96 protein-coding genes, 2 tRNA genes and 7 pseudogenes (2 of these 105 running past the window's edge) are annotated in these 112,899 nt (G+C 66.1%); 44 read left to right on the top strand and 61 right to left on the bottom strand.

The window, feature by feature from the left end:
• The 10 genes and pseudogenes from CLV01_RS14165 to CLV01_RS14115 form a co-directional block, all read right to left on the bottom strand.
• A pseudogene (locus CLV01_RS14165) lies at positions 1–128 on the bottom strand (M16 family metallopeptidase); it reaches 1,158 nt to the left of the window's first position.
• A 400-nt stretch (positions 129–528) separates the two neighbouring features.
• The gene (locus tag CLV01_RS14155) at positions 529–1,236 is read right to left on the bottom strand and encodes an RraA family protein (protein ID WP_099734036.1); all 708 of its coding nucleotides are present in this window, start codon (positions 1,234–1,236) and stop codon (positions 529–531) included.
• A 1-nt stretch (position 1,237) separates the two neighbouring features.
• Positions 1,238–2,080 carry an acetoacetate decarboxylase family protein gene (locus CLV01_RS14150; protein WP_013803005.1) on the bottom strand — a complete coding sequence of 281 codons (843 nt, stop codon included), beginning with the start codon at positions 2,078–2,080 and terminating at the stop codon, positions 1,238–1,240.
• 163 nt (positions 2,081–2,243) lie between these two features.
• Positions 2,244–3,428, bottom strand: a complete 1,185-nt coding sequence (locus CLV01_RS14145) for an acetyl-CoA C-acyltransferase family protein (protein WP_013803006.1) — start codon at positions 3,426–3,428, stop codon at positions 2,244–2,246.
• Positions 3,429–3,680: 252 nt separating this feature from the next.
• A complete protein-coding gene (locus CLV01_RS14140) occupies positions 3,681–5,375 on the bottom strand; it encodes an AMP-binding protein (protein WP_099734037.1) in 1,695 nt (564 codons plus the stop codon).
• A 418-nt stretch (positions 5,376–5,793) separates the two neighbouring features.
• On the bottom strand, positions 5,794–6,570 hold the full coding sequence (locus CLV01_RS14135; RefSeq protein WP_013803009.1) for an enoyl-CoA hydratase/isomerase family protein: 777 nt from the start codon (positions 6,568–6,570) through the stop codon (positions 5,794–5,796).
• Between the two features lie 43 nt (positions 6,571–6,613).
• Complete coding sequence (locus CLV01_RS14130) at positions 6,614–7,447, bottom strand: amidohydrolase family protein (protein ID WP_099734038.1); 834 nt, start codon at positions 7,445–7,447, stop codon at positions 6,614–6,616.
• 15 nt (positions 7,448–7,462) lie between these two features.
• Entirely contained in the window at positions 7,463–8,185 is a 723-nt protein-coding gene (locus CLV01_RS14125; RefSeq protein WP_099734039.1) for an NAD(P)H-dependent oxidoreductase, read from the bottom strand.
• A complete protein-coding gene (locus tag CLV01_RS14120) occupies positions 8,182–8,880 on the bottom strand; it encodes an enoyl-CoA hydratase-related protein (RefSeq protein ID WP_257221578.1) in 699 nt (232 codons plus the stop codon). Before CLV01_RS14120 ends, CLV01_RS14125 begins: the two co-directional genes overlap by 4 nt.
• 32 nt (positions 8,881–8,912) lie before the next feature.
• Positions 8,913–12,455 (bottom strand): indolepyruvate ferredoxin oxidoreductase family protein, encoded by a 3,543-nt coding sequence (locus CLV01_RS14115; protein WP_099734041.1) that lies wholly within the window; start codon positions 12,453–12,455, stop codon positions 8,913–8,915.
• Positions 12,456–13,084: 629 nt separating this feature from the next.
• Here CLV01_RS14115 and CLV01_RS14105 point away from each other — a divergent pair.
• Both CLV01_RS14105 and CLV01_RS14100 read left to right on the top strand, forming a co-directional pair.
• Positions 13,085–14,077, top strand: coding sequence for a GlxA family transcriptional regulator (locus CLV01_RS14105; RefSeq protein WP_099734043.1), 993 nt, complete (start codon positions 13,085–13,087; stop codon positions 14,075–14,077).
• 22 nt (positions 14,078–14,099) lie between these two features.
• Positions 14,100–14,819: a Crp/Fnr family transcriptional regulator gene (locus CLV01_RS14100; RefSeq protein ID WP_099734044.1), complete on the top strand. Its 720-nt coding sequence runs from the start codon at positions 14,100–14,102 to the stop codon at positions 14,817–14,819.
• A 210-nt stretch (positions 14,820–15,029) separates the two neighbouring features.
• Here the strand turns inward: CLV01_RS14100 and CLV01_RS14095 are convergent, their stop codons facing one another.
• The 4 genes and pseudogenes from CLV01_RS14095 to CLV01_RS14080 all read right to left on the bottom strand — a co-directional run.
• Complete coding sequence (locus CLV01_RS14095; protein WP_099734045.1) at positions 15,030–15,629, bottom strand: 2-hydroxychromene-2-carboxylate isomerase; 600 nt, start codon at positions 15,627–15,629, stop codon at positions 15,030–15,032.
• A gap of 2 nt (positions 15,630–15,631) precedes the next feature.
• Complete coding sequence (locus CLV01_RS14090; protein ID WP_099734046.1) at positions 15,632–16,315, bottom strand: glutathione S-transferase family protein; 684 nt, start codon at positions 16,313–16,315, stop codon at positions 15,632–15,634.
• Between the two features lie 251 nt (positions 16,316–16,566).
• A pseudogene (locus CLV01_RS14085) lies at positions 16,567–17,065 on the bottom strand (DUF3363 domain-containing protein); the annotation flags it as partial.
• Positions 17,066–17,368: 303 nt separating this feature from the next.
• A pseudogene (locus CLV01_RS14080) lies at positions 17,369–18,064 on the bottom strand (LysR family transcriptional regulator); the annotation flags it as partial.
• 121 nt (positions 18,065–18,185) lie between these two features.
• Between CLV01_RS14080 and CLV01_RS14075 the strand changes: the two are divergent.
• From CLV01_RS14075 to CLV01_RS14060, 4 genes are all read left to right on the top strand, one after another.
• Positions 18,186–18,638 (top strand): MarR family winged helix-turn-helix transcriptional regulator, encoded by a 453-nt coding sequence (locus tag CLV01_RS14075; protein WP_099734047.1) that lies wholly within the window; start codon positions 18,186–18,188, stop codon positions 18,636–18,638.
• Between the two features lie 69 nt (positions 18,639–18,707).
• Entirely contained in the window at positions 18,708–19,040 is a 333-nt protein-coding gene (locus CLV01_RS14070) for an antibiotic biosynthesis monooxygenase family protein (protein ID WP_180288476.1), read from the top strand.
• 25 nt (positions 19,041–19,065) lie between these two features.
• Positions 19,066–19,512, top strand: a complete 447-nt coding sequence (locus CLV01_RS14065; RefSeq protein WP_099734048.1) for a DUF1772 domain-containing protein — start codon at positions 19,066–19,068, stop codon at positions 19,510–19,512.
• Between the two features lie 11 nt (positions 19,513–19,523).
• On the top strand, positions 19,524–20,696 hold the full coding sequence (locus tag CLV01_RS14060; RefSeq protein ID WP_099734049.1) for an FAD-dependent oxidoreductase: 1,173 nt from the start codon (positions 19,524–19,526) through the stop codon (positions 20,694–20,696).
• Positions 20,697–20,967: 271 nt separating this feature from the next.
• Here CLV01_RS14060 and CLV01_RS14055 read toward each other — a convergent pair.
• The 6 genes and pseudogenes from CLV01_RS14055 to CLV01_RS14030 all read right to left on the bottom strand — a co-directional run.
• Positions 20,968–21,336: pseudogene (locus CLV01_RS14055) on the bottom strand (DUF3363 domain-containing protein); the annotation flags it as partial.
• Positions 21,333–22,142 (bottom strand): annotated as a pseudogene (locus CLV01_RS14050) (tyrosine-type recombinase/integrase); the annotation flags it as partial. The pseudogenes CLV01_RS14050 and CLV01_RS14055, both read right to left, overlap by 4 nt.
• Before the next feature lie 301 nt (positions 22,143–22,443).
• Positions 22,444–24,060: a glutamine-hydrolyzing GMP synthase gene (guaA, locus tag CLV01_RS14045; protein ID WP_013803019.1), complete on the bottom strand. Its 1,617-nt coding sequence runs from the start codon at positions 24,058–24,060 to the stop codon at positions 22,444–22,446.
• A gap of 31 nt (positions 24,061–24,091) precedes the next feature.
• The gene (locus CLV01_RS14040; protein ID WP_012204856.1) at positions 24,092–24,526 is read right to left on the bottom strand and encodes a type II toxin-antitoxin system VapC family toxin; all 435 of its coding nucleotides are present in this window, start codon (positions 24,524–24,526) and stop codon (positions 24,092–24,094) included.
• Complete coding sequence (locus CLV01_RS14035; RefSeq protein ID WP_099734050.1) at positions 24,523–24,810, bottom strand: type II toxin-antitoxin system Phd/YefM family antitoxin; 288 nt, start codon at positions 24,808–24,810, stop codon at positions 24,523–24,525. Before CLV01_RS14035 ends, CLV01_RS14040 begins: the two co-directional genes overlap by 4 nt.
• Positions 24,811–24,950: 140 nt before the next feature.
• Positions 24,951–25,880: a LysR family transcriptional regulator gene (locus tag CLV01_RS14030; RefSeq protein ID WP_099734051.1), complete on the bottom strand. Its 930-nt coding sequence runs from the start codon at positions 25,878–25,880 to the stop codon at positions 24,951–24,953.
• A gap of 93 nt (positions 25,881–25,973) precedes the next feature.
• Between CLV01_RS14030 and ilvD the strand changes: the two are divergent.
• Positions 25,974–27,667, top strand: a pseudogene (gene ilvD, locus CLV01_RS14025) (dihydroxy-acid dehydratase).
• Positions 27,668–27,752: 85 nt separating this feature from the next.
• On the opposite strand, the pseudogene guaB reads toward ilvD, so the two are convergent.
• Positions 27,753–29,226: pseudogene (gene guaB, locus CLV01_RS14020) on the bottom strand (IMP dehydrogenase).
• A 136-nt stretch (positions 29,227–29,362) separates the two neighbouring features.
• On the opposite strand from guaB, the gene CLV01_RS14015 reads away from it, so the two are divergent.
• Entirely contained in the window at positions 29,363–29,929 is a 567-nt protein-coding gene (locus CLV01_RS14015; RefSeq protein ID WP_043820740.1) for a DUF4124 domain-containing protein, read from the top strand.
• 13 nt (positions 29,930–29,942) lie between these two features.
• On the opposite strand, the gene CLV01_RS14010 is transcribed toward CLV01_RS14015, so the two are convergent.
• Positions 29,943–30,287, bottom strand: coding sequence for an RnfH family protein (locus CLV01_RS14010; protein WP_065347244.1), 345 nt, complete (start codon positions 30,285–30,287; stop codon positions 29,943–29,945).
• Positions 30,280–30,732 carry a type II toxin-antitoxin system RatA family toxin gene (locus CLV01_RS14005; RefSeq protein WP_034398355.1) on the bottom strand — a complete coding sequence of 151 codons (453 nt, stop codon included), beginning with the start codon at positions 30,730–30,732 and terminating at the stop codon, positions 30,280–30,282. The genes CLV01_RS14010 and CLV01_RS14005 overlap by 8 nt, the downstream gene beginning before the upstream one ends.
• Positions 30,733–30,900: 168 nt before the next feature.
• On the opposite strand from CLV01_RS14005, the gene smpB reads away from it, so the two are divergent.
• The 4 genes from smpB to CLV01_RS13985 all read left to right on the top strand — a co-directional run bounded on the left by smpB (position 30,901) and on the right by CLV01_RS13985 (position 33,347).
• Complete coding sequence (gene smpB, locus CLV01_RS14000; RefSeq protein ID WP_013803027.1) at positions 30,901–31,374, top strand: SsrA-binding protein SmpB; 474 nt, start codon at positions 30,901–30,903, stop codon at positions 31,372–31,374.
• Between the two features lie 109 nt (positions 31,375–31,483).
• A complete protein-coding gene (locus tag CLV01_RS13995; RefSeq protein ID WP_012204847.1) occupies positions 31,484–31,900 on the top strand; it encodes a COG4315 family predicted lipoprotein in 417 nt (138 codons plus the stop codon).
• 30 nt (positions 31,901–31,930) lie between these two features.
• Complete coding sequence (locus tag CLV01_RS13990) at positions 31,931–32,497, top strand: RNA polymerase sigma factor (protein WP_088165184.1); 567 nt, start codon at positions 31,931–31,933, stop codon at positions 32,495–32,497.
• 10 nt (positions 32,498–32,507) lie between these two features.
• Positions 32,508–33,347 carry an anti-sigma factor family protein gene (locus tag CLV01_RS13985; RefSeq protein ID WP_099734053.1) on the top strand — a complete coding sequence of 280 codons (840 nt, stop codon included), beginning with the start codon at positions 32,508–32,510 and terminating at the stop codon, positions 33,345–33,347.
• Between the two features lie 15 nt (positions 33,348–33,362).
• Here the strand turns inward: CLV01_RS13985 and CLV01_RS13980 are convergent, their stop codons facing one another.
• Positions 33,363–34,058 (bottom strand): DAPG hydrolase family protein, encoded by a 696-nt coding sequence (locus tag CLV01_RS13980; protein WP_013803030.1) that lies wholly within the window; start codon positions 34,056–34,058, stop codon positions 33,363–33,365.
• A 156-nt stretch (positions 34,059–34,214) separates the two neighbouring features.
• On the opposite strand from CLV01_RS13980, the gene CLV01_RS13975 reads away from it, so the two are divergent.
• Positions 34,215–34,880: a TetR/AcrR family transcriptional regulator gene (locus tag CLV01_RS13975; RefSeq protein WP_099734054.1), complete on the top strand. Its 666-nt coding sequence runs from the start codon at positions 34,215–34,217 to the stop codon at positions 34,878–34,880.
• Positions 34,881–34,953: 73 nt separating this feature from the next.
• On the opposite strand, the gene CLV01_RS13970 is transcribed toward CLV01_RS13975, so the two are convergent.
• The 4 genes from CLV01_RS13970 to CLV01_RS13955 form a co-directional block, all read right to left on the bottom strand.
• Positions 34,954–36,045, bottom strand: a complete 1,092-nt coding sequence (locus tag CLV01_RS13970; protein WP_099735155.1) for an enoyl-CoA hydratase/isomerase family protein — start codon at positions 36,043–36,045, stop codon at positions 34,954–34,956.
• Positions 36,046–36,195: 150 nt separating this feature from the next.
• Positions 36,196–37,227, bottom strand: a complete 1,032-nt coding sequence (locus tag CLV01_RS13965; protein WP_099734055.1) for a Bug family tripartite tricarboxylate transporter substrate binding protein — start codon at positions 37,225–37,227, stop codon at positions 36,196–36,198.
• Positions 37,228–37,269: 42 nt separating this feature from the next.
• Positions 37,270–37,767: a MaoC family dehydratase gene (locus tag CLV01_RS13960; RefSeq protein ID WP_034392170.1), complete on the bottom strand. Its 498-nt coding sequence runs from the start codon at positions 37,765–37,767 to the stop codon at positions 37,270–37,272.
• 1 nt (position 37,768) lies between these two features.
• Entirely contained in the window at positions 37,769–38,965 is a 1,197-nt protein-coding gene (locus tag CLV01_RS13955) for a CaiB/BaiF CoA transferase family protein (RefSeq protein WP_099734056.1), read from the bottom strand.
• Between the two features lie 83 nt (positions 38,966–39,048).
• Here CLV01_RS13955 and CLV01_RS13950 point away from each other — a divergent pair, with 83 nt between their 5' ends.
• Positions 39,049–39,936: a LysR family transcriptional regulator gene (locus CLV01_RS13950; protein WP_099734057.1), complete on the top strand. Its 888-nt coding sequence runs from the start codon at positions 39,049–39,051 to the stop codon at positions 39,934–39,936.
• 157 nt (positions 39,937–40,093) lie between these two features.
• Here CLV01_RS13950 and typA read toward each other — a convergent pair whose 3' ends face one another.
• The 9 genes from typA to CLV01_RS13905 form a co-directional block, all read right to left on the bottom strand.
• A complete protein-coding gene (gene typA / locus CLV01_RS13945; protein ID WP_034398352.1) occupies positions 40,094–41,920 on the bottom strand; it encodes a translational GTPase TypA in 1,827 nt (608 codons plus the stop codon).
• 23 nt (positions 41,921–41,943) lie between these two features.
• On the bottom strand, positions 41,944–42,909 hold the full coding sequence (truB, locus tag CLV01_RS13940; protein ID WP_012204836.1) for a tRNA pseudouridine(55) synthase TruB: 966 nt from the start codon (positions 42,907–42,909) through the stop codon (positions 41,944–41,946).
• A 4-nt stretch (positions 42,910–42,913) separates the two neighbouring features.
• Positions 42,914–43,285 (bottom strand): 30S ribosome-binding factor RbfA, encoded by a 372-nt coding sequence (gene rbfA / locus CLV01_RS13935; protein ID WP_012204835.1) that lies wholly within the window; start codon positions 43,283–43,285, stop codon positions 42,914–42,916.
• 6 nt (positions 43,286–43,291) lie between these two features.
• A complete protein-coding gene (gene infB / locus CLV01_RS13930; protein WP_013803037.1) occupies positions 43,292–46,153 on the bottom strand; it encodes a translation initiation factor IF-2 in 2,862 nt (953 codons plus the stop codon).
• 23 nt (positions 46,154–46,176) lie between these two features.
• The gene (nusA, locus tag CLV01_RS13925; RefSeq protein WP_012204833.1) at positions 46,177–47,664 is read right to left on the bottom strand and encodes a transcription termination factor NusA; all 1,488 of its coding nucleotides are present in this window, start codon (positions 47,662–47,664) and stop codon (positions 46,177–46,179) included.
• An 87-nt stretch (positions 47,665–47,751) separates the two neighbouring features.
• Positions 47,752–48,330: a ribosome maturation factor RimP gene (gene rimP / locus CLV01_RS13920; RefSeq protein ID WP_034392158.1), complete on the bottom strand. Its 579-nt coding sequence runs from the start codon at positions 48,328–48,330 to the stop codon at positions 47,752–47,754.
• 265 nt (positions 48,331–48,595) lie between these two features.
• Positions 48,596–48,997 (bottom strand): thioredoxin family protein, encoded by a 402-nt coding sequence (locus tag CLV01_RS13915; RefSeq protein WP_099734058.1) that lies wholly within the window; start codon positions 48,995–48,997, stop codon positions 48,596–48,598.
• A 9-nt stretch (positions 48,998–49,006) separates the two neighbouring features.
• A complete protein-coding gene (locus CLV01_RS13910; protein WP_099734059.1) occupies positions 49,007–50,350 on the bottom strand; it encodes a c-type cytochrome in 1,344 nt (447 codons plus the stop codon).
• Entirely contained in the window at positions 50,347–51,192 is an 846-nt protein-coding gene (locus CLV01_RS13905) for a c-type cytochrome (RefSeq protein WP_099734060.1), read from the bottom strand. Before CLV01_RS13905 ends, CLV01_RS13910 begins: the two co-directional genes overlap by 4 nt.
• A 168-nt stretch (positions 51,193–51,360) precedes the next feature.
• Here CLV01_RS13905 and CLV01_RS13900 point away from each other — a divergent pair, with 168 nt between their 5' ends.
• Entirely contained in the window at positions 51,361–52,356 is a 996-nt protein-coding gene (locus tag CLV01_RS13900) for a DnaJ C-terminal domain-containing protein (protein WP_063326527.1), read from the top strand.
• The gene (locus CLV01_RS13895; protein WP_034392145.1) at positions 52,353–52,688 is read left to right on the top strand and encodes a chaperone modulator CbpM; all 336 of its coding nucleotides are present in this window, start codon (positions 52,353–52,355) and stop codon (positions 52,686–52,688) included. The genes CLV01_RS13900 and CLV01_RS13895 overlap by 4 nt, the downstream gene beginning before the upstream one ends.
• An 88-nt stretch (positions 52,689–52,776) precedes the next feature.
• On the opposite strand, the gene CLV01_RS29120 is transcribed toward CLV01_RS13895, so the two are convergent.
• Positions 52,777–52,938 (bottom strand): hypothetical protein, encoded by a 162-nt coding sequence (locus tag CLV01_RS29120; RefSeq protein WP_012204826.1) that lies wholly within the window; start codon positions 52,936–52,938, stop codon positions 52,777–52,779.
• Between the two features lie 244 nt (positions 52,939–53,182).
• On the opposite strand from CLV01_RS29120, the gene CLV01_RS13890 reads away from it, so the two are divergent.
• Positions 53,183–53,809 carry a lipocalin family protein gene (locus CLV01_RS13890; RefSeq protein WP_034398350.1) on the top strand — a complete coding sequence of 209 codons (627 nt, stop codon included), beginning with the start codon at positions 53,183–53,185 and terminating at the stop codon, positions 53,807–53,809.
• Between the two features lie 18 nt (positions 53,810–53,827).
• Here CLV01_RS13890 and CLV01_RS13885 read toward each other — a convergent pair whose 3' ends face one another.
• The 4 genes from CLV01_RS13885 to CLV01_RS13870 all read right to left on the bottom strand — a co-directional run bounded on the left by CLV01_RS13885 (position 53,828) and on the right by CLV01_RS13870 (position 59,726).
• Positions 53,828–55,516 carry an ABC transporter ATP-binding protein gene (locus tag CLV01_RS13885; RefSeq protein ID WP_043823549.1) on the bottom strand — a complete coding sequence of 563 codons (1,689 nt, stop codon included), beginning with the start codon at positions 55,514–55,516 and terminating at the stop codon, positions 53,828–53,830.
• Positions 55,513–56,640, bottom strand: a complete 1,128-nt coding sequence (locus CLV01_RS13880; protein ID WP_373681050.1) for an ABC transporter permease — start codon at positions 56,638–56,640, stop codon at positions 55,513–55,515. The genes CLV01_RS13885 and CLV01_RS13880 overlap by 4 nt, the downstream gene beginning before the upstream one ends.
• A 143-nt stretch (positions 56,641–56,783) precedes the next feature.
• Positions 56,784–57,812, bottom strand: a complete 1,029-nt coding sequence (locus tag CLV01_RS13875; protein ID WP_013803046.1) for a microcin C ABC transporter permease YejB — start codon at positions 57,810–57,812, stop codon at positions 56,784–56,786.
• Between the two features lie 96 nt (positions 57,813–57,908).
• Positions 57,909–59,726: an extracellular solute-binding protein gene (locus CLV01_RS13870; RefSeq protein WP_082848181.1), complete on the bottom strand. Its 1,818-nt coding sequence runs from the start codon at positions 59,724–59,726 to the stop codon at positions 57,909–57,911.
• A gap of 124 nt (positions 59,727–59,850) precedes the next feature.
• Here CLV01_RS13870 and fabI point away from each other — a divergent pair, with 124 nt between their 5' ends.
• Positions 59,851–60,651, top strand: a complete 801-nt coding sequence (gene fabI, locus CLV01_RS13865; RefSeq protein ID WP_012204820.1) for an enoyl-ACP reductase FabI — start codon at positions 59,851–59,853, stop codon at positions 60,649–60,651.
• On the opposite strand, the gene CLV01_RS29115 is transcribed toward fabI, so the two are convergent.
• Positions 60,648–60,806: a hypothetical protein gene (locus CLV01_RS29115; RefSeq protein ID WP_157158299.1), complete on the bottom strand. Its 159-nt coding sequence runs from the start codon at positions 60,804–60,806 to the stop codon at positions 60,648–60,650. The two genes, fabI and CLV01_RS29115, sit on opposite strands and share 4 nt — an antisense overlap.
• A 120-nt stretch (positions 60,807–60,926) precedes the next feature.
• Between CLV01_RS29115 and CLV01_RS13860 the strand changes: the two genes are divergently transcribed.
• The 3 genes from CLV01_RS13860 to CLV01_RS13850 all read left to right on the top strand — a co-directional run bounded on the left by CLV01_RS13860 (position 60,927) and on the right by CLV01_RS13850 (position 63,033).
• Complete coding sequence (locus tag CLV01_RS13860) at positions 60,927–61,379, top strand: hypothetical protein (RefSeq protein ID WP_225614194.1); 453 nt, start codon at positions 60,927–60,929, stop codon at positions 61,377–61,379.
• A gap of 62 nt (positions 61,380–61,441) precedes the next feature.
• A complete protein-coding gene (locus CLV01_RS13855; RefSeq protein WP_099734062.1) occupies positions 61,442–62,077 on the top strand; it encodes a superoxide dismutase in 636 nt (211 codons plus the stop codon).
• Positions 62,078–62,112: 35 nt separating this feature from the next.
• Entirely contained in the window at positions 62,113–63,033 is a 921-nt protein-coding gene (locus CLV01_RS13850) for a ZIP family metal transporter (RefSeq protein ID WP_012204817.1), read from the top strand.
• Between the two features lie 24 nt (positions 63,034–63,057).
• Here the strand turns inward: CLV01_RS13850 and CLV01_RS13845 are convergent, their stop codons facing one another.
• Positions 63,058–63,789: an IclR family transcriptional regulator gene (locus CLV01_RS13845; protein ID WP_034392130.1), complete on the bottom strand. Its 732-nt coding sequence runs from the start codon at positions 63,787–63,789 to the stop codon at positions 63,058–63,060.
• 157 nt (positions 63,790–63,946) lie between these two features.
• Here CLV01_RS13845 and CLV01_RS13840 point away from each other — a divergent pair, with 157 nt between their 5' ends.
• The 3 genes from CLV01_RS13840 (at position 63,947) to CLV01_RS13830 (ending at position 67,388) form a co-directional block, all read left to right on the top strand.
• Positions 63,947–64,900, top strand: coding sequence for a hydroxymethylglutaryl-CoA lyase (locus tag CLV01_RS13840; RefSeq protein ID WP_043781550.1), 954 nt, complete (start codon positions 63,947–63,949; stop codon positions 64,898–64,900).
• Positions 64,901–64,939: 39 nt separating this feature from the next.
• The gene (locus CLV01_RS13835) at positions 64,940–66,187 is read left to right on the top strand and encodes a CaiB/BaiF CoA transferase family protein (RefSeq protein ID WP_099734063.1); all 1,248 of its coding nucleotides are present in this window, start codon (positions 64,940–64,942) and stop codon (positions 66,185–66,187) included.
• 145 nt (positions 66,188–66,332) lie between these two features.
• Positions 66,333–67,388 (top strand): Bug family tripartite tricarboxylate transporter substrate binding protein, encoded by a 1,056-nt coding sequence (locus CLV01_RS13830; RefSeq protein ID WP_099734064.1) that lies wholly within the window; start codon positions 66,333–66,335, stop codon positions 67,386–67,388.
• Between the two features lie 96 nt (positions 67,389–67,484).
• Here CLV01_RS13830 and CLV01_RS13825 read toward each other — a convergent pair whose 3' ends face one another.
• The gene (locus CLV01_RS13825; RefSeq protein ID WP_071955063.1) at positions 67,485–70,097 is read right to left on the bottom strand and encodes an arginine/lysine/ornithine decarboxylase; all 2,613 of its coding nucleotides are present in this window, start codon (positions 70,095–70,097) and stop codon (positions 67,485–67,487) included.
• A 149-nt stretch (positions 70,098–70,246) separates the two neighbouring features.
• Between CLV01_RS13825 and CLV01_RS13820 the strand changes: the two genes are divergently transcribed.
• Together CLV01_RS13820 and CLV01_RS13815 are read left to right on the top strand one after the other, a co-directional pair.
• On the top strand, positions 70,247–70,672 hold the full coding sequence (locus tag CLV01_RS13820; RefSeq protein ID WP_012204811.1) for an NfeD family protein: 426 nt from the start codon (positions 70,247–70,249) through the stop codon (positions 70,670–70,672).
• 100 nt (positions 70,673–70,772) lie between these two features.
• A complete protein-coding gene (locus CLV01_RS13815; RefSeq protein ID WP_012204810.1) occupies positions 70,773–71,690 on the top strand; it encodes an SPFH domain-containing protein in 918 nt (305 codons plus the stop codon).
• Positions 71,691–71,735: 45 nt separating this feature from the next.
• On the opposite strand, the gene CLV01_RS13810 is transcribed toward CLV01_RS13815, so the two are convergent.
• Entirely contained in the window at positions 71,736–72,140 is a 405-nt protein-coding gene (locus tag CLV01_RS13810) for a tautomerase family protein (protein ID WP_099734065.1), read from the bottom strand.
• Between the two features lie 196 nt (positions 72,141–72,336).
• On the opposite strand from CLV01_RS13810, the gene CLV01_RS13805 reads away from it, so the two are divergent.
• Entirely contained in the window at positions 72,337–73,308 is a 972-nt protein-coding gene (locus CLV01_RS13805; RefSeq protein ID WP_099734066.1) for a LysR substrate-binding domain-containing protein, read from the top strand.
• A 13-nt stretch (positions 73,309–73,321) separates the two neighbouring features.
• A tRNA-Ser gene (locus tag CLV01_RS13800) sits at positions 73,322–73,411 on the top strand.
• A 127-nt stretch (positions 73,412–73,538) separates the two neighbouring features.
• Here the strand turns inward: CLV01_RS13800 and CLV01_RS13795 are convergent.
• Together CLV01_RS13795 and CLV01_RS13790 are read right to left on the bottom strand one after the other, a co-directional pair.
• Entirely contained in the window at positions 73,539–74,606 is a 1,068-nt protein-coding gene (locus tag CLV01_RS13795) for a 2,3-butanediol dehydrogenase (protein ID WP_013803056.1), read from the bottom strand.
• Positions 74,607–74,675: 69 nt separating this feature from the next.
• Complete coding sequence (locus tag CLV01_RS13790; RefSeq protein WP_099734067.1) at positions 74,676–76,478, bottom strand: NAD(P)/FAD-dependent oxidoreductase; 1,803 nt, start codon at positions 76,476–76,478, stop codon at positions 74,676–74,678.
• Between the two features lie 320 nt (positions 76,479–76,798).
• On the opposite strand from CLV01_RS13790, the gene CLV01_RS13785 reads away from it, so the two are divergent.
• Positions 76,799–78,748 (top strand): sigma-54-dependent Fis family transcriptional regulator, encoded by a 1,950-nt coding sequence (locus CLV01_RS13785; protein ID WP_099734068.1) that lies wholly within the window; start codon positions 76,799–76,801, stop codon positions 78,746–78,748.
• Here CLV01_RS13785 and CLV01_RS29110 read toward each other — a convergent pair.
• The 3 genes from CLV01_RS29110 to CLV01_RS13770 form a co-directional block, all read right to left on the bottom strand.
• Positions 78,672–79,226, bottom strand: coding sequence for a hypothetical protein (locus CLV01_RS29110; protein ID WP_180288391.1), 555 nt, complete (start codon positions 79,224–79,226; stop codon positions 78,672–78,674). The two genes, CLV01_RS13785 and CLV01_RS29110, sit on opposite strands and share 77 nt — an antisense overlap.
• Before the next feature lie 187 nt (positions 79,227–79,413).
• The gene (locus tag CLV01_RS13775; protein WP_099734069.1) at positions 79,414–81,345 is read right to left on the bottom strand and encodes a hybrid sensor histidine kinase/response regulator; all 1,932 of its coding nucleotides are present in this window, start codon (positions 81,343–81,345) and stop codon (positions 79,414–79,416) included.
• An 86-nt stretch (positions 81,346–81,431) separates the two neighbouring features.
• Positions 81,432–81,725, bottom strand: coding sequence for a DUF2789 domain-containing protein (locus CLV01_RS13770; RefSeq protein WP_012204803.1), 294 nt, complete (start codon positions 81,723–81,725; stop codon positions 81,432–81,434).
• A gap of 207 nt (positions 81,726–81,932) precedes the next feature.
• Here CLV01_RS13770 and CLV01_RS13765 point away from each other — a divergent pair, with 207 nt between their 5' ends.
• The gene (locus CLV01_RS13765; RefSeq protein ID WP_034398349.1) at positions 81,933–82,196 is read left to right on the top strand and encodes a hypothetical protein; all 264 of its coding nucleotides are present in this window, start codon (positions 81,933–81,935) and stop codon (positions 82,194–82,196) included.
• A 78-nt stretch (positions 82,197–82,274) separates the two neighbouring features.
• On the opposite strand, the gene CLV01_RS13760 is transcribed toward CLV01_RS13765, so the two are convergent.
• From CLV01_RS13760 to CLV01_RS13745, 4 genes are all read right to left on the bottom strand, one after another.
• Positions 82,275–84,653 (bottom strand): TonB-dependent siderophore receptor, encoded by a 2,379-nt coding sequence (locus CLV01_RS13760; protein ID WP_099734070.1) that lies wholly within the window; start codon positions 84,651–84,653, stop codon positions 82,275–82,277.
• A gap of 222 nt (positions 84,654–84,875) precedes the next feature.
• Positions 84,876–85,835, bottom strand: coding sequence for a FecR family protein (locus tag CLV01_RS13755; protein WP_099734071.1), 960 nt, complete (start codon positions 85,833–85,835; stop codon positions 84,876–84,878).
• On the bottom strand, positions 85,825–86,373 hold the full coding sequence (locus CLV01_RS13750; protein WP_013803066.1) for an RNA polymerase sigma factor: 549 nt from the start codon (positions 86,371–86,373) through the stop codon (positions 85,825–85,827). The genes CLV01_RS13755 and CLV01_RS13750 overlap by 11 nt, the downstream gene beginning before the upstream one ends.
• A gap of 120 nt (positions 86,374–86,493) precedes the next feature.
• Positions 86,494–87,450, bottom strand: coding sequence for a LysR family transcriptional regulator (locus CLV01_RS13745; protein WP_043823583.1), 957 nt, complete (start codon positions 87,448–87,450; stop codon positions 86,494–86,496).
• Positions 87,451–87,556: 106 nt separating this feature from the next.
• On the opposite strand from CLV01_RS13745, the gene CLV01_RS13740 reads away from it, so the two are divergent.
• Positions 87,557–88,774, top strand: coding sequence for an MFS transporter (locus CLV01_RS13740; protein ID WP_099734072.1), 1,218 nt, complete (start codon positions 87,557–87,559; stop codon positions 88,772–88,774).
• Positions 88,775–88,797: 23 nt separating this feature from the next.
• Here the strand turns inward: CLV01_RS13740 and CLV01_RS13735 are convergent, their stop codons facing one another.
• From CLV01_RS13735 to CLV01_RS13725, 3 genes are all read right to left on the bottom strand, one after another.
• A complete protein-coding gene (locus CLV01_RS13735; protein WP_099734073.1) occupies positions 88,798–90,624 on the bottom strand; it encodes an SAM-dependent methyltransferase in 1,827 nt (608 codons plus the stop codon).
• Positions 90,625–90,688: 64 nt separating this feature from the next.
• Positions 90,689–91,789, bottom strand: a complete 1,101-nt coding sequence (locus CLV01_RS13730) for a peptidoglycan-binding protein (RefSeq protein WP_099734074.1) — start codon at positions 91,787–91,789, stop codon at positions 90,689–90,691.
• Between the two features lie 45 nt (positions 91,790–91,834).
• Complete coding sequence (locus CLV01_RS13725) at positions 91,835–92,806, bottom strand: hypothetical protein (protein ID WP_257221577.1); 972 nt, start codon at positions 92,804–92,806, stop codon at positions 91,835–91,837.
• 73 nt (positions 92,807–92,879) lie between these two features.
• Between CLV01_RS13725 and CLV01_RS29105 the strand changes: the two genes are divergently transcribed.
• From CLV01_RS29105 to CLV01_RS13665, 13 genes are all read left to right on the top strand, one after another.
• Complete coding sequence (locus CLV01_RS29105) at positions 92,880–93,248, top strand: hypothetical protein (RefSeq protein WP_143290069.1); 369 nt, start codon at positions 92,880–92,882, stop codon at positions 93,246–93,248.
• A gap of 252 nt (positions 93,249–93,500) precedes the next feature.
• Positions 93,501–93,590: transfer RNA gene (locus CLV01_RS13720), tRNA-Ser, on the top strand.
• A 612-nt stretch (positions 93,591–94,202) separates the two neighbouring features.
• Positions 94,203–95,405, top strand: coding sequence for a non-hydrolyzing UDP-N-acetylglucosamine 2-epimerase (gene wecB / locus CLV01_RS13715; RefSeq protein ID WP_099734076.1), 1,203 nt, complete (start codon positions 94,203–94,205; stop codon positions 95,403–95,405).
• 79 nt (positions 95,406–95,484) lie between these two features.
• Positions 95,485–97,710: a hypothetical protein gene (locus tag CLV01_RS13710; protein ID WP_099734077.1), complete on the top strand. Its 2,226-nt coding sequence runs from the start codon at positions 95,485–95,487 to the stop codon at positions 97,708–97,710.
• Between the two features lie 42 nt (positions 97,711–97,752).
• Positions 97,753–99,474, top strand: coding sequence for a glycosyl transferase family protein (locus CLV01_RS13705; protein ID WP_099734078.1), 1,722 nt, complete (start codon positions 97,753–97,755; stop codon positions 99,472–99,474).
• Positions 99,471–102,338, top strand: a complete 2,868-nt coding sequence (locus CLV01_RS13700; RefSeq protein WP_099734079.1) for an NfrA family protein — start codon at positions 99,471–99,473, stop codon at positions 102,336–102,338. The genes CLV01_RS13705 and CLV01_RS13700 overlap by 4 nt, the downstream gene beginning before the upstream one ends.
• 57 nt (positions 102,339–102,395) lie before the next feature.
• The gene (locus tag CLV01_RS13695) at positions 102,396–103,436 is read left to right on the top strand and encodes an alginate O-acetyltransferase AlgX-related protein (protein WP_099734080.1); all 1,041 of its coding nucleotides are present in this window, start codon (positions 102,396–102,398) and stop codon (positions 103,434–103,436) included.
• A gap of 4 nt (positions 103,437–103,440) precedes the next feature.
• Positions 103,441–104,574 (top strand): alginate O-acetyltransferase AlgX-related protein, encoded by a 1,134-nt coding sequence (locus CLV01_RS13690; RefSeq protein ID WP_099734081.1) that lies wholly within the window; start codon positions 103,441–103,443, stop codon positions 104,572–104,574.
• A 13-nt stretch (positions 104,575–104,587) separates the two neighbouring features.
• The gene (locus CLV01_RS13685) at positions 104,588–106,168 is read left to right on the top strand and encodes an MBOAT family O-acyltransferase (protein ID WP_065346253.1); all 1,581 of its coding nucleotides are present in this window, start codon (positions 104,588–104,590) and stop codon (positions 106,166–106,168) included.
• A 21-nt stretch (positions 106,169–106,189) separates the two neighbouring features.
• Complete coding sequence (locus CLV01_RS13680) at positions 106,190–106,429, top strand: acyl carrier protein (protein ID WP_012204786.1); 240 nt, start codon at positions 106,190–106,192, stop codon at positions 106,427–106,429.
• A gap of 57 nt (positions 106,430–106,486) precedes the next feature.
• On the top strand, positions 106,487–107,950 hold the full coding sequence (locus tag CLV01_RS13675) for an AMP-binding protein (RefSeq protein ID WP_099734082.1): 1,464 nt from the start codon (positions 106,487–106,489) through the stop codon (positions 107,948–107,950).
• A gap of 17 nt (positions 107,951–107,967) precedes the next feature.
• Positions 107,968–108,669: an alginate O-acetyltransferase AlgF gene (locus CLV01_RS13670; RefSeq protein ID WP_063326553.1), complete on the top strand. Its 702-nt coding sequence runs from the start codon at positions 107,968–107,970 to the stop codon at positions 108,667–108,669.
• Positions 108,670–108,695: 26 nt separating this feature from the next.
• Positions 108,696–109,841 (top strand): acyl-CoA dehydrogenase family protein, encoded by a 1,146-nt coding sequence (locus CLV01_RS13665; protein WP_099734083.1) that lies wholly within the window; start codon positions 108,696–108,698, stop codon positions 109,839–109,841.
• 17 nt (positions 109,842–109,858) lie between these two features.
• On the opposite strand, the gene CLV01_RS13660 is transcribed toward CLV01_RS13665, so the two are convergent.
• The 3 genes from CLV01_RS13660 to iolE all read right to left on the bottom strand — a co-directional run.
• Positions 109,859–110,833, bottom strand: a complete 975-nt coding sequence (locus CLV01_RS13660) for a DUF4434 domain-containing protein (RefSeq protein ID WP_099734084.1) — start codon at positions 110,831–110,833, stop codon at positions 109,859–109,861.
• Between the two features lie 135 nt (positions 110,834–110,968).
• The gene (locus CLV01_RS13655; RefSeq protein WP_099734085.1) at positions 110,969–112,066 is read right to left on the bottom strand and encodes a porin; all 1,098 of its coding nucleotides are present in this window, start codon (positions 112,064–112,066) and stop codon (positions 110,969–110,971) included.
• Between the two features lie 44 nt (positions 112,067–112,110).
• On the bottom strand, positions 112,111–112,899 hold the 3' portion of the coding sequence (gene iolE, locus CLV01_RS13650) for a myo-inosose-2 dehydratase (protein WP_099734086.1). It continues 138 nt past the right edge of the window; 789 of the gene's 927 nt are visible here — the last part of the coding sequence; its start codon lies beyond the right edge, outside the window — the gene reads right to left on this strand; its stop codon occupies positions 112,111–112,113.

Below are 112,899 nucleotides of genomic sequence, written 5' to 3'. Positions count from 1 at the left end.
ATGCCGTTGCTGGTGGAGGTCTCGTCGCGGGAGCCCACGCGCAGGAACACACCCACGCTGACGCTCTGCAAATGCGGCATGGGCAGCGCCAGCAGCCGCACTCCGTTCGCAAGAGTGCGCAAGGCCATGGCAGGCCGCTCCAGTTCGGTTGCCGCCAGGGGCTTTTCTTGAATCATGGGCTATTGTCGTCGCGCTCCAGAGGATGCGCAGGGCAGGCCTGTTTCATGCCCCTGTACTTAAAGCTGCGGGAGGCTCGGGCCCGGCCGCCCTGCTCATTCGATGACGGGCCAAAGCTCCCTCTCCTTAGGGCACGTTGCGCTCTCAGTGTCGCGCTGTTGATTTCGGCCATGCAGGAGAGGGCATTAGTCCCGTCCCTGCGATGGATGCGTCGCGGAACCCATCGTGCACCCGCCTGCATCAAAAGCGAGGCTGACGCCATGGCTTGCTCTCGCGACTGCTGGTAGCTGCCGAACAGAAAATGGAAGCAGAGGACCGATGTCCAGGTGACCTGGCCGATCGGCTCGACACTCACTCCTCGATTGCGCCACCGATCGAGCGCAGATACTGGCGGAATGTCATGTTCTCGTCAGCTTTTCTTGCGGCGAGGAAATCATCGAAGCGAGCCTGTTTTCTGAAACTCGTGCCGAGTTGCATGCGCGCCGCCTGACTGCGCTCGGTGTCCCGAATCACAGTTGCCAGTTCCGCCACCTTTTGGGCCTGGCTCAGGGGTATGAAAATCACCCCATCATCGTCACCAAGCACGAAGTCGTCGGAGGTGAGCACATGTTCGCCACACTTGGCAGAAATGAGCGCGTCGGCCTCCTGTGAGTCCAAACGCTGCGGCCCCGCGGGCAAGGTGCCCAAGCTGAAAATGGGCAGTCTGATGGTGCGCAACTCCGATGAGTCGCGGTGCAAGCCCCAAATGACGATGCCCCGCAGGCCAGCCAGGGCCGTCTCCAGAGTGACGAGGTCACCAACGCAGGCCTCGTCCAGACGCCCACCATTGTCGACCACCAAGACATCACCAGGCGTGGCCCGGTCGATCGCTTCGAGAAAGACGTCGACGCTGCCATAGTGCCGCGCAGGACGTACCCGGCCCACGATGTGGGAGTCATTCCACAAGGGACGAACTCCGGCAGGTGCACAACGAACCGCGATACCCAAACGCATGCATGCGTCCGCTACGTGCGGCGTCGTGAGGTCGAGGTAGGTACGTTGAAGTTTCACGGAGTCCATGTCATTTCTCCTGGGACAAAGGGGTGTCGCGCAGATCGCGCAGCAAATGGTTGTTGCGGTTCGTCATCGCAATCGAGTAGCGCCAGCCTCGCCCGATGCGGGTGGGACGCAACCTGGCGAGGGGCTCGATGGGTGCGTCGTAGATCGTCAATGCCGCGTCGCCCTGCCAGACCGGGCTGGCCTGCACGTTCTCGGCCTGGAGCCGTACGAGTTCGTAGACAGCCGGTCGATCGTGCTGGCCCTCGAACATCGATGGGAAGTGCCGCAGCGCGACGATGGGCCGGCTGCCGAACGTCACAGCGGAACTGTCGGCAAGGGCTGACAACTTCACGTGACCTTCGGCGAGGCGCCGGTCCTTGACGGCCACTGTGCCGGCAAAGGTGGCGCCGGCCTCCAGTTTGGGCGATGCAATCGAGGGCATACCCATGGACCGTGTGATCCATACCGAGCCGATCTTCTTCGGATAGCCGAGCGCCCAGCCGCGCGCCAGCGACGTGTCCTGATCGACCACGATGTAGGGGCAATACTGCATGAGCTTGCCCTCGTACTGGACGCTCGCCAACACGATGCATTCGCGGTATTGCGCCCGGATCGGGTCGAGCAGCTCGCCGCCGGTGTCAGTGCAGGCCTGCCAATCGACGAAGGAGACCGTCACCAGGCCCGCCTCGTCTGGATGCAAGCTCAAGCCAGGCGGCAGTAGTGCCTCGATGGCGACCGGGTCGACCCAGGTCTCGATCGTGATGAAGTCGGCCGCATAGTGCCACGGTGGACTGGGGGCGATGCTTGCCTGCCCGTCATGGGAGAAAGGCCCCATGAAGCCTTGCGAAGCCGCGAATCGTGTCATATAGGTTTCCTGCTTTCGGCTTGGAAAAAGGCGGGATGGAACTCCCGCAGGATTTGTGGCTTACGACAGCCGCTCCAACCAGCCGTGAGGATCTGGAGCGCGTCCGAATTGAAGGTCTGTCAGGGCAGCTTTCAGACGCTGTGTGACGAGGCCCGGAACGCGGTCAGACACGTTCGAAGATGGCGGCGATGCCCTGCCCTCCGCCGATGCACAGCGTCACCAGCGCATAGCGTCCACCAATGCGGTGCAACTCAGCGATCGCCTTCGTCGTGATGATTGCGCCCGTCGCGCCGACGGGGTGGCCCAGAGAGATGCCGGAGCCATTCGGATTCACCTTGTCCGGATCGAGGCCAAGCTCCTGAATCACCGCGCAGGCCTGTGCCGCAAACGCCTCGTTCGACTCGATCACATCCAGGTCCTGGACTTTCAGGCCCGTGCGCGCCAGCACCTTGCGCGTAGCCGGGATGGGGCCGATACCCATATAGGCAGGCTCCACACCCGCATGGGCATAGCCCACCAAGCGGGCCAGCGGCTTGAGGCCCAGCGCATTCACACGTCCGCCCTCCGCCAGCACCACGGCTGCCGCGCCATCGTTGATACCCGACGCGTTGCCGGCAGTGACCAGACCGTCCTTCTTGAAGGCCGGCTTCATCGCGGAAAGGGATTCGAGCGTGGTGTCGCCCCGCACGTGCTCATCGGTATCGAACAGCACGATGCCCTTGCGTGTCTTCACTTCCACTGGAACGATCTGTTCCTTGAAGCGGCCCGTCGCGATGGCCGTTGCCGCGCGTTGCTGGCTGAGAACCGCCAGTCCATCCTGCTGCTTGCGCGAGATCTTGAATCGCTCCGCCACGTTTTCCGCAGTAATGCCCATGTGGATCTTGTCCCAGGGGTCATGCAGGATGCCGAGCATGTAGTCGACCAGCGTCGCATCACCCATGCGGGCACCATAGCGTGCCGAAGTGTCGATGTATGGCCCTCGGCTCATCGACTCCGAGCCCCCTCCGATGGCGATCTCGCAGTCGCCCTGCGCAATAGCCTGCGCCGCCGAGACAATGGCCTGGAGCCCAGAGCCGCACAGCCGATTGACGTTGAATGCCGGGGTCTCTATCGGAACACCCGCATCGATGGCGGCGACGCGACTGAGGTACGCATCCTTCGGATCGGTGGGGATCACATTCCCGATGACGACATGCCCAATGGCGTCAGGTGCAACGCCGCTGCGCTCCAATGCGGCCTTCACCGCAGTGGTTGCCAGTTGGGTGTTTGGCACGTCCTTCAGCGCACCGCCAAAGGTGCCGATGGCTGTACGAGCGGTGGCGACAACAAAGATTTCGCGAGCATTCATGAAAGGCCTGGAAGAAGCTGAGGAAGCGGTGGGCTTGCGCCGATGCATGGACACGGCATGGCAGTCGATGACAGGTACTTTAGGAACTTCATCCGCTAGTGGACAGTGGCTAAATTGACTATTTCCATGCGTATTCCGTCACCCTAAAACCACCAGCAGTGAGCGCCGACCTCCGACTTTGGAGTCCAGAAAGAACAAGAGCGCCTTGAACTCCTCCAAGGCGCTCGGATCGAGAAGCATCTCAATCGCGATTCATGCGGATGCCGCGTCTTTGAGACGAAGCTCTTCCTTCATCATCTCCCGCATCACGAACTTCTGAATCTTTCCGGTGACTGTCATCGGAAAGCTCTCGACGAAGCGTATGTATCGAGGAATCTTGTAGTGCGCGATCTGCCCTTTGCAGAACGCCCGCAACCCATCTTCAGAGAGCGTGGCACCGTCGCGAAGAATCGCCCATGCGCACAGTTCCTCGCCGTATTTCTGGTCCGGCACTCCAATCACCTGCACGTCCTGGATAGCTGGATGGCGATAGAGGAACTCTTCGACCTCCCGCGGATAGACGTTCTCGCCGCCTCGAATCACCAGATCCTTGATGCGGCCCGCTATGTTGACGTAGCCGTCCTCATCAATCGTGGCGAGATCCCCTGAGTGCATCCAGCCTTCTGCATCGATGGCCTCGGAGGTCTTCGCGGCGTCCTCCCAATATCCACGCATCACGGAATAGCCGCGCGTGCAAAGCTCGCCCACGGCCCCCACAGGAAGAATCTCCCCGGACTCCGGAGATATGACTTTCAATTCCAGGTGGGGCAGCACTCTCCCGATGGTGGAAACACGTTTCTCCAAGGGGGTGTCCGTGGTGCTTTGGCAGCTGGCCGGACTGGTTTCAGTCATGCCGTAGGCAATCGTCACCTCGCCCATATGCATCTCGTTTACGACGCGCTTCATCACTTCAATGGGACAGGGCGAGCCAGCCATCACCCCTGTGCGCAGCGTCGAGAGGTCAAACTCCTTGAAGCGCGGGTGGTCGAGCTCGGCAATGAACATGGTTGGCACACCATGAAGCGCCGTGCACCGCTCGTCTTGCACGGCCCGCAGCACCGACACGGCCTCGAACGCATCGTTCGGGTACACGATGGTCGTGCCATGCGTCAGAGCAGCGAGGTTGCCGACCACCATTCCGAAGCAGTGGTACAGCGGCACCGGAATGCACAAACGGTCATCCGGGGACAGCCGCATGGCTTCGCCAATGAAGAACCCGTTGTTCAGTACGTTTCGGTGGGTCAGGGTCGCGCCCTTGGGAGAACCCGTGGTGCCACTCGTGAACTGAATGTTGATGGCATCGGTGTTCCGCAGTCGCGCACCGAGGGAGTGGACAGCTTGATCGGCCGGATCGCCCGTCGCGAGCAGATCCAAGAAGCGCAGGAAACCAGGAACCGTGTCGTTTCCGATCTGGATGACGGTTTTCAGTGACGGCAGTTTGGCGGACTCAAGGCGTCCGGGCACCGCACCGCTCACCTCCGGTGCAATGCTTCTGATCATCTCCAGATAGTCGGTCGTCTTGAAGCTCGGCATCACGATCAACGCCTTGCATTCGACCTTGGCCAGCGCGTACTCCAGCTCCGCCACCCGATACGCCGGATTGATGTTGACGAGAATGACCCCGGCTTTGGCCGTCGCGAACTGGGTGACGAGCCATTCGACATTGTTGTGCGACCAGATCCCGATCCTGTCGCCGGGTTTGAGCCCCGCCCGAAGCAAAGCGCTCGCCATCCGATCGACTTCGCGCTGCAGCTCGAGGTACGTGTAGCGGATGCCTTGGTGACAAGAGACCACCGCCTCTTTGTCCGGGAACCTCTCGATCATCGCGTCGAAGAAAGCGCCGATCGTCTCCTCGATCAGTGGTGTGTCGGTCGCTCCGCGCGAATAGCTCATCTCTAACTTGGTCATCGATTCAGCCTCCAAAAATTCATTCCCCAAAGCTCCACGCGCTTGGGAGCCGTGCGTAGCGCCACCGTGACCCGCCGCAATGAATAGATGCCTTCGTGTGATTGCGCCTGACCGCCCTTTGCAATAGCGCGGCAATGCCTTGGTGAAGTCTTGACTCGCTCGCTCGATGTCCGAGCTCATCAACGGTTCATGAAGCACGTGCGGGGACTGCGACGCCCTCCACGTCTACAAGTTTTTGAATTTCGATGTGATACATACGGTCCACTCCACCGACAGGTGAAACGCTGACAAAGGTCTTGGCGCAGATATACGTTCTGAAATCCATGGCAAAGCGACCTCCTCCCTCAGTGAAGGGGCGGAGGTAAAACGATCTGCCAGATGAGATGCGCGTTGAAGATGCGACGCGCTGCGCGTCGCACTATTTGCGCTTGTGCATGATCTCGAGCCGACGGCGATCCTGGGCCTGTCGGTTGCCAGGGTCGCTCATACCGTTCGGCAGCAAGGCATCGAGAGCAACAGTACGCTCGTCGATCTGCTTGTTCGTCGCATCCTGCAGCGCCTTTTTGGACATCGCGTAGGCGACGTTGCAGTCGGGAGTGATGCAGCGTGCATAGCTTATGGCTGTGGACAGCAGTTGGTCCGGCTCCACCACTTCATGAAAGAACCCCAGGCGCTCGGCCTCTTCCAGACCGTACAACTCGCCACGCAAGGTGGTCAGCGCCCCCACCTTGTCGCCCAGGGCGTACTTGATGATCTCCACGTAGGCGGCAGGCATGGGAATGCCGATAGGCACTTCGTTGAGACCGAATTTCGCGGTCTTGCGGGCCGCAACGCGGAAATCACAATCGAGGGCAGTGATCAAGCCACCTGCGATGGCATGGCCGTTGATGGCCGCCACCGTGGGCCGCGGGTATCGGAAGATGCGCAGATTGGTTTCGCGGTAGGCCTTGTACCAATCGCGGATCTTGTCGTGGCTGCCGCTTCCGAAGATCTCGAAGCTGTACTGGAAGTCGATACCAGCCGAGAACGCATCGCCCTGCCCCGTCAGGACGACCGGCAGCTCACTGAACTCTCGCTCGAGGCGATCGAATGCTGCGTGCAGGTCGGCGAAGAACTGATCGTTCTGGACGTTGACCTTGTTGGTGTTCATGCGCACGACGGCGCATTCATCAATGACTTCGATATCCCATGCCATGTGAGTCTCCTTCAGTTGTTAAACGAAATAGCGGCCGGCGGAATCAAGCTTGCAGGTTGAACGCACGACGCGCATTCCCAGCAAGGAATCGGGGGAGTACATCGTCTCCGAGTTCAAGCGCCTGAATGTCCTTCAGGCATTGCGCCGGGGTCAGCATCGGATAGTTGGTGCCGAAAAGCACCTTGTGCTTTCCGGGACCGCGCATGTAAGCCACCAGTTCCTGAGGAAACCGGGAAGCCTTGTAGGCCGAGGTGTCGACGTACACGTTCGGGTGCTTCATCATGAGCGAGATCATCTCGCTCACCCAGGGGAATCCGATGTGCCCACCGACGATGCGCAGTTCAGGGAACTCGTGCGCAACGTTGTCCAAATAGGGGATCGGCCGCCCAGGCTCAGAAGGCCGCATCGGCCCGGCATGGCCCACCTGCAGACAGAAGGTGACACCGAGTTCGACGCATTCGGCATAGAGGGGGTAGTACCTGCGATCATCAGGAGGAATCCCCCACAGCCAGGGCAGGACACGCAGCCCTTTAAAACCGAACTGCTTGACGCATCGGCGCAGTTCCCTCACCGCGTCCATCGGCCTGTTGATGTCGACGGACGCAATTCCGGCCACATATCCGGGATTCGCCTTGACCGCTGCGGCCACTTCGTCGTTCGTGATCATTGGCCCGGCCGGCCCCCACCACGCGCTTGCAATAGTCCTCGTGACACCCTGCTCGCGGAATGTCTTGAGCGCCTCGTCGTGGGAGATGTCAGGGTTGTCCTGCGCCAGCGTCCGCCAAGCCGTGGGCCAACGGCGCAGCGAATCGAACATGGGGTCGAGCAAGTACGCCTTGTTCGGAAGCTGCATCCAGGCGTCAATGATTTCGGTCATCTCACTACTCCTGGGTCACGTGGATGAAGCCTGCGCCACCTTGGGCCGGAACTGGTCGTCGAAATCATTCAGGCTGGGCATCGACAATACCGGCCGGCTGTCAATGTTCTCCACGGCGTGGAAAAGCTTCATGAGCATGCCAGTACGCTCCGTGTTGTCCACATACGGTACGTGGTACGCGAAGAACGGCTCATGGACGGAGTAGCCCACATACCCCAACGTGCCTTGCAGCAGATGCTTGAGCATGTCCTTCAGGTCGCCATGGATCGAGCCGGGGCCGAACATGTAGTCCCGCCCGCCCAGCGACGCCACAACCATCGCGCGCTTGCCGCGCATGCCGCCTTGGTCGTAGACCCGCATTCCACCGTAAAAGACACCGGACAGGAACACCCGGTCGATCCAACCCTTGAGTTGGGCCGGTACTGAGTACCAGAAGATGGGGAACACCAGCACGAGCAGATCGGCATTGCGCACGGCCTCGACCTCGGCGGCAATCTGTGGATCGATGGTCTGGTTTTGCCAGGCATGACGCTGCTCCAGTGGATAGACCAGGTAGTCCTCGCGTGACCGGGTTCCGAAATCATCTGCACTGGCCACAGCGTTGAAGCCGATTGCCTGCAGATCGGTCATGCTCGTCTGCCAACCATCTTTTTCCAGGGCCTCCTTGGTCATGTCGCGCATGGCTGCGACGAACGAGTTCGGTTCAGGGTGCGCGTAAACGATGTGTGCGCGTTTCATTGCGTGCTCTCCATTGCCTTTCGACGGCGACCGACGGCCGCGTTGATTTCGATCACCTCTTCGTCAATGCGCTGGTGATACTCGCTGCTGGGATGCAGCCAGTCCTTGATGCGACGAACAATCGTTGGATCCTTCGCGGCGAGAAAATTTGCACGCTCCCAGGCCCGTGCACCAACCTCCGCCGCCGGCGGGGCTTCTGCAACAAGTCCCCACTCGCATGCCTCGGCGCCCGTGAACTTCTCGCCACCGAGGAGCAGGCGCCTGGCCCGCGGCAGGCCGACAGCCCGCTGCAGCAAAAGCGTGCTGGCCGCCTCCGGGACAATGCCCAGGTCGACGAAGGGAAGCCGTAAAACCGTGTCGGCACTCGTTACCACCCAATCGGCATGCAGCAGCCAGGTCACACCGATCCCCGTGGCGGAGCCTTGCACCGCGATCACGACAGGTTTTCTCACATCGGCGATGGCGTGCAGGAAGGTAGGTACGGCATCCTGCGGCTTCTGAGGCCACTCCTCGAAAGCCTTCAAGTCATGCCCGGCGCAGAACACGTCGCCCGCCCCAGTCACCCGGATGCTGCGCACCTCGTCTCTTTCGTCGGCGGCCTTCAGGGCCTCGGCGATCGTCGCGAACATGGGCATGGTGAGCGCGTTTCGCTTTTCAGGCCGGGCGATACAGAGATGCCATACCCCGTCTTGCACACTGCACTGGATGGATTCAGTGTTTTGCGTCCTCACGATGAGGCTCCTTGCAAGCGGTGCTCATGGGTCATCGGCGGTGCGCCCTTGCCGGTAATCTCGCCCAACAAGGCACGCTGGCGTTCACGCGCCTCCCCGATGGCTTTCAATTTCACGTGCCCAAACCCACGGATCTGCTCAGGAATACGTGCCAGCTCCAGACACTTCTTCGGATGGGCTGCCATGAAAGGCAGCGTGGCCTGGATACCTTTCTTGTATTCGTCGATAAGCGCGCGCTCTGTCCTGCGCTCGTGCGTGTAGCCGAACGGATCGAACAGCGTGCCCCGCAAGAACTTCAGCTTCGCAAGGACCGTGAAGGCCGACGCCATCCAGCCGCCGTACAGTTGCTTGCGCGGCAAACCGTCCGAGCCGCGACGGGCGAACAGTGGCGGCGCCAGGGAGAACCCAACTTTGTATTCGCCATCGAACTGGCTTTCGATCAGCTTGCGCAGCTCCGCAGACGAATGCAGACGCGCCACCTCATACTCGTCCTTGTAGGCCATCAGCTTGAAGAGGTTCTTGGCGACGGCCTGTTCGTAGCCGTCGGGCATTGCAGCACCGGACGAACCTACCTTGCGCAGAAAGCCTTCGTACTGCTGGGCATAGCTGCTGCCCTGGTAGGCCACAAGCCGGTCGCGGCGGTCTTGCACCAGCTGAGGCACATTTTCTTTGCCGCCTCTGGGGAGCCATTGCACGACCGCAGCGGGCTTCGCCACCAGCCGCTGTGGCGACACCACATACTGCCGCCCGATCTTGAACGCGCGCAGGTTGGCCTCCACCGCCTGTCCATTCAGCTCGATCGCGCGGCGCAGCGCATCGTGCGACAGCGGCACCTGCCCCGCCTGCCAGGCCGCGCCCAGCAAGATCATGTTGGCATAGACGCTATCTCCGCAGTAGCGCACCGCGATGTCATGGGCCGGGATCTTGGCCAGGTTCTTCTCTGCGCACGCCTGTTCGATGGTGGCCCACAGCGCCTCGTTTGGCATGCTGAAGTCACGGTTGCGCTGAAAGTCGGAAGTGGGCGATACATTGGTGTTCACCATGGCGCGGCAATTTGGCTTCAGCCGGCTGACGGAGTCCGGATGAGCGCTCACCACCAGATCGCCCCCAATAAGTGCATCGGCGGTGGCGTCCGGTATGCGGGGTGCATGGATGTCCTCGGCTGATGTCGCGATGCGTACATGACTCCACACCGCGCCGCCCTTCTGCGCAAGGCCGGCCATGTCCATCACCGAGCAATGCAGGCCCTGCAAATGCGCGGCCATGCCCAGGATGTTGCCGATCGTCAGCACACCCGTGCCACCAATGCCATTGACAAGCACGGCGTAGCTGCTGTGCAGCGCTGGCAGTTGGGGATGGGATGGCTCGGGCCAGGCGGCTGGATCGCCTTCGGCGCCGGCAGCGGAAGCGACCGGTTTCTTGCGCAATGCCCCGCCCTCCACAGCCACGAAGCTCGGGCAAAAGCCATCGGCGCAGGAATAGTCCTTGTTGCATGAGGACTGGTTGATCTGGCGTTTTCGGCCCAGCGGTGTCTCCAGCGGCTCGATGGAAACACAGTTGCTCTTGACGGTGCAATCCCCGCAGCCTTCGCACACTTCCGGATTGATGACGTAGCGGACCGGAGGATCCGGGTATTTGTTGCGCTTGCGTCGGCGGCGCTTTTCAGCGGCGCAGGTTTGGTCGTAGACCAGGGCGGTCACGAAGGGCAGTTCGCGCAACTCGCGCTGGACGGCGTCCAGATCGCGCCGATGATGGAAGGTCGTGCCAGGCGCAAACGCTGTTTCGTGCCCCTTGTATTTCTCGACATCGTCGCTGACGACCACGATGCGTGACACGCCTTCGGCATGCAGCAGTTGCGTCAGCATCGGTGCCGTGAGCGGTCCGTCGTGCGGCTGCCCGCCCGTGAGCGCCGTAGCGTCGTTGAACAGGACCTTGAACGTCATCGGCGTCTTGGCCGCCACGGCCTGACGGATGGAGAGCGAACCCGAATGGAAGAACGTGCCATCGCCCATGTTGGCGAACATGTGCGGCCGCTTGGAGAAACGGCTTTGTCCCACCCAGGGAGCCCCCTCGCCGCCCATGTGCGTATAGCTCTCGGTGCGGCGATCCATCCAGTTGGCCATGTAGTGGCAGCCGATTCCGGCCGTGGCGCGCGAACCCTCCGGAACCTTGGTGGAGCTGTTGTGCGGACAGCCGGAACAGAAGTACGGCGTGCGCATGAGGGGCGCCAGGAGCTTGCCCTTTTCTGGCGTCGAGGGGAGCGCTTGGCAGGCGTCCATGCCTGCGGCATGCAGCCGCGCCTGCAGCGCCGCCGCGATGTCCGCGGGCCCGAGTTCGGCATCTCCGCGCAAAAGGCGCTGTTCATATGGAATCTCGAATTCCGCGCATTGGGGGCCGCCACTGGACTTGCCCACGACCTGGGGCGCTTTCTCGCCGCTTGCGGCAAGCGGGTAGAGGATGTCCTTGACCTGCTGCTCGATCAGGGCCCTCTTCTCCTCCACCACGAAGATCTCGTCGAGGCCCTGCGCAAACTCGCGGATGATCTGCGGCTCCAGCGGCCAAACCATGCCCAGCTTCAACAGGGCTATACCCCTCGCGTCCATATCCTGCTCACCGATACCGAGCAGCCCCAGCGCTTCGCGCACGTCGTTGTAGGGCTTGCCGCCCGCAATGATGCCGATGCGGGAACCTGCGCCCTTGGCCACGATGCGGTTCAACGCGTTCGCACGACAGTAGGACAGCGCCAGAGGCAGCTTGGTGCGCACGATCCGCGGCTCCTGCGTCGCCCACACGTCGGGCCAGCGGATGTGGACGTCTTCCGTCGCCTTGAAATCCTCGGGTGGCCGGCATTCGACCCGGAACGGATCAACGTCTGCGATCGATGTGGTCTCGACGATATCGCCCACGCACTTGAGCCCCACCCACAGGCCCGACGCGCGGCTCATTGCCCAGCCATGAATCCCGTAGTCGAGGTATTCCTGCACGTTGCTCGGGTACAGGATGGGGATGAACGACGCGACCAGCAACTGTTCGCTCTGGTGCGCGAACGAGGACGACTTGGCCGTATGGTCGTCGGCCGCCAGCACGAGGGCTCCGCCATGCGCAGAAGTTCCAGCCGCGTTGGCATGCTTGAGGGCGTCCGCGCTTCTGTCGACACCAGGTCCCTTGCCGTACCACATGGCGAACACGCCATCGACCGTGGCCTCCTCCGGGTGCTGCATCAACTGCTGGGTTCCCCAGCAGGCGGTTGCGGCCAGGTCTTCGTTGAGGCCCGGGATGAACTCGATCTGCCGTTCCTTGAGGAGTTTCTGAATACCCCAGAGGGTCTGATCAAGACCCGACAATGGCGACCCGCGATAACCGCTGACAAATCCGCCGGTGTTCAATCCTGCCGCGCGGTCGCGTGCACTCTGGTTGAGCAGCAACCGGACCAGCGCCTGCGAACCGCTGATGTAGGCAGGGCCACGGTCCAGCTGGTAGCGGTCCTCGAGCTTCGCGGGACGCAGCAGTGCGCCCGGTGCCGGCGCGACCTCAGACATGCCGCACCTCCCCATGTTGGGCGCAGTTGAAGAGAACGGCACTGGGATGTGCCTCGCACGAGGGAGTTGCACGCGGTGACAGACTCATGGGGACTTCCTTGTATTTGTTGCTCGGTCGGATACCGACCCTCCAATTAACTGTCACGTCGCCCCATTCGTACATTGGCGAAAGTGACTTTATCCATGCCAAATTCGCCACACACCTCGGGCTGCGCACGGTGGAGTCACTCAAAATGACAGCCCAAACACGAAATAGGCGATGCCGGCCACGGCTGTCATCGCGATGAGTGGGACAGCCACCAACGCGTACCCGCGATAAAAGTCGTGCACTTGACCCGCGGGGACGACAACGAATCCCGGGCAGCTCCCCAGCACGGAAACTTGGTCGCCGTCTTCACAGGCGGGATGGGGCTGTCTGTCAGCGACCTGGCGAGAGTTCGCATTCATCTGGCTCTGCGAGGCTTGAGCGCAGGTAGGAACGTTGCCGCGCAATGACACAGGGGGTATGCCGCTCATCTCCGTGCTCCTTCTTGCTGTCGCTGGGCTAGAGGCCAGCAAGACTCATTAGGCAGACTGCACGTCTTGGTGTAAATTGTCGAAACTGACATGTTCTATGCCGTTTTCGACCAATGCCACGTGCTGCCATCCTCACCTTCGACGGTTGCTATGCCTCCAGCGTGGCCGGGTTTGCCGACATCCTTCAAATCGCGAACTCCCATCTGAAACTCGAAGGCGCGCCAGCGTCCGCGCTGTTCGACTGGAGATTCGTTTCGCCATCGGGCGAGACCGCGATTGCCAGCAATGGCCTGGCCTTACCAACCCACAAGGTGGGACCACGAGAACGCTATGACCTGGTCTTCGTTCCTAGCTTCCACTACGGCGGACATCGCCAGTTTGATCAGTTCCTCAGTCGGCATGCCGATGCATGCACCTGGATGACGGCGCAATGGCAGTCAGGAGCATGGGTGGCAGCGAACTGCACGGGCACATTCATCCTGGCCCAGACCGGTTTGTTGGATGAACGCACCGCAACAACCACATGGTGGCTAGAGCGGCAGTTCAGGGAGAAATATCCCCGCGTCGACCTGCAACTGCGACCGGTGCTCACCGAAATGGATCGACTGATCTGTGCAGGTGCATCGGCGTCGTATCTGCTTCAGACCATACGGGTCATCGAGCGCTTTGCGGGGCCTGTCATCGCGTCACAGTGTGCGAAGGCGATGCTGATCGACGTGAGCCAAACCAGCCAGATTCCCTACCTTCCGTTGTTGGCGCAAAAGAGTCACTCCGATGCGCTGGTGCATCGCGCCCAGCGGTGGCTTCAGAGCAAGATGACCAAGGATTTGAAGATCACGGAACTTGCCGATGCGCTCGCGGTCAGCGACAGAACCCTCATCAGGCGCTTTCGCAGTGTGCTGGACCAAACACCGTTGGCCTATCTTCAAGATCTCCGGCTGGAAGCTGCGCGTGCGCTGCTTGAGACCAGTTCGCACAGTGTCGAAGAAGTGGCAAGCCAGGTCGGGTACAGCGACACCAGTTCCTTTTCCAGACTCTTCCGTCAACGCATCGGGATGAGCCCGGGCGCCTACCGCGGCCGCTTCCAGGTGGATGTGTCAGTCTAATAAGAGAAGATGCGGAGACACGATGGAACAGAGAACCGTCCAGACATCCGCATACCAGCCGGCGCCGTCATCCGCTCTGACCGAATTCCTCAGCCAGTGGCCATGGTTTTGCATGCTGCCCGAGGAGCTGCGGGCCATGACATTGCAGACCTCCATCGAGAAAAAGGTCGAGGCCGATGAATTCATCGCGCGGTCCGGCCAGCCCAGCGCATACTGGTACGGCGTGATGCGCGGCCACCTGCAGATGTACATCGCCGGGCCCGAAGGAGACGAGACGACGCTGTACTACCTCCGGGAAGGAGAATGGTGCGGCGACGGGTCCTTGTTGAAAAAGGAGTTGATGCAGTACGACCTGCGCTCGTTGACCTCCGCACAACTCTGCCTTGTTCCTGCGAACACGTTCAACGTTCTGCGCAGTTCGTCTCATGAGTTCAGCAACTTTCTTTGCGATGTCATGAACGCCCGCATGGGCGAGTTCGTAGGGATGCTCGTGGCATCGCGCCTACTGGGGCCCGAGATGCGGGTTGCGAAGGCACTCCTGATGCTCGCCAAGAACGGACGCGAAGACGCGCTCAGGCTGTCGATCAATCAACACAAGCTGGCATTGATTTGCGGACTCTCGCGCCAGCGGGTGAATATGGCTCTTGCCTCGTTCAAGCAGGGTGGAATTGTCCGTACCGAAGGCACCAAAGGCTATTTGATCGTCCACACACAACGCCTGCGCAACTACATCGGGATTTGACAGCGCATCCACTCGTCGACAACGTACGGCTGCAGACCGAGACCGAGCCCTGCCCCACTCAGCCGAGAAAGGCTCCCACCTGTTTCCGATCGGGCATGGCACGTGCGAGATTTCGCAGGCACGTACGCAAGCCTTCTTCAATGGCTGGATGCCAGAAGGGATGTCCGAGCATCTCGTGCACTGTGTCACCACGCTTGATGGACCAGGCCATCACGCCCTCAGGATCGCAGACTCAAGCAGATCCATGCGGTCTCCGCCCCAGAACATCTCACCCCTGTAGATGAAAGTCGGAGCGCCAAACACGCCTAGCCTCTCGGCATGTTCGAGCGTCCCTGCCAGCGCTGCCTCAGCTTCTTTTTGCAGGAACCCGTTCCACTCCGAAGATGACAGCCCCGCGTTGACCAGAGCCGCCGCCACCTCCGCGGGCGACTCCAGGTCGAACTCGCGCCGCCAGAACGCTGCGAGCAGCGGGTCACAGAATTCCCAAAGCCGATTCCTGGCCTTGGCAAAAAGGATGGCCTGGCTCGCGAGCGTCGGATTCCAGAGCTTCGTCGTGGACCGCACCGTCAACCCCTGCAGCTTTGCGAGCCTCCGGCAATCCATGTACAGGTACTTCAGCTTCGCGACATCACGGCTCGATCGCTGCTCGACTTCCCCGCCGTACGCGGACTGGAAATCCGTCACGTAAGGCCACCAATCGAAGGTGACGCCACTGCGCTGAGAGAGTGCGCGGGCCGGGCCGAGCGCGAGGTAAGAATAGGGGCTTCGCAGATCGAAGAACGCTTCCACCCGATCAATGCCGATCGACATGGTCAGCGGTTCTTCTGGAAAAGATTGAGCTTTGCTTCGTCGGACTTCGTCACGTCCACCCATTCGTTTCTCAGGAGATCCAGGCCGCGGCCGACGCCAGGACGGCTGCGCACCCGGCCATACCAATCCTGCACACGAGGGAACTCGTCCAGCGGGACACCGGTCATCTTGTGAATCCGGATCCAGGCGAAGCTGGCCATGTCGGCAATCGAGTACTCACCGCAGATGAACTCGCGACCACCAAGACGGTCATCCAGAATTTTCAAGAGACGTCTTGTTTCCGTCTGGTAGCGTGTGATGGCATAAGGCACCTTTTCGGACGCATAGCGAAAGAAGTGTTGGGCCTGGCCCATCATCGGGCCGATCCCGCCGACCTGCCAGAACAGCCACTGAAGTACTTCGCTGCGCTGGCGCGGCTCGGTGGGGAGAAAGCGTTTCTCCTTCTCCGCCAGGTAGACCATGATGGCTCCGGTCTCGAAGACCGTGAACGGCCCGCCGCCGTCGGCCGGCGCATGGTCCACGATCGCCGGGATTTTCCCGTTCGGATTGATCGCGCGATAGGCGTCTGTGTGCTGGTCACCTGCAGTGATGTTGATCGGAATGACCCGATAGGGAATCTCCAGTTCCTCGACGAGGATCTGCACTTTGTGCCCGTTCGGTGCCGCCCAGCTGTATAGATCGATCATCCTGCCTCCTTGTGTGAAAAGCTCATCCACTCAAAGTTTGTGGATACCCAGCCCAGTTCCATCGCAGGTTAGCAGTGGTGACTGAAGCGTCATGTCTTTGCAACGACAGATCGGCTCCGGGGTGCCGGACGTATTCAGTCCACAAGGTTGATGCAGACCGGCAAGCTGAATTCGCCTTGCCAACTAGTCCTGCTGATGAAGTGACCTATTCATCTCTGCCTTTCAAGACGGACCTATGCCTTTTCCAAGTGATCTACCAGCCCTTGCTCTACCAGGAAGCCAGCGCGTTTGTGCAGGGCTTCCTTGACCTCGCTGCCAAAGCCGAGGTCGCCCAATCCCCTGCCCCCACCGATCAACTGCTGGTCCAGCCAGATCGCGCCGATCGCGGGGGCCTGCCGCTCGATGGGTAGATGCGATTTCAGTTCAACAGCCACGCCGCTCAGGCGCTGCGCGTCGTAGCGGCGCCCCTGCTCGGGCAGGTCGCCGGGTACCTTCCATAGCCCTTCGGCCACGCGGCCCATGATCGTGCGGCCATCATCACCGGGCTCGAACACCGCCGGCTCGCGCGACTCGCCGTGCATCGCCGCGCATCGCCCGCGGCATCGTGCGGATGGTGTCGCCGCGCTCGCCCAAGGCCCGCAAGGTCTTCTCGTCGTCGGAATGGATGGCCCAGGTGCCAGGCCCCATCTCGTAGGCCAAGCCCAGGCGCTGCAAGTGCTGCAGGCGGCCGAATTGCGCAGCGCGGTGTCGGTATGCATCGAGGTCTTTCCTCCTGTTCATGACGGCTTTTACCGTCAGGGGCCAGGAGACCTGCTGATGCCTGGAAAGCCGCATGAAACAGGCTTTCCAGAGGCGTGATCTACCGTCAAAGACCGATTTGGTCTCGATAGTCAACAAGGAGGTCTTAGTCCGGCCTCCGGTTTCTACCGTCAATCCGTTTCGCTGCCCGGCGGTAGCTGCCGATAGCTTCCGCGACACATTACCTTTTAAATCAATACGTTACGGCGGATTTTCGATAAGTAGCGATAGTCCCCGAAGGACCCGATTTCACTCCACCACCATCATCAACTCGAACGTTGCGACGCGCTCGGCGATCAAGGGTTCTCGGTCACAGCTTCGCAGCACCCGTTCAACCTGCCGTGCGTGGCCCTCGCACGCCTGCGGATCGCATAGCACCAGGGGGAATTGCAGCAGTTCGTTCAGTGAGATTCGCTTGAACCAGAGAAGGTGATGCCGCGCCGGTACGGCCACCATCAACGGATCACTCCACACCGCTTCGGCGGCGATGCCTTCGCCCACTTCATCTGACTGCGCAAAGCCAACATCGTAAAGATCGTCCTGCAAACCCTTGATCTGCTGCGCCAGTGGCACCTGGAACAGACGAATTTCAACCTCAGGCTCCTCTTGTCTGCACATCGCCAGCAAGGCAGGAAGGCGTGACGGCGTGATGCCATCGGACAGGGCGATGCGCAATTGACCATGAAACCCATTGGTCGCGGCCTTCACGCTGTCGCGAGCTTGCTCCAAAGCCGCGAAAACTCGCTCTACGTGAACTTGAAACAGCTTGCCCGCCCGGGTTAGCCGGGTGCTGCGGCTGGTACGGACGAATAGCTAAACATCCAACTTTTCTTCCAGTTCCTTGATCGCCCACGACAAAGGTGACTGCTCCATGTGCAGCTTTTCTGCGGCATGGCCGAAGTGAAGTTCTTTGGCAACCGCTCTGAAGCAGCGCAGGTGTCGAAGCTCCATGTCTCTGTCGTCTCCTGGTTGATCTACATCAGTACCTCTTCATGCGTCAAAGTACGAACCGAGTCGCAAATTGACAACCAGTTTCCCATAAAGTAAACTGGTTGTCAAATTTGGGGAATCCATGAATCCGACCAAGGCAGATAAGTTGACCAGCATCGCGTTATCCGTTTTCAAGTTGAACGGACAGCTCATCGAGTGGGGCAATCATTTTTCGCAGCCGCACGGGCTGACCAGTGCGCGCTGGCAGGTGTTGGGTGCCATCTCTCTTGCCCCGCAAGCTCCGAATATTCCGCAGATCGCCGCGACGATGGGCGTCACTCGTCAGGGTGTCTTAAAGCAAATCAATCTGCTCGTCGATGAAGGCTTGGTTGAGCCACTGCCTAACCCGATGCACAAGCGTTCGCCCTTGTACGCCCTGACTGAAAAAGGGCAGACGACCTACCAATCGCTGCTTGGACGATGGCAGAAGCACGTGCAGAAGATGGCGGCGGGGTTCAGCGCTACTGATCTCGATGCCGCAGTTCGCGTTCTGTCCGCCATGTCACAGGTACATGGCTCCGGAACGGAAGATTGATTCTTCATCGCCTATCAACGACAGGAGTTAGTCATGCCTCACAAATAGCCGTTAGACGAAAAGTTTCCCATCCAGCGTCAGCTGGAGATCGACGCCAGTCCAGTCGTTCTGGTGAACGTGTTCACCCTCGATGCGGCCGATGAGGCCGTGTTCTTGCAGGTGTGGAAAGACGATGCAGCGTTCATGAAGCGTCAGCCGGGCTTCATTTCCACCCAGCTTCATCGCGCCATCGGCGAAAGCCCGACATACCTGAACTATGCAGTCTGGGAATCCACCGAGGCGTTCCGAGCCGCGTTCACGCACCCCGAGTTCATCTCCAAGCTCTCGGCCTATCCATCGTCCGCTGCCGCGTCACCGCATCTGTTCCAGAAGGTCGGAATCGCAGGCATTTGCACTCCCTGACGCGAGTTCACTACAGGAGAAGACCATGCAACTCTTATTCAGAATCCTGGCGGTTACGGGATCGGCCATGTTCGCAGGCGTCATGCTTGCCATCGGCGTGATCCTCGGCGACTACTGGAAAAGTTTGCCACCCGCTGAGTTCCTCGAATGGTTTGCGCAGCATGCCGAACTGGTCATGCGTGCAATCCCGTTGGTCGTCATACCGACCTTGATTGGTCTGGCAGGCGCTCTTTGGTACGACTGGAAGCAACCTGCCCCGCGTGGGCTGTGGCTTGCATCTGCTGCCTGCATTGTCGCCGTGCTCGCCTTCACGATGGGCTATTTCGTCCCGAGCAACACGGCTTTCGCTGGCAAGGCCATTGCGCTCGACCAAGTGCCCGCCAAGCTCGATGCTTGGCTGCTGCTGCACAACATCCGCATTGCTCTCGCGCTGGCCGCATCGGTGCTGGGCGTTGTGGCCGTCAATCGCTGAGGAAAAGCACTATGCCCAGAATCATTCACCCGCTTGCCGGCCTGGTCGCCATCCTCACGATAGCGACGTTCTGGCTCTCGACAGCCATTTCCGAACTGTTTGCTTCCCAGGCCACGGTGATCGCAGTCAAGACGGCGATCCCCTGGGGCTTTCTCCTGCTGGTGCCGGCCTTGGCCGCGACTGGCGGCTCTGGCTTCTTCCTGTCGAAAGGGCAACGGCAGGGGTTGGTCGGCGTCAAGCTCAAGCGCATGCCCTTCATCGGTGCGAATGGTCTGCTGGTGCTGATACCGGCGGCATTCTTCCTCGCATCCAAGGCAAAGGCGGGAGAGTTCGATACGGCGTTCTATGTGGTTCAGGCACTCGAACTGGCCGCTGGCGCATTGAATATCACCCTGCTTGGTCTGAGCATGCGCGATGGGATGGCCCTTACGCAATGGCGGCGCAAGAGTTTCCTGCGACCTGCTGCCACTTACTCGGCCCGCCTCGCTGGTAAGGAAGAAATCACCAAAGGCACGCTGGCGATTCGCGTCAGCAAGCCCGAAGGCTTCGAGTTCGCAGCGGGGCAAGCCGTGTACGTAGCCATCCCCGATCTGAAACAGGCGGCCGCCAAGGGAAAGATCAGAACATTCTCCATCGCCAGCGCCCCGCAAGATTCGGAGCTGGAGATTGCGACCCGGCAGACCGATAGCAGCTTCAAGCGATACCTGGCCGATGCTCCCGCTGGCACCGGCGTCCAGCTTGAAGGCCCCTATGGTGACCTGGTGCTGCACGAGGATGCGTCGCGCCCTGCGGTCTTTCTTGCGGGCGGGATCGGCATCACACCCTTTCGCAGCATGGTCCTGGACGCCACGAACCGCGCATTGCCGCATCGCCTGTTCCTGTTCTACAGCAACCGAGGGCTCGAGGACGCGGCATTCCTAGCCGAATTGCGACAACTCGAAGGCAAGAACCCACGGTTCAAGCTCATCGCAGTATTCACCGAAGGCAGTGCCACTCCGCAGGAGGGCGCTATGGAGCGCGGCCACATCAACGCAGCAATGCTTTCCAGGCATGTGGGCGACATGACCGCTCCCGTCTATTACGTCGCAGGGCCGGCGGCAATGGTGTCTGCGATGGAAGGACTGCTCAAGGATGCTGGCGTGAAGCCAGCGGACGTGCGCGCCGAGAAGTTTCCTGGCTATTGAAACTGCGGGTGTGTAGCAAGATATATCCGCATTGAAAAGATCAAACGATGAAATTACGCAACCTGACCTTCCGCTCGTTTTTGACTGCTGGCCTGATGATTGGTTTGATGCCTGTCGTGAGTGCAGCCGACCCTGTGGATGAACGCATTGAGGGCTTCAAGGAAAGCAAACGTGGCGTTGCCAGAATCGAAGACGCCATCCGGAAGGGCGATGCGCTGACGGTTGCCGATCAGGCACGTGTGCTTGCGATGTTCGCAGAGAAGATCCCGAGCAACGCTTCCAGCCGCCGGACGTGGGCGGCGACAACCTCCTGCGGGTCGCGTCCGAGCGTGGCCCGGCCCTGCTCGATGGCAAGGTGATGATCGGTGCGGTACAGGCCATCGCTTGCCAGTGTGGCGATGCTCTTGTCGGCGGCGCGCACCTCGGCGGAACCGCGTACCTCCACCAGCGCGCCGGTGGGGTAGTTGGCTAGCTCGTCACGTGCGTTCAGGGCGACGTAGTGGGCCTTGCCGTCCACGCCGTCGATGACCAGATAGCCCCGGTCGTGCAGCTCGTCAGCCAGCCCCTTCGCGGCCACGCGGCCGATGACGGTACGGCCATACTCACCCGGCTCGAACACCGCCAGTTCGCGCGGCAGACCACATGCGGATTGCGCCCCTTCATCCGCTGCTTCGGAATGGTCCAGGTCGCGTTCGCGAAATCAACCTCGTCCCAGGTGGCCTCGATCAGCTCGCTCTTGCGCACCAGCGTCAGCAGGATCATGCGCAGCGCCAGACGGATGGTTGGATACGTGGCCACCAACTCCATCTGCCGCGACATCAAACGGATCTCCAACGGCGACAAGGCACGGTCCTTGGGTACTAAGGTCGCAATTGAGGCCGCGTCGGCCGCGGGGTTGTCCACCTTCTCCCCATGCAGGATGGCGAAGGCATAGACCTGCTTCACGATGTCGCGGACATGCACCGCGGTGGCCGGGGCGCCCCACCCCTTCACCTTGCCGCACAAGGCGCGCAAGTCATCGGCGGTGATTTCGTTGAGCAGGCGGTTCTGGAACGCCGGCAGGATGTCCCGATCAACGATGCTCTTGCGCATCGCTCGCGTGCTGTCGGCCATCCGGGCGCCGGCCAGCCATTGGGCTGTCATGTCGCCAAAGTTCTTGGCGGCGGTCAGGCGGCGCTTCTCGCGCTGTTTCTCGTACGCCGGAGACTTGCCCTGGGCGACGGCCTTCTTCGCGTCCAGCAGCTTTTCACGGGCCATCGCCAGCGAAATCCCCGCCGGTCCGTAGCGGCCAATGGTCAGGGTCTCGCGGCGCCCGTTGAGACGGTAATCGAAGCGGAAGGTGATGGTACCGGTGGGCGATACCGTCCCGTACATCCCATCCCGGTCAGAAGCCTTATAAGTCAATGACTTACGCTTCAAATTGCGCAGTGCGGTGTCGGTAAGCATCGAGGTTTTTCCTCCTGTTCATGACGGCTTTTACCGTCAGGGGTCAGGAGACCTGCTGATGCCTGGGAAGCCGCATGAAACAAGCTTTCCAGAGGCGTGATTTACCGTCAAAGACCGATTTGGTCTCGATAGTCAACAAGGAGGTCTTAATCCGGCCTCCGGTTTCTACCGTCACCTCTACCGTCAATCCGTTTCGCTGGCCAGCGATAGCTGCCGATAGCTTCCGCGACGCATTACCTTTCAAATCAATACGTTACGGCGGATTTTCGATAAGTAGCGATAGTCCCCGAAGGACCTGATTTCACTCCCACTCAATCGTCGCCGGCGGCTTCGTCGACACGTCGTAGGTCACGCGGTTGATGCCGCGCACTTCATTGATGATCCGGCCAGACACCTTCTTGAGCAGGCCGTAGGGCAGCTCGGCCCAGTCGGCGGTCATGAAGTCGCTGGTCTGCACGGCGCGCAGGGCCACGACGTAGTCGTAGGTGCGGCCGTCGCCCATGACGCCCACGCTCTTGACGGGCAGGAAGACGGTGAAGGCCTGGCTGGTGAGGTCGTACCAGTTCTTGCCGGTGGCTTCGTCCGTCCAGTTGCGCAGTTCCTCGATGAAGATGGCGTCGGCGCGGCGCAGCAGGTCGGCGTATTCCTTCTTGACTTCACCCAGGATGCGAACGCCCAGGCCCGGGCCCGGGAAGGGGTGGCGGTAGACCATTTCACGCGGCAGGCCCAGGGCCACGCCGAGTTCGCGCACTTCGTCCTTGAACAGGTCGCGCAGGGGCTCGAGCAGCTTCAGGCCGAGCTGCTCGGGCAGGCCGCCGACGTTGTGGTGGCTCTTGATGGTGACGGCCTTCTTGCTCTTGGCACCGCCCGACTCGATGACGTCGGGGTAGATGGTGCCCTGGGCCAGGAAGGTGGCGCCCTTGTGGCCACCGTCGCCCGCCTTGAGCTTGGCGGCCTCGGCCTTGAACACGTCCACGAACAGGCCGCCGATGATCTTGCGCTTGGCCTCGGGCTCGCTGACGCCGGCCAGCTTGCCCAGGAACAGGTCGCTGGCGTCCACGCGGATGACCTTGGCGTGCAGCTTGCCTTCGAACATTTCCATGACCATGTCGCCTTCGTTCAGGCGCAGCAGGCCGTGGTCCACGAAGACGCAGGTCAGCTGGTCGCCGATGGCGCGGTGGATCAGGGCTGCAGCCACGGAGGAGTCCACGCCGCCCGACAGGCCGAGGATGACTTCCTCGTCACCCACCTGCTCACGGATTTTGGCGACGGCTTCTTCGATGTAGTCGCCCATGATCCAGTCGGCATTCGCCGCACAGATCTCGCGCACGAAGCGGTTGAGCAGGGCCGCGCCCTGCACGGTGTGCGTGACTTCGGGGTGGAACTGGACAGCGTAGAAGCGGCGCGCCTCGTCGGCCATGCCGGCGATGGGGCAGGACGGCGTGGAGGCCATGACCTTGAAGCCCGGGGGCAGCTCGGTGACCTTGTCGCCGTGGCTCATCCACACCTTGAGCATGCCGTGGCCGTCGGCCGTGGCGAAGTCCTCGATGCCCTTGAGCAGTTCGGTGTGGCCATGGGCGCGCACTTCGGCGTAGCCGAATTCGCGGGTGTGCGAGCCTTCGACCTTGCCGCCCAGCTGGGTGGCCATGGTCTGCATGCCGTAGCAGATGCCCAGCACGGGAATGCCCAGCTCGAACACGGCGTCGGGGGCGCGGTCGTCCACTTCGTAGACGCTGGCGTGGCTGCCCGACAGGATCACGCCCTTGAGGCGACCGTCGGCGGCGAATTCGCGCACCCAGTCGCTGCTGACGTCGCAGGGGTGGACTTCGCAGTAGACATGGGCTTCGCGCACGCGGCGGGCGATCAGCTGGGTGACTTGGGAGCCGAAGTCAAGAATGAGAATCTTGTCGTGTTGCATGGTCATCTCAGGCAAAGGTGATGGGAGGGGGTCAGAAATCTTCAGGGGCCAGCAGCGCCAGCCCGCGCTTGCGCGCGGCGGCGGCCTGGGCCGCGTCAAAGGTGGCCAGCGGCAGGCGCAGCGACTGCGCCAGCCACAGATAGGCCGCGTCATAGACCGGCAGGCGGGTGTCCAGCGCCACGTCGAGCACGGCCTTGTGCTGGGCGGGCGCCAACTCGTGCAGTTCCACGCGGTGGCGGATGGCCTCGAGCACGCCCCACAGGCCTTCGACCGAGCTGTGCGGAATGCGGCCGCCGTGCACGCCCGAGGCGATCAGGTTGCCGCACTCCCACTGCCAGAGGTTGGGCGCCTGCGGGTCCACTTCATGGCGTCGGATTCGGGTGTACAGGCGCTGGGTGTGCACGCTGGCGGCATCGGGCAGCAGCCAGGCGGCGGTGACAGAGGCATCGAGCACGAAGGAGGTCATGCCTGGCTCCGGCCTGCGTGGCGCAGTCGGGTGGTGGAGTCCGGCGCCTGTGCCGACTGGGCCGACTGGGCCGGCTGGGCTGGCCGCACCGTGGCCTGCAGCGCCTGCATCTGCTCCAGCTCGCGGGCGATCTGCTCGTCGGTGATCACGGGGCGGCGGCGCACCGGCAGCATGCGCACCACTTCCTTGCCGTGGCGGGTGATGCGCACTTCCTCGCCCTGCTCGACAAGTTCGATCAAGGCGGAGAAACGGGTCTTGGCTTCGTAGATACCGACAGATTGCATGGCGGGGCTGAAAACAAAAACAGGCCTGGTGTCCGGCCTGGCCCGAATTCTATCATTCTGGCCAGAATTTCCAAAAATTCAGACCAGAACCATGCGGATATTCGAGAGCTTTGCCTCGGGGGGCTGTCGGTGAACGCCACTCAGCGCTGTTCGCGCACGAAGCCGACAAACCGCGCCAGCGCGGGCGACATGGCTCCGGCAGGCCAGGCCAGGCTGGTCTCGCAGACCGGCAGGGCAACGGGTTTGCTGCCTGGTCGGGCGCTGGCGAAAACCGCGTCGCGGTAGACCACGCCGGGCCTGCAAAACTGCATCACGCTGGCGGGCACCCAGGCCAGGCCGATACCGCCCCAGACCAGGTTCACGATGGTCTGCATCTGTATCGCCTGCTGCGCGATGCGCGGCACATGTCCGTGCCGTCGGTACAGATCCGTCACCGCGTCATGGAGCGAGGGCATGATGCGGCGCGGAAAGATCACCAGCGGCTGCTCCAGCACTTCGTCGAGCATCAGCCGGTCCGCGCCGGCAAGCGCATGCTGCTGAGGCAGGGCCAGCACCATGGCTTCCCGCCCCACAGCCAGGCGCTCCAGGCCGGCCGGCGCATGCCCCGGGGCATGCAGCATCAGCCCGGCATCGATCTGCCCGCGCTCGAAGGCTTCCATCTGCACATCGCTGGTGGCCTCGACCAGCTCCAGCGCCACACCGGGCGTGCCTGCCACGAAGTCCCGCACCCACAGGGGCAGCCGGGTGAAGCCGATGGTGGAGACAAAGGCCAGCCGCACGCGCCCCACTTCCCCCGCTGCCGCAGCCCGCGCAATCCCGGGCAGCGCTGCCGCCCGCCCCAGCAGTTCACGCACCTGCGGCACAAGCGCCTCGCCGGCCGGCGTCAGCGCGACGTGGCGGCTCGAGCGCTCGAACAGCGCCACGTCCAGGCTGCGCTCCAGCTGGGCGATGGCCTGGGTGAGCGGCGGCTGCGTCATGTGCAGGCGCGACGCGGCGCGGCCGAAGTGCAGCTCGTCCGCCACGGCCAGGAATTGCCGCCAGACGCGCAGATCAATGGGGGGCTCATTCATATGCGCAGCATATCAATCATGCCGATGAATAGGATTGGATCAGATGGATCAGTCGGCCCATACTCATCCAACCCCCACAACGAGAGACATGCCATGACCCCGCCGAACCAGATCAATCGCCGAAGCTCCCACATCACCGAAGGCAAGGCGCGCGCAGCCAACCGCTCCATGTTCTACGGCATGGGCTACAAGGAAGAGGATTTCAAGAAGCCCATGGTCGGCGTGGCCAACGGCCACAGCACGATCACGCCGTGCAACTCCGGCCTGCAAAGGCTGGCGGACGCGGCCATCGCAGGCATCGAGGAAGCCGGCGGCAATGCGCAGGTGTTCGGCACGCCGACCATCTCGGACGGCATGTCCATGGGCACGGAAGGCATGAAGTACTCGCTGGTCAGCCGCGAGGTGATCGCCGACTGCATAGAGACCTGCGTGGGCGGCCAGTGGATGGACGGCGTGCTGGTGGTCGGCGGCTGCGACAAGAACATGCCGGGCGGCATGATGGGCATGCTGCGCGCCAATGTGCCGGCCATCTATGTCTACGGCGGCACCATCCTGCCCGGCAGGTGGAAAGGCCGGGACCTGAACATCGTCAGCGTGTTCGAGGCCGTTGGCGAAAACGCCGCAGGCAAGATCAGCGACCAGGAGCTCAAGGACATCGAGCAGCACGCCATCCCCGGCACGGGCTCGTGCGGCGGCATGTACACCGCCAACACCATGTCCAGCGCGTTCGAGGCGCTGGGCATGAGCCTGCCCTACTCCTCCACCATGGCCAATCCCCATGATGAAAAGGAGAACTCGGCCAAGGAATCCGCCAGGGTGCTGATCGAGGCCATCAAGATGGACCTCAAGCCGCGCGACATCGTGACGCGCAAGTCCATCGAGAACGCGGTCTCGGTGATCATGGCGACCGGGGGCTCCACCAATGCCGTGCTGCACTTTCTCGCGATCGCCCATGCGGCCGGCGTGCCCTGGTCCATCGACGACTTCGAGCGCATTCGGCAGCGGGTGCCGGTGCTGTGCGATCTCAAGCCCAGCGGCAGATACCTGGCGGTGGACCTGCACCAGGCGGGCGGCATCCCGCAGGTCATGAAGATCCTGCTGAATGCGGGCCTGCTGCACGGCGACTGCATCACCATCTCGGGCCAGACCATCGCGCAGACCCTGGCCGGCGTGCCTGACGTACCGCCCAACCCCCAGGTCATCCGCCCCCTCTCGGATGCGCTCTATCCGCAGGGCCACCTGGCCATCCTCAAGGGCAACCTGAGCCCGGAAGGCGCGGTGGCCAAGATCACGGGCCTGAAGAACCCGGTCATCACCGGCCCGGCACGCGTGTTCGACGATGAGCAATCGGCACTGGCGGCCATCCTCGACGGCAGGATCCAGGCCGGCGACGTGATGGTGCTGCGCTACCTGGGCCCCAAGGGCGGCCCCGGCATGCCGGAAATGCTGGCCCCACGGGCGCCCTGATCGGCGCCGGCCTGGGCGAGAGCGTGGGCCTGATCACCGATGGCCGCTTCTCCGGCGGCACCTGGGGCATGGTGGTCGGCCACGTGGCGCCGGAAGCGGCCGTGGGCGGCACCATCGCGCTGGTGCACGAGGGCGACTCGATCACCATCGACGCGCACGCATTGCAGCTGCAGCTGAACGTGCCCGAAGACGTGCTCGCCCAGCGCCGCGCGGCATGGAAGGCCCCCGCGCCCCGCTACACGCGGGGTGTGCAGGCCAAGTTCGCATTCAACGCATCGAGCGCCAGCTCGGGCGCGGTGCTGGACAACTTCGCCATCTGAGCTTCGTGAGCGCACGAAAAAAAGAGGCCCGGGCAGCGGCTGCCCGGACCTCTTTTCCATCTCGCGCCAAGGCGCTGGATCGGGATCAGTCGGCGCGGTAGTTCGGCGCTTCCTTGGTGATCTGCACGTCATGAACGTGCGATTCACGGATGCCTGCGGCGGTGATCTCCACGAACTCGGCCGTGTTGTTCATCTCTTCGATGGTGGCGCAGCCGCAGTAGCCCATGGCAGCGCGCACGCCGCCGGCCATCTGGTAGACGATGGAGACCATGGAGCCCTTGTAGGGCACGCGGCCTTCGATGCCTTCGGGCACGAGCTTGTCGGCATTGGGATTGCCGGTGCTCGATTCCTGGAAGTAGCGGTCGGCCGAGCCCTGCTGCATGGCGCCGATGGAGCCCATGCCGCGATAGCTCTTGTACGAACGGCCCTGGTACAGGATGACTTCGCCCGGAGCCTCTTCGGTGCCGGCGAACATGCCGCCCATCATGATGGTCGAGGCGCCAGCGGCCAGGGCCTTGGCGATGTCGCCCGAGAAGCGGATGCCGCCGTCGGCGATCAGCGGCACGCCCGTGCCCTGCAGGGCCTGGGCCACGCTGTCGATGGCCATGATCTGGGGCACGCCCACACCGGCGACGATGCGCGTGGTGCAGATGGAGCCAGGGCCGATGCCGACCTTGACGGCGTCGGCGCCTGCCTCGGCCAGTGCCAGCGCGGCGGCGCCGGTGGCGATGTTGCCGCCGATGACATCGACCTGCGGGTAGTTCTGCTTGACCCAGCGCACGCGGTCGATCACGCCCTTGCTGTGGCCGTGGGCCGTGTCCACCACCAGTGCATCGACGCCGGCCTTGACCAGCAGCTCCACGCGCTGCTCGGTGCCCTCGCCCACGCCCACGGCGGCGGCCACGCGCAGGCGGCCTGCGCTGTCACGCGCTGCGTTGGGGAAGGTGGTCTGCTTGGTGATGTCCTTGACGGTGATCAGGCCCTTGAGTTCAAAGGCGTCGTTCACGACCAGGATGCGCTCGAGCTTGTGCTTGTTGAGCAGGGCCTTGGCTTCCACGGGCGTGGTGCCGTCCTTCTCGTTGACGGTGATCAGGCGCTCGCGCGGCGTCATGATCTGGCTGACCTTGACGTCGTAGCGGGTCTCGAAGCGCAGGTCGCGGCTGGTGACGATGCCGACCACCTTGCCGCCGTCGCACACGGGAAAGCCGGAGATGCCCAGGTTCTCGGACAGCTGCAGCACCTGCAGCACGGTGTGCTCGGGGTGATGACCACGGGGTCGTGCACCACGCCGGATTCGTGGCGCTTGACCTTGGACACTTCGGCAGCCTGTTGCTCTGCCGTCATGTTCTTGTGGATGACGCCGATACCGCCCTCTTGCGCGATGGCAATGGCCAGACGCGCTTCGGTCACGGTGTCCATGGCGGCGGACACAAGGGGATGTTCAGGGAGATGTTGCGCGAAAAGCGCGTCTTGAGCGAGGTGTCCTTGGGCAGGACCTGGGAGAAAGCGGGGACCAGGAGGACGTCGTCGAAGGTCAGGGCTTTACCGAGAAGGCGCATGTGAGAGCTCCAAAAGAAGGATTGTACCCGTGCGCCGGATCACAATGTATGCTGTAGGCCATTGTTCCCCGCTATCGCTGCCCGCCATCATTTCCTGCTATTGCTACCTGCAACCGGCCCGATCACCCCAATCACCATGCATGCCACCAAGCTTGTTTTGCTAGCCGCGCTTGCCGCCTGTTCGCTATCCGCAGCCGCCCAGTGGCAATGGGTCGACGCCACAGGCCGCAAGGTCTTCAGCGACCGCGCGCCACCCCCTGACATTCCGGCCAAGAACATCCTGCGCCAGCCTGGCGGCAGCGCGCCCGCTCCAGCAGCGGCGGCGCCATCCACGGCACCGGCGGCTACAGATGCGGCCACGCAGCCCGCTGCAGATGCAACGGCACAGGCAGCGCCTGCCGCCGCCGCCAAGGACGCCAAGGACGCCAAGCCCGCAGGCACCGACAAGGCCCTGGAAGAGCAAAAGCGCAAGGCCGAGGCCCAGGAGGCCGCCAAGGCCAAGGCAGAAAAGGACCGCATTGCCAAGGATCGCCAGGAAAACTGTGCGCGGGCAAAACAGGCCAAGACGGCACTGTCATCGGGCGGCCTGCTGGCACACACCAATGCACAGGGCGAACGCGGCTTCATGGACGAAGCCACGCGCAACAGCGAACTCAAGCGCGCCGACGCCACCATCGCCTCGGACTGCGGCCCGGTGCGCTGAGCGCCTCCCTCCGTCAGTAACCGGCCTTGGCCCCGGGCCTTTGGCGCTGGAACAGGCCCGTGGCGCGGGCTCCCTGGCGCGCAAAGCGCTCTCGGCGCGCCACCTTGGGGTCCACGGTCAAGGGCCGGTACAGCTCCACGCGATCGCCATCGCGCAAGCCTTGCGTCAAAGGTGCGCTGCGGCCCCAAAGGCCAGCGGGCCCCTCCTGTGCAAAGCCCAGCGCCTGCCAGCCACCAGCGGCCTCGACTGCGTCGGCAATCGAGGCACCGGCCGGCAATTGCAGGGCCAGTTCAACGACTTCACCGGCACGCGGGCTGCATGCCAGCGTGATGCACAGAAACGGCCGGGGTTCAGCCATAGACCTGCTCGGCGCGCTTGACGAAGGCATCGACCATGGAGCCCGCGATGCGGTCGAACACCGGGCCGACCACGGCGGCCAGCGCCATGTTGTCAAAGCCATAGTCCAGCTGCAGCTCCACGCGGCAGGCACGCTGCGAGCCGTCGCCCACGGGGCGGAACATCCAGTTGCCCTCCAGCCGCGAGAACGGCCCCTTGATCAGGCGGATGCTGACCTGGCGCCCGCCATCGTCGAGCACGCTGTGCGTGTTGCGCGTGACGAAGGACTTGCGCATGCCGCCGAATGCAATGCCCACCTCGGCCGTCATGCCCTGCTCGTCCTGCTCCAGCACCCTGGCCTGGTCGCACCAGGGGAGGAAGTCGGCATAGTGGGCCACGTCCGTCACCAGGGCAAACATTTCTTGGGGGCTGTACCAGATCAGGACGGACTTGTTGACTTTTTTCATGAATGGGGCGGGCTGCACGGCATGCAAAACACCGGCTGCGCGGTCATGGCGCATACGGCTGTCACAATGACGGCAAGGCGAAACTAAAATCCCGCACGGAGGCGAGACGGCAATCCAGTATTGTATGGAGAGCTTTCATCTCCAGGTTTTCGCCGCATCTATTACTCCATGGCCAAGAAACCTGAAACACAGTCGCGCATCGCCGACAACAAAAAAGCCGCGTTCAACTACTTCTTCGAAGAACGCTTCGAGGCCGGCATCGTGCTGCACGGCTGGGAAGTGAAGGCGCTGCGCAGCGGCAAGGTGCAGCTGACCGACGGCTACGTCATCGTCAAGGACGGCGAGCTGTTCCTGCTCGGCTGCCAGATCAACCCGCTCAAGACCGCCTCCACCCACGTCAATCCCGACGCGGCGCGCATCAAGAAGCTGCTGCTCAAGAAGGACGACATCCTGCGCCTGATCGGCAAGGTCGAGCAAAAGGGCTTCACGCTGGTGCCCATCAACCTCCACTGGAAGAACGGCTTCGTCAAGTGCGACATCGCCCTTGCCAAGGGCAAGGCCGAGCACGACAAGCGCGACGTGATCAAGGACCGCGAAGGCAAGCGCGAGGTCGAGCGCGCCATGAAGAGCTTCAACCGTTGACGGGCATCCGCAGCTTTTTTTGCACTGCTGCGGAATAAACCGGCACGGCCCAGTGTTCATTGCAATGTCCGGCCGCAATTTCGCGCGCCGGCAAGCACCGGAGACAGCGATGAAGAAGCTCGGCATGAAACTTGGTACCTGTGCCTTCACGGCAGCCCTGACATTGACCCTGGCAGGCTGCTATTCCGCGCCTGCGGCCAACGCCTCTGGCCAGACCCCGCCCAGCGCGGTCAGCGTGCAAAACGGCATGCTGGTCGGCGCCAACGGCATGACGCTCTACACCTTCGACAAGGACACGGCCGGCAGCGGCAAGTCCGTCTGCAACGGCCCCTGCGCGACCAACTGGCCGCCGCTGATGGGCAAGCAGGCGCCGTCCGGCGGCAACTACAGCGTGATCCAGCGCGACGATGGCAGCAGCCAGATCGCCTACAAGGGCAAGCCGCTGTACTACTGGGTGAAGGACGGCAAGGCCGGTGACACCACGGGCGACGGCGTCATGGGCGTCTGGCATACCGCACGCCCCTGATTCCAGCCGCATCCGCCTTCGGACCTGCCCATGGACCGCAGCCAGATCCTGGAGCACCTGCCCGGCCTGCGCCGCTACGCGCGGCTGCTGGCAGGCGATGCCTGGGCCGCCGACGACCTGGTGCAGGACACGCTGGAGCGTGCCTGCCGCAAATGGCTGCTGTGGCGCCCCGACGGCGATCTGCGCGCCTGGCTGTTCACGCTGATGCACAACCTCTACCTGAACCAGCGGCGCTCTGCCGCGCGCGGGCAGTGGCTGGACATAGACAGCCTGTCCGAGACCCTGGCCGCACCCGAGGACAGCAGCGACGCGGCCCTGGACCTGGAGCGCTGCCTGCAGCGCCTGCCCGCCGAGCAGCGGGCCGTGCTGCTGCTGGTCAGCGTGGAGGACATGAGCTACGCCGACACGGCGCGCGTGCTGCAGCTGCCCCTGGGCACCGTGATGTCGCGCCTGTCGCGCGCACGGTCCCGGCTGCGCGAATTGATGGAGGCCCCATCGGCCACTTCGGCCTCCTCTGCAGCGCCTGCACAGTCAGCACCGACTGCCAAGGCCGCAACACCCCAAGCCGCAGCCCCCGCGCTGCGCCGGCTCAAATGAAGAGGCCGCCATGACCGCATCCGCCCCCACCCCTCTTTCATCTTCCTCGCCCTTGCCCCCGCCCATTTCCGACGAGCAGTTGCACGCCCTGGTCGATGGCCGCCTGCCCGCGCAGCAGGCGCAGGCGCTGCGCGACCAGCTGGACGAAGACAGTGCCGCGCGCGTGGAGCAATGGCAACGCCAGCGCCAGTTGCTGCGCGCCCTGCATGCCGCCCGGGATGAATCCGGCATGCCCGACGAAATGCGCGCCGCCGCCGAACAGTTGCAGGGCCTGCACCAGCGCCAGCAGCAGTGGTGGCGCTGGGGTGGCATGGCCGCGGGCTGGATGCTGGCCTTCGGCCTGGGCTGGCTGGTGCATGGGCAGCAGGCGGTGCCCGCCGCCGCGCCATCCACGGCGGCCACGCTGGCCGCCGCCACCCCGGCCCGCTTCGCCCACCAGGCGGCCGTTGCACACGCGGTCTACCAGCCCGAGCAGCGCCACCCGGTCGAGGTGGAGGCCGCGCAGCAGGCCCATCTGCTGCAGTGGCTGTCCAAGCGCCTGGGCCGGCCGCTGAAGCTGCCGGCACTCACGGACCTGGGCTATGAGCTGGTGGGCGGCCGATTGCTGCCCGGCGACAGCGGCGCACGCGCCCAGTTCATGTACCAGGACGCGGCCGGCGAGCGCATCACCCTCTACCTGGGTGCGCTGGAGGACCCGGCTACGCGCGGCGAGACCGCCTTTCACTTCAGCAGCGATGGCCCCGTGCCCAGCTTCTACTGGGTGGACCAGGGCTTTGGCTATGCGCTCAGCGGCGCCCTGCCGCGCAACCGGCTGCTGCAGCTGGCCACGGCCGTGCACCAGCAGCTTTGAAGCCTGGGGCCACGTCTACCAGGGCAGCGGCGCCGCCTCGCCGTTGCCATGCTCGCCGTAGTACAGCGAGGGCAGGAAGCGCGACAGGTAGGTGAACTCCGTGTAGCAATGGCGTAGCAGGCCCAGGCCCAGCGCGTCAGGCAGCTCGGCCGCCGGGTCGGCGCAGGACTGGCCCAGCAAAAAGCGGCTGCGCAGCACGCAGCCAAAAGGCGTGTCACGCGCCAGGTGCACCATCTGCCCGTCCATGGGGTCCCCGCTGGCGTCCAGCTGCACATGCTCGCCGAAGCCGATACGCGCATACACGGCGGCCGATGCGCGTTTTTCGGCAAAGGCCAGCTCCAGCTGCGCAGGGTCGAACAGCTCGCGCGGGTCGTGGAACTTGAGCCTGGCCGCCACGGGCGGAATATCGGCCAGGGACTCCACGGCCTCGATGGACGCGCCGATGTAGCTCTCGCCCTTCTTCCATTGCGCATCCCAACCGCGATGCGCGATGTGGTCATGCGGATGCCACCACTTGATGTGCTGCGTGGTCTCGAAGAACTTGAACCACCAGTCCAGCATGCGGCCGCTGCAGCCATGCAGGTCGGTGCGGCAGGCCACCACCAGGCAGCCGCTGGGCAGGCGCTGGATTCCCGTCTCCAGCCGCAGCGGCGTGATGTGCAGCAGCTCGTCGATGCGGGAAATGTCGGGCTCGAAGGCATGGGGGTTCATGGGTGTTTTCCGTTCCTGGGTTGATGAGGAAAAGCCATCTTATATTAAAGAAACGAATATCGTTTCCAAACAATCAGATAATCCCTGCCGGGTAACAAAATGCTGCACAACCAGGCACGACCCTGCACAACACCGAACGGAACGACAAGAAATCCAATGGAATCCGAAATCACTCCTGCGGCCCCCAGGCCGCGCGGGCGGCCAGCCCGGCCCGAGCACGAGGCCAACGACGCCGCCCTGGCCGCCGCCACCTGGCTCTTGCTCAACGAAGGCTATGCCGCCACCACCATGGAAGCCGTGGCCCGGCGCGCAGGGCTGGCCAAGAAAACGCTCTACCGCTTTGCGGCCAACCGCGAGGATCTGGTGGCCCTGGTGGTGCGCGGCTGGACCGACGGTTTCCGCCCCGCCCTGTCGGCCGATGCGCAATCGGCCGCAGAGGTGGCGCCAGCGCTGGCCGAGATCCTGCGCGTGATTGCCGCGCGCGTGCTGTCGGCGGAGGCGGTGGGAATGTTCCGCCTGCTCACCACCGATTTCCCCGCCAAGCCGGAGCTGCTGGAGGTCTACCAGCGCAACGGCATTGAGCGCGGCCGCGGCATGCTGGTGGACTGGCTGCGGCGCCAGTGCGGCAAGGGGTTGCTGCGGGCCGAGCAGCCCGAAGTCGTCTGCGACCTGCTGCTTTCCATGGTCATTGCCGAGCCGCTGCGGCAGATGGCCCTGGGCCTGACGCCGCCCGTGCCCGAATGGGACCCGGGGCCGCGCATAGAACATGCTGTCCGGCTGCTTGCCGGCCAGGCCTGCAGCATGGAGCCTGCGGATCGTTGAATGCAAAAAGGCCACCCGGCATGGCGCCGGATGGCCTTTTGGAAGCTTGAACGCTGAACGCTCTGCGCCGCGATCAGTCCAGCGCCGCCAGCGGATGCGAATGCGCAGGCCAGGGGCTGTCGAAGAAGGCGCGCCACTGCGCTTCCTGCACATCCTCGATGCGCGCAGGGTTCCAGCGCGGTTGGTGGTCCTTGTCCACGGCCAGTGCGCGTATGCCTTCGATGGTCTCGCTCTGGCCGGGGCGCAGGTAGAAGCAGTGGCGCACCATGTCGCGCTCCATGCGCAGGTCCTGGGCCAGCGTCATGCCGCGCGCGCGGCGAATCTGTTCCAGCACCACGTGCAGCATCAGGGGCGAGCGCTTGCGCAGCGTGGCTGCCGTGTGCTGCGCCCACTCGCCATCTGCCGCTTCCAGCGCCTGCACCATGGCAGCCACCGTGGGCAGGGCGAACACGCGGTCGATCTCGGCGCGGGGCTGGGCCGCTGGCTTGGCCGGGGCCGTGAACTTCGAATTCACCAGGGCCTCGACGGCCGCTGCATCGGCAAAGCTGCCGGCGGCCAGCGCGTCCCACAGCGCAGGCTGCTGGTCCGAGGGCAGGTAGCCATCGGCCAGGCCGAAGTCCAGCGCATCGGCCGCGCCGATCACATCGCCCGTCAGCGCCAGCCACTCACCCGCGTGACCCGGGCAGCGCGATAGGAAGTAGCCGCCACCCACATCGGGGAACAGGCCGATGGCCGTCTCGGGCATGGCCATCTTGGTGCGTTCGGTGACGATGCGCAGCGTGCCGCCCTGGCTGATGCCCATGCCGCCGCCCATGACGATGCCGTCCATGAAGGCGATGTAGGGCTTGCCAAAGGTGTGGATCAGGTGGTTGAGCGCGTACTCCTCGGTGAAGAAGTCCTCCAGCTGCGGATTGCCCGTGCTGCCCGCGCCATGCAGGAAGCGGATGTCCCCGCCCGCGCAGAAGGCGCCGAAGACCCCTTCCTTGCCCATGCCTCGGATGGCCACGGCCAGCACCTGCTCATCCTTTTGCCAGGCCAGCAGGGTGGCCAGCAGATCGCGCACCATGCCCAGCGACAGCGCATTCAGCGCCTTGGCCCGGTTCAAGGTGATCATGCCCATGCGGCCCCGCACTTCGCTGAGGACTTCGCCGGCAGCTCCCGTCATATCTTGCTCCTTGTTGCTATGCATGCCCTGCCCCGGCAGCCCGGGGCAATGAGCCGCAACCATAGCTGAAAAACCGCGCCCACCCCTGACAAACAGGTGCCAATATGCGCAACTGCGCAACTGCGCGACAGGTGCCGCAACGCCCCTCACTCAGTCCAGAGAGACACCCGTGCTCTTGACCACGCCGGCCCAGCGCTTGATCTCGCTGCGGATATAGGCGCCGTATTCCTCGGGCGTGGAGCCCAGGCCTTCGGCGCCCTGCAGCTGCAGCTTCTCGACCACGCCCGGGTCCTTGAGCGCGCGCATCAGCTCCTGGTTGAGCCGCTGGATGATGGCGGCCGGCGTCTTCGCGGGCACCATCACGCCCTGCCAGGCGCCGGCCTCGAAGCCGGACATGCCGCTTTCGGCCAGCGTGGGTGCATCGGGGAAGTTGGGCAGGCGCTTGGAGGAACTGACGGCCAGCAGCTTGAGCCGCCCCTCCTTGATGAAGGGTGCGACGGAATTGATGGTGTCGGTCATGAAGTCGATCTGCCCGGCGACCAGATCCACGTCGGCCGGCGCGCTGCCCTTGTAGGGCACGTGGCTGGCCTCGATCTGGTAGTGCTGCACGACCTGGAAGGCCGCCAGGTGGGTGACGTTGCCGTTGCCGGCCGAGCCATAGGACAGCTGGCCGGTCTTGTCCCTGGCATGGCGCACGAACTCCTGCACGTTCTTCACCGGCAGCTTGGGATTGACCACCAGGCCCAGCGGCACCACGGCCGTCAGCGCCACGGGCATCAGGTCCTTGCCCACGTCGTAGCTCATCTTCTTGTAAAGCGACGGGCTCAGCGCAATGGACGAGGTGTTGTAGAGCACGGTATAGCCATCGGGCGCGGCCTTGGCCACCAGGGCATTGCCGATGTTGCCATTGGCTCCGGGCCGGTTGTCCACGATCACGGTCTGGCCCAGTTGCTGGCCGACCTGCTGGGCCAGCACGCGCGCCACCAGGTCGGTGGGCCCGCCCGGCGGGAAGGGCACGACCATCGTGATGGGCTTGCTGGGCCAGGGCTGTTGCGCCAGCGCGGCGCCGGGCAGTGCCGCACCCACTGCCACCGCCGCAGCCGCCGCAATGGGGGCCGCCAGGGTGACCAGCGCCATGCGGCGCCTTCTATTGCGGGCCGCCTTGTCGATCTGCTTGTCCATGCTTTTGTCTCCTGGTGTCGTTATGGGAATGCTTGTGGCCGCCTAGCTGCGCCCGGCCAGCAGGCGCACGGCCGTGTATTCCATGACCTTCTGGTGGCCCTGGTTGAAGACCTCGATGCGCGAGGTGACGACGGCGCGGTTGCCCTTGGAGGTGGGCTTGATGGCGGTGACTTCGACCAGCGCCTCGATGGTGTCGCCCACCAGCACGGGGCCGAGGATCTTCTGGTGCAGCTCCAGCATGGCCAAGCCCGTGCCCTGGATCATGCTTTGCAGGATGAAGCCTTCGATCAGCGCATAGGTCATGGCGCCCGGCACGGGCCGGCCGGCAATGGCGCCGCCGTCGTAGCCCTCCTCGATGAAGATGGCCTCCAGCATGCCCGTGGCATTGATGAAGGCGACCAGGTCGGACTCGGTCACGGTGCGGCGGAAGGTGCGCAGTTGCTGGCCGATCTGCAGGTCCTGCCAGAAAAAGCCCTGGCCCATGCGGGGCACGGCGTTCCAGGCGGCGCCAGGGTGGGGCTGCGGGGTGTTCACTGTCATCTCATGTCTCCTGTTGCGTGATCTGCAGGCCGGCGATGCGCTCGGCGCTCCAGCCCGCCTGGGCCAGCAGCGCCGCCGTGTGCTCGCCCAGGCGCGGTGGCATACCCATGGGGGCCTGCCGGCCATCCATGCGCACGGAAGAACGTGGCAGGTGCACGGTGCCCATGGCGGCGTCCTGCAGCGGCACGAAGAACTCCGTGGCCTGCAGGTGTGGATCGGCGGGCAGATCGTCCATGCGCGCCACCGGGGCGGCAGGAATCTCCAGGCGCTGGCAGGTATCGAGCCAGTGCTGGGTGCCGTGCAGCGCCACATGCTCGCCCGCGGTCTCCAGCAGCTCGGCGATGTGGGCCGTGCGGCTGGCCTGGCTGGCAAAGCGCGCATCCAGGGCCAGCCGCGGCTGGCCCACGGCGGCGAAGAAGCGCTGCCAGTGCGCATCGGTGTACGGCATCATGCAGACGTGGCCGTCCAGCGTTCGGTAGGGCTTGCGCCAGGGCGCCATCACGCGCGGATAGCCTGCGCCGCTGAGCGCGGGGCTGAAGTGCATGCCGTAGAAATGCTCGACCAGGTTGAAGCCCACCATGGTCTCGTACATGGGCACTTCCACAAAGCAGCCATGGCCGCTGCGCTCGCGCTGGAACAGCGCCGCCAGCACGGCATGCGCGGCTACCAGGGCGCAGGTCTTGTCGGCCGCAATGGTGGGCAGGTAGCGCGCCTCGCCCGTCTGGCGTTCCATCAGGTCGGCCAGGCCGCTCATGCCCTGGATGACGTCGTCATAGGCGGGCATGCCCGCATAGGGTCCGTCCTCGCCAAAGCCATGCAGGCCTGCATAGACCAGGCGCGGATAGCGCTCGCGCAGCGTTGCGGGGTCCAGGCCCAGCGGGGCCAGCTTTTGCGGCCGCATGCTGTGCATGAACACATCGGCCGTGGCCAGCAGCGCATGCAGGGCCTGGCGCGACTCTTCCCGCTTGAGGTCCAGCACCACGCTCTTCTTGCTGCGGTTGGTGCCCATGAACATGGCTGCCATGCCGGGCTCCACGGCCGGGCCGGTATGGCGCGTGGAGTCGCCGGCCGGCGGCTCGATCTTGATGACTTCGGCGCCGTAGTCGGCCAGCACCTGGCTGGCCAGCGGCCCGAACACCACGCTGGACAGATCCAGCACCCGAATCCCTGTCAACGCAGCCTGCACTGTGGTCTCCATGTTGCTTCAGGGAACCAGTATTTGATATCTTTGAAGTTGCGTCTAAGACTTAATTCAGCATCTCTGATACACGGTGGATATCAATGGGCCTGCGCCAACTGCGTCACTTCGTCACCCTGGCCCGCACGCTCAACTACCGGCAGGCGGCCGAGCAGCTGCACATGTCGCAGCCGCCGCTGTCCCAATCCATACGCCGGCTGGAAGACAGCCTGGGCGTGCAGCTGTTCCAGCGCGACCGCCGGGGCACGGCGCTGACCGAGGCAGGCCTGGCGGCCCTGGAAAGTGCCGAGCTGGCCCTGCACCATGCGCGCCAGATGCAGGAGGTCTCGCGCGCCACGGCCGGCGGCGAGCGCGGGCGGCTGCACATAGGCTTCATAGGATCGGCCACGTTCTCGTTGATTCCGCGGCTGGTGCAGGCCTTTCGCAGCGAATATCCGCTGATCGACCTGGTGCTGACCGAATCGACCACGCGCGAGATCTGCGCGCAGGTGGCCAGCGGCGATTTCGATGCCGGCCTGCTGCGCTACCCGGTGACGCAGGCCACCGAGCTGTCCATCACGCCCGTGGAAAAGGACGAGCTGGTGGCCGTGCTGCCCGAAGGCAACCCGCTGCTGCAGCGGCCCGCCTTGCGGCTGCGGGACCTGGCGGACCAGCCCTTCATCAACTACCGCCCCAGCGAGGTGCCAGGCCTGCACGCGCTGGTGGTGCTGGCCTGCCAGAACGCGGGCTTCATGCCCCAGGTCAAGCAGCATGCCGTGCAGGCGCAGACCCTGGTCAGCCTGGTGGGTGCGGGCCTGGGCGTGGCGCTGGTGCCAGCCGTGGTGGCCAAGGGCAGCACGCCGGGGGTGGTGTTCCGCGCGCTGGCAGATACCGAGAACCTGCCCTCCATCGGCCTGGCCCTGGCGCTCAATCCGCAGCAAAGCGCAGCGGCCGGGCAGCGACTGCGCGAGTTGCTGCTGCAGCTGCAGTAGCAAGCAGTTGCAAGCAGCAGCAGCAGCAGCAGTTCCTTTGCCGTGGCGCCCGCACGCCTGAACGGCGCGCCACAAAAGACAAAGGCCGCAGATGCGGCCTTTGACAGTCAGGGCGGTGAAGCCATGCGGCTTGCGTGCGCCCTGGTCGCAACAGCGCTTATGCGCCGCGCGAAGCGCGCTTGCGCTCGTTCTCGGACAGGTGGCGCTTGCGAACGCGGATGCTCTTGGGGGTGATTTCCACCAGCTCGTCGTCCTCGATGAATTCCACCGCGTATTCCAGCGACAGGTCGATCGGGGGCGTGATCTTGATGGCATCTTCCTTGCCGGACACGCGGAAGTTGGTCAGCTGCTTGGTACGCGTGGCGTTGACCACCAGGTCGTTGTCACGGCTGTGGATGCCGATGATCATGCCTTCGTACACGGGATCGTTGGCCTTGACGAACATGCGGCCACGGTCGTCCAGCTTGCCCAGGGCGTAGGTGAAGATTTCGCCTTCGTCCATGGAGATCAGCACACCGTTCTTGCGGCCGCCGATTTCGCCCTTGTGCGGCTCGTAGCTGTCGAAGATGTTGGAGATCAGGCCGGAACCACGGGTCAGGTTCAGGAATTCGTTGGTGAAGCCGATCAGGCCACGCGCAGGAATGCGGTACTCCAGGCGCACGCGGCCGCGGCCATCGGGTTCCATGTTGACCAGCTCGCCCTTGCGCTCCCCCAGGGCCTGCATCACGCCACCCTGGTGGCCTTCTTCGATGTCGGCCGTCACCAGCTCGATAGGCTCGTGGCGCACGCCGTCCACGTCGCGGTAGACCACGCGGGGCTTGGACACGGCCAGCTCGTAGCCTTCACGGCGCATTTCTTCCAGCAGGATGGTCAGGTGCAGTTCGCCGCGGCCCGACACTTCGAAGATGCCGTCTTCGTCGGTTTCCTTGACGCGCAGGGCCACGTTGGAACGCAGTTCCTTTTGCAGGCGGTCCCAGATCTGGCGGCTGGTCACGAACTTGCCTTCACGACCTGCCAGCGGCGAGGTGTTGACGCAGAAGTTCATGGTCAGCGTGGGCTCGTCGATCTTGAGCATCGGCAGCGGCTGGGGGTTCAGCGGGTCGGTCAGCGTGACGCCCATGCCCAGGTCGGCGATGCCGTTGACCAGCACGATGTCGCTGGGACCGGCTTCGGTCACTTGCACGCGGTCAATGCCCTGGAACTTCAGAACCTGGTTGATGCGGCCCTTGTAGCTCTTGCCGTCAGGACCTTCCATGACCAGCACGTCGGTCGAAGGCTTGAGCGTGCCGGAGGTGATGCGGCCCACGCCGATACGGCCCACGAAGGTGGAGTAGTCCAGCGCCGAGATCTGCATTTGCAGCGGAGCGGCAGGATCGCCCTTGACGGCGGGAACGTGCTTCAGGATGGTGTCGAACAGGGCCGACATGTCGGGGCCCCACTGTTCGCCGGGAGCGCCTTCTTCCAGCGAGGTCCAGCCGTTGATGCCCGAGGCGTACACCACGGGGAAGTCCAGCTGCTCGTCGGTGGCACCCAGCTTGTCGAACAGGTCGAATGCGGCGTTGACCACGTAGTCGGGACGCGCACCGGGCTTGTCCACCTTGTTGACCACGAGGATGGGCTTCAGGCCCAGGGCCAGTGCCTTCTTGGTCACGAAGCGCGTCTGGGGCATGGGGCCTTCCTGCGCGTCGATCAGCAGCACCACGCCGTCCACCATGGACAGGGCACGCTCCACTTCACCGCCGAAGTCCGCGTGGCCGGGTGTGTCGAGGATGTTGATGTGCGTCTCGTTCCAGCTCACGGCGCAGTTCTTGGCCAGGATGGTGATGCCACGCTCGCGTTCGATGGCGTTGTTGTCCATCACCGTGTCCACGACTTTCTCGTGTTCGGCGAAGGTTCCGGATTGGCGCAGCAGCTGGTCCACCATGGTGGTTTTGCCGTGGTCCACGTGGGCGATGATCGCGATATTGCGGATTTGTTTGCTCATAGTGTTTTCCCATTGCCGCTGCGTCATGGGCGCGGCGTGTCTTCCAAAATCTGTTGAATTTCCAGTGAACTGAGCAGGCGCCCGGGGATCAGTTCCCCACGCACCACGCGCCCCACTCCCAGCAGAGCCTGTGGGTTCTCGCCATACACAGCCACCGCCTCGGCATCGGCCCAAGCGCCCTTGCGGGGCAGGCCCGTGAGAAAACGGGCCGCATCTTGCTCGCCCAGCGTGACAGCCGTGTGGCTGGCCAGCAGGGCGTCGACAGGCTGCAACTGCTGCAGACGCTCGCCCTCGCCCATGGCGGCCAGCGCCTCCAGCGAGATACAGCGCTCGACACCCAGCCCCCCGGTGTCGATACGGCGCAGCGCGCGCAGGTGCGCGCCGCAGCCCAGGGCCTCGCCCACGTCCTCGGCCAGCGTGCGGATGTAGGTGCCCTTGCTGCAGGTCACCAGCATCCGGATCGCAGGCAGGCCTTCGCTGTCTTGCGTCAGCGAAAGCTCCAGTGCGTGGATTGTCACTTCGCGTGCCGGGCGCTCGACTTCGATGCCGGCACGCGCATATTCATAGAGAGCCTTGCCGTCCTTCTTGAGGGCGCTGTACATGGGTGGCACCTGGCGGATCGCACCCGTGAACTGCGCCTGCACGGCGGCCAATCGCTCGGCCGTGAGGGCGGCGAGGTCAACGGCGCGCTCGCGCAGCACCTCGCCCTCGGCATCGGCCGTGGTCGTGGTCTGGCCCAGGCGCGCAATCGCCTCATAGGTCTTGGCAGCTTCAAGCTGCAACTGGCTGAACTTGGTCGCCGCACCGAAGCACAGCGGCAGCACGCCGGTGGCCAACGGGTCCAGCGTGCCGGTGTGTCCGGCCTTTTCGGCGCGCAGCAACCACTTGACCTTTTGCAAGGCGTCGTTGCTGGACAGCTCCAGCGGTTTGTCGAGTAGCAACACCCCATGCACAGGGCGCCGCTGCACCCTTGTGCGTGGCGCGTTCATGGGGCTACTCTTCCTTTCCGCGCGAAGAAACGGCCTTGGCGATCAAGGCGTTCATGTCGGCCGCACGCTCGGAGGTGCGGTCGTAGATGAAGTGCAGCGTGGGCACTGTGTGGATGTGCAGGCGCTTGAACAGGCCATTGCGCAGGAAGCCTGCGGCCTGGTTCAACGCTTCCTGCGTCGCCTGTGGATCGCCCACGAGCAGGCTGAAGTAGACCTTGGCGTGGGCATAGTCCGGAGTCACCTCCACGCTTTGCAGCGTGACCATGCCCACGCGCGGGTCCTTCAACTCGCGCGCGATCAGCTCTGCCAGATCACGCTGGATCTGGTCAGAGACTTTGAAGCTGCGATTCGGCGCAGCGGACTTGCGTGTTGCCATGGCGAATTACAGCGAGCGCGCGATTTCCTTGATCTCGAACACTTCGAGCACGTCGCCTTCGCGAATGTCGTTGTAGTTCTTGAGCTTGATACCGCACTCGAAGCCTTCCTTGACTTCCTTGACGTCGTCCTTCAGGCGCTTGAGCGATTCGATCTCGCCCGTGTAGATGACCACGTTCTCGCGCAGCAGGCGGAAATGCGCATTGCGCGTGACCTGGCCTTGCGTGATGTACGAGCCGGCCACGGTGCCGATCTTCGAAGCCACGAACACGGTGCGGATCTCGGCCATGCCGATGATCTCTTCCTTGCGCTCGGGAGCCAGCATGCCGGACATGGCCGCCTTCACCTCTTCGACTGCGTCGTAGATGATGTTGTAGTAGCGCAGGTCCACATCGTTGCTCTCGGCCGTCTTGCGAGCCTGGGCATCGGCCCGGACGTTGAAGCCGATGATGATGGCCTTGGAGGCCAGCGCCAGGTTCACGTCGGACTCGCTGATGCCGCCCACGCCCGAGTAGACCAGCTGAACGCGGATCTCGTCGGTCGAGAGCTTGAGCAGCGATGTGCCCAGCGCTTCCTGCGAGCCCTGCATGTCGGCCTTGATGATGATGGGCAGGGTCTGGACCTCGCCTGCACCCATTTCGGCAAACATGTTCTCGAGCTTGGCAGCCTGCTGGCGGGCCAGCTTGGTGTGGCGGAACTTGCCGGCGCGGTAGGTCGCGATTTCGCGGGCACGACGCTCGTCCTGCAGCACCATGAAGTCGTCGCCGGCCTGGGGCACGTCGGACAGACCCTGGATTTCCACCGGGATGGAGGGGCCGGCAGACTTGGTCTGCTTGCCGTCTTCGTCCAGCATGGCGCGCACGCGGCCGTAGGTCTGGCCTGCCAGCACCACGTCGCCCACCTTCAGCGTACCGGACTGCACCAGCACCGTGGCCACAGGGCCGCGGCCCTTGTCCAGCTGGGCTTCGATGACCAGGCCCTTGGCAGCGGCTTCCACGGGAGCGGTCAGCTCCAGCACTTCAGCCTGCAGCAGAACCTGCTCCAGCAGCTCGTCGATGCCCTGGCCGGTCTTGGAGGACACGGCGATGAACGGGGACTCGCCGCCGTACTCTTCAGGCACCACCTGCTCGGCCACCAGGCCTTGCTTGACGCGGTCGAGGTTGGCATCGGGCTTGTCGGCCTTGGTGATGGCAACCACGATGGGCACACCAGCCGCCTTCGCGTGCTTGATGGCTTCCTTGGTCTGGGGCATCACGCCGTCGTCGGCCGCGCACACCAGGATGACGATGTCGGTAGCCTGGGCACCACGGGCACGCATGGCCGTGAAGGCCTCGTGGCCCGGGGTATCCAGGAAGGTTACGATGCCGCGGGGCGTCGTCACATGGTAGGCACCGATGTGCTGGGTAATGCCACCGGCTTCGCCCGACGCCACCTTGGTGCGGCGGATGTAGTCCAGCAGCGAGGTCTTGCCGTGGTCCACGTGGCCCATGACGGTGACCACGGGAGCACGCGACTCCTGAGCAGCTTCCTGCTGGGACACTTCCTCGGCCGTGAAGGCTTCGGGATCGTCCAGCGCGGCGACCTTGGCCGTGTGGCCCATTTCCTCGACCACGATCATGGCCGTGTCCTGGTCCAGAGGCTGGTTGATGGTGACCATCTGGCCCATCTTCATCAGCACCTTGATCAGCTCGGACGCCTTGACCGACATCTTGTGCGCCAGTTCGGCCACGGTGATGGTCTCGGGCACGTGCACTTCGATGGCGCGGAATTCCGCTGCCGCGCTCTGGTGCTGACCGTCATGACGGTCATTGCCACGACGGCCGCCACGCGGGCCGCCGCGCCAGTTGGAACGGCCACCCACGCCACCGGAGCTGTCGCCACGGGTCTTGATTTCCTTCTTCTTGCCATCGCCAGCCCAGCTCGACGAGAGCTTGGCGGACTTGACTTCCTTGCCGGCACCGGCAGGCGCACCCGCACGCGCACCGGCTCCACCGGCGGTCGTGCCGGCAGGCTTGTGCAGCGTGGTCTTCTTGGCATCGCCGGCAGCGGGCGCTGCAGGCTTGGCCACGGGCTTGGGCTCTTCAGGCTTCTTGGCCACGAGCACCTTCTTGGGCGCAGCCATCATGGCGCGAATGGCTTCGGCCTCGGCCAGCGCCTTGCGGCGGCGGTCTTCCAGATCCTTGGCGCGTTCGGCTTCCTCGGCCGCGCGGGCCTTGGATTCTTCCTCGGCCTTGACGCGAGCCGCAACCTGGGCTTCGGCGCGCGCGGCCTGGCCTGCAGCCTGCTCACGCGAAGCTTCCTGCTTCGCGCGGTTGGCCTCGAGGATCTTTGCGGCTTCTGCAGCCGCATAGGCGCTTGCGCGCTCTTCGGCTTCTCGTTCGCGTTGTTGAACTAGTTCGCGCTCTTCGCGCTCACGGCGTTGCTGTGCCAATTCTTCCTCCTCGCGGCCGATCATTTCGGCCTGGCGACGTGCTTCCCCTTCGCGGCGCACCAGATCCTGGGACTCGCGCTCCGATGCCGCGCGCTGCTCCTGGGCAGCGGCAACGACAGCGGGATCGGAGGCGCCCTCGGCGACCTCGTCACGCTTGACGAAGGTGCGCTTCTTGCGCACTTCCACCTGGATGGTGCGGGCGCGGCCCGACGAATCGGCCTGCTTGATCTCGCTTGTGGACCGTTTGGTCAGCGTGATCTTCTTGGCGCCACTTCCGTGGCTGGCCTGCAGATGGCTGAGCAGTTGCTGCTTGTCGCCGTCGGTCAACGCATCCGATGCGTTGTCCTTGGCGACGCCTGCAGCCTTGAGCTGCTGCAGCAACGTGTCAGGGGTCTTGTTGAGCTCTCTTGCAAACTCGGCAACCGTATTACTGGACATATATGCTCTGAACCTCCCTGACCTTACTCTTGCCCTTCGGTGAACCAGTGTTCACGCGCCTTCATGATCAAAGCCTTCGCTTCTTCCTCGGTCTGCCCGGTCAGCTCGGTCAACTCGTCGATGGCCAGATCGGCCAGATCGTCTCGGGTGTGCACATCGGCCTCGGCCAGCTTGTCCACGATCTCCGGAGTCATTCCCTCGAGCGTCAGCAGATCCTGCGACACTTTGCCCACGTTTTCCTCGTGCGCGATTTCCTGCGTCAGCAGTGCATCTTTCGCCCGGGTGCGCAACTCGTTCACCGTCTCTTCGTCGAACGCCTCGATTTCGAGCATTTCCTGCAGCGGCACATAGGCCACTTCTTCCAGGGTCTCGAAACCTTCCTCGATGAGGATGTTGGCGATTTCCTCGTCCACATCGAGCTTTTCCATGAACAGCTGGCGCGCAACAGCGGACTCGTCCGCCTGCTTTTGCGCAGACTCAGCCGCGTCCATGATGTTGATCTTCCAGCCGGTGAGCTCGGAAGCCAGGCGAACATTCTGACCGCCACGGCCGATGGCGATGGCGAGGTTTTCCTCGTCAACCACCACGTCCATGGCATGCTTTTCCTCGTCCACAACGATGGACGACACATTGGCCGGAGCCAGCGCGCCGATCACGAACTGTGCAGGGTCTTCGGACCACAGCACGATGTCCACGCGCTCGCCAGCCAGTTCATTGGTGACGGCGTTGACACGGGTGCCTCGCACGCCGACGCAGGTGCCGATGGGATCGACACGCTTGTCATGGCTGAGCACGGCGATCTTGGCGCGGCTGCCGGAATCGCGAGCGCAGCTCTTGATCTCCAGCAGGCCCTGCTCGATCTCGGGCACTTCGTTGCGGAACAGCTCGACCATGAACTCGGGCGCCGAGCGCGACAGGATGATGGGCGCGCCGCGCAGCGTGGCGTCCACTTCCATGATCATGGCCCGCACGCGGTCGCCGTTGCGCAGGTTTTCCTTGGGGATCATCTCGTTGCGGCGCAGGCGTCCTTCGACACGGCCGGCCTCGACGATGATGTCGCCCTTGTCCATGCGCTTGACGGTGCCCGTGAAGATCCGGTCGCCGCGCGACAGGAACTCGTTGAGCAGCATTTCGCGCTCGGCGTCACGGATCTTTTGCAGGATGACCTGCTTGGCCGCCATGGCGCCGATGCGGCCGATGGGCACCGACTCGATCTCTTCCTCGATGTACTCGCCTTCGGAGATACCGGGGACGCGGTCCTGTGCGTCCATCAGCATTTCTTCGGCATCGGGGTTTTGCAGGCCCGCATCATCGGGCACCACCAGCCAGCGGCGGAAGGTGTCGTAGTTACCGCTATCGCGATCGATGGCCACGCGGATGTCCACCTCACCTTGGTACAGCTTCTTGGTGGCCTGGGCCAGGGCCGATTCCACTGCACCGAACACCAGATCGCGCTCCACGTTCTTTTCGCGCGAAATGGCTTCTACCAACATCAACAATTCGCGATTCATGCGACGACTCTCCTATTTCAATCACACAGGAAGGGGATGGCAGTGCCCTTCCTGCCCCAATGATTCGACGTACCCTGCCTGCTCCGATCAGACCGGCTTGGCAGAACGCCCCTTGAAATCCACGATGGGAGCCAGACGCGCCTCGCGCAGCTCCTCCAGAGTGAAGCCCAGCGCCTGCAGGGGCGCGGGAACACGCTTTTTGCTGACCTTCTGGCCAGGCTTGACGGGTGGCTCATCGCTCCAGACGATCTGCCAGCCACCATCTTCGGCACGCTCCAGCGTGCCGCGGAATTTCTTGCGATTGGCGCTGACCTGCCCTTCAGCGGCGGCGCCGATGGGCTCCTTGAGGGTCAGGTCGATGACTTCACCGACAAAGCGGGTGAAGTCCTGCTCGTGCCGCAGGGGGCGGTCGATACCAGGGGAGGAGACCTCAAGGCGCGTGTAATCTGCGCCATCAACCTCAAGCGCGAACTGCAGCTGGCGCGTGATCTTCTCGCAGTCCTCGACTGTCACGAACTGCTCCGGCACCACCGGCTCACCCTCCACCGGGGGCTGCCAAGGCAAATCAATTGTGACGCGCAACAGCCCGCCCGCCGAGCGTTCTATTTCCACCAGGTCATAGCCCAGACCTGTCACGGTTTGTTCAACGATTTGCTGTAGTGCCACGTGTATTTAAATTCAGTCCTGCAAACACAAAAGACCCGGAACGCCCCTGAAACATTGGCAGCAGCCATGTCCCAACAGCGCCGAGCCCCATGGCAATCCCGAAGGTCGCCCGAAGATCGCCCAAAAAAAAGGGCGGTTGGTACCCGCCCGTTTGGTCGTGAATATGCCATTGTATCCGCAAACGACCTTCAGGCCAAGCCCGCCCCGCACAAAAGCGGGGACAGGACGGGGTGCTCAGGCCCGCCCGCGCACCCTTGGCCCGGCGTCAGGCGCCAACGCGCTCCAGCGCCTGCGCCGACTGGAGCCGCCGCAAGAGGGCCTGCGCCTCGGCGGGGTCGGCAGGGGCCGCGCCCGGGTCCTGGGCCAATGACTGCAGCATGCGCGCTACAACCCCCGCCTGGGGCAGCACCGGCCCCAGAAAACGTGCACACTCGCCATCGGCCACCAGCAGCGAGGGGAAGGTTTCGATGTCCAGGTCTCCGGCCACGTCCTCGCGGTCCTCGACATCAAGCCAGACAAAGCGCATCTGCGGGAACTGGCTTGCCAGTTCCGCAAACGTGCTTCGGTATTGGTTGCAAACGCCGCACCATTGCGCGCACAGGCAAACCACCCACCAGGGGCGGGTGGCGTCGCTGTCGTCCGGCAGCTTGCCGGCCATTGAATCCATGAAAGCCTCTCAGAAACCACGCCCTTCCCGGGCGCGATAAACCTCCATGTTACCGATTTCCGCCGCCTTGTTGCCCCAGGCGTTGCGCACATAGCTGGCCACGGCGGCCACCTGTGCATCGGACAGCACATGACCGAAAGGCGGCATGCCGTGCGGCTGCGGCTGCTGCCGGGTGGAGGGTGGGTAGCCCCCCTCCAGCAACACCAGCAACAGGTTGCGCGGCTCGGCCAGGGTCACGGAGGCATTGCCCGCAAGCGCGGGAAACGCGCCCGGCGTCCCCTGGCCCTCTGCACCGTGGCATACCGCGCATTGCCGCTCGTAGATGGCCCGCCCCAAGGCCATTTGCCCGGATGGCACGGGCGCGGCAGCAGGTCTGCTCCTGGGCGGGCCTGCTGCCGCGCCCTGCTCCTGCAGGTAGGAAGCGAGGGCCTGCAGATCCTGCGGCTGCCAGTGCTGTGTGCTGCGCGCCACGACTTCGGCCATGGGGCCCAGCGCCGATCCCGAAGGACCCGAACCCGTCTGCAGCAACTGCACCCAGGCGGACTCCTGGCCCGCGCGCACGCCGGCTTCGCCCGGATCAAGCAGCGACGGCGCATACCAGGCCTGCCCTGCCACAAAGCCACCGGACATGACCTGGGACGAGGCACCCATGCCGTTGCGCGGTGCATGGCAGGCCGCGCAGTGCCCCAGGCCCTGGGCAAGATAGGCACCGCGATTCCAGGCAGCCGCCTTCTGCGGCCGGTCCTGCCAATCCTGCGGGGTGAAGAACAGCGCGCGCCAGACAGCCAGCGAGCCCTGCCAGCCATAGGGAAAGTCCAGCGCATGCCGGGGCACCTGCGCGCGCACGGCAGGCAGGCTTTGCAGATAGGCAAACAGCGCGTCCGAGTCGGCGCGCGTCACATGGGTGTAGCTGTCATATGGAAAGGCCGGATACAGCAGGCGCCCTTCCCGTGACCGCCCGTTATGCATTGCACGCCAGAAGTCCTGGGCCGTCCACAGCCCCAGGCCACTTTCCTTGTCAGGCGTGAGATTGCTGGTGTAGAGCGTGCCGAACGAGGTGGGCAGGCCCCGCCCACCCGCATACTCGGCGCCGCCAGCCGCCGTATGGCAGCCTGCGCAGTTGCCCACGCGGGCCAGGTAGGCACCGCGCTCTATCAAGGCAGTTGGCGTTTCGCGCGCGCCTGACCAGCCGCCATGACCGTAGGCGTGCACGCCCTGCTCGCCCCGCAGGTTGAGCCAGACCAGGAGCGCGCCCAGCAGGGCGATGATCAGCAACGCCAGCCCTGCCACCCTGGCCAGCCGCCGCCGCCCGTGTGTGTTCCCGCTTGCCGCGTTTTCTGCCAGGGTGTTCATGGCTTGCCCTCCTGGCCGGCAACGGCGGCTACGGCGCCGCAGCGCAGCGGCATGGGCAGGGCCAGGGCTTCATGTCCGCCCGGCGCCGCCAGTGCGGGGCGCGATGACAGCCAGGCCGTGACGGCTACGACCTCCTGCGCCGTCAGCGCCTTGGCCACCTGGTCCATGCAGTCGGGCGCTGCCGCCTTGCGCTGGCCGGAGCGCCAGGCACCGATCTGGCTGTTCAGATAATCGCGCGACAGGCCCAGCAGGCCCGGAATATCGTCACCCGCACCCATGAGCCGCTCACCATGGCAGGCAGCGCAGGCGGGCAGGCCGCGCTGCGCGTCGCCCCGCAAGACCAGTTGCTCGCCACGGGCGAGTTCAGCGGGCGGCAGTTGTACCGGCACAGGCGGGGCATAGGGAAGCTCCAGGCCTGCAAAGTGCGTGGCGATCTGTCGCAGATAGTCGTCCGACATGAATTCGATCAGCCGGTTCATGGCGGGATAGCTGCGGCGCCCTTGCTGGAAGTTCTTGAGCTGGCGGTACAGATAGCCTGCGGGCTTGCCTGCAATGCGCGGAAAGTAGCCGCTGGGGGTGGCCCGGCCCTCGGGTCCATGGCAGGCCGTGCAGGCCAGCACCCTGGAGGCCATGGAGCCCACATCGGGCAGCGGGGCGCTGACCACGGCGGGCGGCAGGTCTGCCATGGGCACGCCCGGTGCTGGCTGCATGGTCTGCGCGGTCTGCGCCATCACCCCGCAGGTTCCACACGCGCCGGCCACCAGCCATGCGCCCAGCAGAGCCCTCCATCCCCTGGAGCCTGTGCGCCCCCGCCCAGCCCGCCACCGACTGCCATGTGCCATGTCCGACGCCTCCTGTTCCGTCCTGCCGACGCGCGAATGTAATGAACCCGTCACAAGATGCCAGTCAAGCAGCAAAAGGCCCATCGGTTGAGACCCTGCCATGACCGGGCTATGCTGCTTTCGGGTTTGTCCAGAACATCGCCCGCAAGGGCCGGAGGACGGAAATTCATGGATTACAAGGACTACTACCGCATCCTGGCCGTGGACAGGCAGGCCAGTGCCGATGACATCAAGAAGGCCTACCGCAAGCTGGCGCGCAAGTACCACCCCGATGTCAGCAAGGAGGCTGACGCCTCCGAGCGCATGGCCGAAGTCAACGAAGCCAATGCCGTGCTGTCGGACCCCGAAAAGCGCGCAGCCTACGACGCCCTGGCCGATGCGCCGCGCCGCAGCGGGCCGGGCGCCGGCGGCTTCCAGCCACCACCTGGCTGGGAAGGGCAGGACTTTCACTTTCGCAGCAGCGACGGCGCCATGCCGGAGGGCGACGCGGACTTCAGCGAGTTCTTCTCACAGATGTTCGGCCAGGGCGCGCGTGCCCGCCATGCGGGCGGAGGCGGCCAGCATCGCTCCCCGCCTGACCTGCGCGGGCAGGACCAGCACGCCAGCATCGAGCTGGACCTGCTGGACAGCTACCAGGGCGCGCAGCGCAGCCTGCACCTGCGCACCACGGTGCTGGATGAGGACGGACACCCCGTGGCGCGCGACAAGGAATTGCAGGTCAGCATTCCCAAGGGCGTGCGCGAAGGCCAGATGATCCGCCTGGCCGGACAGGGCGGCCCGGGCCTGGGCAACGGCCCGGCAGGCGATCTGCTGCTGGAAGTGCACCTGCGCCACGATCCGCGCTGGTGGGCCGAGGGCAAGGATGTCTACCAGCCCGTGTCCCTGGCCCCCTGGGAAGCCGCACTGGGCGGCCCGGTCCGCGTGGCCACCATTGCCGGTGAATTCGAGGTCAGCGTGCCCGCAGGCAGCCGCGCTGGCCGCAAGCTGCGCATCAAGGGCAAGGGCTTGCCCGCCGCCACGCCGGGCGACCTGTACCTGGTACTGGGCATCGCCCTGCCCGAGCCCCAGACCGACGCCCAGCGCCAGGCCTATGCGGCACTGGCCCAGGCCTTTCCTTCGTTCGATGCCCGCCAGCACGCAGCGGGCCAAGGAGCCACGCGATGAGCACGCCGCTGTACCCCTTCTACGAGCCCGCAGAACTGCTGGACGAAGGCGCTCTGGATCTGCAGGATCTGGCCCGCCACTGCCAGCGCAACACCGCCTGGGTGGTGGAGCGTGTGCAGACCGGCGTGCTGTACTGCGAAAACGAGCCGTCCGGCGAAGCGGCCGCGCCACAGGCGCAGTGGCGCTTCAGCAGCCAGACCCTGGTGCGCGCGCGCCGCATAGCCCATCTGGAGCACAGCTTCGATGCCGACCCTCAGCTGGCCGCGCTGACGGCGGACCTGATCGAGGAAGTTCAGATGCTGCGCCGTAAGCTCCAGGCACTGCAGCATTGAGAACGCCGCCTCAAAAGCAAAAGCCCTCGTAAGAGGGCTTTTGCTTTCAGAACGTGGCCGCAGCAGGCATGCATGCGGCCCGCCGTGCTCAGCGGTGACGCTTGCCGGGGTTCTTCTTGGTATGGGTGTGGGCGCCACGGGCGCGGCTCACGCGCTGGCCACGGCCGGGCGTCGGCAGGGTGACGCCGTTGGGCAGGGGAGGCTGGGGAGTGAACTTGCGGTCGGCTTCGGTAACGATCTTGTTGCCCATGGCATTTCCTTCTTCAAAAAAATGAGAACGCGCAATTAGGCCATAGACCTGCATGACCGCGCACAAAAAAACACATGGCCTGCTCTGGCATAGGGAAAGTTCCAGCGTTGCGCGGCCCGCACAGCACCGGTGCAGGCAGCGCCGGCCTACACTGCGGCCCGGTTTTCTGTCCTAAAGTAGGAGCACGCTGCCAAGCGCGCAAGACCCTGGCATGCACGTCTGCCTGAACACGGAGTTCCGCACCATGTCACCCCGCCACCCCAATACAGAGTCAACCACCCCATCCACTTCCCGCCCCGCCTGGGTGCTGCCCACGGCCGGCCTGGCAGGGCTTGCCGTAGGCGCCGCCGCAGCAGCGTTGCTGTGGAAGGGCCTGCGCAACCCGCCCATCCCCCCTACCGTGGAGCCGGTGCGCGGCTGGGACATCCAGCGCTACATGGGCCGCTGGTATGAAGTGGCGCGCATCGACCACAGTTTCGAAAAAGGCCTGGAGCGCACCCAGGCCGAGTACACACAGCTTCCCGACGGCACGGTGCATGTGCTGAACCGGGGCTACGACGCCCGCCACCGGCGCTGGAAATCCTCCGAGGGCAAGGCCCGCACGGTGCACGGCCCGGATGTTGCGGCGCTCAAGGTCTCTTTCTTCGGTCCGTTCTACGGCGGCTACAACGTGGTGGCTCTTGATGCCGAGTACCGCTGGGCCATGGTGGTGGGATCGGACCTGCGCTATTTCTGGATTCTTTCGCGCACGCCCGAACTGGCCGACGGCGTGGCGGCACGCCTGCTGGCGCAGGCCCGGCTGCTGGGCGTGCCCGTGGACAAGGTCCAGTGGATCCTGCAGGACGGAGTCAACCCCACGGGCAGCTGGTAGCGCGGACCGGCAACTGCCTCAGAACCCCTCGGGCATGCCGTCGCCCGAGAAGCCGGCGGCCTCCACCAGCCGCTGCGTGTACGCCTGGCGCGGCGCGCCCAGCACCTGGGCGACGGGGCCGGATTCGACGATGGCGCCGTCCTTCATGACCACCACGTCATGGGCCATGGCGCGGATCACGTCCACGTCATGCGTGATCAGCAGATAGGCCAGTCCCCGCTCGCGCTGCAGCCGCTGCAGCAGGCCCAGCACCTGCTGCTGAATGGTCACATCCAGCGCGCTGGTGGGCTCGTCGAGCACCAGCACCTCGGGCTCCAGCACCAGCGCACGTGCAATGGCGATGCGCTGGCGCTGACCTCCCGAGAATTCGTGGGGATAGCGGTCAAGCAGGCCGGGAAACTGTTCCTGCGTCAGGCCCACGGCCGACAGCATCTCCACGATGCGGTCGCGTTGCTGCGGCGCCGTCAGCGACGGCGCATGCACGCGCAGGCCTTCGCCAACGATCTGCTCCAGCGTCAGCCGGGGCGACAGCGATGAATACGGGTCCTGGAACACCACCTGCACCTTGCGCCGCAGCGCACGGTTGGCGGGCGAGTTGCGCGTGGCTGGCTGCTGCCAGGCATGGCCGGCAATGCGTAGCCGGCCTTCATGGGGCAGCAGCCCCAGCACAGCCTGGGCCAGCGTGGATTTGCCCGATCCCGATTCACCGACCACACCCACGGTGCGCCCGGGCAACAGCGCCAGGTCTGCGGACTGCACGGCGACGAAGCGCCCCTGGCCGAACCATCCGCGCATGCCTGCCAGCGGCACCGGATAGCTGACCTTGAGGCCCTGGGCCTGCACCAGCGGCTCGCCAGCCGTGGCCTGGGCGCCTGCCTCCACCTCGATCAGGTCGCGGCGCGGCACGCTGGCCAGCAGCTTGCGCGTATAGGCATGGCGCGGAGCCGCCATGACCGCCGACACCCCGCCCTGCTCCACCAGTTGCCCGCGCTCCATCACCGCCACGCGGTCGGCAAAGCGCCGCACCAGGTGCAGGTCGTGCGTGATCATCAGCACGGCCATGCCGGTCTGGCGCTGCAGGTCATCGAGCAACTGCAGGATCTGGCCGCGCAGCGTGACATCGAGTGCCGTCGTCGGCTCGTCGGCCAGGAGCAGGCGCGGGCTGCTGGCCAGCGCCATGGCGATCATGGCGCGCTGGCGCTGCCCGCCACTGAGCTGGTGGGGAAAGGCGCGGGCGCGGCGCACAGGCTCGGCAATGCCGGTGGTCGCCAGCAATTCGGTGGCCTGGACCAGGGATTGCGCTCGCGTCAGCCCCTGCTTGAGGCGAAGCACCTCGCCCACCTGCTCGCCCACGGTCATCAGCGGGTTGAGCGCCGTCATGGGCTCCTGGAAAATCATGGCCACGTCGCCGCCGCGCACGGCGCGCATCTCGCGCTCGGGCAGGCGCAGCAGGTCGCGGCCGTCGAACAGGGCCTGGCCTCCCAACTGAGCGTCTCCAGCCAGCCGCAGCAGCGACAGCGCGGTGATGGTCTTGCCCGAGCCGGACTCGCCCACCAGCGCCAGCTTCTCGCCTGCCGCCAGGTCGAAGCTCACGCCGTGCACCACATCCTTGCTGCCGAAGCGCACGCGCAGGTTGCGCACGGACAGCAATGTCCGGCCACGGCCGGGGGGCGAAGGCAGCTCCATTGCCGGCTGCTCTGCGTTCATGCGGCGTCCTTTGCATCGACACCGGGGGCGGCATCGCTGGCTGCGGCCTTGCGCGGGTCCAGCGCATCACGCAGCGCATCGCCCATGAAGGTCAGCAGCAGCAGCGTCACCACCAGCACGGCAAAGGTGGACAGCGAGATCCACCAGGCATCGATGCTGTTCTTGCCCTGGTTCAGCAGCTCACCCAGGCTGGGGGTGTCAGGCGGCACGCCCAGCCCCAGGAAGTCCAGCGAGGTCAGGGCCAGGATGGCCGCACTCATGCGAAACGGCAAAAAGGTCACCACGGGCGTCATGCTGTTAGGCAGCAGATGGCGCCAGATCAGCGCGCCATTGCCCACGCCCAGCGCCCGCGCCGACTTCACATAGTCCAGCTGGCGGTTGCGCAGGAACTCGGCACGCACGTAGTCCGACAGACCCATCCAGCCGAACAGCGACAGCAGCACCAGCAACAGCGAGACGCTGGGCGCCAGCACCGCGCTGAAGATGATCAGCAGATACAGCTCGGGCATGGAGCCCCAGATCTCGATGAAGCGCTGGAATGCCAGATCGGTCCTGCCGCCGAAAAAACCCTGGACGGCCCCCGTCACCACGCCCAGCACCACGCCCGACGCCGTCAGCGCCAGCGCAAACAGCACGCTGACGCGAAACCCGTAGATCAGCTGGGCCAGCAGGTCGCGCCCCCGGTCATCGGTACCCAGCAGGTTGTCGCGCGAGGGCGGCGCCGGATTGGGCGAGGTCGCAAAGTAGTTCAGCGCCTGTGGCCCATAGGGATTGAGCGTATACAGCGCCCAGTTGTCGCCCTGGCTCAGGCGGTCGCGGATGAAGGGGTCCAGGTAGTCGGTGGCCGTCTCGAAGTCGCCGCCGAAAGTCTTCTCGGAATAATCGTTCCACAGCGGCCAGTAGGTCTGGCCCTCATAGCGCACCACCAGGGGCCGGTCGTTGCTGATCAGCTCGGCGCCCAGGCTCAGCACCACCATCACGCAAAAAGCGACCAGGCTCCAATACCCCAGCCGATTGCGCCTGAACCGCATCCAGGCCCGCCGAGCCGGCGACACTGCCACCACAGCCAGCGGTACAGGCGCTGCCCCTGGCAGCCCTGCGCCTGGTGCGGCAAGAGGGTGCATCTCAGTTTCCATGTTGCTGCATCACAGGGGCGCGACCGCCCAAAGTCAGGGACACCAGGCAAGAGCCTGCGCCAGCCGCCAATGGCCCGAACGCTCCCCCCGCAAAGCAAGAGGGGGATGCGGCGCCGCCGTTCAGGAGGCGCTCAATCAAACCGTACACGCGGATCCACCCACACATAACAAAGGTCACTGACCAGCTTGGTCACCAGGCCGATCAGCGTGAACAGATACAGCGTGCCCAGCACCACGGGATAGTCGCGCCGAATCACGCTGTCATAGCTGAGCAGGCCCAGGCCGTCCAGCGAGAACAGTGTCTCTATCAGCAGCGAGCCCGTGAAGAAGGCCCCGATGAAGGCGGCCGGAAATCCGGTGACGATGGGGATCAGCGCATTGCGCAGCACGTGGCGGTAGAGCACCTGCCGCTCGGACAGGCCCTTGGCACGCGCAGTCAGCACGTACTGCTTGCGGATCTCTTCCAGGAAGGCATTCTTGGTCAGCATGGCCGTGATGGCGAAGCTGCCCGCCACCATGGCCGTCACCGGCAGCGCGATATGCCAGAGATAGTCCACGATGCGCGCGCCCCAGGACAGCTCGTCCCAGTTGGAGGAAGTCAGCCCGCGCAGCGGAAACCACTGCAACTGGCCGCCAAAGATCACCAACAGCGCCACGCCCAGCACGAAACCCGGAATCGCATAGCCGACCAGGATCAGCAGCGTGGTGGCGAAGTCGAACCGCGAGCCGGCCCGCACGGCCTTGGCAATGCCCAGCGGCACGGCAACGAGATAGCTGATGAAAAAGGTCCACAGTCCCAGGCTGGCCGAGACCGGCAGCTTCTCCTTGATCAGCTGCCAGACATCCTTGTTCTGAAAGAAACTGCGCCCCAGGTCGAACCGCGCGAACTGCCCGAGCATCTGGAAGAAGCGCTCATGGGCCGGCTTGTCGAAGCCGTAGAGGGCCTTGATCTGCTCTATGCGCTGGGGGTCCACCCCCTGGTTGCCACGGTAGGCCAGGCCACCGCCTTCGCCGCCACGGCCCACGCTGGCCTTGGCCTCGGCCAGATACTGCTCGACCGGGCCACCGGGCACGAACTGCACGACCACGAAGGTCAGCAGCAGTACGCCCAGCAGGGTCGGCACCATCAGCAGCAAGCGTTTGAATATGTAGGCCCACATAAGAAGTCTTGCATTATGTCCATTGCGGGGAGGGGCCCCAGCCGGGGGACGCCCTCATCATGCAACGGATCGCAACGACACAGCCGCAACGCCGGCTCATGGAGGCGGCGCGGTCAGCACCGGCATGCGGGCCCACCAGGTGTCCATGGCCCAGCTCTCGCCCTTCGCATAGGCCGGAACCACGGCCGGTCGCACCAGGCGCCAGGAGTCGTAGACCATGCGGTGCGTGCCCGCGCTCCACTGCGGAATCAGGTAGTGGCCGTGCGTGATGATGCGTTCGAGTGCGTGGCAGGCAGGCAACAGTTGGGCCTCTGTCTTGGCCTCGGTCATGCGGCGGATCATGGCGTCGACCGCCGGGTTCTTCACGCCGGGGAAATTGCCGGAACCCTCGGTTGCCGCCGCCTGGCTGCCGAACAGGTCGGCGAATTCCTGGCCTGGATTGTTCGTGCCCTGGTAGGCGATGGAGATGATGTCGTAGTCGAACTTCTCCACGCGCTGCTGGTACAGCGCAAAGTCCGCCGAGCGAAAGCGCAGCCGGATGCCCAGCTTTTCCAGATTGCGTATCCAGGGCGAGACCTGGCGTATGCCCGACTCGCTGCTGTCCAGGTACTCCAGCTCCATGGCCTGGCCCCGCGCGTTGCGCAGCACGCCATCCTGAATGGTCCAGCCGGCATCGGCCAGCAATTGCCGCGCCTGGCGCAGATTTCCGCGCAACGAGCTGTCGCCATCGGTGCGCGGCGGCTCGGCCATGGGGCCGAAGGCCTCCGGCGGAATGCTCTTGCGCAAGGGCTCCATCAGCGCCAGCTCCTCTGGCGAGGGCTCGCCATGGGTCTCGCAGGCCGTGTTGCCGAACAGCCCGCGCACGCGCTGGTAGGAACCGTAGAACATCTGCCGGTTCATCCACTCGTAGTCCATGGCCAGGCCCAGGGCGCGGCGCACCCGGACGTCCTGCAGCACAGGCCGGCGCACGTTGAGCACGTAGCTCTGGAATCCCGATGGCAGCTTGTTGCTGAACTCGCCCTTGACCAGCTCGCCCCGGTCGAAGCGCTTGCCGTACAGGCGCCGCGCCCAGTCACCGGCGCTGTAAAAGCGCATGAGGTCGAACTCCCCGGCCTTCAGCGCCTCCAGCCTCGCCGTGTTGTCGCGGTAGATCTTGACGGAGATGCGATCGAAATTGGCCGTGCCAACGCGCACAGGCAGATCGCGGCCCCAGTAGTCCGGGTCACGCACATAGGTGATGTCCTTGCCGAAACGCACGGGACCTATCTTGTAGGGCCCGCTGCCGATGGGCGTGTCCGTCACCACCTGGTCGAAGGGCTTGGCCTTGCCGTTTTCCACGCCCCAGTCGCGACTGAACACTGGAATGGCCCCCACGGTCAGCGGCAATTCCCGGTTCGGCTGCTTGAAGCGAAAGCGCACGGTGCGCTCGTCCAGCACATCGACGCCCGCCACATCGAAGAACAGCGTTCTGTAGCCGGGCAGTGCATGCGGGCCCACCAGCGTGTCATAGCTGAACTTGACATCGGCGGCCAGCACGGGCTTGCCGTTGTGAAAGCGTGCCTGGGGCCGCAACCGGAATGTGGCGGACAGGCCGTCGGCCGCGGCCTGCACATCCTCGGCCAGCAATCCGTAGCCGGTGGCGGTCTCGTCCAGCGAGGGCCACAGCAAGGTGTCGAACATGAGCTCCGCCAGATAGGCGGGCGACGACCCCTTGATGGTGAACGGGTTGTATTTGTCAAAGGTGGAGATGCGCAGATTGCTCACCAGGCGCAGCTCGCCGCCCTTGGGGGCCTTGGCGTTGACATAGTCGAAATGGCTGAAGCCCTCGGCGTAGCGGGGCTCGCCCCACAGGGCATAGGCATGCGAGCCCCAGGCCGGCACACACGCCGAGGCCAGCAGCAGCGAAGAAATCATCCAATGGCGCATGCGACAATTCTGCACCACGCAGCCAGCCCTTCCGCTGGCAAACGCTGACGCGGGCCCCGGCCGTCGCCGCCAGCTGGTGCGCACTTCCACTCACTTTCTCTGGAGAACAACAATGGGCTTTCTCGCCGGTAAAAAACTGCTGATCACGGGCGTTCTGTCCAACCGCTCCATCGCCTACGGCATCGCCAAGGCCTGCCATGCACAGGGCGCGGAGCTGGCCTTCAGCTATGTGGGCGAGCGCTTCAAGGACCGCATCACCGAGTTCGCCGCCGAATTCGACTCCAAGCTGATCTTTGACTGCGACGTGGCAGACGATGCCCAGATCGACAAGCTGTTCGCCGACCTGGGTGCGACCTGGGGCAAGTTCGACGGCTTCGTGCACAGCATCGGCTTTGCACCGCGCGAGGCCATCGCCGGCAACTTCCTGGACGGCCTGTCGCGCGAAGGCTTCAAGATCGCGCACGACATCAGCGCCTACAGCTTTCCGGCCATGGCCAAGGCGGCCCTGCCCTACCTCAACGACAAGTCCTCGCTGCTGACCCTGTCGTACCTGGGCGCCCTGCGCTCCATCCCCAACTACAACACCATGGGCCTGGCCAAGGCGTCGCTGGAAGCCTCGGTGCGCTACCTGGCCGAGGCCGTGGGCCGCACGGCAGACGGCCGCGCCATCCGCGCCAACGGCATCTCGGCCGGTCCCATCAAGACCCTGGCCGCCTCGGGCATCAAGGACTTCGGCAAGCTGCTGGGCCGCGTGGCCGATGCATCGCCGCTGCGCCGCAACGTGACCATCGAGGACGTGGGCAATGTGGCCGCCTTCCTGCTGTCGGACCTCGCCTCGGGCGTGACGGCCGAGATCACCTACGTGGACGGCGGCTTCAGCCAGACCGCAGGCCTGTCGGCCGACCAGGTCTAAGTCACCGCCAGACTGCGACCCGCCCCGCAGGCATTGCCGCCTGCGGGGCTTTTTTTCGCCTGGAATCCAGGCATCCGCATCCTGCCGATGCGCGAAAGGAAATACACATCGGATTGCATACGGTCATTTTTGTTTTGAATGAGAATGATTCTCATGAATAATACAATTCTCAGATCAATATCAAAGAACCTCTGAAAACCTCGGAGCCAGCAGATATGCAAGCAACCTCTGACCTCAGTCTGCCCTCTCCCGTCCCGGCACCCTCCGAAGCATCCTTGAATCAATGGGAACAGCTGGCGCGCCGCGCCCATGGGCATTTCCATGCAGGCCAGATCGAAAGCGCGCTCGCCATGCAGATGAAGGCCCTGCACGTGGCGCAGCGCCTCATCGCCGGCCCGCTGCTGGCGGAACACGCCGATCACTGCATGGCCGCCTGGGTGGTCTCCCACCACAACCTGGCCGAGCTGCTGGCATTGCGCCAGCAGCCCGCACTGGCCATCGAATACCTGTGCGAGGCGCACCAGGGCCTGCTGGCCCTGGGTGATGCGCGCCACCATGCGGCCGCCGTGTGCAGCGCCGCCTGGCGCCATATGCGCGAAACCCATTCAGCCCTGCTGCAGTGGCAGCGCCAGCACGGCAGCCAGCCCCGCATCGATGCGGCGCTTCAGGCCTCGGCCCGCGTCTTCGACTGCACAGCCACCGCCCTGCCACCCCGGCTGGCGCATTGATTGCAGCCGCACAGACATCGCAACGCACCGATTTTTTCCCCGTAGTCCCTGAAAGAAACCACATGAGCAACTACACCCTGCCTCCCCTGAACTACGCCTACGACGCGCTGGAGCCCCATATCGATGCGCAGACCATGGAGATCCACTACACCAAGCACCATCAGGCCTACGTGAACAACCTGAATGCCGCGCTCAAGGACACGCCGCACGGCAGCCAGCCCGTGGAGCAGCTGATCGCCGACCTGTCCCTGCTGCCCGAAGGCGTTCGCGGTGCCGTGCGCAACAACGGCGGCGGGCACGCCAACCACAGCCTGTTCTGGACCGTGATGGCCCCCGTGGACCAGGGCGGCGGCGGTGCTCCCTCGGGCGAACTGGCACAGGCCATTGACCGGGAGCTGGGCGGCTTCGATGCCTTCAAGACCGCCTTCACCCAAGCCGCGCTCACGCGCTTTGGCAGCGGCTGGGCCTGGCTGGTGGTGGGCAAGGACGGCAAGCTGGCCGTGGAAAGCAGCGGCAACCAGGACAGCCCGCTGATGGCCGGCATCGGCTCCGGCGCCACCCCCATCCTGGGCCTGGACGTGTGGGAACACGCCTACTACCTCAAGTACCAGAACCGCCGCCCTGAATACATCGCGGCGTTCTACAACGTAGTCAACTGGGCCGAAGTGGCCCGCCGCTACGCCGCCGCACGCGGCTGAACGGTCCGCAACGCCAACCTCTGACCTCGACCAGCATGGATCTGCCACAACGCTTCCGCTCCAAGACCAGCGTACGGTCCAACATCCGCCTGTGGATAGGCCTGGCCATCATGATGGCCGGCGCCTGGGCGCTCACCAGCCAGTTCTGGGCCTACGCCCAGAACCATCCGGTGGTCTTCCAGGCCCTGGCCGGAGGCTCGGCCGCCGCGCTGGCGACCGCACTGGGCACCGTGCCCGTGATGCTGTCCCAGCGCCTGTCCGAGCGCACGCAGGACACCCTGTTCGGCTTTGGCGCCGGGGTCATGCTGGCCGCCTGCGCCTTCTCGCTGATCCTGCCGGGACTGGAGGCCGTGCGCACCCAGGAACTGTTCGGTGGCGGCAGCTGGGCGGCTGGCGGGGTCATAGGTTCGGCCATCCTGATGGGCGGTGCCGCCCTCATGCTCATGGACAGGCTCCTGCCCCATGAGCACTTCATCAAGGGCCGCGAAGGTCTGGACCCGCAAGGCGCGCGCAAGCTGCAGCGTACCTGGCTGTTCGTCTTCGCCATCACCCTGCACAACCTGCCCGAAGGCCTCGCCATCGGCGTGGGCTATGCGGGCAACGACGGACTGCGCGCCAATGCGCTGGCCACAGGCATTGCCATACAGGATGTGCCCGAAGGCCTGGTGGTGGCCGTGGCCCTGCTGGCCGCAGGCTACAAGCGCAGCTTTGCCGTGTTGCTGGGCATGGCCTCCGGCCTGGTGGAGCCCGTGGGCGCCGTGCTGGGAGCAGCCATTGTGAGCGGCTCGGCAGCCATGCTGCCCTGGGGCCTGGGCTTTGCAGCGGGCGCCATGCTGTTCGTGATCAGCCACGAAATCATTCCCGAGTCGCACCGCAAGGGCCATGAAGCCTTTGCCACGGGCGGCCTCATGCTGGGCTTTGTGCTGATGATGGTGCTGGACACGGCCCTGGGCTGAGCCAGCGCACCGCGCACGCCTGGCTCAGGGCAGCAAAAGCCCCAGTTCCCGCGCCGCCGCCAGCACATGGCGGGCGTGGCGCTCTTCATAGCGGTGGGCTGGCATGGTCAGTGTCAGCGCCGCTGCCAATTCCCCATCGCGCTTGAACACGGGGGCCGAAATCCCGGCGATCTCGCGGTGCCTGTCTCCCACCATGGCGCAGTAGCCATCGGCACGCACACGGGCCAGCTGCGTGCGGCTGCCGCCGCGCGATGCGGCGTACAGCTCGGTGTCGAAAGCCGACAGCACGCGCCCGCCTGCGCCCTGGCCCAGCGGCAGCAGATCGCCCGTGCGTGCATGGTCGCGCACGGGGTGCGGCGAATCCACGCGGTACAGGCACAGCCGGTCCTGGCCCTGGCGCACGTGGTAGGCCGCACTTTCGCCCGTGGCCTGCACCAGGGTGCGCAGCACGGGCATGACCACGCTGTCCAGCGAGAAATGCCGGGCATAGACGGTGTTCAGCCGCGCCACGGCCGGGCCCACGGCGTAGCGGCCGTCATCCATGCGCAGCACCCAGCCGCCATGCTCCAGCGAGGCCAGCAGCCGCAGCACGGTGCTCTTGTACAGGCGCGTGCGCTCCGACAACTGGGCTAGCGTCAGCCCGTCGTCGCCGTCGCGAAACGCTGCCAGCAGGCTCAAGGCCCTGTCCACGGCCGCCACGCCGCCCGGCGCGGCGTTCTCGTCGGCCACCGATTCCGTCACTGATTTGCGAGGCATAAAAAGGCACCCAAGGGAAAACCCCAGGCACGCAGGCTTGACGATGGCGCGTGCAGCAGGGAATATTTCAATAGAGAGAATATAGTTCTATCTATTAGAACCACACAGAACCCCGATGTCAACAGGTGAATCCGCCACCATCGACACCCACCACCGGATGCAACTGCCCATGTCCTCCCACCGTTTTGACGTACTCATCAGCGAAGTCGGCCCGCGCGATGGCCTGCAGTCCGTGGCCTCCACCATGTCCACGGCGCACAAGCTGGCCTGGATCGCCGCGCTGGCCCATGCAGGCCTGCAGGAGATCGAAGTCGGCTCCTTCGTCTCGCCCAAGCTGCTGCCGCAGATGGCCGACGCGGCCGAGGTGGTCGCCCAGGCCATCACCCTGCCCGGCGTCACCGTGATGGCCCTGGCCCCCAATCTGCGCGGCGCCGAGGCCGCGCTGCGCGCCGGCGCCCACAAGGTCACGCTGCCCGTCTCGGCCAGCCCCGCGCACTCCATGGCCAATGTACGCAAGACGCCCATGCAGATGGTGGACGAGGTGCGGGCCATTGCCGCGCTGCGCGACGAGATCGCACCGCAGGCCCTGATCGAGGCGGGCATCTCCACGGCCTTCGGCTGCACGCTGCAGGGGCTGGTGCCCGAGGACGAAGTGATTGCACTGGCCCTGGCCTGCGTGGCGGCGGGCGCCGATGAATCGGGCCTGTCCGACACCACGGGCATGGCCAACCCGGCCCAGGTGCGGCGCCTGTTCACACGGCTGCGCGCCGAGCTGGGCGAACATGCAGGCGCGGCCCACATGCACAATACGCGCGGCCTGGGCCTGGCCAACTGCCTGGCCGCCTACGAGGCCGGCGTGCGCACCTTCGATGCCTCGCTGGCCGGCCTGGGCGGCTGCCCGTATGCGCCCGGCGCCTCGGGCAACGTGGTCACCGAAGACCTGGTCTTCATGTTCGAGGCCATGGGCATCCGCACCGGCGTGGACATCGATCGCCTGATCGCCGCCCGCCAGCCGCTGGCCGCAGGCCTGCCCGGCGAGGAACTGCACGGCATGACGCCGCTGGCCGGACTGCCCAAGGGCTTTGTGCCCCGCATCTACGCACCGGCCTGAGCCGCAGCGACAACCCCCACATTCATTCACCGTTTTTCCATGAGCCAACCCAACTCCCCCGACACGGCCGCAGGCCAGACCGCGCCCCTGCCCTACGCAGGCATACGCGTGGTCGAGTTCACCCACATGGTCATGGGCCCGTCCTGCGGCATGATGCTGGCCGACCTGGGCGCCGAAGTCGTCAAGATCGAGCCGGTGGGCCACGGCCGCGACGGCGATGCCACGCGCAAGCTGCTGGGCTCGGGCTCGGGCTTTTTCCCGCTGTTCAACCGCAACAAGAAAAGCCTGACGCTGGACCTGCAGACCGAGGAAGGCAAGCAGGCCGCGCTGCGCCTGATCGCCACGGCCGACGTGGTCTGCGAGAACTTCAAGCCCGGCACCATGCGCAAGCTGGGCCTGGACTACGACAGCCTCAAGGACCGCTTCGAGCGTCTCATCTACGTGAGCCACAAGGGCTTTCTGCCCGGCCCCTACGAGCACCGCACGGCGCTGGACGAAGTGGTGCAGATGATGGGCGGCCTGGCCTACATGACGGGCCGCCCCGGCGACCCGCTTCGCGCGGGCGCCAGCGTCAACGACATCATGGGCGGCATGTTCGGCGCCATGGGCGCGATGGCCGCCCTGGCCCAGCGCGAGAAGACCGGGCGCGGCCAGGAAGTGCAAAGCGCGCTGTTCGAGAACAACATCTTCCTGGTCGCCCAGCACATGATGCAGTTCGCCGTCACCGGCAAGCCGGCCGCGCCCATGCCGGCACGCATCTCGGCCTGGGCCATCTACGACGTGTTCGAAGTCCGGGACGGCGAGCAGATCTTCCTGGCCGTGGTCAGCGATGGCGCCTGGCGCCTGTTCTGCGACGCCTTCGGCCTGGGCGAGCTGCGCGACGATCCGCGCCTTGGCAGCAACAACGACCGCGTACTGGCGCGCAGCTGGCTGATGCCGCTGCTGCGCGAGAAGATGGCCCCGCACAGCGCCGCCCACATTGCAGAGATCTTCGAGAAGAACGGCCTGCCCTTCGCGCCCATCGCACGCCCGCAGGACCTGCTGGAAGACCCGCACCTGAACGCCACGGGCGCGCTGGCCCCCATCACCCTGCCCGATGGCCGCGAGACCAAGACCGTGCTGCTGCCCTTCACGCTGGACGGCAAGCGCCTGGATGTGCGCCTGTCGCCACCGCGCCTGGGCGAGCACAGCCTGGAGATCCTCACCGCCCTGGGCTACAGCAGCGAGCAGGCCCTGGCCCTGGCCCGGGGCGACGCCACCGACAGCCACGCCAAGGCTTCCCACTGAAGCCAGGCTGAGCCACTGAAGGCGCCGCCGTCCACCCGGCGCGCGGCGCCCCTGCAACCTTGCACCCCATCCACCCCACACCGGACGACGCTTGCCGCGCGCCCGGCGGGGAGGCCTTTTCCCAAAAATTCCCGGAGACAACACCATGCCCGCCATCCACCGCAACCCGACCGCCCAAAACCGGACACAGGCACAGACCCAGGCCCGCCCTTGTTCCGCCCCGCGCCGCCAGTTGCTGCTGTGCGCCCTGCCCGCATTGGCTGCCGCCCTGCTCCCGCTGGCGGCCCAGGCCCAGCCTGACCAATGGCCCTCACGCGCCGTCCGCATGGTCGTGCCCTACACGCCGGGCGGCGGCACGGACGCGGTCACGCGCCAGATCAGCGAGCGCGTGGGCACGCTGAACAAATGGACCGTGGTCGTGGACAACAAGCCCGGCGCGGGCGGCAACATCGGCCTGGATGCAGTGGCCAAGTCCGCGCCGGATGGCTATACCTTCGGCATGGGCCAGACCGCCAACCTCGCCATCAACCCCGCCCTGCTGCCCAGCATGCCCTTCAACCCTCGCACCGACCTGATCCCCGTGGCCCTGGTCGCCGCCCAGCCCACGGTGCTGGTCGTGCCGCAGGACTCGCCATGGAAGTCGGTGCAGGACCTGGTCAAGGCCGCCAAGGCCGACCCGGGCGGCATCCGCCAGGGACTGGCATCGACGGGCACGGTAGGCCACCTGGCCGGCGAGATGCTGGCCTTCAAGGCCGGCATCCAGGTGCTCAACGTGCCCTACAAGGGCGCAGCGCCGGCCGTGACCGACCTGCTGGGCAAGCAGACGCACTACATGTTCGGCACGCCCCAGGCCGTCTATCCGCTGCTCAAGGGCGGCAAGCTGCGCGCCCTGGCCGTGACCTCGGCCAAGCGCCTGCCCATCCTGCCCGAGGTGCCCACCGTGGCCGAGTCGGGCTATGCAGGCTTCGAGGCCGTGGACTGGAAGCTCATCGTCGCGCCCAAGGGCACGCCGGCTGCCATCGTGCAGAAGATGAACACCGCCGTGAACGCGGCCCTGCAGCAGCCCGCCGTGCAGCAGCAACTGCAGGCCGAGGGCAGCACGGCCCTGGGCGGCGGCATCCAGGATGCGGCCCAATACCTGCTCAAGGAACAGACGGACTGGGCCGCGCTGATCCGCGACGCAAAGATACGCCTGGAGTGACCCCGGAATAACAACGCCGCAGCGGCGCAATGAAAAAGGCGCGGAGCCCCTTTCGGGACCCGCGCCTTTTTGATGGGCCGTCAGCCGGCCCGGCGATCAGATCGTGCGGCCGAAGGGACCATCGTCCCCCACCTGCACCATCTTGCGACCGCGTGCAGGCTTGGCTGCCGTGCCGACTTCAGGCGCGGCGGGCTGCGCCTTGCGCGCTGCGGGGCGCTTGGCAGGCGCCTTGACCCCGGTGACCGCGGCGGCCTTGGCAACCTTGGCGGCCGGCTTGGCTGCCGGTTTCGCGGCTGCCTTGGCAACTGTCTTGGCGGCTGCCTTGGCCGCAGGCTTGGCTGCAGTCTTCACGGCCTTCTTCGCAGCAGGCTTGCCACCTGCCGGCGTCTTGCGCGCCGGCGCGGTCCCGGCCACGCAGTCGGCGTAGTAGCGCACTTCGCCATCTTCGCCTTGCAGCTCCACCAGGCCGTGGATGTCGGTCTCGAAGCCCGGGCACTCCTTGGCGAACTCGCGCGCAAACAGCAGGTAGTCCACGATCTTGCGGTTGAACACTTCGCCGGGAATCAGCAGCGGAATGCCGGGCGGGTACGGCGTGACCAGGCCCACGGTGATGCGGCCTTCCAGGTGGTCGATCTCCACGCGCTCGGTCTTGCGCTGCGCGATGTGGGCGTAGGCATCGGTGGGCTTCATGGCGGGCTGCAGGTCCGACAGGTACATCTCGGTCGTCAGGCGGGCGATGTCGTACTTGGCGTACAGCTGGTGCACGTGCTGGCACAGGTCGCGCAGGCCCATGCGCTCGTAGCGGCGGTGCTGCTGGCAGAACTCGGGCAGGATGCGCGCCAGCGGCTGGTTGCGGTCGTAGTCGTCCTTGAACTGCTGCAGCGCCGTCAGCATGGTGTTCCAGCGGCCCTTGGTGATGCCGATGGTGAACATGATGAAGAACGAGTACAGGCCCGTCTTCTCCACCACCACGCCATGCTCGGCCAGGTACTTGGTCACGATGGAGGCGGGGATGCCCGTGTCCGAGAAATCGCCGTCCAGGTCCAGGCCCGGCGTCACGATGGTGGACTTGATCGGGTCCAGCATGTTGAAGCCGTCGGCCAGCTCGCCGAAGCCGTGCCAGTTGTCGAACTCCTTGCCGTTCTTGGCCTTGGAGCGCTTGGGTGCCGCGTCATGGCCGCGGATGATCCAGTCCTGGGCCGAGCCCACGCCTTCATCGGCCAGCTTCTCGGGACCCCAGACCTCGAACCACCAGTCGTCGTCGCCGAACTCGTCCTCCACCTTGCGCATGGCGCGGCGGAAGTCCAGCGCTTCCAGAATGGACTCCTCCACCAGGGCCGTGCCGCCGGGCGGCTCCATCATCGCGGCGGCCACGTCGCAGCTGGCGATGATGCTGTACTGCGGGCTGGTCGAGGTGTGCATCAGGTACGCCTCGTTGAACAGGTGGTGGTCCAGCTTTTCGGTCTGGCTGTCCTGCACCAGCACATGCGAGGCCTGGCTGATGCCGGCCAGCAGCTTGTGGATGGACTGCGTGGCATACACCACCGAGTGCTTGGGGCGCGCGCGCTTCTTGCCCATGGCGTGGTAGCTGCCATAGAACGGGTGGAAGGCCGCGTGCGGCAGCCAGGCCTCATCGAAGTGCAGGTTGGCCACATAGCCGTCCAGCATGCTCTTGATGGTCTCGGTGTTGTAGAGCACGCCGTCGTAGGTGGACTGCGTCAGCGTCAGCACGCGCGGCTTGACCGTCTTGGCATCCACGCCCTTGAGCAGCGGATTGGCCGCGATCTTGGCCTGGATGGACTCCACCGAGAACTCGCTTTGCGGGATCGGGCCGATGATGCCGAAGTGGTTGCGCGTGGGCTTGAGGAACACCGGAATCGCACCCGTCATGATGATGGAGTGCAGGATGGACTTGTGGCAGTTGCGGTCCACCACCACCACGTCGCCGGGCGCCACGGCGTGGTGCCACACGATCTTGTTCGACGTGGACGTGCCGTTGGTCACGAAGTAGCAATGGTCGGCATTGAAGATGCGGGCGGCATTGCGCTCGCTCTCGCCGATGGCGCCGTTGTGGTCCAGCAGCTGGCCCAGCTCCTCCACCGCGTTGCACACGTCGGCGCGCAGCATGTTCTCGCCGTAGAACTGGTGGTACATCTGGCCCACGGGGCTTTTCAGGAAGGCCACGCCTCCCGAGTGTCCGGGGCAGTGCCAGCTGTAGGAGCCGTCTTCCGCATAGTCCAGCAGCGCCTTGAAGAACGGCGGCTGCACGCCTTCCAGGTAGCTCTTGGCTTCGCGGATGATGTGCTTGGCCACGAACTCCGGCGTGTCCTCGAACATGTGGATGAAGCCGTGCAGCTCGCGCAGGATGTCGTTGGGCAGGTGGCGGCTGGTCTTGGTCTCGCCGTAGATGTAGATCGGCACATCGGCGTTCTTGCGCCGCACTTCGCCGATGAAGCTGCGCAGGCTGTGGATCACGGGATCGGTTCCGCCATCGCCCAGCGAGAACTCCTCGTCATCGATGGACAGAATGAAGGCACTGGCCCGGCTTTGCTGCTGCGCGAATTGCGACAGGTCGCCATAGCTGGTCACGCCCAGCACCTCGAAACCTTCTTCCTCGATGGCCTGGGCCAGGGCGCGGATGCCCAGGCCCGAGGTGTTCTCGGAGCGGTAGTCCTCGTCGATGATGACGATGGGAAAGCGAAACTTCATGGGGGCAGCCTCCGTAACCTGAGCGGGCCAAAAAACGAAACAGGCGCGAAGTGTAAGGAATATCCTTATTGCGCCTTTGAAGCGTGCGGATTTTCACCCAGAATGTGCTGCACTAAACACAAGCAACTGTCACAAAGGGAGTCTCACGCATGGAATATTCCACCATCTGGTGGCTAGTCGCCGGCGCCTTGGTCATCGCCGAGCTGCTGACCGGCAGCTTCTATCTGCTGATGCTGGCGCTGGGCGCCATCGTCGGCGCGCTGTGCGCGCATGCGGGTCTGGCGCCCATTGCACAGATCATCATCGCCGCCGCGCTGGGCAGCGCCTTCGTGCTGGCCTGCTATCTGGTGCGCCGCCGCCAGCCCAGCCGCCAGCCGGCATCGAGCAACCGCGATGTCAACCTCGACATAGGCGAGTCCGTCATGGTCGAGCAATGGAATTCCGACGGCACGGCCCAGGTCCGCTACCGTGGCGCCCAATGGACCGTGATCGGCCGCCCGGGCAACCTGCCCTCGGCCGGCATGCACCGCGTGGCCGAGGTCGTCGGCAACCGGCTGCTCGTGGACAAGCTCTGAGCCACCGCTGCACCTCTTGCGCACACCTGGGGATGCAGTCCTCGCGCCCCTTCGCCTCACCCTCTTGTTTCACTGAATGCCCTCCGGGCTTGGAGACACCATGGAAATCGCCATCGTCATCGCCGTCATCGCGGCCATCTTCATCGCACGATCCGTCAAGGTCGTGCCCCAGCAGCACGCCTGGGTCAAGGAACGCCTAGGCAAGTACGCCGGCACGCTCACGCCGGGCCTGAACTTCCTCGTGCCCTTCGTGGATCGCGTGGCCTACAAGCACAGCCTCAAGGAAATCCCGCTGGATGTGCCCAGCCAGGTCTGCATCACGCGCGACAACACCCAGCTGCAGGTGGACGGCATCCTCTACTTCCAGGTCACCGATCCCATGCGCGCCAGCTACGGCTCGTCCAACTACATCATGGCCGTCACCCAGCTGGCCCAGACCTCGCTGCGCAGCGTGATCGGCAAGCTCGAGCTGGACAAGACCTTCGAGGAGCGCGACATGATCAATGCCCAGGTCGTCTCCGCCATCGACGAGGCCGCGCTCAACTGGGGCGTGAAGGTGCTGCGCTATGAAATCAAGGACCTGACGCCGCCGGCCGAAATCCTGCGCTCCATGCAGGCCCAGATCACGGCCGAGCGCGAAAAGCGCGCCCTGATCGCCGCATCCGAAGGCCGCCGCCAGGAACAGATCAACATTGCCACCGGCGAGCGCGAAGCCTTCATCGCACGCTCCGAAGGCGAGAAGCAGGCCGTCATCAACAAGGCCCAGGGCGAGGCCGAATCCATCAAGGCCGTGGCCGACGCCACCGCCCAGGCCATCGAACGCGTGGCCAACGCCATCCGCCAGCCCGGCGGCGAACAGGCCGTGCAGCTCAAGGTGGCCGAAAAGGCCGTCGAGGCCTACAGCCAGGTGGCATCGGACGCCACCACCACCTTGATCGTTCCCAGCAACATGACCGAGGTATCGAGCCTGATCACCTCGGCCATGAAGATGATCCAGACCGGACAGCGCACCAGCTGAGATCCGCCGGAACCCCACGAAGAACGGGCCATCGCGGCCCGTTTTTCATTGCGCGCCGGTCTGCTGCACCAGTGCCATGGCGAAGCGCCCATGGCCCACGGACCAGTCCGAGTAGTCGTTCTCATGCATGAAGATGAACACATCGGCCGGCGCAACCCCGGCCCCCTCGTGCAGGTTGCGCGCAATGGCCGCATACAAGGCCTTCTTCATCACATCGCTGCGTCCGCGCCGCATGGTGATCTCGACCACCACTACCGCATCCGAACGCGCCACCCCGTTGAAACTGCGGCTGAACGCGAACTGCCCGGGAGCGTACGGGTGCACCATGTTGAACAGCTCGTCCTCGGGCATGCCAATGCCTTGCACCAGCGCCTGGTGGATGCCCTGCACGACGGCATCGCGCTGGGAAGTGGAGGTGGACTGGGGCAGATAGGTGTGGACGAAGGGCATGGTGCTATGTGCTTTGGGATCGAATGGAGAGGGAGAGTCCGGCCAGAATCCACGCAGGATTGCCGGCCGAAGCGGCAAATCTATCCACCAGCCCATTGCCTGAAAAGCGATGATTTGGCCGGTTCTATGTACCTGGAACTCACATAGCCTCCACCCGCCCGTGACCCGACTCGTGACCCGACTCATGACCCCACCCATGACCCGCCGCCTGCCCCCGCTGGCCGCCCTGCGCGCCTTTGAAGCTGCCGCACGCCTGGGCCGCATGACGGCGGCGGCAGACGAGCTGTGCGTCTCACCCGGCGCCGTCAGCCGCCAGGTACGGCAGCTGGAGCAGCACCTGGGCCTGGCGCTGTTCGCGGGCACCAAGACCCGCCCCACGCTCACCGCAGCGGCGCGCACCCTGCAGCCCGCGCTCACCCAGGCCTTCGAGCAGATCCATGAGGCGGTGCGCAGCCTGGGCGACGCCCACGAAGGCCCGCTGGACGTGGCCTGCTTCAGCACCTTCACCGTCAAATGGCTGATCCCCCGGCTGTTCGACTTCCACGCGCACCACCCCGGCATCGAGGTGCGCCTGCGCACCACGGACACCGGCACCGACGCTGCACGCGAAGGCTGCGACCTGCTCATTACGGCCATCCCCACCGACAGCAGCGGCAACAGCGGCCAGGCCATTGCAGACGACGAGTTGGCCCTGCCGCTTTTCGACGAGTACCTGGGCCCCGTGATGTCCCCCGCCATGGCCGGGCCTGTCGCGCGGCCCCAGGACCTGGTCAGCCTCCCCTTGCTGCACACGCGCGGCCGGCGCGATGCCTGGGACCTGTGGGCCGCCTCCATGGACATGGCCCCACCCGCAGCGGCCGGCCCCGTCTACGAGCACTACTACTTCACGCTGGAAGCGGCCCTGCGCGGCCTGGGTGCAGCCGTTGCTCCCTGGCACCTGGTGATGGACGACGTGCAGGCCGGCCGCCTGCTGGCCCCCTTCGGCTTCACGGCCTCCGGCTACCGCTACCTGGCACTGCGCCGCAGCACCGCCGCGCCTGCCCGGCTCGACACCCTGTGCACGTGGCTGCAGGCGCAGGTGCGGGCCATGCCGCAAGTGCCAGCCGTCCAAGGCATGCCGATCACGCAGGCAGGCAACTTCGCCGCAGCTCCCAAAAATCGATGCTAGAATCGCGGTCTTCGGAGAGGTGGATGAGCGGTTTAAGTCGCACGCCTGGAAAGCGTGTGTGGGCTAATCCCCACCGCGGGTTCGAATCCCGCCCTCTCCGCCAAAATGATCTAAGCCCTTGATTGATTCAATCAAGGGCTTTTTTCTTTGTGCAGCGTGTGACCGCACGGCAGGCATCAGGCGAACCCGCTCCTGATCGCAGCGGGTTCGATTCAGGCCTGCCGCCCGGGCTACCTGAGCCGTGGCTGCACGATGATCTTCACCGCCGATTCGTTGTTGTGAATCAGCGTGTCAAAGCCCTGCGCCACCAGGTCATCGAGCTGGATGCGCTGGGTGATGAAGGGCTCAAGGTTGATCTTGCCCTCCTCGACCAGCTTGATGGTTTCCTGGTGGTCGTTGCAGTAGGCAATGGTGCCGCGCACGTCCAGCTCCTTCATGACCACGCTGTGCACGTTGATGGTGGCCGGATGGCTCCAGATGGACACGATCACCACCACGCCCGTGGCCTTCGTCACGGCCACCAGCGTGTCCAGCACCTTGTTCACGCTGGAGCATTCGAACGACACATCCACGCCCTTGCCGCCGGTGAGCTTCATCACCTCGGCCACCACGTCCACTTCGGAGGGGTCGAGGATGTGATCGGCCACGCCCGATTCACGCGCCTTCTGCTTGCGCTTGGCGCTCAGTTCGGTGATGACCACCGTCAGGCCCTTGGCCTTCAGGATGGCGGACAGCAGCAGGCCGATGGGCCCTGCGCCGCCGACCAGCGCCACATCACCCGCCTTCGCGCCGCTGCGGGTGTAGGCATGGTGGCCCACGGACAGCGGCTCGATCAGCGCGGCCTGGTCCAGTGGAATGGCATTGGAGATCGGGTGCACCCAGCGGCGCTTGACCGCAATCCGCTCGGACAGCCCGCCGCCGCGCCCGCCCAGGCCGATGAAATTCATGTCCTTGGACAGGTGGTAGTGGTCGCCCGGCCCCGTGGGCACGTCGTCGGCCACGATGTAGGGCTCCACCACGACGTGCTGACCGACCTTGATATCGTCGACGCCCGCGCCCACGGCGTACACCACGCCGGAGAACTCGTGCCCCATGGTGATGGGTGCGGACTCGCCCGAGATGGGGTGCGGATGGCCGCAGGGCGGAATGAAGATCGGCCCTTCCATGAACTCATGCAAATCCGTGCCGCAGATGCCGCACCAGGCCACCTCGATGCCCACGGTACCGGGCTCCACCACGGGTTCGGGGATGTCTTCGATGCGGATGTCGCCCCGGTCGTAGAAACGTGCTGCTTTCATGATTGAACTTTCTGTTTTGCAAGGCTGGGTTGGCGGGCGGCACAGCCGCCCCATGGCGATTATTCGGCCTTACCGCAGGTGATGAACTTGCTGCAGGTCATAGACACGCACTGGCAGGCCTTCCTGCCGCGCCTTGAGCTGCAGCGCCAGGTACAGCGAGTAGTGGCGCGACTGGTGCAGGTTGCCGCCGTGGAACCACAGCGCCTCTTGCTGCGTGGGCTTCCACATGTTGCGCTGCTCACCCTCCCACGGTCCCGGGTCCTTGGTGGTGTCCGAGCCCAGGCCCCAGACCTTGCCCACCTTGTCTGCCACCTCCTGGCTGATCAGGTCGGCCACCCAGCCGTTCATGGAGCCATAGCCGGTCGCGTAGACCACCAGGTCCGCCGGCAGCTCGGTGCCATCGGCCAGCACCACCGCGTTTTCCGACAGGTGGCTGATCTGCTTGCCCGCCTGCAGCTTGATGCTGCCGTCGATCACCAGATCGCAGGCCCCCACGTCGATGTAGTAGCCCGAGGCGCGGCGCAGGTACTTCATGAAAAGACCCGAGTTGTCATCCCCGAAGTCCAGCATGAAGCCGGTCGCCTCCAGCTGGCGGTAGAACTGAGCGTCGCGCTCGCGGATGCGGTCGTACACCGGCACCTGGAAGTCGGCCATGATGCGGTAGGGCAGCGAGGCGAAGATCAGGTCCGCCTTCCTGGTCGTCACGCCGCTGGCCACGGCGCGCTCCGAATACAGGTCGCCCAGGCCGATGTCCATCAGCGAATCGGAGCGCACGATGTGCGTGGACGAGCGCTGCACCATGGTCACATCGGCGCCGTGCTCCCACAGGGCCGCGCAGATGTCGTGCGCCGAATTGTTGGCGCCGATCACCACCACCTTCTTGCCCGCATAGGCATCCGGGCCATGGTGCTGGGACGAGTGCTGCTGCTCGCCCTTGAAGACGTCCTGGCCCTTGATCTTGGGCACATTCGCCTTGCCCGACATGCCGGTGGCGAACACCACATGCCTGGGGCGCAGCACCTGCGTCTCGCCGTTGCGCTCCACGGTCACTTCCCATTCCTGCCCGTCCTCATCGAAGCGGGCGTTCAGGCAATCGGTGGAGGGCCAGTAGTTGACCTCCATCACCTTGGTGTACATCTCCAGCCAGTCGCCGATCTTGTCCTTGGGCGCGAACACGGGCCAGTTGTCCGGGAACGGCATGTACGGCAGGTGGTCGTACCAGACCGGGTCGTGCAGGCACAGCGATTTATAGCGGTTGCGCCACTGGTCGCCGGGGCGCGCCTGGCGGTCGATGACGATGTGCGATACCCCCAGCTGGCGCAGCCGCGCGCCCAGCGCAATGCCGCCCTGGCCGCCGCCGATGACGAGCACGAAAGGCTGCTTGTCGCGGCCCAGCTCCTGCGCCTCCTGCTGGCGGCGCTCCAGCCAGGTCTGGCGGCCACGCCGGATGCCGTGCTCGGCCCCCATCGGGCGGCGCGTGCCCATGGGTTCCTCATGGCCCTTGAGCTCCTGGGCGGCCGTCAGCAGCGTCCAGATGCGCCCGTCCTTGATGCGGACATGGCCGCCGCCGCGCGCATGGCGCGTGTCGATCACGATCCAGGCGGACACCACGCCATCGGCCTCCTCCACCGCCTCGCGCTCGTCCAGCGAAAAGCGCACGGGCGCCGCGGCGTCCAGCTGCGCAGCCAGCATGTCGGCGATCTGGCTGCGCCCTTCCATGGTCTTGATGTTCCAGGTCAGCAACACCAGGTCGCGCCAGTAGCATTCATCGGCGAACAGGCGGCTGGCGGCCGCGAAGTCGCGGTCTCCCAGGGCATGGTTGAGTTGGTCTAGCAGCGCCTTGGCGCGGGCGTTGGGCGTCGTATCGGTCATGGTTGTCTCCTTGATGCGTTCATGCCCGCTGGTTTTTCTTCGGGCAGGCGTTCTTACGCAATCACCATGCCAGGCAGGCCCGGCGGCAGGATGCGCCAGGCAAATCAAGGGGTTGCCTGCGCGCCTCCGGTACAAACCCTGCGCCTTGCACCCCGCTGCCCGGCGTTGCCGCCCGCGACAGGTGGGGCAGCCCTGCGACACCTGTCGCACCAGGCGTGCTGCAGCGCAGCAGGGGCAGTGGGTAAGTCTTGATTGGCGCTGCACCGTGCAGGGCACAGAATCGTCTGCGGCACGTTCAAAGCCCGCATCGACTCCACGCCATGCCCCTGCAGTCCTACGCCTCGCACATCCAGGAAATCGAAGCCTTCGGCCTCGGCTACTCCAACCGCGGCCAAGAGCGCGACCGCGCCGTGCTGCGCAGCTGGCGCCGCTGCATCGACTCCCACCGGCTTGACCCGGCGCATACCAGCGAAGCCCACATCGTGACCGACGGCCAGCTGCGCGCGCACCGCGAGGAGTCCGAGCCGCTGATCCACATCGCCCGCCATGCGCTGGAGCGGCTGTACCAGCAGCTCAAGGGCCTGGACTACGTGCTGCTGCTGGCGGACCGGCACGGCGTGGCCGTGGACTTCCTCGGGCACGAGGCCGATGCTGGCGACCTGCGCCGCGCGGGCCTGTACCTGGGCGCGCAGTGGCGCGAGGACCACTCGGGCACCTCGGCCGTGGGCGCCTGCCTGGAAACGGGCGAGGCGCTGACCGTGCACCAGAGCGACCATTTCGACTTCACCCACACCGGCCTGTCCTGCACGGCCGCGCCCATCTACGACATGCACGGCGAACTCGCGGCGGTGCTGGACCTGTCGCTGCTGCGCTCGCCCGCCGAGCGGGCCAGCCAGAACCTGGCGCTGAACCTCGTCGTGGCCGCTGCGCGGCGCGTGGAGCAGGCCAACCTGATGGCCCAGTCCGGCCAGGACTGGGTGGTGCGCCTGGCGCAGTCGCCCGATTTCCTCGACGTCGATCCCGACGCCTCCATCAGCGTGGACGCACGGGGCCGCATCCGCGCCATGACCCACGCGGGCGCCCGCCTGCTGGTGTCCGCCGCGCAGCTGGACTGGCGCCAGCGCCACAAGCTCATCGGCCAGCCGCTGGAACGCTTCTTCGACGTGGACCTGCGCCACCTGCCCGAGCTGCGCCGCCATCGCCCGGCGCAGGAGCGCATCATCCGCGCCCGCGACGGCAGCATCCTCTTCGCCCATGCCATGGAGCCACAGCGCCCGACACGCCGCCTGCGTGCGCAGGCCATGCCGGCGCAGCCCCCGCTGCCGGCAGCGCTGCAGGCGCTGGACACGGGCGATGCCAAGCTGCAGACGCTGCTGCGCAAGGCCGCACGGCTCGCGCCGCAAACGCTGCCCATCCTGGTGCAGGGGGAGACCGGCGCAGGCAAGGAATACCTGGCCCGCGCGCTGCATGCCAGCAGCGGCCGCAGCGGCGCCTTCGTCGCCATCAACTGCGCGGCCATTCCAGAGGCGCTGCTGGAAAGCGAGCTGTTCGGCTACCTGCCCGGCACCTGGACCGGCGGCTCCAGCAAGGGCCGCGAGGGCCTGATCGCCGCGGCGCACGAAGGCACGCTGTTCCTCGACGAGATCGGCGATATGCCACTGGCCCTGCAAGCCAAGCTGCTGCGTGTCCTGTCCGAATCCGAAATCACCCCGCTGGGCGCCCGCGCGCCACGGGCCGTGTCCGTTCGCGTCATCTCGGCCTCGCACCGGCCGCTGGCCGAACTGGTGCGGCGCGGCAGCTTCCGCGAAGACCTGCTTTACCGCCTCAATGCCGCCGAGCTGCAACTGCCCGCGCTGCGCCAGCGCAGCGACCTGCAGGCCATTGCCGACCAGATGCTGGCCACGCTGGGCAGCCATCTGCACCTGGGCGACGCGGCCCGCGCGCTGCTGGCCGCGCACGCCTGGCCCGGCAATCTGCGCGAGCTGCACAACGCGCTGCGCTACGCCGCAGCCCTGTGCGGGCACGATGGCGACGGCACCATCGAGCCCGACCACCTGCCCGACGCACTGCACGGCACCCCACCCTGCACCGCCGCCCTGGCCAGCAACACCAGCGAGCCCGCCGCACAGGCGCTGGAGCAACTGCTTGCCCAATGCCAGGGCAACGTCTCCGAGGCGGCGCGCCAGCTCGGCGTCAGCCGCTCCACCATCCACCGCCGCATCCAGCAGCTGCAGCTTGGCGTGCGGCATGCCCAATGGCGCGGGCCATAGGGCCGAGCGGCAACCGGCAACCGGCAATCCCGAAGCGTCGCTGACACGGTGTTACAGCAGCTGCGGCGTTCACCAGTAGATTGGCGCGTTTCGTCCATTGCAGCCCCAAAAAAAGATGAAACCCAAGATCAACTTCATTGAACGCGAGCGCCTGTTCCGGCGGGAACTGAAACGGCGAAAGGTCAGGTTCCTGCCCATGCAGGTATTGCGCCGGCTGTTCGAGAAGGCAGGTGTCTGAGCCCTCCCCCACGGCTGCAAACAACTGGAGCAGGTCCGGCTGCGCATGCAGCCTGGCCAAACCCGCCGCATTCAGCGCTACACTGCCCGGCTCGCTGCCCATGGGCCATGCAATGAATACGGCCGGGTGACTTGGCATGTATGGGCAGCTTTGGCTTTGGATTGCCCTAGAAAACCAGATCAAGATGACTGCCATCAACACTGCGCTCACGTTGGCCTGGATGCTTTCCTTGATCGTCATACCCGTTCTTGTTTTTCTAAAAACAAGGATGCCGCGGAGTACCTCCGCACAGCAAGTCATCAGTGATTACGACGCGCAATTGGCGTCGATTGAAGCCCACCTGCAGGCCAATCGCGCCATTGTTTCCACCCTGCCATCTTGATGTGATGGCTTGCGAAAACGCTTCGCAGGCCATCTCCATGGGGGCTCACGCCCTCACCAACTGATGCAGCAACTGGCTCAGATCCTCCTGTGAATACGGCTTGGCCAGCCGCGTCATTCCAGGCGGCAGCGCCGGGATGTCTGCAAAGCCGCTGGCCAGGATGAAATTCAAGCCCGGATACCGCTGCGCAATGTGTTCGGCCAGCTCGACGCCGTTCATGCCGGGCATGGCGTAGTCGGAGATGACCACGTCAAAGCGTGCCTGGCGCGCCAGCAGGTCGATGGCCTCCTGCCCGGCGCCGAGGGCCGTGACACGGTGGCCCAGGTCCTCCAGCAGGGCCGAGGCGTTGGCCAGCACCAGCGGGTCGTCATCCACCAGCAGCACGTCCATGGGCCCCACGTCCTGCGTGCGCTGGGTGCCCAGGTGGCAGGCCGTGCTCTCGTCCTTGGAGATGGGCATCCACATCTCCACCGTGGTGCCGTTGCCCGGTGTGCTGTGCAGCACGAGCTTGCCGCCGGATTGGGCCACCAGCCCGTCCACCATGGCCAGGCCCAGGCCGGTGCCCTTGCCCACGCCCTTGGTGGTGAAGAAGGGCTCGACCACGCGGGACAGCGTCTGCTCGTCCATGCCCTCGCCGGTATCCTCCACGCGCACGCAGACATAAGAGCCTGCGGCAAGGCCTGCAAGCTGGCGCGGCAGCATCGTTTCCACGGCCGCCGCGATCTTGATGACGCCGCCGCCCGGCATGGCGTCGCGCGAGTTGGCGACAAGGTTGAGCATGCTGCTCTCGAACTGGCTGGGGTCGGTGAGGATGCGCGGCAGGTTGGCGGCCAGGGCCATCTTGAGAAAGATATGCGGGCCGGCCGCCTGCTGCAGCAGGCCTTGCAGGCCCGACAGCAGCACCGCCACGTCCACGGCCTCCGTCTTCAATTCCTGCTGCCGCGCAAAGGCCATCATGCGCTGGGTCAGCGAGGCGCCACGCTGGGCGCCGCGCGTGGCAGTCTCCACCAGCGCGCGCAGCCGCTCGTCGGGCGGCATGCGCTTGCGCAGCAGCTCCAGGCTGCTGAGCACGGCCATCAGCAGGTTGTTGAAGTCATGGGCCACGCCGCCCGTGAAGCGGCCGATGGCCTCCATCTTCAAGGCCTGGCGCAGCTGGGATTCGGCGGCCTTGCGCTCGGTCACATCGCGGGTGACCTTGGCAAAGCCGATCAGCCGGCCGTCATCGTAGATGGCATCGATGACCACCGAGGCCCAAAAGCGCGAGCCATCCTTGCGCACGCGCAGGCCTTCGGCCTCCATGCGGCCCGTGCTGACCGCCGTGCGCAGCCCCGCCTGGGGCAGCCCGGCCTGCTGGTCTTCGGGCGTGTAAAAGCGCGAGAAATGGGTGTTGAGGACCTCCTCCTCCTCATAGCCCTTGATGCGCTTGGCGCCCAGGTTCCAGCTCACGATGCGGCCTTCGGGGTCGAGCATGTAGATCGCATAGTCGGTCACGCTTTGCACCAGCAAGGCAAAGCTGCGCTCGGCGCTGGAAAGCGGGCTGGACAGGGGCGGCGGCGCTGCAGGCGGGTGCGCATCGGCCTCGCGCACGCACAGCAGCAACGCCGGGCTGCCGTCCGGCAGCCGTATGCGCGATGTGCTCGAAGCCACGGGCCGCTCGCGCCCTGAACAGGTCAGCAGCGGCCAGCAGCTGGACTGCCTAGGCTGTGCGGCCTGGGCAGGAGGCTCCCATTGGCGGCTTGCCCAGCCTGAACGCGCAGCCTGGGCGACGAAACGCTCTTCGAAAACGCTGCCCTCCAGCGCATCTCCGGGGTGGTCTAGCAGGCTGCGGGCCTGGCGGTTGCAGTGGGCCAGACGGCCGTCGAGCCCGACGACAAAGACGGCGTCGGGAAACGCATCCAGAACGGCGTGGCCCGGGTCAAGGGGCAAAAGAGCGTCGGAGCCTGGAGAGGCCGACGCCAGACCATTCGAGGTCAGCATGTGAGCGACTCCGTAGGCAAATGGGTTGAATGCGCCGCGAAAATTGTAAGCAGCACGGATTCATCGCAAGCGGTTGCATCACAGGATCAGGGACGCGCTTCCTGCTCGTGCTCGGAAGCCGCTGGGGCAGGCACGGCGTCCAGGTCGGGCTCGGAATGCAAGGCCTCGCTGAGCTGGTCCACCACCAGCGCCCAGGTCGCATCGGCATGCCACTGCTGCGAGAACAGGGCGCGTTGCGCGTCGGTCCAGAACGGCGCGTCCACCAGCAGCGTGTTTTTCTCCAGGCGGTGCGAAAGAATGAACTGACGGATGCCCTCCGGGCTGGAGTCCAGTCCCAGCTGATCGAAGAGGTTGGTCATGGTGGGTTCGGCTGTGATCATGGTGTGTCCTTCTTGGGTGTTGGCGGGGGTTGGTCCAAGGCTAGAAGCTCGGCCGGCTGCCCCATGTCGGACACCGAAGCAAGCTACCGTCGGAAGCCCTTCTGCGCTTGGGCCGCAGTGCCCGCGCACAGCACAGTCCTGCTCCTACAAGGCGGCACCAGCGCACTGGCGCACCATGCAGCCACCTCATCACCGGACATCTATTCCATGAAAAAACTGCTGCTTGCCACCGCCATTTCCCTTGCCTTCGCCGCAGGCCTGTCGACCGCCCACGCCCAGGTGGGCAAGGCTGCCTCCGAGGCCGCCGACGCCGCAGACCACAAGGTGAAGGAAAAGCAGGCCGACGCCAAGGCCAAGGACAGCGGGCCGGTCGGCAAGGCCGTGAACAACGTCAAGTCGGACTACCACAAGAAGCGCTCCAAGCAGTCGGCAGACAACGCCAAGGAATCGCTGAAGAAGGCGACCGAGTAAACGGCACGGCCCGGATGGACAAAGGCCCACTTGCGTGGGCCTTTGTCTTTTGGAGAGGCCGGCGCTGCCGGCGCGGCCTCAGAAGCTGTGCCGCAGCGTCACCATCACATTGCGCGGCGCACCGGGCAGGTTCAGGTTGGGGCTGGTGCCGTGGGCCGAGACGATGTAGCGGCGGTCGAACAGGTTGCGCAGGTTCAGCTGCACCGTGGTGGCACGGCCGATGCGGTACTGGGCCATGGCATCCACCACCGTGTAGGCGGGCAGCGTGACGGTGTTGCCGGGGTTGGCAAAGCGGTCGCCCACGTAGTTGAGGCCGCCGCCCACGGTCCAGGCATCGCCCAGGCGCTGGGTGAGCCAGACAGACAGGGAGTTCCTGGGCGTGATGGTGGCGCGCTTGCCCTGCACGGGCTGGCCGGCGTCCACGGTGGTGGATTCGGTGACCACGGCATCCAGGTAGGCGTAGCTGAAGGTGGCCTGGGTGCCGGGGCGCAGTTCGCCGGACAGCGACAGCTCCAGGCCGCGCGTGCGCTGCGTGCCGATGGGGATCAGCTGGGTGGGCTGGGCCGGGTTGGTGGTCTTGATGTCGGTGCGTTCCAGCTGGAACAGCGATGCCGTCGCCATGGCCTTGCCGTCCATCAGGTCCCATTTGCCGCCCACTTCATAGTTGGTGGTGCTTTCCGGCTTGATGGCGGCATTGGTGGCCGACAGCGCAAACATCTCGGCCGAAGGCTGGTAGGAGCGGCTGACCGACAGGTAATAGGACTGCACGGCATCGGGCTGCCACACCAGGCCGGCGCGCGGGCTCCAGGTGGAGTCCGTGCGGCTGAAGTCGCTCTGGCCGGCCAGGCGGTTGTCGGTTTCCTGGCCGAAGCGGTCATAGCGCAGGCCCACCAGCAGCTTCCACTGCGGCGACAGCGTGACCTGGTCCTGCAGGTACAGGGCCCGCGTGAGGTAGCGGTTGAGCGTGCTGCCGCTCAGGGTGCCGCCGCCGTTGAGCGGGGCCACGGGCAGCACGGGGTTCCAGAGGTTCACGTTGGCCAGGGTGCCACCGCTGTAGGACAGCGCATCCTTGTTCTGCTGGCCCAGCTCCAGGCCGTAGAGCACTTCATGCTGCACGCTGCCGGTGCGCAAGTTCTGGATCAGCTCGGTCTGGTTGAAGATGCCGTGCTCGTTGCGGTCCACGCCCGAGCGGGTCAGCGCCACGGTGCCGGCCGCCTCGTTGGTGGTGCCGGCCGGCAAGGTGTTCTGGCGGTCCAGCTCGTAGTGGTAGTAGCGCAGCGCGTTGCGCACGCGCAGCGTGTCCGAGAAGCGGTGGTTGAAGGTGGCGGTGAAGGAGCCCACGGTGGATTCGGAGGTGTCCGCATCGCGTGCATTGGCCGAGCCGTAGTAGGTGCCGGGCGCCACATCCACGGGGCGGCCGCGGTAGGCGGGAATGCCGAAGTCGGTGACGCGCTTGTCGCGCAGCAGCTCGGCCTGCAGCGTCAGCGAGGTGTTGCCGTCCGGCTTCCACATGACGGAGGGGGCGATGGTCTCGCGCTTGAGGAACTGCTGGCTGCGGTAGCTGTTGGCGTCTTCGGCGGCGCCGGTGACGCGCCAGGACCAGTCGCTGCCCTCGGGCGCGCGGCCCACGTCGAATTCGGCACGCTTGTCGGCCCAGCTTCCCACGCTTACGGCCACGTCGGAGACATTGACGCCCGGCTTCTTGGTCACGCGGTTGACCAGGCCGCCCGAGGAACCCCGGCCATAGAGCACGGCGGCCGGGCCCTTGACGACTTCCACGCGCTCGATGTTGGAGAGGTCGCGGAAATACAGCGCATCGTCGCGGAATCCATCCACGAACTGGTCGCCGATGCTGGTAAAGCCGCGGATGCTGACCTGGTCGCGCTGGCCGTCGCCGTGCGACAGGCCGATGCCGGCCACATTGCGCAGCGTGTCCTGCAGCGAGGTGGCGGCCTGGTCGCGCATGACCTGCTGGGGGATCACATTGATGGTCTGGGGCACGTCGCGCAGTGGCGCCTCGGTCTTGGTACCGCTGGCGGCCGAGGGGGCGTAGTAGGCCGTGTCCTCCGCGCGCGAGGCCAGCACGCGCACTTCTGCCATGACGGCGCCTGCCGCGCCGGAGCTGGCAGCCGGGCCGCCGCTGCGCTCCACGGTGAAGGTGCGCTCATCCTGCGCACGCACCTGCAGGCCGCTGCCGGCCAGCAGGCGCTGCAGGGCCTCGCGCACTTCCAGCGTGCCGCGCAGCGCGGGCGCCTGCAGGCCCTGGGCCACATCGGTGAGGAAGATGATCTGGGCGCCGCTTTGGCGCGCCAGCGCGTTCAGCGACTGGGCCAGCGGCTGGGCAGGCAGGTCCACGGCCAGGGGCTGGGCATGGGCCAGGCCGGCAATGCACAGTGCGGCGGCCAGGGCCGCGATGCGAAGGCGCGGCAGGCCGGTGACGGTAGGGGAAGGGTTCATGGCGACATCTCTCCTGAGGCGTTGGGTACGGAATACGGGGTACGGCGGTGGCGGCAGGCCCCTCCAGGGCCTTATCGGGCCCGGGCGCGATGCCGGTCTGCCTGTAAGCCGCTGCAGCGCGCAGGTTTGTACACATGGCCACGGAAAATTTCTGGATCAGGCCAGCGGCTGCAGGGACAACTGCCGGGCGGCCTACCTGCGCCTACCTGCGCCTACCTGCGCCTACCTGTGGCGCGTGGAGATCAGCACGCGGCCGCCGTCCTCATGCCGCACCTGCACGGGCGCAAGGCGGGGCAGCAGGTCCAGCAGCTGGTCGATGCGGTCCAGGTCGAACTGCCCCGAGATGCGCAGCTGCGCCGCATGCCGGTCGGCCAGCACGATGGGGGCGCTGCGGTAGCGCTGCATCTGCGCCACGGCCTCGGACAGCGGCGTGCCGTCAAGCACCAGGCGGCCCTCCCGCCAGGCCAGGGCGGCCAGGGCAGCGGCGCCGTCGCCCGCCTCTGCCGGCACGAGCTGCGGCAGCGGCCGGCCGGCGCGCGTGCGCAGGTGCTGGCCGGTGGACAGCTCCACGGGTGCGCCGCCACCCTCCATGGAATGCACGCGCACCCTGCCCTGCAGCACGGTGATGTCGGCGCCATCCTCATGGCGGTGCACGCCGAACACGGTGCCGATGTCCTGCACCACCACGCCGCCGGCCTGCACGGTGAAGGGCCGCTGCAGCCAGGGCACCCAGCCGTGCCAGAAGGCATGGGATACCTCGAAGGACGCCTCCCCCTGGTCCAGCACCAGGCGGCGCGAGCGCAGGTGCTGCGCCACTTGCACGCGCGAGCCGGTGTTCAGCCGCACCTCGCTGCCATCGGCCAGTTGCCAGCTCTGGCGCTGGCCCACGGCGGTCGCCAGGGTCTGGCGCTGCAGCGCGGGGTCGGCCCAAAGCAGCAGCGCCAGCGCCGCCAGGGCCGCAGCCGTGCCTGCGCGCAGCGCCCTGCGCTGGCGCAGCTTCTGGCGCTGGGCGGCGGCCTGCTCGATTTCCTCGGGCGTGGGCAGGTGCCGACGCAGCATGTCGGCAAAGGGGGCCAGGGCGTCATCGACGGGCAGATGGGCGCTGCGCCCCGAAGACCGCGCAGAAGCAACCTGGCGCGCGCTGCGCGTGCCGCCTGTGCTGCGCGTGATCTCAGGCGGCATGGTCGGCCGTGAGCACGGGCTGCACATCGCGCAGCGCACGCGCCAGATGGCGGGCCACCATGCCGCGCGAGATGCCCATGCGCTGTGCGGCCTCTTCCTGCGGCATGCCGTAGAGCTTGGTGAGGATGAAGGCCTCGCGGCTGGCCTGGGGCAACTGCTCTATCGCCACCAGCAGCGCGCGCTGGCGCTGGGCGGCGGCCACGGCCAGCTCGGGCGGGGACAGCGGCATGGCGGCGGCGGGGGCAAGGCGCTCTTCCAGCTCGGCGCCATCGAAGGGCGTTTCGGGCCGGCGCGCCTGGGCCCGGTGGCGGTCTATGGCCAGGTCGCGCGCCAGATGCCGCAGAAAGGCCAGCGGGTTGGCAATGCCCTGGGGAACGGGCCGCTCCATCAACCGCAGGCACAGCTCGTTGACGATTTCGCGGGGCTGGCATTCGTCGCCGAAGCGGTGGCGCAGGAAACCGACCAGTTCGTCATAGTGCTGCACCAGCTGGGCCAGCAGGGGCTCGGCGGGCGGTTGTAGCGTGGAGGGGGACGGCATGGAGGAAAAGCCAATCGCGAAGAAGATCGCAAATGATTCTTATTATCCTATGCAGTTGCCATGCTTACCGTTGGCAAACCGGCCGGTGACGCGCCGCCGCAACAGCGGCGGGCGAACGGCTCAGGGCAGCGGCGCGCGCATTCCGGTGAGTCCCGGCATGACCTCCCGCATGGCCGCGATGAAGGCACGCAGGCGCGCCGGCTGGTGGCGCGCCGGCGGATACACCAGGTGCACGGGCAGCGGCGCGGCCTGCCAATCCGGGGCCAGGTGCACCAGGCGGCCCGCCTCCAGATCGTCGCGCACGATCCAGGCCGAGGCCAGGGCCGCGCCCAGCCCACCCAGGGCGGCGTTGCGCAGCGCATAAAGGCTGTCGGTGCTGAGCCGGGGCTCGAACTGCAGGCGCCAGGATTTGCACACCCGCTCATCGCCCACGCGGTGCAGTTCCAGCTCGCGCTGGTAGAAGGTGCGCAGCGCAATCCAGGGCAGCCCCTGCAGCTCGCGCGGGTGCTGGGGCACGCTGCCCTGCCCCAGCAAGGCAGGCGCGGCCACGGCAATGCGCGGCACCTCGGCCACGCGCAGCGCGACCACCGATGGATCGACCACGGCGCCCACCTGCACGGCGCAGTCGATGCCCTCGGCAATGAAGTCCGGCTGGCGGTCATGCAGCAGCCACTCGACCTTGACGGCCGGATGGCGGCCCAGGAACTGCAGCAGCGGCGCCATGAGCTGGTCCTGGCCGAAGGCGTGGGGAGCGACCACGCGCAGCAGGCCGCGCGGCGTGTCCTGGGCGCCGCGCAGGTCGGACTCCAGCGCCCGCCATGTATCGAGCAGTTCGCGCGCATGGGCCAGGCAGCGCTCTCCGTCGTCGGTCAGCGCCATGGCGTGGGTGGAGCGCCGCAGCAGGCGCAGGCCCAGCGCGCGCTCCAGCGTCTGCAGGCGCCGGCTGACCGTGGGCTGGGTGGTGGACATCTGCTGCGCGGCGGCCGAGAGGCTGCCGCTTTCGACGATGCGCACAAAGGTCTGCAGCAGTTCGATGCGGTCTGCGCCCGAAGGCAGGGAGAGGTCGTCGATGGTCATACGCCAAGCGTATATCGATTCTGCGGATGCAGCCACTACCGTGGGTTGCTGCATCGCACCACACTACGGCCATCGTTTCTCAAACACGCCGTATCGGCGGATCAACATGTCTTGCATTCAATCTACGCATAACCAAGCGGCCACCAGCGAAAAGGCATCCGGCGTGCCCCGGTCGCTGGTGCTGCTGATGGCGACCACGGCGGGGGTGGGCGTGGCCTCGCTCTACTACAGCCAGCCCATGCTGGGCGTGCTCGGCCCCGACCTGGGCGCGGGCGAGCGCGCCGTGGGCTTTGTGCCCACGCTGACCCAGCTGGGCTATGCGCTGGGCATTTTGCTGCTGGCCCCGCTGGGCGACCGCATGGACCGCCGGCGCATCATCCTGGCCAAGACTGCCGCGCTGATGCTGGCCCTGCTGGCCAGCGGCCTGGCCCCGGGCCTGGCGCCGCTGCTGGCCGCCAGCCTGGCCGTGGGCCTGGCCGCCACCCTGGCGCAGGATGTGGTGCCGGCCGCCGCCGCGTTGGCGCCCGAGCACCAGCGTGGCAAGGTGGTGGGCACGGTGATGACGGGGCTGCTGCTGGGCATTTTGCTGTCGCGCGTGGTCAGCGGGCTGCTGGCCGAGCATGGCGGCTGGCGCAGCGTCTACCTGCTGGCCGCCGCTGCCATGGCACTGCTGGGGGTGGCCCTGTGGCGCGGCCTGCCCAGTTTCAGGCCGACCACGCAACTGGGCTATGGCGCGCTGCTGGGCTCCATGGTGCAGCTGTGGCGCGGCCAGCCCGCGCTGCGCCGTGCGGCCCTGGCCCAGGGCCTGCTGTCGGTGGCCTTCAGTGCCTTCTGGTCCACGCTGGCCGTGATGCTGCACCAGCAGTTCCACATGGGCAGCGCCGCAGCCGGCGCCCTGGGTCTGGCGGGCGCCGCCGGTGCGCTGGCCGCGCCGCTGGCAGGCCGGCTGGCCGACCGCAGCGGCCCGCAGCGCGTGACCTGCCTGGGTGCGGGCCTGGCCCTGGCGTCGTTTGCCGTGCTGGCACTGTCACCCTGGCTGCCGGCCGGCGCACAGCTGCCGCTGCTGGTGGCCAGCGCCATCGGTTTCGACTTCGGCATCCAGGCGACGCTGGTGGCGCACCAGACCCTGGTGTATGGACTGGACCCTGCGGCACGCAGCCGGCTCAATGCGCTGCTGTTCACGGGCGTGTTCATCGGCATGGCCTCGGGCTCGGCGCTGGGCGCACTGGCCCTGGCGCAGTGGGGCTGGAGCGGCGTGGTGGCCCTGGCCTGCGCGGCATCGGCGGCGGCATTGGCCGTGCGGCTGGCGGGCCGCAACCGCTGAACTTCTGCAGGCTGCCGGCAGGCTTATGCCCCGCCCTGCAGCCGTGCCGCGCGCTGGGCCAGCCGCTGCTGCTCCGAGGCGCGCAGGGCAGCGATCTGCGCCAGGATCTGCTGCTGCTTTTCCATCAGGCGCTGCGTGTGCACGCCATGCGCATCCCCCGCCAGGCCCTGGGCGATGCAGGCCAGCGCGCGCGCCGGGTCGCCGCGCTGTTGCCAGGTGTAGGCCAGGTTGAGCTGAGTGCGCGCATCGCGCGGGTCTATGCCTTCGGCCTGCAGGTAGGCCTCATGCGCGGCCGCGAACTGCTCCTGGCAGAACAGGCAGTCGCCCAGCACATTCCACAGCCAAGTACTGAGCCAGGGATTGAGGTCCAGCGCGCTGCGCGCCAGCTCGATGCCGGCGGCAAAGTCCCGCAGCTGCAGGCCCACGAATTCCGCCACCTCGCCCAGCAGTCGCCAGTCGCGCGGGCTGCGGGTGATGGCCTGGCGGTAGCTTTCCAGGGCGGCGTCCTGGCGGCCCGACTCCAGGTGCGTGCGGGCCTCATGGGCCGGGGCCTCGAAGAACTGCTGCGCGTCGGCGCTGAAGCGGTTGAGAAAGGCTGCCGCCGTGCGCTCGCATCCCTCGCCGATCAGCAGCCGCGCATGGATGGCCCTTTGCGCATCGCCCGAAGGCGCCAGCACCTGCCAGCCTTCGCGCCCGAACAATTGCGCCAGCAGCGGGAAGTTCAGGCCGATGGCGCTGGTGCGGCCAAAGCGCTGGGAGGCGCCCGATTGGGCCGCCGCCTCGGGCGTGCAGGCGCCGTAGTCGTTGATGAGCACCAGCCCCTTGGGCGCCAGCCGCTGCTGCAGCGTCTGCAGCGCGCCAAAGGCGCCGTGGTTGACCAGCAGGCGCGGTGCCGCCTCGCTGACGGACAAGGCGGCATCCACCCAGGGCGACAGCGCTGCCTGGTCGCAGTCGAAGAAGCCCACCTCCTGCTCGAACAGGCCCACCAGGGGCAGCAGGCGCGCACGCTGCGCTGCATCCGCATGGTCCACCAGGGCGCGGATCTCGCCCGGCGACAGCGCGGTGTACTGGCGCACGAGCTGGGCGTCATCGGTGAGGCGGGTGCGTATGCGCAATTCCTGCACCGGCCCGTCGCCCTGCCGCCGCACGACGGTGGCAGGCAGCACGTCCAGCACGTAGTTGCAGAACACGGCGTGCAGCGGCGGCAGGGGCACCGTGCTGCCGTCCGGCAGCTGCACGGCCTCGGGCCGCATGGCGTCGCAGCAGCCGGCCACGACCTGGCCGCCGAACTCGGCAAACAGGGCGCGCTCCTGCCATTGCGCGACCGTGCGGGGAGATCCATCGGTGACGTAGTAGACCAGCCGCTGGTCGAAATCACGCCCTTCCTGCTGGCACAGGTGCCGGAAGGCCTGCAGGAACATGCGCGCAAACAGGCCGCAGCCGGCGCCCAATTCCAGCACGGCAATGGCGCCTTGCGGCGCGGTGTCCGCGCAGTGGTGGAACAGCAGGGCCGCCGCATCTTCCGAGAGGCGGCCGCTGTTGTTGACCACGTAGGGCACTTCGTTCTCGGCAAAGGTCAGCAGGCCGGCCTGCGCCCAGTGCAGGTGGCCCAGCTCCCACTCGATGCTTTCGGTGATGGGGCGAAAGTCCTGCAGCAGCTGCGAGACAACGCGCACGCCCGAAAGAACGTCCTGCGGGGCGCGGATGGCAGGCGGCCTGCCCGGCGCTGCGTCAGCGTCCATGGCGGGAAGGGACGCCGAAAGGGACGCGGACAGGGACACAGGCAGGGGCAGCGAAAGGGACAGTGGCGCGCGCAGGGCGGCCTCGCCCGTCGAAGGGTCGATTCTCAAGATGCTCTCTCCGGAAGATGCGATGGGAGTGACGCCTGCCTGCACGGCAGGCGTCCGGCCAGGCTCAGGGCACGGGCGCCCACTTGGACCAGTTCAGGTCGGCCTGCTCGAAATCGGCCTTGAGCATGCGGCGCATGGCGTCCACCTCGTCCTGGGTGATCTGCGCTTCCTTGACCTGCTTGCCGGTGGCCGCGGTGCGGGCCTTGGCAACATCGGCCTTGGTCACGGAGGCTGTTCCAGCCCAGATGGACTTGGCGGACCCCACGTTCACCCAGTGCTTGCCCTGGGACTGCAGGTCGGCCTGGTAGGCGGATTTCCAGCCCATGTTGTTCTGCGACACGGCGTTGAGCAGCTTGGCCAGCGAGCGCTGGTTGCTCACCCCCTGCTGCGCGAAAGCCTGCAGGTGAACGCGCTCGAACTTCAGCGGCAGCAGGCCCTGCTTGGCCGCCAGGCTGTCGCGCTCATTCCACCAGCGCGATGCATCGGCGGACTTGACGGCCTCCAGCTGGTTGAGCCAGTCGGCGTCGGTGACGATGCTGCCGTCGCCCTTGACCCACTGGAAGCGCTTGAAGCCGATGTCGGCCGCGCGGCCGAAGTTGTGGTTGCTCTCGCCCGGGCCGGCCTTGGTCTGGGTCTCGGCGGCCTGCTGGGCAAAGGTGCGCCGGCGCCCCGTGGGCGTGATCCACAGCGCGATCTTGTGCGTGTCATACATCTGCTGCACCAGGCTGGCCAGCTTGGCGCGGAAGGTGGGCTCGTACTCCGCATCGTTGGCAATGGCGGCCTTGCTGGTGGCCACGTCCTGGGCCTTGGCCTCCAGGTACACCGTCTTGGAGTTCTGAGCGGCGCGCATGCCCTGGTGCGAGGCCGGCAGCATGCCGCTGAGCTTGGCCACCGTGGCCCCTCCGGCTGCCGCCAGGCCCAGCGCCTCCTTGGCACCCCCGGCCTGCGGCTGGCCCGGCGCGGCCTTGGCGGCGGCCAGCTTGTGGTCGTTCTGGAAACGCTCCAGCGCGGCGCGCGTCTGCGCGCCGTAGCTGCCGTCGTAGTCCACGCCCAGATACGGCGCGTTCTTGGCGTCCTTGACCACGCGCAGCATGGCCTGCAGCAGGGCCACGTCATGCACCTGGTTGCTGCCGCCCTCGCCTACGCTGTCCTTGATGTCAGGCATGTTTCTCCCCTCGTTGTGGTTGTCGATATGGCCCGCAGCAACGGCTCAGCGGGCGGGCTCGGGTTTGCGGTCGGTTTTGTTGCCGGTTTTTTTGCCGGGCTCCAGGCCGGCATCCGGCAGCAGGTGCACCAATGGCACGGTGCGCGGCTGCAGGCTGGCCGAGCAGGCACGCAGCCGCAGAGATTCGGCATGCGCCTGCGCCATGTCCGCCGCCACCTGCACCAGGGCGTGATGGGGCGCGGCGCCTGCGGGGCGTGTGCGCACGACGGAATAGGCGCCCAGGCATTCGGCCTGCTGCGCGCGTGCGGCACGTGCTGCCGCCACGCTGGCATAGCGCGCCGCCACCACGGCCTGCACGGCGGCCGGTGGTGCCGAGGCCTGCTCGGCAAACGCCTGCCGGCCCTTGTTCCAGCGCAGGCTGCGGGTCTCGATCTGGTCGGGCGCATCGTCCTGCGGTGATGCATAGCGCACCAGCAGCACCGGAATCCGGCCCGTGGGCGCCAGCACCCAGCTTTGGTAGTTGCCCTGGGGCTCGTCGTACTGCCAGGCCAGGTGCGGGCCCTGGGCGGTGGCGACATACAGCGCATGGCGGCGCTTGGGATGCTCAAAGCCCCCCATCTGCGTGACCAGCAGCGCACGCGAGCCGCCCTGCACGCCGGGCAGGCGCAAGCTGCGCACGGCAGCGGTGACGGTGTCTTCTTCCTCGCCAGTCGTCCACACGCGCTCGAGGTGCTGGAGCCCTGCTGCCGCAGACAGCGGATCACCCACGCCGTACAGCGGATCGGGCTGCGCCAATTGCGCCGGCCCCCTGGACGCAGGCCAGGACAGCGCCGCTGGCTGGCCCTGCTGCACACCGGCACGCACCAGCCTCAGCTCAAAGGGACAAGGCGCCGCCGTGCAGGCAGGCAGCGACAACTCATAGGCAGGCGCCCCCTTGGCCGTGCCGGACAGCAGGCTTTCCAGCACCTGCCGCTGCGGCCCGGCAGCGAACGCCGCCCCGGCACCCAGCACCGCCACAAGGCTCAAGGCCAGTGCCCGCCATGGCAGCGCCCCGCCACAGTAAAAATCGGAGCGCATTGAATGGTGAGCCATGGTGATAGCGGGTTTCTATGATTGGCCTGGGCTGTCGATACGCCGCAATACAGGAGGAATCTGCCGCAATGGGCTTGAAACAGGCATTTCAAGGCCCGGCGCCGCAGGCATTGTCTACAAGCTGGCATGCGGCGTCTGTTGCAAAATGCATCCTGCGCCTGAGAATTGCATTCAACATTTGCAATTCATCCAGGATGCATTCTGGAACCTTTCAATCCAGATAAATTTCATTTGCACAAAAATCAACAACATCAATGACTTACATGAAATTCACCCCAATTTCATAAAGCAAGGAAAATACCTTCTTGTATACATGACAGCTTCCGACATCTGCCTCCATCGAGTGCAAGGGCTGAGGAAAACCTGAATCAATGCGGATACGCCATGGGTTGCCAACTGCAAATAGTGCGCACCGAAGATTCCCTTGATGAACCCGCATCACAAGTTCGCCCGATTTCACGATACTGCAACCATTCACCATCTCAAATGGCTTGCGGCTGAACGACCGGGGCTGCCTTGCCGGTTGTACCTGCAAGGTGCACCGGGGCGCACGCGCATCGCTGCCGGTTCCAGCTTCTTACCGTGACCACCCGAAATCACTGCTACAATCGCTGGCTTCGGAGAGGTGGATGAGCGGTTTAAGTCGCACGCCTGGAAAGCGTGTGTGGGCTAATCCCCACCGCGGGTTCGAATCCCGCCCTCTCCGCCATACACCCAGCAAAACGGGCCCCTACACGGGGCCCGTTTTCGTTTCCGGGCCGGCTTGTGGCAAGGTTCATGCCCAGGTTTGCGCCCGCCCCTGCCCCGGCCCCGCGCACCGGCCGCACATCAGGGAAAGCGACAGCACGGACACCCCCTCCAAGCCTTGCGCAGACGCGCCCCAGGGCTTGCAATAGGCAGCAGCTGGCAGCAATAGGCAAGCGTCTGACAAGCACATCCTTGTTTCGGTGATGTACTAGCTGCAACAAAGCCCCCAGGCGCGCAGCTTTGTGCAACAGCACCCCTGGCGCGAACGTGCATCCAGCCCCATGGCGCGCATGGCTTGCGGCGCTTGAGATTCGACGGAGGTTCCCCAATGGAAAGCAAGGTCATCAAGCTCCCTCAAGTCCTCTTAACTTCCGTCAATTTCTCTCAATTGACGATAGTTTTCAATCGAATCGGAGCAATCGATCGAAAATTCCAAAAACCCGCCGTATATTCCACACCGCTTTGCGGCCTGCCCGGCCCGTCTTCGGGCTGAGACGGGTCCTGCCCCTGCCGGGTACAGCGCAGCACAAGAACGCACAAGCGAAGAGCACAGGAAAACGCAAAAGGGGTTGGCATGAAGATTCTTTCGTTTTTCGGGACCCGTCCCGAGGCCATCAAGATGGCGCCACTGGTCACGGCCCTGTCGCAGACGCGGGGCATCGAGAGCGTGGTGTGCGTCACCGGCCAGCACCGGCAGATGCTGGACCAGGTGATGGATCTGTTCGGCCTGCAGGCGCAGCACGATCTCGCCGTCATGCAACCCAACCAGACGCTCAACGGCCTGTTCTCCCGCGTGGTGGCAGGTGCCGATGGCGTGCTGGAGCAGGAAAAACCGGACTACGTGCTGGTGCACGGCGACACCAGCACGGCCACCGCCTGCGCGCTGGCGGCGTTTCACCGCCGCATTCCGGTGGGCCACGTGGAAGCCGGCCTGCGCACCGGCGATCTGGCCCAGCCCTTTCCCGAAGAGATGAACCGCCGCGTGGTCGATGTGGTCAGCCAGTGGATGTTTGCGCCCACGTCCACGTCGCGCGCCAACCTGCTGGGCGAAAACCTGCAGGGCCGCATCGCCGTGACGGGCAACACCGTCATCGATGCGCTGGCCACGCTGTGCGACCGGCTCGATGCCCAGCCCGAGCTGGCCCGTGCCATTGCCCAGCGCCATCCCTGGGTGGATGCGCAGCGCCCGCTGCTGCTGGTCACGGGACACCGGCGCGAGAATTTCGGCGAAGGCTTCCAGAACATCTGCGCTGCGCTGGCCGAGCTGGCGCAGCGCCATCCGGACCTGCTCATCGTCTACCCCGTGCACTTCAACCCCGCCGTGCGCGAAGTGGTCATGCGCACGCTGGGCGGCATGGACAACATCCGCCTCATCGATCCGCTGGACTATGTGGACTTCGTCTGGTTCATGCAGCGCGCCCACATCATCCTGACCGACTCCGGCGGCGTGCAGGAAGAGGCACCCTACCTGGGCAAGCCCGTGCTGGTGATGCGCGATGTGACCGAGCGGCCCGAGGCCGTATCGGCCGGCACCGTGCTGCTGGTGGGCACGCAGCGCGCGCGCATCGTGGCCGAGGTCAACCGGCTGCTGGCCGACGAGGGGCACCACGCCTCGTTTGCGCGCCGCATCAATCCCTATGGCGATGGCCAGGCCTCGCAGCGCATCGTGCGTGCCCTGCTGGGACAGCCCTTCGACGAGTTTGCCGCCGGACACACAGGCGCCGCGGCCGTCCCGGGCATCGCGGCCGCCGTGACCAAGGGCATGGCGCCGGCCTGAACCACGCACGCACCACCCCGCGCACCACGTCCACGAAGCGCATTACGAATCGAGCACCGAAGTGAGAAAAGAGGCCCCCATGCAACCGACCATCCGCCAATCGCTTTCCCGCACCGGGGCCCGCTGGGCGCTGGGTTCGCTGCTGGGCCTGGGCGCCCTGTTCGCGCAGACGGCCTCGGCCTCGGCGCTGGGTGACGCCATACGCCAGCTGGGCGCCAGCGACGGGCTGCAGCGCAGCGTCACGCTCAAGGAGCTGGGCATCGTCGATCCCGTGGTGCTGGCCGGCACGGCCACCCAGGACTTCTACCTGCCCGTGCCGCGCGGCCTGCCGCTGGGCGATGCCAGCATTGCCTTCGACAGCCGCTACCTCAAGGGCGAGCCCGGCGTCTCGACCGTGGTGATCTCGCTCAACGGCACGCCCGCCGTGTCGCAGACCGTGCCCGATGGTGACGGCATGCTGCAGCGCACGCTGCCCGTCGCCCAGCAGGCCCGCGCCAGCGATTTCGTGCGGCTGGGCGTGAACTGGCGCAGCCGCAACGGCCAGGTGCGATGCGATGACAACCATTCCCTGGCCAACTCCCTGACCATCTCGCCGCAGACACGGCTGAGCTACCGCGTGGACCCGCGCGATGTGCGCAGCATCGAAGATGTCTGGAACACCCTGCCCGTGCGCACCACCGTGCTGGTGGCGGGCCGGCAGCTGGAGCAGGCCTCGTTCGACAGTGCCTGGCGCATTGGCGCCAGCCTGCAGCGCAACAACAGGCGCATGACGGTGAATGCATTGCCCGCCGTGGGGGAGACGCTGGACCTGCGCGGCCTGGAGGTTCCCGCCGCCCTGGCCGGCGTGCCCGCCTTTGCCGCACTGCGCGGCGCCGAGCCCCAGCACAAGCTGGCCAGTGACGCCGAACTGGGCGCGCTGCTCATGCTGGGGGCCGCCCAGGTCAGCGGAGACATCGTGGTGGCCGACAAGGCACTGCAGCAGCGCCTGACCGCCGCCTTCGCGGCCCTGCAGGCCCAGCTGGCGGCCGACCCCGACGCGGGACAGGCCCTGCAGCAATGGCGCGCCCGGCGCGCACCGCTGGCCAACGAAGCGCTGGCCTCGCAGCAGTTGCGCGCCCTGCCCATGGGCCGCCAGATGGTGCTGGCCGTGGCCGCCGACGCGGGTGCGCGCGTGGCCGGCCTGCAGGAGGCCGCCCTGCAGCGTCTGCTGGTCAGCGACAACGTGACCGTGGCCGCGGCCCAGCCCCCGCAATGGGACGAGGCCAAGGGCATACGCCTGTCCAGCCTGGGCGGCAGTCCCGACAGCTTCGACGTGCTGTCGCGCGGCGACTGGACGATGAACTTCCCGCTGAGCGCCGTGGCCTCGCAGGGCCAGATGCCGGGCGAGATCACGCTGTACGTGGCCGCCGCCCCCGGCGCCTCGGCCACGCGCCCCGTGGCCACGCTGTTCTGGAACGGCATGCTGCTGTCGGCCCGCCAGCTGGAGGCCAACGGCCAGCCCGAACGCCTGCGCGCCCGTGTGCCCGGCTATGCGCTGGGCATCAACAACACCTTGCGGGTGTCCGTGCAGCGCCAGCCCTACTCGGCCGACTGCAACGAGATTCCCCAGCCCTACCCCGCCAGCGTGCTGCCGGCCATCAGCTACGTGACGCCCGGCAAGGCCGAGGCCAACGGCAGCTTCATCGGCCTGCTGCCGCTGCTGGGCGCCAAGTCGCAGTTCCTGGTGCCCGCCAGCTATCTGTCGGCGGCGCCGGCCGCGCTGGAGCGCATGGCCAACCTGGCGGCCGCCAGCGGCCTGTCGGCTTCGCAGGCCGAGCTGGTCGTGGCCCAGGCCGATGCAACGGCCAAGCCCTCCATGCCCTTTGTCGCCATGGAAGTGCCGGTGGACGGCGCCAAGCCCCTGGTGACGGTGACGGACCGGCAGCAGCTGCGCATCCGCGGCAAGTCGGCGGACTGGCTGGACATCAAGGGACTCAAGCAACTGTCCTCGGCCGAAGTGGTCACGGCAGGCGGCCAGCAGGGCGTGCTGTGGCATGCCATCGGCGAGTGGACGGGCGGCCTGGGCGAGCCCTTCCTGCTCAATCGCGGCAACATCGCCGTGATCGGTGGCGACGGCCCGCTGGCCTGGGTGGACAGCAGCAATCCCGAAACCGGCATTCCGTCGGGTCCGCGCGAAAGCGCCTTCCACGAATGGCGCAACTTCCTGTCCTGGAGCGTGCCGGGCATCGCCATCGCGCTGTTCGTGGTGCTGCTGCTGGTGGTGCTGGCCTGGGCGGTGGCGCGCAGCAAGCAGTCCAAGCACTGAGCCCGGCCCGGGCAACGATGACGACGGCATGAGGCGATCGCCATGATCTCTTCCCTCTACTGGCCCTACCTGGTGGCCGACTACTACCACGCGCTGGAGATCGTCAGCGCCGTGGTGGCCGTCGTCATCCTGCTGTCCAGCATCGACGACCTGTTCATCGACGCCTGGTACTGGGTGCGCGAGGCCTGGCGCGCGCTGACCGTCAAGCGCCGCTACCAGCCGCTCAAGGCACAGCAGTTGCAGGAGGTCGAGGAAAAGCCGCTGGCCATCATGGTGCCGGCCTGGCTGGAGTACGACGTGATCGCGCCCATGCTGGAGAGCATGGTGGGCACGCTGGACTACAAGAACTACATGATCTTCGTGGGCACCTACCGCAACGACGAACGCACCAAGAACGAGGTCGAGCGCATGCGCCGGCGCTACCGCCAGCTGGTCCGCGTGGAGGTGCCCCATGACGGCCCCACCTGCAAGGCCGACTGCCTCAACTGGATCGTGCAGGCCATCTTCCAGCAGAACACGCTGCAGCCCGAGCCCTTTGCCGGCGTGATCCTGCACGACAGCGAGGACGTGCTGCACCCGCTGGAGCTCAAGTACTACAACTACCTGCTGCCGCGCATGGACTTCATCCAGCTGCCCGTGACCTCGCTGGAGCGCGAGTGGTACGAGCTGGTGGCCGGCACCTACATGGACGAATTCGCCGAATGGCACACCAAGGACCTGGTGGTGCGCGAGAGCATGTCGCACATGGTGCCCTCGGCCGGCGTGGGCACCTGCTTTTCGCGCAAGGCGATGGAGGAGCTGGCGGCCGAGACCCACAACCAGCCTTTCAACACCGACACGCTGACCGAGGACTACGACATCGGCGCTCGGCTGGCACGCCGGGGCATGAAGCAGATCTTCGGCAAGTTCCCCGTGGACTATTTGATACGGCGCAAGCCGCTGTTCGGCCTGGGCAAGGAAAAGGTGTCCACGCTGACCATGCCGCTGGGCATCCGCGAGTTCTTTCCCAACACCTTCAAGACCGCGTACCGGCAAAAGGCGCGCTGGACACTGGGCATCGGCCTGCAGGGCTGGAGCCAGGTCGGCTGGGCCGGGCCGCTGTCCACCAAGTACCTGCTGTTCCGGGACCGCAAGGGGCTGGTGACCTCCTTCGTGGCCATCCTGGCCTATCTGCTGCTGCTGAACTTCCTGCTGTTCCTGCTGGCCGATCACATGGGCTGGTGGACGGTGTACTACCCGTCCCTGTTCGCTCCCAACGGCTGGCTGGTGACGCTGATGAGCGTCAACGTCATCGCCCTGCTGCTGCGCGTGGTGCAGCGCGCCTGGTTCGTCTCGCGCCTGTACGGCTGGGAGCACGCCATGCTGTCCATACCACGCATGGTGATCGGCAACTTCATCAATGCCATGGCGGCGGCGCGCGCCTGGAAGCTGTTCATCGTCCACCTGGTCACGGGCAAGCGGCTGGCCTGGGACAAGACCATGCACGACTTCCCGTCCACCGACCAGTTGAGCCACCAGCGCCAGCGCCTGGGCGAGCTGCTGCTGTCATGGCAGGCCATCGACGAAACCCGGCTGGCCAGCGCACTGGAGATCCAGCGGCGCGAACGCCGCCCGCTGGGCGCCATCCTCATGGAGCAAGGCTGGCTCGATGAAGCCACGCTGCGCGAGGCCATCAGCTTCCAGCAGGGGGAGTCCACCGATCCCCCGGCACATCCCGGCTTGGCCGCACCAGGCAATCCAAGCACACCAAAGGCCGGCATATGAAGCGTCTCGCACCCCTCGTTCGCCCACTCACCCTGGCCGCGCTGCTGGGCGCCGGCTGGAACACGCCGCCGGCCTGGCCGCAGGCCGTGGCCGCCGTCAAGGCGGAGGCGCCACTCAGGGGCCGCGCGTGGCAACTGGCCAACCAGGCCTATGCCCACTACCAGGCCGGCCGCTTTGCACGGGCCGCGACCGCCGCCGCATCGGCCGTACAGCTGCGCCCCGACCTGCTGCGCCTGCGCATGCTGCTGATCTACTCGCTGCAAAAGCAGGGCAAGAACGACGAAGCGCTCAAGGCCATCGCCTCGGCCCGCGCCGCCGGGCTGGACGAGGCCACGCTGCAGCAGGCCGAAACCAATGTGCGGGCCGCAGCGGCAGGTGGGGCAGCGGGCGGGCCTGCGGGGGCCACGGCTTCCGAGGCCTACAACAAGGCCTTTCCCATCGCCACGCAGGCCTACACCGACTACAACGCCAAGAACTACGCGGACAGCGCGCGCAGGGCCGAGCAGGCCTTTCGCCTGGACCCCAGCCAGGGCCAGTGGGCGCTGTTGTGGATAGGCGCGCTGGAGGCGCAGGAACAGCTGGGCGCCGCCATCGAGGCCGCAGATGCCGCCCTGGCCCTGGACCCACCCAACAAAAGCGACCTGGTGGCCAAGCGCCAGACCCTGCGCCGCAGCCAGGCCGTGCTGCCGGCGCAAAAGGCCTACCAGGCGCTGATCGCCAACAACCCGGCGCAGGCCGTGCCCTTTGCGCGCGAGGCCGTGGCGCTGGCGCCGGGAACGGCATCGCACCGCCTGCTGCTGATCACCTCGCTGCTGCTGGCCGAGCAATTGCCCGATGCGGAAAAAGCCGCAGACGAGGCGCTGGCGCAGGACAACGAAGACACAGCGGCGCTGGGCATGCGCGGCTACATCCGCCAGCGCCAGGGCAAGACCGCACAGGCCAACGAGGACTTCGATGCCGTGCTCAAGCAGGACTGGCTGGACGAAAAGCAGTCCGCCAACCTGCGCCTGATCGCGGCCGACGCGGCCCTGGCCGCTGGCGACGCGGCACGCGCCCGCGCGCTGCTGGCGCCCATGCCGGCACAGGATGAATCCGTGGCGCGCCGCCTCAAGCAAGCCGATGACCTGCGCCCCGGCCGCGACACGCCCATGGTGGCCGATACGCGCGGCGCCTCGCAGACCCTGGCCATGGCCGACTATCCGCCGCCCCTGCAGGACTGCCGCGACACGCCCTATGGCACGGTCTGCGAGCTGCAGCCTTCCGATGCCCAGGGCACGGGCGGCCCCAGCGCCCAGGCCTATGCGGCCTACGCACGCCAGGACTACAAGGCCGCCATCGACCACGCGCGCACGGCCGTGGAGCAGGACCCCGACAACCCGCAACTGCAAAAGCTGCTGACCACCACGCTGGCCGCAGGCGACCGCGACCAGCAGGGCCAGGCCCTGCTGCGGCTGGACAAGTCGCTGTCCATCACCCCCAACGACCCCCAGCTGCTGATGCAGCGCGGCTACCTGTACTCGCGCCAGGAAGAGCCGGCCAAGGCGCTGCAGGACTTTCGCGCGGCGCGCGCCACGGGCGAGGCGCCAGCGGGCGCCATGCTGGACGAAGGCTATGCGCTGGCCGGCACCGGCGACAACCGGGGCGCCGTGCGCACCTTCAAGGAAGCCATCGACCTGGACGACGCCGGCACCGCCAAGCTCACGCCCGGCCAGCGCGAGAACGCACGCAGCGCCGTCTCCGGCTATTCGCGCGAATGGGGCGCCATCGTCTCCATGGGCTACCGGGGTGCGCGGCCTGCGGGGCGTGCGTTCTCGGACGGCATCCTCACCCAGGCGGGCGATGCGGTCTTCGGCACGGCCGAGGCCTACTGGCGCCCGTCCAACTTCCTGAACTCATCGACGCGCATCTTCGATGTCTATGGGCGGCTGGGCAGCACCTTGCACGACGGCGGCGGCACCACGCTGGGCCAAAGCGCCATCGACCCCTGCACGGGCCTGCCCATCAATGTGCAGGCCGGCGACAACCGCGGCATCTCTGGCCTGCCCACCACCACGGGCTCGCTGGGCATGCGCTTCACGCCGTCCACCAAGTACGCGCTGACCTTCGGCATAGAGCGCCAGTTCAACATCGGCTCCGCCACGCGCTCGGGCTTCATCACGCCTGAATCGCCCCAGCTGCGCTGCCTGATGAGCGGGCGCGATCCGCTCAACCCCACGGGCCCGGCACTGGGCAATCCCATCTCGGCCAAGTACAGCGCGGGCGCGGGCCAGGGCGGCTGGCTGGCCTATGTCACCCATGGTTTCTACGAGGGCACGGGCCGGCGCACGGACCGCTCCAGCTGGTTCACCATGGAAGGCTACAGCCAGGCCGGCTATGCCAACCAGAGCATGGCCTCGCGCTTCACGCTGACCGACCAGACCAACGGCGCCCTGGTGGGCGACGGCTCGGGCCGCTACAAGCGCGAGCAATGGTTCTTCTCCACCGAGGCCCGCATCGGGCGCAGCTTCCGGGCCGACGGCATCAACCAGGGCCTGGTGATCTTCCCATTCGGCGTGGTCGCGGCCGACTGGATCAAGCAGAGGAACCGCGTCGAGGTGCGCTCCCTGCAGGCAGCCCCGGGCGCCACGCCCACCGCAGCCCAGTTGGCCGCCCAGCAGGGGCAGACGCTGGCACTGCAAGGCAATGGCAGCAGCTGGTCCGCCAGCGCCGGCGTGGGCGTCAGCCTGCGCCAATGGTTCCGCGAAAGCCACTACAGCACGGCCCAGTCCTATCTGGACTGGTCCATGCAGTACCGCTTCAACATCGGCGGCGGCCAGGCCGACCGGGCCAAGGGCCTGTTCATGACGCTGACGCTGTCCTATTGAAAGCCTTGCCCCGCCGCCGCCACCACCACACAGACAAGAGAAAAGGAGAAAGCTCCCATGGATTCGACCAAGCAAGCACCCCGCCCCGCCCTGCACGGACTGCGCTCGGGCATGGCGCGCGCCGCACGCGGACTGGCCGGCTGCGCCCTGGTGCTGGGCGCGCTGGCAGCGCAGGGTACGGCACAGGCCCAGGCACAGGACAGCTCCTCCATCGTTCTCAAGGGCAAGGACGGCTGGCTGTTTCCGGGCTGGGGCAGCCTGACCCAGGTGGACCGCGCCGGCATCACCGAATCCACGCGGCTGATCACCGAGGCGCGCAACCTGCTGGCCGCGCGTGGCGTGAAGCTGCAGGTGCTGCTGCTGCCCGACAAGGTGCGCTTCTATGCCGACAAGATGCCCGACGGCAAGGCCATGAGCGCCGATGTCCAGGGCCGCTACAAGCAGGTGCTGCAGACGCTGCAGGCCGCCGGCATTCCCAGCTTTGACGACGAGGCCGTGCTGCGCACCGTGCGCGACAGCGGCAAGGACGTGTTCTACCGCACCGACCAGCACTGGACCCAGGCGGCAGCCGACGCCACGGCCGAGGCCACCGCCCGCATGGTCCAGGGCGAGGTGCCCCAGCTGGCTGGCAGCGCCGGCAGCGGCCTGGCCCTGGGCGACACCGTCACCGAGCGCCGCTATGGCGACCTGGCCGAGCTGTTCCTCACCGCCGACGAGCGCAAGCAGATCGGCCGCGAGGTCTACACCGTGCGCCGCCAGGCTCCGGCCAAGGGCCTGCTCGACGATGAGCCCGCCCCCGTCCATGTCACCGGCCACAGCATGGTCCAGCCCTACTTCGGCTTTCCGCAAAAGCTCTCCAACCTGCTGGACCGCCCGGTCTCGCTGAACTGGAAGCCCGGCAACGTGGGCCAGTGGACCATGCTGCTGGAGTACCTGGAGTCGCCGGCCTTCAAGTCCCACAAGCCCCAGGTGCTGGTGTGGCAGATGTTCGAGCCCACCTACAGCTACGGCCCCAACGCGGCCGGCCAGTGGGACAACGCCTCGCTCATGCCCAACGCCACCTGGCTGGAGCGGCTGCGGGCCGCGCTCAAGGGCTGACACCGTGGACCCCACCGCGCAAGAACTGCAAACCGACAAAGGACACCGGCGCAACGCCTGGATCTGGGGCGCCCTGCTGCTGTCGGGCCTGGCCTGGGGCGGCTGGACGCTGGCCAGCGGGGGACCGAAGGCCGGCGAGCTGCAACTGGCCGCCTGGCTGGATGGCCGCGCGGGCGCGGCGCTGAACAAGGGCCTGCGCCTGCCTGCGCAGTCCTCGCTGGAAACCGGCCAGGCCGCGCTGCGCTACCGCCTGCTGGGCGATACGGGAGCGCAGGTGGCCCTGGGCTGCCCGCAATGGATGTTCTACCGCGACGGCCTGCGGCCCCAGCCCGGCACCGGCGCCGCGCCCTTCGAGGCGCGCCAGCGCCTGCTGCGCCACTGGACCCGGCAGTTGCATGACAAAGGCATTGCCACCCTGGTGGTGGCCGTGCCCGACAAGTCGCGCATCGAGGCCGCCCATCTGTGCGGCCTGCCCGTGGCACCCGTGATGCTCCAGCGCCTGGACCTGTGGCAGCAGCGCCTGCAGGCCGACGGCATTGCCTTCGCCGATCTGCGCCCTGCCCTGCAGACACAGGAGCAGGCGCAACCCGTTTTCTTTCGCACCGACGTACACATGAATGCCGAGGGCGCACACGCCGCCGCCCTGGCCGTCGCCCAGGCCGCGCTGCCGCTGCTGGGCGGGCAGCGCGGCGCCCAGGCCTTCGAGGAATCCGCGCCCGGGCCGCTGCAGCCGCTGCCCGGCGACCTGCTGGCCCTGGCCGGCCTGGCCGATGCCCCGGCCGGCTGGCGCCCACGGCGCGACCAGGTGCGCCCGCAGACCATTGCCCCCGTGCGCGGCGGCGGCCTGCTGGACGAGACGCCTCCCGTGCAGGTGCTGCTGGCCGGCAGCTCCAACGGGCTGCGCAGCAATTTCGCGCCGCAGCTCGGCCGAGCGCTGGGCCAGGAAGTCTGGAACCTCAGCATGGACGGCGGCCAGTTCAGCGGCGCCATGGTGGCCGCGCTCAAGCGCCGCGCCTCCTGGCCGGCCAGCCTGCGGCTGGTGATCTGGGAGTTCTCGGAAAACACCTTGTCCCTGCCCCTGACGGACGATGAAAAAGCGGCGCTCAAGGAGCTGGACGCCGCCTCCCCGCCTGCGTGACCCCGCCCGCTACATGCTGTTCAATTCCTATCTTTTCCTGCTGCTGTTCCTGCCCATCGCGCTGGCGGGCCACTACCTGGCCGGGGCTATCAGCCTGCGGCTGGCCGCGTTCTGGCTGTGCCTGACGTCCTTTGTCTTCTACGGCTGGTGGAACCCGCAGTTCGTCGCCCTGCTGGCGCTGTCCATCGCCTTCAACTACGTGGTGAGCCTGCTGATCCTGCGCTTTGCGGGCCGCGCGCGGCTGCAGGGGCTGGTCACCGCCCTGGGCGTGGGCGCGGACCTGGCGGCGCTGTTCCACTACAAGTACTTCGCCACGCTGTTCAACTTCCTGGGCGAATGGGGGCTGACGCAGGGCGGCATGCACGAGCTCATCCTGCCCCTGGGCATCTCGTTCTTCACCTTCACCCAGATCGGCTACCTGCTGGACTGCCGCTCGGGCATCGTCAAGGAACGCAGCCTGCTCAGCTACGTGCTGTTCGTGACCTTCTTCCCGCACCTGATCGCGGGGCCCATCCTGCACCACAAGGAAATGATGCCGCAGTTCGCGCAGCCGGATAACTACCGGTTCCGCGCGGACAACCTGTCCATCGGCGGCACGCTGTTCGTGATCGGCCTGGCCAAGAAGGTGCTGCTGGCCGACGAGATCGCGCCCTATGCAGACGCGGGCTTCGCGGCGCCCGGCGAGCTGCAGTTCTGGGCCGCCTGGGGCGCCAGCCTCAGCTACGCGCTGCAGCTGTACTTCGACTTCTCGGGCTATTCGGACATGGCGCTGGGCCTGGCGCGCATGTTCGGCATCCGTTTCCCGCTGAACTTCAACTCGCCCTACAAGGCCGGCAGCATCATCGACTTCTGGGCACGCTGGCACATGACGCTGACGCGCTACCTCACGGCCTACCTGTACTACCCCGTGGCCATGGCCATCTCGCGCGCACGCGAAAAGCGCGGCCTGTCCGTGGGCTCCAGCGCCGCGCGCACGCCCGGCGGCTTTGCGGCCACCATCGTCGTGCCCACGCTGTTCACCATGGGGCTGGCGGGCATCTGGCACGGCGCCGGCCTGCAGTACGTGATCTTCGGCCTGCTGCATGCCTTCTACCTGTCGGTCAACCATGCCTGGCGCATCTTCGTGGTCAGCCGCAAGCCGGCCGCCGCACGCAAGTCGGGCCGGGGCGTGCAGGCGCTGTGCGTTGTCATCACCTTCATCGCCGTGCTCATCGCCCAGACCTTCTTCCGCGCCCACGGCGTGGGCGACGCCATGCTGCTGCTCAAGGGCATGGCCGGCCTGCGCGGCGTGGAGGCGCTGGAGTCGCTGTCCCACGTCCAGGGACTGGCACTGGGCGATGCCATCCGCCTGGCCATAGGCCACCACATGCAGCTGGCGCTGGTGCTGCTGCTGCTGGCCATTGCCTGGTTCACGCCCAATGCCCACCAGATCCTGGGCCGTTTCTCGCCCGCCATGTTCAAGGTGCAGGAAGCGCCCCGCGCCTGGATGCGCTGGCGCCCCAGCGCGGGCTGGACAGCCGTGACCCTGGTCCTGCTCTTCCTGTGCCTGGTCAACCTGCACAAGGAAACCCGCTTCCTGTATTTCCAGTTCTGAAACACCTGTTGGAGAGAAACCATGTCCCTGAATGACATCGAAACCAAGATTGCCCAGATCATCGGCGCCATCATCCTGACCTCGGTCGAGCCCGATACGCTGCTGCTCGAATCGGGCCTGGTGGACTCGCTGTCCGCCGTGGACGTGGCATTGGCCATCGAAAAGGAATTCGGCGTCAAGATACCGCCATCGGAGATCGACCTGCACCTGGAATCCGTGCACACGCTGGCGCAGTACGTGGCCGAGCAGCGCAAGGCCTGATGCAGCGCCTGCACGCCGCCGCCCTGTCCCTTTGTCCCTGCGCAACAAGGAGCCCGCATGCGATTCAGTTTTGACCGCTTCGACTTCACCGAGCCCGGCGCCGACACCGCGCGGCCCGCCGTGATCGATGCCGCCGGCACGCTGGACTGGCAGCAACTGGCCCAGGCCGTGGCGCAATGGGAGCAGCAGGCGCTGGCGCGCGGCGCGCGGCGCGACGAGCCGCTGCTGATCACGGGGCACAAGGAGACCGCGTTCCTCGTGGCCATCCTCGGCTGCCTGCGCCTGGGCGTGCCCTTCGTGCCGGTGGACGTGATCAACCCGCCCGAGCGCATGGCGCGCATCGCCACGCTGGTGCAGGCCGGCCTGCACTACGACGCGCAGGCCCGCAGCTTCCTGGACACCGGCATCGCCGCGCAGCCGCTGCAGGAAAAATCGCTGGCCTACATCATGTTCACCTCGGGCAGCACGGGCGATCCCAAGGGCGTGCAGATCGGGCGCGAGAGCCTGGGCCTGTTCGCCGGCTGGATACGCGACTGCCTGGCCCTGGGCGAGGCGCCGGTCTTCATGGACCAGATGCTGTTCAGCTTCGACTTTTCGCTGTTCAACTGGATGGGAGCCCTGGTCACAGGCGGCGCCTGCGTGCTGTGCGCGCGCGAGACCATTGCCGACCGCCAGGCCTTTGCCGCCTACCTGGCGGGCACCCATGTGAACGTCTGGGCGTCCACGCCCTCCTTCGTGCGCCAGCAGCTGCTGGATGCCGACTTCGACCAGCAGCACCTGCCCGACCTGCGCGTCTTCGTCTTCGGCGCCGAATCGCTCACGCCCACCGTGGCCGAGGCGCTGTGGAGCCGCTTTCCCCAGGCGCGCATCATCAACTCCTACGGCCCCACCGAGGCCACCTGCTCCACCACCTGGGTGGAGATCGACCCCGCGCTGCGCCAGCGCGCGCCGCTGCCCTTTCCCATCGGCCGGGCCAAGCCCTATGCCGATGTGTTCCTGGACGAAGGCGAGATCTGCGTGGCCGGCGACCACGTGATGCGCGGCTACCTCAACCGCCCCGACCTGCACGCCACACGCATGTTCATGCGCAACGGCAAGCGCGGCTACCGCACGGGCGACCTGGGCGAGATCGACGGCGACGGCCTGGTCACCTTCCACGGCCGGCGCGACGACCAGATCAAGATGCACGGCTACCGCATCGAGCTGGCCGAGGTCGATGCCGTGCTGGCCACCCTGCCCGGCGTGCGCGCAGGCGCGGCGGTGGCACTGAAGCGGCCCGATGGCTTCATCGTGCGCATGATCGGCTTCGTGGACCTGGACCGCAGCGGCCCGCCCGGCATGCAGCCCCTGCCCGAAGACCTGGCCGGATGGCGCGAACTGCTGGCCCAGCGCGTGCCGCCCTACATGATTCCGTCGGAACTGCTGGCCTGCCACGGCTTTCCGCTGACGCAGACTGACAAGGCCGACCGCAAGCAACTGGAGCGCATGTACCTTGATGCACGCATGCGCCCCGCCAAGTAAACCAAGGACCCGCAGGCATGACCTCCGCTTTTTCCCCCGTGATGCGTACCGTCGCGCTCGCCCTGGCCGGCCTGGCCGGGCTCTCCTGCCTGCCCGCCGCGCATGCCGAAGGCACGCTGGCGCAGCTCTATGCGGCGCGCCCGCCCGCAGGCTCGTCCTTCGTGCGCGTGGTCCACCCCGACGCGGGCAGCCTGCGCGTGAAGATCGGCGACGGCCCCGAGCAGACGCTGTCCGGCAGCAAGCCGGCCAGCAGCTACGCCATCGTCAAGGGCGACACGCCCTTTGCCATTCAGCTGGACGGCAAGAGCGCCGGCAGCATGAAGGTGGCGCCGGGCAGCTTCACCACCTTGGTGCCGCAGCGCCAGGGCAAGAACGCGGCCGCGCGCTTCACGTCCATCGACGACTCCGGCGGCAGCCAGGACGCGCTCAAGGCCGAGCTGCGCTTCTACAACCTGATCGACGATTGCACCGAAGGCGGGCTCAAGATCGCCGGGACGGGCACGCCGCTGTTCACGGGCGTGGCGCCCGCCAGGTCGGCCAGCCGCTCCATCAACCCGGTCAGTGCCCAGCTCGCCGCCACCTGCGCCACTGCGGCCAGCGCGCCGCTGGCACTGCCCCAGCTGCAGCCGGGCGACCACTACAGCCTGTTCATGACGGGTACGGCCGCCGCACCCGTGCTGCGCGGCCAGGCCAGCGCCACCGACACCTATCGTCCCTGACCCAGCCCAAGGAGACCGACACAGACATGCGCACCCGCTCCGTATTGCGTGAAGACCACCTGCTGTTCAAGGAACAGGTGGACCGATTCGTGGCCACCGAGATCCTGCCCCACATCAATGACTGGGAGGCCGAGGGCATCACGCCGCGCGCCCTGTGGCGCAAGGCCGGCGACAGCGGCCTGCTCAACTGCGACCTGCCCCCGCCCTACGGCCAGGGCGGCGACTTCGGCCACGCGGCCGTGGTCATCGAGGCGCTGGCGCGCGCCAACTGCCTGGGCATCGGCTTTTCCATCCATTCCGACATGGTGTCGCCCTATCTCTGGAACTTCGGCACGCAGGTGCAGAAGGACCGCTGGCTGCCGCGCATGGCCACGGGCGAGCTGATCGGTGCCATCGCCCTGACCGAGCCCGGCGCGGGCAGCGACCTCAAGGCCGTGCGCACGCGCGCCCGCCGCAAGAGCGAGGGCGAAGGCGGCGGCTACGTGCTCAACGGCCAGAAAACCTTCATCACCAATGGCGTCAACGCCGGCCTGATGGTGGTTCTGGCCAGCACCGAGCCCGACCTGGGCGCGCGCGGCCTGTCGCTGTTCGTGGTGGAAGAAGGCATGAAGGGCCTGGGCAAGGGTGCCGCCCTGCGCAAGATAGGCCAGCACAGCCAGGACACCTGCGAGCTGTTCTTCGACGAGCTGCACCTGCCGGCCGACCACCTGCTGGGGCGCGAAAACGCCGCCTTCGAGCATGTGACGCAGGAGCTGGCGCAGGAACGGCTGGCGATCGCGCTGCGTGCGGCGGCCTCCACCGAAGGCATGCTGGACGAGGCCGCCGAGTTCGTGCGCAACCGCAAGGTCTTCGGGCGCCGCGTGCTCGACTACCAGAACACCCGCTTCAAGTTCGCCGACGCGCTGGCCAAGACCACCATGCTGCGCGTCTTCCTGGACGACTGCCTGGCCCAGCACATGGAAGGCTCACTGGACTCCGTCACCGCCGCCATGGCCAAGCTCAACGCCACCGAGCTGCAGGGCCAGGTGCTGGACGAGCTGCTGCAACTGCACGGCGGCTACGGCTACATGGCCGAATACGGCATTGGCCGCGCCTGGGCCGATGCACGGGCGCTGCGGATCTTCGGGGGCAGCAGCGAAATCCTCAGAGAGATCATCGGCAAGCGCTTCTGACCCGGCAGCCACCGCGCTCAGCGGGCAGCGGCCTTCCACTCGCGCAGCAGTTGCCGGGCCTCCGGCGTGTCGTTCAGCACCCAGGGGTCGATGGCGAAGGCGACGACGCGCTGGGCGCCGTAGTCGCGGGCCACGTCCCACTGGCGGCGCACGCGCTCGAAACTGGCCGTGCGCGCCTGGAAGTCCGAGCCATCGGGCCGCGTGGACGGCAGTTGCTCGAACAGTTCCACGATGAGGTCGAACGGCGCCCTGCGCTCGAGCAGCATCTGCTGCAGCGGTGCCAGCGCCTCGTAGTTGCGCAGTCCCGCCACGCCCACGCCGTCCTGCACCATGGGGCGCAGGGACACGCGGTCCAGCAGGATGCTCCACAGCGTGGGCAGGCTGCCCAGCGTCTGCAGCTGGCTGAAATAGGTGGAGATGCCGGGCACCTGGCCGGACGTGGCCGCTGCCGCCTGCGCCAGTGGCTGCAGTGCGCTCAACAGCAGCTCGATGCGCTCGGGCGCGGCCCAGTGGTATTGCTCCAGCTCGTAGGGGATGTACCAGCCGCGAAACGCCGCATGGCGCGGCCAGGTGCTGGCGTACATGTGGTTGGTGCCCTGCTCGGCGATATGCGCCAGGTAGGGCGCGGGGCCTGCTGCATTGGAAAGGCTGATCTGCTTCCACCAGCGCTCGTCATAGGGCAGGCCCAGGTGCACGCCCATGCCCAGTTCGGTACAGATGTCCAGCAGGTCGGCGATCTGCGCGTCGGCCAGCATCCAGCTGTCCGCCTCTGAATCGCCCAGCAGGCCGCTCCATTGCACGAACAGCTCCCGGCAGCCCAGCGCCTGGGTGGCGGCCAGGCGCTGGCGCCATTGGTCGCGCGGCATCTCCAGATGGCTGCGCCACGGCTGCAGGAAGCTGCCCGACACGGGCGCCGACGCCGCGCAACCGACCAGCGAGGCACAGGCGGCGGCAGCGCCGGCGCCGAGGAATTCGCGTCTGGACAAATGCATGGTGGGAACGGCCGCAAGGCTGCGTGAAGCGAAGCACCAAGAATACAGCCAAGCGGCGCGGCAGCCGCCCCGCACGAGCCGGCCCACCCGGACTTGACCCGGCCGGGCCGAGGGTTGATGCGCAAAAAGCCAGCGTCAGAACGAGTGCACGATGCCCGTGTAGACGCCCTGCTGGCCGGACCCGGGTGCTGGCCTGGCGCTGTTGGCCTCCACCGAGAACGAGGCTCCGCCGCCGTTGGAGACGGTGCCCACAGTGCCATACAGCATGGTGCGCCGGGAAAGATGGTAGTTGGCCCCCAGGCTCACCAGGCTGGCGCCGCCGCCACTGCGGTTGGCGCGGTAGGCCCCGCCCACCAGCACCAGGGCCGGCGTGGCCTGGTAGTTGGCGCCCATCCAGCAGGTCTGCTGACTGCGGGCGCCTGCCGGGTTGTCGGCGTCGGCCACCGTCAGCGCACCTGACCGGATCTGGCTGTAGCCCGTGAACAGCTTCAGGCCGCCCACGCGGTAGGTTGCACCCACCGTGTACAGGCGCGATGCCGTGTAGAGCGAGGCGAACGCGCCGTTGCCGTCGCGGATTTCCTCGTAGAAGGCCTTGAGCACCAGCGGCCCCTGCTCATAGCCCACGCTGGCGGCGGCCTGGCGCCCGGCCCGGGAACGGCCCGCCTCTCCGTTCAGCCCCAGCTGGGTGCGAAACGAGAGCCCACCCCAGGCCGGCGACTGATAGCTGATGGCATTGGGGCGCGACCCCCAGGTCCGGTTGCCCTGCAGCGTGCCCGCGCCCATGGCCTGCAGGCCCATGGGGTCCAGGGCCCAGACCTCGCCATCGGGAATGCCCATGGCCCGGCCCAGCAGCAGCGTGCCGTACGTCTGGCTTCGCAGGCCGACCACCGCATAGCGGCTGAAGAAGCTGTCGCCCACCGTGCCGTCGTCGGCGGAGAACTGGCTTTCGAGATGGAAGACGGCGCTCAGGCCGCCACCCAGGTCCTCGGCCCCGCGAAGCCCCCACCAGGTTGCGCCCCATTGCCCGGCGTGCCGGAGTTGATCGGAAGACCGGCCCGGCCCTTCGGCAATGCGGTTCATATAGTCGACACCGCTGACGATGCGCCCATACAGCGTGACGCTGCCTTGCGCCGTGGCCAGACTGGCTGCGCCGGCCAGCGCCGCAGCGCACAGGCAAGGCACGGTGGCCCGGGCCGCAGGGCCCCGCAGGGCGTGGTGGATTGCAGATGTCATGACGTTGTCCTCCCTTGGTTTTCATGCCTCGATGCCGGATGGCCTCAGGCGCCCAGCCGGTCCATGAGCGCGCGCAGCGTCTCGTAGCCCTTTTTCGCGTATGCGTAGCCGGGCGCGATGGCGGGGTCCTGCTCGGCCTCGACCACCAGCCAGCCCTGGTAGCCGGCATCCCTGAGCGTGCGCAGCACCGCCTCGAAGTCGAGCGCGCCGTCACCCGGCACCGTGAAGATGCCGTTGACCACGCCCTGCAGAAAGCTCCAGTCGCCCTGGCGTGCCTGGGCAATCACCTGGGGACGCACATCCTTGCAATGCACATGCGCCACGCGCGCCACATGTTTTTTCAGCAGCGCCGCCGGATCGGCCGCCCCGCCGTAGTAGGCATGGCCGGTATCGAACAGCAGGAAGACCTTGCGCGGATCGGTCAGCGCCATCAGGCGGTCCACATCCTGCGGGGATTCCACATGGGCGCCCATGTGGTGGTGATAGGCCAGCCGGATGCCGTAACACTCCAGCAGGTGCGCGCCAAAGGCATCCAGCCGCCACGCATAGCGCTGCCAGGCCGCATCGTCGGCAAAGCGCGGGCGCCGGGACACAGGCGTGCCGATCTGCCCCTGGACCGTGCCCGCGCATTCGCCATAGACCACGACGTCGACGCCGTTGTGACGCAGCCTGTCCATGTGGGGCTTGCACCGCTCGGCCTCGGCGGCAAGGGCCTGTGCATCGCTGCCCGCATCGGCCTGCGCCAGAAAACCCGAGTACCAGCCGGAGACGCAGGCCAGCCCGTACGCGTCAAGCCTGGCCTTGAGCGCGGGGCCGGTTTTCGGAAACTTGTT

The sequence above is a fragment of the Delftia sp. 60 genome, from assembly GCF_002754395.1.
Classification (GTDB): Bacteria; Pseudomonadota; Gammaproteobacteria; order Burkholderiales; family Burkholderiaceae_C; genus Comamonas; species Comamonas acidovorans.
This window is presented reverse-complemented; position numbering and strand designations above follow the sequence as displayed.

What these genes read in the sequence shown, in the direction of transcription:
- fabI (WP_012204820.1), top strand. Translation starts at nt 59,851, where the DNA reads ATGGGCTTTCTCGCCGGTAAAAAACTGCTGATCACGGGCGTTCTGTCC.
- CLV01_RS14060 (WP_099734049.1), top strand. Translation starts at nt 19,524, where the DNA reads ATGCCCAGAATCATTCACCCGCTTGCCGGCCTGGTCGCCATCCTCACG.
- CLV01_RS14010 (WP_065347244.1), bottom strand. Translation starts at nt 30,287, where the DNA reads ATGGCTGAACCCCGGCCGTTTCTGTGCATCACGCTGGCATGCAGCCCG.
- CLV01_RS13990 (WP_088165184.1), top strand. Translation starts at nt 31,931, where the DNA reads ATGGACCGCAGCCAGATCCTGGAGCACCTGCCCGGCCTGCGCCGCTAC.
- CLV01_RS13695 (WP_099734080.1), top strand. Translation starts at nt 102,396, where the DNA reads ATGGATTCGACCAAGCAAGCACCCCGCCCCGCCCTGCACGGACTGCGC.
- CLV01_RS13675 (WP_099734082.1), top strand. Translation starts at nt 106,487, where the DNA reads ATGCGATTCAGTTTTGACCGCTTCGACTTCACCGAGCCCGGCGCCGAC.
- CLV01_RS13875 (WP_013803046.1), bottom strand. Translation starts at nt 57,812, where the DNA reads ATGTGGGCCTACATATTCAAACGCTTGCTGCTGATGGTGCCGACCCTG.
- CLV01_RS13890 (WP_034398350.1), top strand. Translation starts at nt 53,183, where the DNA reads ATGTCACCCCGCCACCCCAATACAGAGTCAACCACCCCATCCACTTCC.
- rbfA (WP_012204835.1), bottom strand. Translation starts at nt 43,285, where the DNA reads ATGGCAACACGCAAGTCCGCTGCGCCGAATCGCAGCTTCAAAGTCTCT.
- CLV01_RS14090 (WP_099734046.1), bottom strand. Translation starts at nt 16,315, where the DNA reads ATGATCGATCTATACAGCTGGGCGGCACCGAACGGGCACAAAGTGCAG.
- CLV01_RS13835 (WP_099734063.1), top strand. Translation starts at nt 64,940, where the DNA reads ATGAGCCAACCCAACTCCCCCGACACGGCCGCAGGCCAGACCGCGCCC.
- CLV01_RS13670 (WP_063326553.1), top strand. Translation starts at nt 107,968, where the DNA reads ATGACCTCCGCTTTTTCCCCCGTGATGCGTACCGTCGCGCTCGCCCTG.
- nusA (WP_012204833.1), bottom strand. Translation starts at nt 47,664, where the DNA reads ATGAATCGCGAATTGTTGATGTTGGTAGAAGCCATTTCGCGCGAAAAG.
- wecB (WP_099734076.1), top strand. Translation starts at nt 94,203, where the DNA reads ATGAAGATTCTTTCGTTTTTCGGGACCCGTCCCGAGGCCATCAAGATG.
- CLV01_RS13805 (WP_099734066.1), top strand. Translation starts at nt 72,337, where the DNA reads ATGACCCGCCGCCTGCCCCCGCTGGCCGCCCTGCGCGCCTTTGAAGCT.
- CLV01_RS14150 (WP_013803005.1), bottom strand. Translation starts at nt 2,080, where the DNA reads ATGACACGATTCGCGGCTTCGCAAGGCTTCATGGGGCCTTTCTCCCAT.
- CLV01_RS13770 (WP_012204803.1), bottom strand. Translation starts at nt 81,725, where the DNA reads ATGATCACAGCCGAACCCACCATGACCAACCTCTTCGATCAGCTGGGA.
- CLV01_RS13665 (WP_099734083.1), top strand. Translation starts at nt 108,696, where the DNA reads ATGCGCACCCGCTCCGTATTGCGTGAAGACCACCTGCTGTTCAAGGAA.
- CLV01_RS13785 (WP_099734068.1), top strand. Translation starts at nt 76,799, where the DNA reads ATGCCCCTGCAGTCCTACGCCTCGCACATCCAGGAAATCGAAGCCTTC.
- CLV01_RS13680 (WP_012204786.1), top strand. Translation starts at nt 106,190, where the DNA reads ATGTCCCTGAATGACATCGAAACCAAGATTGCCCAGATCATCGGCGCC.
- CLV01_RS14100 (WP_099734044.1), top strand. Translation starts at nt 14,100, where the DNA reads ATGGAACAGAGAACCGTCCAGACATCCGCATACCAGCCGGCGCCGTCA.
- CLV01_RS14040 (WP_012204856.1), bottom strand. Translation starts at nt 24,526, where the DNA reads ATGACCTCCTTCGTGCTCGATGCCTCTGTCACCGCCGCCTGGCTGCTG.
- CLV01_RS14135 (WP_013803009.1), bottom strand. Translation starts at nt 6,570, where the DNA reads ATGGCATGGGATATCGAAGTCATTGATGAATGCGCCGTCGTGCGCATG.
- CLV01_RS13885 (WP_043823549.1), bottom strand. Translation starts at nt 55,516, where the DNA reads ATGAACGCAGAGCAGCCGGCAATGGAGCTGCCTTCGCCCCCCGGCCGT.
- CLV01_RS14015 (WP_043820740.1), top strand. Translation starts at nt 29,363, where the DNA reads ATGCATGCCACCAAGCTTGTTTTGCTAGCCGCGCTTGCCGCCTGTTCG.
- CLV01_RS13980 (WP_013803030.1), bottom strand. Translation starts at nt 34,058, where the DNA reads ATGAACCCCCATGCCTTCGAGCCCGACATTTCCCGCATCGACGAGCTG.
- CLV01_RS13765 (WP_034398349.1), top strand. Translation starts at nt 81,933, where the DNA reads ATGAAAAAACTGCTGCTTGCCACCGCCATTTCCCTTGCCTTCGCCGCA.
- CLV01_RS14130 (WP_099734038.1), bottom strand. Translation starts at nt 7,447, where the DNA reads ATGACCGAAATCATTGACGCCTGGATGCAGCTTCCGAACAAGGCGTAC.
- CLV01_RS13910 (WP_099734059.1), bottom strand. Translation starts at nt 50,350, where the DNA reads ATGAACACCCTGGCAGAAAACGCGGCAAGCGGGAACACACACGGGCGG.
- CLV01_RS13845 (WP_034392130.1), bottom strand. Translation starts at nt 63,789, where the DNA reads ATGCCTCGCAAATCAGTGACGGAATCGGTGGCCGACGAGAACGCCGCG.
- CLV01_RS13795 (WP_013803056.1), bottom strand. Translation starts at nt 74,606, where the DNA reads ATGAAAGCAGCACGTTTCTACGACCGGGGCGACATCCGCATCGAAGAC.
- guaA (WP_013803019.1), bottom strand. Translation starts at nt 24,060, where the DNA reads ATGCAACACGACAAGATTCTCATTCTTGACTTCGGCTCCCAAGTCACC.
- CLV01_RS13755 (WP_099734071.1), bottom strand. Translation starts at nt 85,835, where the DNA reads ATGCCGCCTGAGATCACGCGCAGCACAGGCGGCACGCGCAGCGCGCGC.
- CLV01_RS13705 (WP_099734078.1), top strand. Translation starts at nt 97,753, where the DNA reads ATGATCTCTTCCCTCTACTGGCCCTACCTGGTGGCCGACTACTACCAC.
- CLV01_RS13825 (WP_071955063.1), bottom strand. Translation starts at nt 70,097, where the DNA reads ATGAAGTTTCGCTTTCCCATCGTCATCATCGACGAGGACTACCGCTCC.
- CLV01_RS13700 (WP_099734079.1), top strand. Translation starts at nt 99,471, where the DNA reads ATGAAGCGTCTCGCACCCCTCGTTCGCCCACTCACCCTGGCCGCGCTG.
- CLV01_RS13965 (WP_099734055.1), bottom strand. Translation starts at nt 37,227, where the DNA reads ATGGACAAGCAGATCGACAAGGCGGCCCGCAATAGAAGGCGCCGCATG.
- CLV01_RS13685 (WP_065346253.1), top strand. Translation starts at nt 104,588, where the DNA reads ATGCTGTTCAATTCCTATCTTTTCCTGCTGCTGTTCCTGCCCATCGCG.
- CLV01_RS13905 (WP_099734060.1), bottom strand. Translation starts at nt 51,192, where the DNA reads ATGGCACATGGCAGTCGGTGGCGGGCTGGGCGGGGGCGCACAGGCTCC.
- CLV01_RS13790 (WP_099734067.1), bottom strand. Translation starts at nt 76,478, where the DNA reads ATGACCGATACGACGCCCAACGCCCGCGCCAAGGCGCTGCTAGACCAA.
- CLV01_RS13900 (WP_063326527.1), top strand. Translation starts at nt 51,361, where the DNA reads ATGGATTACAAGGACTACTACCGCATCCTGGCCGTGGACAGGCAGGCC.
- CLV01_RS13830 (WP_099734064.1), top strand. Translation starts at nt 66,333, where the DNA reads ATGCCCGCCATCCACCGCAACCCGACCGCCCAAAACCGGACACAGGCA.
- CLV01_RS13880 (WP_373681050.1), bottom strand. Translation starts at nt 56,640, where the DNA reads ATGCACCCTCTTGCCGCACCAGGCGCAGGGCTGCCAGGGGCAGCGCCT.
- CLV01_RS14005 (WP_034398355.1), bottom strand. Translation starts at nt 30,732, where the DNA reads ATGAAAAAAGTCAACAAGTCCGTCCTGATCTGGTACAGCCCCCAAGAA.
- CLV01_RS13760 (WP_099734070.1), bottom strand. Translation starts at nt 84,653, where the DNA reads ATGAACCCTTCCCCTACCGTCACCGGCCTGCCGCGCCTTCGCATCGCG.
- CLV01_RS13855 (WP_099734062.1), top strand. Translation starts at nt 61,442, where the DNA reads ATGAGCAACTACACCCTGCCTCCCCTGAACTACGCCTACGACGCGCTG.
- CLV01_RS13810 (WP_099734065.1), bottom strand. Translation starts at nt 72,140, where the DNA reads ATGCCCTTCGTCCACACCTATCTGCCCCAGTCCACCTCCACTTCCCAG.
- CLV01_RS13820 (WP_012204811.1), top strand. Translation starts at nt 70,247, where the DNA reads ATGGAATATTCCACCATCTGGTGGCTAGTCGCCGGCGCCTTGGTCATC.
- CLV01_RS13710 (WP_099734077.1), top strand. Translation starts at nt 95,485, where the DNA reads ATGCAACCGACCATCCGCCAATCGCTTTCCCGCACCGGGGCCCGCTGG.
- CLV01_RS14115 (WP_099734041.1), bottom strand. Translation starts at nt 12,455, where the DNA reads ATGTCTGAGGTCGCGCCGGCACCGGGCGCACTGCTGCGTCCCGCGAAG.
- CLV01_RS14030 (WP_099734051.1), bottom strand. Translation starts at nt 25,880, where the DNA reads ATGAATGAGCCCCCCATTGATCTGCGCGTCTGGCGGCAATTCCTGGCC.
- CLV01_RS14140 (WP_099734037.1), bottom strand. Translation starts at nt 5,375, where the DNA reads ATGACCAAGTTAGAGATGAGCTATTCGCGCGGAGCGACCGACACACCA.
- CLV01_RS13745 (WP_043823583.1), bottom strand. Translation starts at nt 87,450, where the DNA reads ATGACCATCGACGACCTCTCCCTGCCTTCGGGCGCAGACCGCATCGAA.
- CLV01_RS13655 (WP_099734085.1), bottom strand. Translation starts at nt 112,066, where the DNA reads ATGACATCTGCAATCCACCACGCCCTGCGGGGCCCTGCGGCCCGGGCC.
- CLV01_RS13955 (WP_099734056.1), bottom strand. Translation starts at nt 38,965, where the DNA reads ATGGAGACCACAGTGCAGGCTGCGTTGACAGGGATTCGGGTGCTGGAT.
- CLV01_RS13950 (WP_099734057.1), top strand. Translation starts at nt 39,049, where the DNA reads ATGGGCCTGCGCCAACTGCGTCACTTCGTCACCCTGGCCCGCACGCTC.
- CLV01_RS13970 (WP_099735155.1), bottom strand. Translation starts at nt 36,045, where the DNA reads ATGACGGGAGCTGCCGGCGAAGTCCTCAGCGAAGTGCGGGGCCGCATG.
- CLV01_RS13740 (WP_099734072.1), top strand. Translation starts at nt 87,557, where the DNA reads ATGTCTTGCATTCAATCTACGCATAACCAAGCGGCCACCAGCGAAAAG.
- CLV01_RS14145 (WP_013803006.1), bottom strand. Translation starts at nt 3,428, where the DNA reads ATGAATGCTCGCGAAATCTTTGTTGTCGCCACCGCTCGTACAGCCATC.
- CLV01_RS13895 (WP_034392145.1), top strand. Translation starts at nt 52,353, where the DNA reads ATGAGCACGCCGCTGTACCCCTTCTACGAGCCCGCAGAACTGCTGGAC.
- CLV01_RS14105 (WP_099734043.1), top strand. Translation starts at nt 13,085, where the DNA reads ATGCCACGTGCTGCCATCCTCACCTTCGACGGTTGCTATGCCTCCAGC.
- CLV01_RS13960 (WP_034392170.1), bottom strand. Translation starts at nt 37,767, where the DNA reads ATGACAGTGAACACCCCGCAGCCCCACCCTGGCGCCGCCTGGAACGCC.
- CLV01_RS13660 (WP_099734084.1), bottom strand. Translation starts at nt 110,833, where the DNA reads ATGCATTTGTCCAGACGCGAATTCCTCGGCGCCGGCGCTGCCGCCGCC.
- CLV01_RS14095 (WP_099734045.1), bottom strand. Translation starts at nt 15,629, where the DNA reads ATGTCGATCGGCATTGATCGGGTGGAAGCGTTCTTCGATCTGCGAAGC.
- CLV01_RS14155 (WP_099734036.1), bottom strand. Translation starts at nt 1,236, where the DNA reads ATGGACTCCGTGAAACTTCAACGTACCTACCTCGACCTCACGACGCCG.
- CLV01_RS13815 (WP_012204810.1), top strand. Translation starts at nt 70,773, where the DNA reads ATGGAAATCGCCATCGTCATCGCCGTCATCGCGGCCATCTTCATCGCA.
- typA (WP_034398352.1), bottom strand. Translation starts at nt 41,920, where the DNA reads ATGAGCAAACAAATCCGCAATATCGCGATCATCGCCCACGTGGACCAC.
- CLV01_RS14035 (WP_099734050.1), bottom strand. Translation starts at nt 24,810, where the DNA reads ATGCAATCTGTCGGTATCTACGAAGCCAAGACCCGTTTCTCCGCCTTG.
- CLV01_RS13750 (WP_013803066.1), bottom strand. Translation starts at nt 86,373, where the DNA reads ATGCCGTCCCCCTCCACGCTACAACCGCCCGCCGAGCCCCTGCTGGCC.
- smpB (WP_013803027.1), top strand. Translation starts at nt 30,901, where the DNA reads ATGGCCAAGAAACCTGAAACACAGTCGCGCATCGCCGACAACAAAAAA.
- CLV01_RS29115 (WP_157158299.1), bottom strand. Translation starts at nt 60,806, where the DNA reads ATGAGAATCATTCTCATTCAAAACAAAAATGACCGTATGCAATCCGAT.
- CLV01_RS14075 (WP_099734047.1), top strand. Translation starts at nt 18,186, where the DNA reads ATGAATCCGACCAAGGCAGATAAGTTGACCAGCATCGCGTTATCCGTT.
- CLV01_RS13915 (WP_099734058.1), bottom strand. Translation starts at nt 48,997, where the DNA reads ATGGATTCAATGGCCGGCAAGCTGCCGGACGACAGCGACGCCACCCGC.
- CLV01_RS13995 (WP_012204847.1), top strand. Translation starts at nt 31,484, where the DNA reads ATGAAGAAGCTCGGCATGAAACTTGGTACCTGTGCCTTCACGGCAGCC.
- truB (WP_012204836.1), bottom strand. Translation starts at nt 42,909, where the DNA reads ATGAACGCGCCACGCACAAGGGTGCAGCGGCGCCCTGTGCATGGGGTG.
- CLV01_RS13775 (WP_099734069.1), bottom strand. Translation starts at nt 81,345, where the DNA reads ATGCTGACCTCGAATGGTCTGGCGTCGGCCTCTCCAGGCTCCGACGCT.
- CLV01_RS29110 (WP_180288391.1), bottom strand. Translation starts at nt 79,226, where the DNA reads ATGACGATCAAGGAAAGCATCCAGGCCAACGTGAGCGCAGTGTTGATG.
- CLV01_RS13850 (WP_012204817.1), top strand. Translation starts at nt 62,113, where the DNA reads ATGGATCTGCCACAACGCTTCCGCTCCAAGACCAGCGTACGGTCCAAC.
- CLV01_RS13975 (WP_099734054.1), top strand. Translation starts at nt 34,215, where the DNA reads ATGGAATCCGAAATCACTCCTGCGGCCCCCAGGCCGCGCGGGCGGCCA.
- infB (WP_013803037.1), bottom strand. Translation starts at nt 46,153, where the DNA reads ATGTCCAGTAATACGGTTGCCGAGTTTGCAAGAGAGCTCAACAAGACC.
- CLV01_RS29105 (WP_143290069.1), top strand. Translation starts at nt 92,880, where the DNA reads ATGGTGATAGCGGGTTTCTATGATTGGCCTGGGCTGTCGATACGCCGC.
- CLV01_RS13870 (WP_082848181.1), bottom strand. Translation starts at nt 59,726, where the DNA reads ATGATTTCTTCGCTGCTGCTGGCCTCGGCGTGTGTGCCGGCCTGGGGC.
- CLV01_RS13730 (WP_099734074.1), bottom strand. Translation starts at nt 91,789, where the DNA reads ATGCCTGACATCAAGGACAGCGTAGGCGAGGGCGGCAGCAACCAGGTG.
- CLV01_RS13840 (WP_043781550.1), top strand. Translation starts at nt 63,947, where the DNA reads ATGCAACTGCCCATGTCCTCCCACCGTTTTGACGTACTCATCAGCGAA.
- CLV01_RS29120 (WP_012204826.1), bottom strand. Translation starts at nt 52,938, where the DNA reads ATGGGCAACAAGATCGTTACCGAAGCCGACCGCAAGTTCACTCCCCAG.
- CLV01_RS13985 (WP_099734053.1), top strand. Translation starts at nt 32,508, where the DNA reads ATGACCGCATCCGCCCCCACCCCTCTTTCATCTTCCTCGCCCTTGCCC.
- CLV01_RS14125 (WP_099734039.1), bottom strand. Translation starts at nt 8,185, where the DNA reads ATGAAACGCGCACACATCGTTTACGCGCACCCTGAACCGAACTCGTTC.
- CLV01_RS14065 (WP_099734048.1), top strand. Translation starts at nt 19,066, where the DNA reads ATGCAACTCTTATTCAGAATCCTGGCGGTTACGGGATCGGCCATGTTC.